This is a genomic window from Kitasatospora sp. Xyl93, assembly GCF_055383135.1.
Window position 1 is genome coordinate 2,206,495 of record NZ_AP029185.1, and the last position, 112,785, is coordinate 2,319,279.

General features: G+C 73.3%; 92 protein-coding genes, 1 pseudogene and 2 riboswitches (2 of these 95 cut by a window edge). Of the genes and pseudogenes, 46 read left to right on the forward strand and 47 right to left on the reverse strand.

Going from position 1 to position 112,785, the window contains the following annotated elements; translation table 11 throughout:
• Both ACZ5GH_RS09465 and ACZ5GH_RS09470 read right to left on the reverse strand, forming a co-directional pair.
• On the reverse strand, window positions 1-123 hold the 5' end (the start) of the coding sequence (locus tag ACZ5GH_RS09465; protein WP_387748868.1) for an ArsA family ATPase. Its footprint begins 1,050 nt before the window's first position; the window shows 123 of its 1,173 coding nt (coding positions 1-123); its start codon is at window positions 121-123; its stop codon lies off the left edge, out of view.
• 40 nt (window positions 124-163) lie between these two features.
• Window positions 164-598, reverse strand: coding sequence for an SRPBCC family protein (locus tag ACZ5GH_RS09470; RefSeq protein ID WP_387748866.1), 435 nt, complete (start codon window positions 596-598; stop codon window positions 164-166).
• Between the two features lie 539 nt (window positions 599-1,137).
• Here ACZ5GH_RS09470 and ACZ5GH_RS09475 point away from each other — a divergent pair.
• Window positions 1,138-2,931 carry an AMP-dependent synthetase/ligase gene (locus tag ACZ5GH_RS09475; protein WP_464333919.1) on the forward strand — a complete coding sequence of 598 codons (1,794 nt, stop codon included), beginning with the start codon at window positions 1,138-1,140 and terminating at the stop codon, window positions 2,929-2,931.
• 103 nt (window positions 2,932-3,034) lie between these two features.
• Here the strand turns inward: ACZ5GH_RS09475 and ACZ5GH_RS09480 are convergent, their stop codons facing one another.
• Window positions 3,035-4,171: a glycosyltransferase family 4 protein gene (locus tag ACZ5GH_RS09480; protein ID WP_464333920.1), complete on the reverse strand. Its 1,137-nt coding sequence runs from the start codon at window positions 4,169-4,171 to the stop codon at window positions 3,035-3,037.
• A 216-nt stretch (window positions 4,172-4,387) separates the two neighbouring features.
• On the opposite strand from ACZ5GH_RS09480, the gene ACZ5GH_RS09485 reads away from it, so the two are divergent.
• Complete coding sequence (locus ACZ5GH_RS09485; protein ID WP_464333921.1) at window positions 4,388-5,758, forward strand: glycosyltransferase 87 family protein; 1,371 nt, start codon at window positions 4,388-4,390, stop codon at window positions 5,756-5,758.
• Window positions 5,759-5,773: 15 nt separating this feature from the next.
• Here the strand turns inward: ACZ5GH_RS09485 and ACZ5GH_RS09490 are convergent, their stop codons facing one another.
• From ACZ5GH_RS09490 to ACZ5GH_RS09515, 6 genes are all read right to left on the reverse strand, one after another.
• Window positions 5,774-6,805, reverse strand: coding sequence for a hypothetical protein (locus tag ACZ5GH_RS09490; protein ID WP_387748858.1), 1,032 nt, complete (start codon window positions 6,803-6,805; stop codon window positions 5,774-5,776).
• A 179-nt stretch (window positions 6,806-6,984) separates the two neighbouring features.
• A complete protein-coding gene (locus tag ACZ5GH_RS09495; protein ID WP_387748856.1) occupies window positions 6,985-8,031 on the reverse strand; it encodes a C40 family peptidase in 1,047 nt (348 codons plus the stop codon).
• A 228-nt stretch (window positions 8,032-8,259) separates the two neighbouring features.
• Window positions 8,260-9,393: an NlpC/P60 family protein gene (locus ACZ5GH_RS09500; protein WP_387748854.1), complete on the reverse strand. Its 1,134-nt coding sequence runs from the start codon at window positions 9,391-9,393 to the stop codon at window positions 8,260-8,262.
• Between the two features lie 10 nt (window positions 9,394-9,403).
• A riboswitch (cyclic di-AMP (ydaO/yuaA leader) is annotated at window positions 9,404-9,553 on the reverse strand.
• A 337-nt stretch (window positions 9,554-9,890) separates the two neighbouring features.
• Entirely contained in the window at window positions 9,891-10,928 is a 1,038-nt protein-coding gene (locus ACZ5GH_RS09505) for a C40 family peptidase (RefSeq protein ID WP_387748852.1), read from the reverse strand.
• A gap of 211 nt (window positions 10,929-11,139) precedes the next feature.
• Window positions 11,140-12,492 (reverse strand): NYN domain-containing protein, encoded by a 1,353-nt coding sequence (locus ACZ5GH_RS09510; protein WP_387749289.1) that lies wholly within the window; start codon window positions 12,490-12,492, stop codon window positions 11,140-11,142.
• Between the two features lie 215 nt (window positions 12,493-12,707).
• A complete protein-coding gene (locus ACZ5GH_RS09515) occupies window positions 12,708-12,971 on the reverse strand; it encodes a hypothetical protein (protein ID WP_387748850.1) in 264 nt (87 codons plus the stop codon).
• A 200-nt stretch (window positions 12,972-13,171) separates the two neighbouring features.
• On the opposite strand from ACZ5GH_RS09515, the gene ACZ5GH_RS09520 reads away from it, so the two are divergent.
• Both ACZ5GH_RS09520 and ACZ5GH_RS09525 read left to right on the forward strand, forming a co-directional pair.
• Window positions 13,172-13,999 (forward strand): rhomboid family intramembrane serine protease, encoded by an 828-nt coding sequence (locus ACZ5GH_RS09520; protein WP_387748848.1) that lies wholly within the window; start codon window positions 13,172-13,174, stop codon window positions 13,997-13,999.
• Window positions 13,996-14,277 (forward strand): Lrp/AsnC family transcriptional regulator, encoded by a 282-nt coding sequence (locus ACZ5GH_RS09525; protein ID WP_049651832.1) that lies wholly within the window; start codon window positions 13,996-13,998, stop codon window positions 14,275-14,277. Before ACZ5GH_RS09520 ends, ACZ5GH_RS09525 begins: the two co-directional genes overlap by 4 nt.
• Before the next feature lie 3 nt (window positions 14,278-14,280).
• On the opposite strand, the gene ACZ5GH_RS09530 is transcribed toward ACZ5GH_RS09525, so the two are convergent.
• The 3 genes from ACZ5GH_RS09530 to ACZ5GH_RS09540 all read right to left on the reverse strand — a co-directional run bounded on the left by ACZ5GH_RS09530 (window position 14,281) and on the right by ACZ5GH_RS09540 (window position 17,544).
• Window positions 14,281-15,645 carry an aminotransferase class V-fold PLP-dependent enzyme gene (locus ACZ5GH_RS09530; RefSeq protein ID WP_464333922.1) on the reverse strand — a complete coding sequence of 455 codons (1,365 nt, stop codon included), beginning with the start codon at window positions 15,643-15,645 and terminating at the stop codon, window positions 14,281-14,283.
• A 51-nt stretch (window positions 15,646-15,696) separates the two neighbouring features.
• Window positions 15,697-15,815: riboswitch (SAM riboswitch) on the reverse strand.
• Window positions 15,816-15,924: 109 nt separating this feature from the next.
• Window positions 15,925-17,001: an anthranilate phosphoribosyltransferase gene (trpD, locus tag ACZ5GH_RS09535; protein ID WP_387748844.1), complete on the reverse strand. Its 1,077-nt coding sequence runs from the start codon at window positions 16,999-17,001 to the stop codon at window positions 15,925-15,927.
• Window positions 17,002-17,118: 117 nt separating this feature from the next.
• Window positions 17,119-17,544, reverse strand: a complete 426-nt coding sequence (locus ACZ5GH_RS09540; protein WP_387748842.1) for a response regulator — start codon at window positions 17,542-17,544, stop codon at window positions 17,119-17,121.
• 396 nt (window positions 17,545-17,940) lie between these two features.
• Here ACZ5GH_RS09540 and ctaE point away from each other — a divergent pair, with 396 nt between their 5' ends.
• The 5 genes from ctaE (at window position 17,941) to ACZ5GH_RS09565 (ending at window position 22,772) form a co-directional block, all read left to right on the forward strand.
• On the forward strand, window positions 17,941-18,561 hold the full coding sequence (gene ctaE / locus ACZ5GH_RS09545) for an aa3-type cytochrome oxidase subunit III (RefSeq protein ID WP_049651835.1): 621 nt from the start codon (window positions 17,941-17,943) through the stop codon (window positions 18,559-18,561).
• Between the two features lie 187 nt (window positions 18,562-18,748).
• Entirely contained in the window at window positions 18,749-19,558 is an 810-nt protein-coding gene (qcrC, locus tag ACZ5GH_RS09550; protein ID WP_387748840.1) for a cytochrome bc1 complex diheme cytochrome c subunit, read from the forward strand.
• Window positions 19,559-19,566: 8 nt separating this feature from the next.
• Entirely contained in the window at window positions 19,567-20,619 is a 1,053-nt protein-coding gene (gene qcrA / locus ACZ5GH_RS09555; protein WP_387748838.1) for a cytochrome bc1 complex Rieske iron-sulfur subunit, read from the forward strand.
• Window positions 20,616-22,280 carry a cytochrome bc1 complex cytochrome b subunit gene (qcrB, locus tag ACZ5GH_RS09560; protein ID WP_387748836.1) on the forward strand — a complete coding sequence of 555 codons (1,665 nt, stop codon included), beginning with the start codon at window positions 20,616-20,618 and terminating at the stop codon, window positions 22,278-22,280. The genes qcrA and qcrB overlap by 4 nt, the downstream gene beginning before the upstream one ends.
• Window positions 22,281-22,400: 120 nt before the next feature.
• Complete coding sequence (locus ACZ5GH_RS09565; RefSeq protein ID WP_387748834.1) at window positions 22,401-22,772, forward strand: GntR family transcriptional regulator; 372 nt, start codon at window positions 22,401-22,403, stop codon at window positions 22,770-22,772.
• 29 nt (window positions 22,773-22,801) lie between these two features.
• On the opposite strand, the gene ACZ5GH_RS09570 is transcribed toward ACZ5GH_RS09565, so the two are convergent.
• From ACZ5GH_RS09570 to ctaC, 4 genes are all read right to left on the reverse strand, one after another.
• Window positions 22,802-24,058 (reverse strand): L,D-transpeptidase, encoded by a 1,257-nt coding sequence (locus tag ACZ5GH_RS09570; protein WP_387748832.1) that lies wholly within the window; start codon window positions 24,056-24,058, stop codon window positions 22,802-22,804.
• Window positions 24,059-24,248: 190 nt separating this feature from the next.
• Window positions 24,249-24,665 carry a cytochrome c oxidase subunit 4 gene (locus ACZ5GH_RS09575; RefSeq protein WP_188297376.1) on the reverse strand — a complete coding sequence of 139 codons (417 nt, stop codon included), beginning with the start codon at window positions 24,663-24,665 and terminating at the stop codon, window positions 24,249-24,251.
• Window positions 24,665-26,440 (reverse strand): aa3-type cytochrome oxidase subunit I, encoded by a 1,776-nt coding sequence (gene ctaD, locus ACZ5GH_RS09580; protein WP_387748829.1) that lies wholly within the window; start codon window positions 26,438-26,440, stop codon window positions 24,665-24,667. The genes ACZ5GH_RS09575 and ctaD overlap by 1 nt, the downstream gene beginning before the upstream one ends.
• Window positions 26,437-27,291, reverse strand: coding sequence for an aa3-type cytochrome oxidase subunit II (ctaC, locus tag ACZ5GH_RS09585; RefSeq protein WP_387748827.1), 855 nt, complete (start codon window positions 27,289-27,291; stop codon window positions 26,437-26,439). Before ctaC ends, ctaD begins: the two co-directional genes overlap by 4 nt.
• A 369-nt stretch (window positions 27,292-27,660) precedes the next feature.
• On the opposite strand from ctaC, the gene ACZ5GH_RS09590 reads away from it, so the two are divergent.
• Window positions 27,661-29,337 (forward strand): aminotransferase class V-fold PLP-dependent enzyme, encoded by a 1,677-nt coding sequence (locus tag ACZ5GH_RS09590; protein ID WP_464333923.1) that lies wholly within the window; start codon window positions 27,661-27,663, stop codon window positions 29,335-29,337.
• Here ACZ5GH_RS09590 and ACZ5GH_RS09595 read toward each other — a convergent pair.
• Window positions 29,330-30,307 carry a carbohydrate kinase family protein gene (locus ACZ5GH_RS09595; RefSeq protein ID WP_387748824.1) on the reverse strand — a complete coding sequence of 326 codons (978 nt, stop codon included), beginning with the start codon at window positions 30,305-30,307 and terminating at the stop codon, window positions 29,330-29,332. The two genes, ACZ5GH_RS09590 and ACZ5GH_RS09595, sit on opposite strands and share 8 nt — an antisense overlap.
• Window positions 30,308-30,580: 273 nt before the next feature.
• On the opposite strand from ACZ5GH_RS09595, the gene ACZ5GH_RS09600 reads away from it, so the two are divergent.
• Window positions 30,581-30,790, forward strand: coding sequence for a hypothetical protein (locus ACZ5GH_RS09600; protein ID WP_464333924.1), 210 nt, complete (start codon window positions 30,581-30,583; stop codon window positions 30,788-30,790).
• Between the two features lie 169 nt (window positions 30,791-30,959).
• Entirely contained in the window at window positions 30,960-31,649 is a 690-nt protein-coding gene (locus ACZ5GH_RS09605; RefSeq protein WP_387748820.1) for a hypothetical protein, read from the forward strand.
• A gap of 67 nt (window positions 31,650-31,716) precedes the next feature.
• Here the strand turns inward: ACZ5GH_RS09605 and erpA are convergent, their stop codons facing one another.
• On the reverse strand, window positions 31,717-32,070 hold the full coding sequence (gene erpA / locus ACZ5GH_RS09610; RefSeq protein WP_049651846.1) for an iron-sulfur cluster insertion protein ErpA: 354 nt from the start codon (window positions 32,068-32,070) through the stop codon (window positions 31,717-31,719).
• 242 nt (window positions 32,071-32,312) lie between these two features.
• Here erpA and ACZ5GH_RS09615 point away from each other — a divergent pair, with 242 nt between their 5' ends.
• Window positions 32,313-33,176, forward strand: a complete 864-nt coding sequence (locus ACZ5GH_RS09615) for a GNAT family N-acetyltransferase (protein WP_387748818.1) — start codon at window positions 32,313-32,315, stop codon at window positions 33,174-33,176.
• 62 nt (window positions 33,177-33,238) lie between these two features.
• Here the strand turns inward: ACZ5GH_RS09615 and ACZ5GH_RS09620 are convergent, their stop codons facing one another.
• From ACZ5GH_RS09620 to ACZ5GH_RS09630, 3 genes are all read right to left on the reverse strand, one after another.
• Window positions 33,239-34,606 carry a pyridoxal phosphate-dependent decarboxylase family protein gene (locus tag ACZ5GH_RS09620; RefSeq protein ID WP_387748816.1) on the reverse strand — a complete coding sequence of 456 codons (1,368 nt, stop codon included), beginning with the start codon at window positions 34,604-34,606 and terminating at the stop codon, window positions 33,239-33,241.
• A gap of 186 nt (window positions 34,607-34,792) precedes the next feature.
• Complete coding sequence (locus tag ACZ5GH_RS09625) at window positions 34,793-35,257, reverse strand: Lrp/AsnC family transcriptional regulator (protein WP_049651848.1); 465 nt, start codon at window positions 35,255-35,257, stop codon at window positions 34,793-34,795.
• A 149-nt stretch (window positions 35,258-35,406) separates the two neighbouring features.
• Window positions 35,407-36,330 (reverse strand): NADP-dependent oxidoreductase, encoded by a 924-nt coding sequence (locus ACZ5GH_RS09630; protein ID WP_387748814.1) that lies wholly within the window; start codon window positions 36,328-36,330, stop codon window positions 35,407-35,409.
• 221 nt (window positions 36,331-36,551) lie between these two features.
• On the opposite strand from ACZ5GH_RS09630, the gene nadA reads away from it, so the two are divergent.
• On the forward strand, window positions 36,552-37,736 hold the full coding sequence (nadA, locus tag ACZ5GH_RS09635; RefSeq protein WP_387748812.1) for a quinolinate synthase NadA: 1,185 nt from the start codon (window positions 36,552-36,554) through the stop codon (window positions 37,734-37,736).
• A 267-nt stretch (window positions 37,737-38,003) separates the two neighbouring features.
• On the opposite strand, the gene pspAA is transcribed toward nadA, so the two are convergent.
• Window positions 38,004-38,297, reverse strand: a complete 294-nt coding sequence (gene pspAA, locus ACZ5GH_RS09640) for a PspA-associated protein PspAA (protein WP_387748810.1) — start codon at window positions 38,295-38,297, stop codon at window positions 38,004-38,006.
• Window positions 38,298-38,334: 37 nt separating this feature from the next.
• Window positions 38,335-39,141: a PspA/IM30 family protein gene (locus tag ACZ5GH_RS09645; protein ID WP_387748808.1), complete on the reverse strand. Its 807-nt coding sequence runs from the start codon at window positions 39,139-39,141 to the stop codon at window positions 38,335-38,337.
• Window positions 39,142-39,442: 301 nt separating this feature from the next.
• Between ACZ5GH_RS09645 and ACZ5GH_RS09650 the strand changes: the two genes are divergently transcribed.
• Together ACZ5GH_RS09650 and ACZ5GH_RS09655 are read left to right on the forward strand one after the other, a co-directional pair.
• Window positions 39,443-40,042, forward strand: coding sequence for a DUF3043 domain-containing protein (locus ACZ5GH_RS09650; RefSeq protein WP_387748806.1), 600 nt, complete (start codon window positions 39,443-39,445; stop codon window positions 40,040-40,042).
• Between the two features lie 179 nt (window positions 40,043-40,221).
• Window positions 40,222-40,962 (forward strand): class I SAM-dependent methyltransferase, encoded by a 741-nt coding sequence (locus ACZ5GH_RS09655; RefSeq protein WP_387749287.1) that lies wholly within the window; start codon window positions 40,222-40,224, stop codon window positions 40,960-40,962.
• Window positions 40,963-40,972: 10 nt separating this feature from the next.
• On the opposite strand, the gene ACZ5GH_RS09660 is transcribed toward ACZ5GH_RS09655, so the two are convergent.
• Window positions 40,973-41,173, reverse strand: a complete 201-nt coding sequence (locus tag ACZ5GH_RS09660) for a hypothetical protein (RefSeq protein WP_387748804.1) — start codon at window positions 41,171-41,173, stop codon at window positions 40,973-40,975.
• Between the two features lie 119 nt (window positions 41,174-41,292).
• Between ACZ5GH_RS09660 and cobU the strand changes: the two are divergent.
• From cobU to ACZ5GH_RS09695, 7 genes and pseudogenes are all read left to right on the forward strand, one after another.
• A pseudogene (cobU, locus tag ACZ5GH_RS09665) lies at window positions 41,293-41,853 on the forward strand (bifunctional adenosylcobinamide kinase/adenosylcobinamide-phosphate guanylyltransferase); the annotation flags it as partial.
• Window positions 41,854-41,881: 28 nt separating this feature from the next.
• Window positions 41,882-43,006 carry a nicotinate-nucleotide--dimethylbenzimidazole phosphoribosyltransferase gene (locus ACZ5GH_RS09670; RefSeq protein ID WP_464333925.1) on the forward strand — a complete coding sequence of 375 codons (1,125 nt, stop codon included), beginning with the start codon at window positions 41,882-41,884 and terminating at the stop codon, window positions 43,004-43,006.
• 72 nt (window positions 43,007-43,078) lie between these two features.
• Window positions 43,079-43,870 (forward strand): adenosylcobinamide-GDP ribazoletransferase, encoded by a 792-nt coding sequence (locus ACZ5GH_RS09675; protein WP_464333926.1) that lies wholly within the window; start codon window positions 43,079-43,081, stop codon window positions 43,868-43,870.
• A 257-nt stretch (window positions 43,871-44,127) separates the two neighbouring features.
• Window positions 44,128-45,630, forward strand: coding sequence for a leucyl aminopeptidase (locus tag ACZ5GH_RS09680; protein ID WP_464333927.1), 1,503 nt, complete (start codon window positions 44,128-44,130; stop codon window positions 45,628-45,630).
• Window positions 45,631-46,056: 426 nt separating this feature from the next.
• Window positions 46,057-47,463 carry a dihydrolipoyl dehydrogenase gene (gene lpdA, locus ACZ5GH_RS09685; protein WP_097238208.1) on the forward strand — a complete coding sequence of 469 codons (1,407 nt, stop codon included), beginning with the start codon at window positions 46,057-46,059 and terminating at the stop codon, window positions 47,461-47,463.
• Between the two features lie 81 nt (window positions 47,464-47,544).
• Window positions 47,545-49,308, forward strand: coding sequence for a 2-oxoglutarate dehydrogenase, E2 component, dihydrolipoamide succinyltransferase (gene sucB / locus ACZ5GH_RS09690; RefSeq protein WP_464333928.1), 1,764 nt, complete (start codon window positions 47,545-47,547; stop codon window positions 49,306-49,308).
• Window positions 49,309-49,469: 161 nt separating this feature from the next.
• Entirely contained in the window at window positions 49,470-49,985 is a 516-nt protein-coding gene (locus ACZ5GH_RS09695; protein ID WP_387748792.1) for a DUF4240 domain-containing protein, read from the forward strand.
• 73 nt (window positions 49,986-50,058) lie between these two features.
• Here the strand turns inward: ACZ5GH_RS09695 and ACZ5GH_RS09700 are convergent, their stop codons facing one another.
• Complete coding sequence (locus tag ACZ5GH_RS09700; protein ID WP_464333929.1) at window positions 50,059-51,159, reverse strand: DUF2510 domain-containing protein; 1,101 nt, start codon at window positions 51,157-51,159, stop codon at window positions 50,059-50,061.
• Window positions 51,160-51,350: 191 nt separating this feature from the next.
• Window positions 51,351-51,848 (reverse strand): GNAT family N-acetyltransferase, encoded by a 498-nt coding sequence (locus tag ACZ5GH_RS09705; protein WP_387748788.1) that lies wholly within the window; start codon window positions 51,846-51,848, stop codon window positions 51,351-51,353.
• An 84-nt stretch (window positions 51,849-51,932) separates the two neighbouring features.
• Between ACZ5GH_RS09705 and ACZ5GH_RS09710 the strand changes: the two genes are divergently transcribed.
• Window positions 51,933-52,838: a TIGR01777 family oxidoreductase gene (locus tag ACZ5GH_RS09710; RefSeq protein ID WP_464333930.1), complete on the forward strand. Its 906-nt coding sequence runs from the start codon at window positions 51,933-51,935 to the stop codon at window positions 52,836-52,838.
• A gap of 464 nt (window positions 52,839-53,302) precedes the next feature.
• Window positions 53,303-54,634, forward strand: a complete 1,332-nt coding sequence (locus ACZ5GH_RS09715) for an FAD-dependent oxidoreductase (protein ID WP_387748784.1) — start codon at window positions 53,303-53,305, stop codon at window positions 54,632-54,634.
• A 273-nt stretch (window positions 54,635-54,907) separates the two neighbouring features.
• On the opposite strand, the gene ACZ5GH_RS09720 is transcribed toward ACZ5GH_RS09715, so the two are convergent.
• Window positions 54,908-56,776: a regulator gene (locus ACZ5GH_RS09720; RefSeq protein WP_387748782.1), complete on the reverse strand. Its 1,869-nt coding sequence runs from the start codon at window positions 56,774-56,776 to the stop codon at window positions 54,908-54,910.
• 344 nt (window positions 56,777-57,120) lie between these two features.
• On the opposite strand from ACZ5GH_RS09720, the gene ACZ5GH_RS09725 reads away from it, so the two are divergent.
• The 7 genes from ACZ5GH_RS09725 (at window position 57,121) to ACZ5GH_RS09755 (ending at window position 64,721) form a co-directional block, all read left to right on the forward strand.
• On the forward strand, window positions 57,121-57,882 hold the full coding sequence (locus tag ACZ5GH_RS09725; RefSeq protein ID WP_387748780.1) for a 3-hydroxybutyrate dehydrogenase: 762 nt from the start codon (window positions 57,121-57,123) through the stop codon (window positions 57,880-57,882).
• Window positions 57,883-58,047: 165 nt separating this feature from the next.
• Window positions 58,048-59,439: an MFS transporter gene (locus ACZ5GH_RS09730; protein WP_464333931.1), complete on the forward strand. Its 1,392-nt coding sequence runs from the start codon at window positions 58,048-58,050 to the stop codon at window positions 59,437-59,439.
• Between the two features lie 67 nt (window positions 59,440-59,506).
• Entirely contained in the window at window positions 59,507-61,417 is a 1,911-nt protein-coding gene (locus tag ACZ5GH_RS09735; protein ID WP_464333932.1) for a helix-turn-helix domain-containing protein, read from the forward strand.
• 197 nt (window positions 61,418-61,614) lie between these two features.
• Entirely contained in the window at window positions 61,615-62,385 is a 771-nt protein-coding gene (gene lipB / locus ACZ5GH_RS09740) for a lipoyl(octanoyl) transferase LipB (RefSeq protein WP_464336811.1), read from the forward strand.
• 156 nt (window positions 62,386-62,541) lie between these two features.
• Window positions 62,542-63,495 carry a lipoyl synthase gene (gene lipA, locus ACZ5GH_RS09745; protein WP_387748774.1) on the forward strand — a complete coding sequence of 318 codons (954 nt, stop codon included), beginning with the start codon at window positions 62,542-62,544 and terminating at the stop codon, window positions 63,493-63,495.
• A gap of 175 nt (window positions 63,496-63,670) precedes the next feature.
• Window positions 63,671-63,904 (forward strand): hypothetical protein, encoded by a 234-nt coding sequence (locus ACZ5GH_RS09750; RefSeq protein ID WP_387748772.1) that lies wholly within the window; start codon window positions 63,671-63,673, stop codon window positions 63,902-63,904.
• Window positions 63,905-64,031: 127 nt separating this feature from the next.
• Window positions 64,032-64,721 carry a DUF4191 domain-containing protein gene (locus tag ACZ5GH_RS09755; RefSeq protein WP_387748770.1) on the forward strand — a complete coding sequence of 230 codons (690 nt, stop codon included), beginning with the start codon at window positions 64,032-64,034 and terminating at the stop codon, window positions 64,719-64,721.
• Window positions 64,722-64,844: 123 nt separating this feature from the next.
• On the opposite strand, the gene ACZ5GH_RS09760 is transcribed toward ACZ5GH_RS09755, so the two are convergent.
• Window positions 64,845-65,312: an RDD family protein gene (locus ACZ5GH_RS09760; protein WP_387748768.1), complete on the reverse strand. Its 468-nt coding sequence runs from the start codon at window positions 65,310-65,312 to the stop codon at window positions 64,845-64,847.
• Between the two features lie 274 nt (window positions 65,313-65,586).
• Here ACZ5GH_RS09760 and glnA point away from each other — a divergent pair, with 274 nt between their 5' ends.
• Window positions 65,587-66,999 carry a type I glutamate--ammonia ligase gene (gene glnA, locus ACZ5GH_RS09765; RefSeq protein ID WP_387748766.1) on the forward strand — a complete coding sequence of 471 codons (1,413 nt, stop codon included), beginning with the start codon at window positions 65,587-65,589 and terminating at the stop codon, window positions 66,997-66,999.
• A 114-nt stretch (window positions 67,000-67,113) separates the two neighbouring features.
• On the opposite strand, the gene ACZ5GH_RS09770 is transcribed toward glnA, so the two are convergent.
• From ACZ5GH_RS09770 to ACZ5GH_RS09780, 3 genes are read right to left on the reverse strand one after another with little or no spacing between them, the layout of a single operon-like run.
• On the reverse strand, window positions 67,114-67,824 hold the full coding sequence (locus ACZ5GH_RS09770) for a DUF1345 domain-containing protein (protein WP_464333933.1): 711 nt from the start codon (window positions 67,822-67,824) through the stop codon (window positions 67,114-67,116).
• On the reverse strand, window positions 67,821-68,468 hold the full coding sequence (locus tag ACZ5GH_RS09775; protein ID WP_464333934.1) for a phosphatase PAP2 family protein: 648 nt from the start codon (window positions 68,466-68,468) through the stop codon (window positions 67,821-67,823). Before ACZ5GH_RS09775 ends, ACZ5GH_RS09770 begins: the two co-directional genes overlap by 4 nt.
• Window positions 68,461-69,753, reverse strand: coding sequence for a diacylglycerol/lipid kinase family protein (locus ACZ5GH_RS09780; protein WP_464333935.1), 1,293 nt, complete (start codon window positions 69,751-69,753; stop codon window positions 68,461-68,463). The genes ACZ5GH_RS09775 and ACZ5GH_RS09780 overlap by 8 nt, the downstream gene beginning before the upstream one ends.
• A gap of 249 nt (window positions 69,754-70,002) precedes the next feature.
• Between ACZ5GH_RS09780 and ACZ5GH_RS09785 the strand changes: the two genes are divergently transcribed.
• Window positions 70,003-70,626: a 3'-5' exonuclease gene (locus ACZ5GH_RS09785; RefSeq protein WP_464333936.1), complete on the forward strand. Its 624-nt coding sequence runs from the start codon at window positions 70,003-70,005 to the stop codon at window positions 70,624-70,626.
• Between the two features lie 228 nt (window positions 70,627-70,854).
• On the opposite strand, the gene ACZ5GH_RS09790 is transcribed toward ACZ5GH_RS09785, so the two are convergent.
• Entirely contained in the window at window positions 70,855-72,072 is a 1,218-nt protein-coding gene (locus ACZ5GH_RS09790) for a cytochrome P450 (RefSeq protein WP_387748754.1), read from the reverse strand.
• Between the two features lie 227 nt (window positions 72,073-72,299).
• Between ACZ5GH_RS09790 and ACZ5GH_RS09795 the strand changes: the two genes are divergently transcribed.
• The 3 genes from ACZ5GH_RS09795 (at window position 72,300) to ACZ5GH_RS09805 (ending at window position 74,217) form a co-directional block, all read left to right on the forward strand.
• Complete coding sequence (locus tag ACZ5GH_RS09795; RefSeq protein WP_464333937.1) at window positions 72,300-72,656, forward strand: arsenate reductase family protein; 357 nt, start codon at window positions 72,300-72,302, stop codon at window positions 72,654-72,656.
• A gap of 234 nt (window positions 72,657-72,890) precedes the next feature.
• Entirely contained in the window at window positions 72,891-73,451 is a 561-nt protein-coding gene (locus ACZ5GH_RS09800) for a DUF1697 domain-containing protein (RefSeq protein ID WP_464333938.1), read from the forward strand.
• Window positions 73,452-73,653: 202 nt separating this feature from the next.
• On the forward strand, window positions 73,654-74,217 hold the full coding sequence (locus tag ACZ5GH_RS09805) for an FHA domain-containing protein (protein WP_387748748.1): 564 nt from the start codon (window positions 73,654-73,656) through the stop codon (window positions 74,215-74,217).
• A 39-nt stretch (window positions 74,218-74,256) separates the two neighbouring features.
• Here the strand turns inward: ACZ5GH_RS09805 and ACZ5GH_RS09810 are convergent, their stop codons facing one another.
• On the reverse strand, window positions 74,257-75,219 hold the full coding sequence (locus ACZ5GH_RS09810; RefSeq protein ID WP_464333939.1) for a DUF1152 domain-containing protein: 963 nt from the start codon (window positions 75,217-75,219) through the stop codon (window positions 74,257-74,259).
• A 70-nt stretch (window positions 75,220-75,289) separates the two neighbouring features.
• Here ACZ5GH_RS09810 and ACZ5GH_RS09815 point away from each other — a divergent pair, with 70 nt between their 5' ends.
• A complete protein-coding gene (locus tag ACZ5GH_RS09815; protein WP_464333940.1) occupies window positions 75,290-75,883 on the forward strand; it encodes a DUF6891 domain-containing protein in 594 nt (197 codons plus the stop codon).
• A gap of 110 nt (window positions 75,884-75,993) precedes the next feature.
• On the opposite strand, the gene ACZ5GH_RS09820 is transcribed toward ACZ5GH_RS09815, so the two are convergent.
• The 3 genes from ACZ5GH_RS09820 to ACZ5GH_RS09830 form a co-directional block, all read right to left on the reverse strand.
• Complete coding sequence (locus ACZ5GH_RS09820; RefSeq protein WP_387748742.1) at window positions 75,994-76,407, reverse strand: hypothetical protein; 414 nt, start codon at window positions 76,405-76,407, stop codon at window positions 75,994-75,996.
• Window positions 76,408-76,633: 226 nt separating this feature from the next.
• Window positions 76,634-77,482, reverse strand: coding sequence for a hemerythrin domain-containing protein (locus ACZ5GH_RS09825; RefSeq protein WP_387748740.1), 849 nt, complete (start codon window positions 77,480-77,482; stop codon window positions 76,634-76,636).
• Between the two features lie 325 nt (window positions 77,483-77,807).
• A complete protein-coding gene (locus ACZ5GH_RS09830; protein WP_387748738.1) occupies window positions 77,808-78,866 on the reverse strand; it encodes an alpha/beta hydrolase in 1,059 nt (352 codons plus the stop codon).
• 396 nt (window positions 78,867-79,262) lie between these two features.
• On the opposite strand from ACZ5GH_RS09830, the gene ACZ5GH_RS09835 reads away from it, so the two are divergent.
• Complete coding sequence (locus tag ACZ5GH_RS09835) at window positions 79,263-80,006, forward strand: SDR family oxidoreductase (RefSeq protein WP_387748736.1); 744 nt, start codon at window positions 79,263-79,265, stop codon at window positions 80,004-80,006.
• 157 nt (window positions 80,007-80,163) lie between these two features.
• Here ACZ5GH_RS09835 and ACZ5GH_RS09840 read toward each other — a convergent pair whose 3' ends face one another.
• From ACZ5GH_RS09840 to pulA, 3 genes are all read right to left on the reverse strand, one after another.
• A complete protein-coding gene (locus ACZ5GH_RS09840) occupies window positions 80,164-81,903 on the reverse strand; it encodes a carbohydrate-binding module family 20 domain-containing protein (RefSeq protein ID WP_464333941.1) in 1,740 nt (579 codons plus the stop codon).
• A 307-nt stretch (window positions 81,904-82,210) separates the two neighbouring features.
• The gene (locus ACZ5GH_RS09845; protein WP_387748732.1) at window positions 82,211-84,544 is read right to left on the reverse strand and encodes a M4 family metallopeptidase; all 2,334 of its coding nucleotides are present in this window, start codon (window positions 84,542-84,544) and stop codon (window positions 82,211-82,213) included.
• Window positions 84,545-85,111: 567 nt separating this feature from the next.
• Window positions 85,112-90,631: a pullulanase-type alpha-1,6-glucosidase gene (gene pulA, locus ACZ5GH_RS09850; protein WP_464333942.1), complete on the reverse strand. Its 5,520-nt coding sequence runs from the start codon at window positions 90,629-90,631 to the stop codon at window positions 85,112-85,114.
• Between the two features lie 318 nt (window positions 90,632-90,949).
• Here pulA and ACZ5GH_RS09855 point away from each other — a divergent pair, with 318 nt between their 5' ends.
• Window positions 90,950-91,918 carry a phosphatase PAP2 family protein gene (locus ACZ5GH_RS09855; RefSeq protein WP_387748728.1) on the forward strand — a complete coding sequence of 323 codons (969 nt, stop codon included), beginning with the start codon at window positions 90,950-90,952 and terminating at the stop codon, window positions 91,916-91,918.
• A 114-nt stretch (window positions 91,919-92,032) separates the two neighbouring features.
• On the opposite strand, the gene ACZ5GH_RS09860 is transcribed toward ACZ5GH_RS09855, so the two are convergent.
• Complete coding sequence (locus ACZ5GH_RS09860; protein ID WP_387748726.1) at window positions 92,033-95,062, reverse strand: bifunctional [glutamine synthetase] adenylyltransferase/[glutamine synthetase]-adenylyl-L-tyrosine phosphorylase; 3,030 nt, start codon at window positions 95,060-95,062, stop codon at window positions 92,033-92,035.
• Between the two features lie 252 nt (window positions 95,063-95,314).
• Here ACZ5GH_RS09860 and ACZ5GH_RS09865 point away from each other — a divergent pair, with 252 nt between their 5' ends.
• A complete protein-coding gene (locus ACZ5GH_RS09865; RefSeq protein WP_387748724.1) occupies window positions 95,315-96,103 on the forward strand; it encodes a class E sortase in 789 nt (262 codons plus the stop codon).
• A gap of 77 nt (window positions 96,104-96,180) precedes the next feature.
• Here the strand turns inward: ACZ5GH_RS09865 and ACZ5GH_RS09870 are convergent, their stop codons facing one another.
• Window positions 96,181-97,503: a hypothetical protein gene (locus tag ACZ5GH_RS09870; RefSeq protein ID WP_464333943.1), complete on the reverse strand. Its 1,323-nt coding sequence runs from the start codon at window positions 97,501-97,503 to the stop codon at window positions 96,181-96,183.
• Window positions 97,504-97,666: 163 nt separating this feature from the next.
• A complete protein-coding gene (locus ACZ5GH_RS09875) occupies window positions 97,667-99,028 on the reverse strand; it encodes a glutamine synthetase family protein (protein WP_387748720.1) in 1,362 nt (453 codons plus the stop codon).
• Window positions 99,029-99,245: 217 nt separating this feature from the next.
• Here ACZ5GH_RS09875 and ACZ5GH_RS09880 point away from each other — a divergent pair, with 217 nt between their 5' ends.
• The gene (locus ACZ5GH_RS09880) at window positions 99,246-101,000 is read left to right on the forward strand and encodes an NAD+ synthase (protein ID WP_464333944.1); all 1,755 of its coding nucleotides are present in this window, start codon (window positions 99,246-99,248) and stop codon (window positions 100,998-101,000) included.
• A gap of 59 nt (window positions 101,001-101,059) precedes the next feature.
• Here the strand turns inward: ACZ5GH_RS09880 and ACZ5GH_RS09885 are convergent, their stop codons facing one another.
• The 3 genes from ACZ5GH_RS09885 to ACZ5GH_RS09895 form a co-directional block, all read right to left on the reverse strand.
• Window positions 101,060-102,118 carry an endonuclease/exonuclease/phosphatase family protein gene (locus tag ACZ5GH_RS09885; RefSeq protein WP_464333945.1) on the reverse strand — a complete coding sequence of 353 codons (1,059 nt, stop codon included), beginning with the start codon at window positions 102,116-102,118 and terminating at the stop codon, window positions 101,060-101,062.
• Window positions 102,119-102,402: 284 nt separating this feature from the next.
• Entirely contained in the window at window positions 102,403-103,032 is a 630-nt protein-coding gene (locus ACZ5GH_RS09890) for a TetR/AcrR family transcriptional regulator (RefSeq protein ID WP_387748714.1), read from the reverse strand.
• Window positions 103,033-103,197: 165 nt separating this feature from the next.
• The gene (locus tag ACZ5GH_RS09895; protein WP_464333946.1) at window positions 103,198-104,805 is read right to left on the reverse strand and encodes an MFS transporter; all 1,608 of its coding nucleotides are present in this window, start codon (window positions 104,803-104,805) and stop codon (window positions 103,198-103,200) included.
• Window positions 104,806-105,107: 302 nt separating this feature from the next.
• Here ACZ5GH_RS09895 and panB point away from each other — a divergent pair, with 302 nt between their 5' ends.
• The 3 genes from panB (at window position 105,108) to ACZ5GH_RS09910 (ending at window position 108,006) form a co-directional block, all read left to right on the forward strand.
• Window positions 105,108-105,977 carry a 3-methyl-2-oxobutanoate hydroxymethyltransferase gene (gene panB / locus ACZ5GH_RS09900; RefSeq protein WP_464333947.1) on the forward strand — a complete coding sequence of 290 codons (870 nt, stop codon included), beginning with the start codon at window positions 105,108-105,110 and terminating at the stop codon, window positions 105,975-105,977.
• A 176-nt stretch (window positions 105,978-106,153) separates the two neighbouring features.
• A complete protein-coding gene (locus ACZ5GH_RS09905) occupies window positions 106,154-107,176 on the forward strand; it encodes an ATP-binding cassette domain-containing protein (RefSeq protein WP_464333948.1) in 1,023 nt (340 codons plus the stop codon).
• A complete protein-coding gene (locus tag ACZ5GH_RS09910) occupies window positions 107,173-108,006 on the forward strand; it encodes an ABC transporter permease (RefSeq protein ID WP_387748706.1) in 834 nt (277 codons plus the stop codon). Before ACZ5GH_RS09905 ends, ACZ5GH_RS09910 begins: the two co-directional genes overlap by 4 nt.
• A 186-nt stretch (window positions 108,007-108,192) precedes the next feature.
• Here the strand turns inward: ACZ5GH_RS09910 and ACZ5GH_RS09915 are convergent, their stop codons facing one another.
• The gene (locus ACZ5GH_RS09915) at window positions 108,193-111,594 is read right to left on the reverse strand and encodes an AfsR/SARP family transcriptional regulator (protein WP_387748704.1); all 3,402 of its coding nucleotides are present in this window, start codon (window positions 111,592-111,594) and stop codon (window positions 108,193-108,195) included.
• 198 nt (window positions 111,595-111,792) lie between these two features.
• Between ACZ5GH_RS09915 and ACZ5GH_RS09920 the strand changes: the two genes are divergently transcribed.
• Window positions 111,793-112,608 carry a site-2 protease family protein gene (locus tag ACZ5GH_RS09920; RefSeq protein ID WP_387748702.1) on the forward strand — a complete coding sequence of 272 codons (816 nt, stop codon included), beginning with the start codon at window positions 111,793-111,795 and terminating at the stop codon, window positions 112,606-112,608.
• A gap of 34 nt (window positions 112,609-112,642) precedes the next feature.
• Here ACZ5GH_RS09920 and ACZ5GH_RS09925 read toward each other — a convergent pair whose 3' ends face one another.
• Window positions 112,643-112,785 carry the 3' portion of a hypothetical protein gene (locus ACZ5GH_RS09925; RefSeq protein ID WP_387748700.1) on the reverse strand. It continues 43 nt past the right edge of the window, so the window shows 143 of its 186 coding nt (coding positions 44-186); the start codon falls outside the window, past its right edge; it ends in the stop codon at window positions 112,643-112,645.

Consider the following 112,785-nt stretch of genomic DNA (forward strand, 5'->3'; position numbering starts at 1 on the left):
CGGGTCGTCGGCGGCCAGCAGCCAGGTGCGGTGGCCGCGCCGGGCGGCGTGCAGGGCGGTGGCGGCGGCCACCGTGGGTGCGCCCGCGTCGCCGCTGACCAGGATGGTGCGTGTCGCCGTCATGCCGTCCGGCCCCCGTTCGGTCGTGTCGGTCTTCGACGCGTCAGCCTTCGACGCGCTTCTTCAGACCGGCCAGGGCGCGGTCGATGATGACCTTCTCGGCCTTGCGCTTGATCATGCCGAGCATCGGGATCTTGACGTCCACGGCGAGCTGGTAGGTCACCTCGGTGCGGCCGCCGGCCAGCGGGGCGAGGGTGTAGGAGCCGTCCAGCGAGCGGAGCATCTGGCTGCGGACGAGGGTCCAGGAGACCTCGCGGTCGCCGTCCCAGGTGTAGGCGAGGACGTGCTCGTCGCGGATCGCGCCGGCGTCGAGCAGCAGCCGGACCTCGGCGGCGCGGCCGTCCGCGCCGGTCTCCAGGACCTCGACCTCCTTGACCTCGCCGGTCCAGGCCGGGTAGGCGGCGAAGTCGGCGATCACGGCCATGACCGTGGCCGGGGTCGCGTCGATGGTGATGCTCGACCTGGTGTGCTCCGCCATGGAATGGCCCTCCGCCTCGTCCCTCTGCCTGCCGGTCCGGCCGGAGCGCGCTCGGCCCGGTCCGCCCGGAGCAGGCTATCGCGACGGCGATCGGCTCGGCGGCGCGGGCCGCGCCCGGCGGGCGGCCGCGGGCGGGCGAGCCACCGCCCCGAGCCGCGACCAGGCGAGCGGGCGATTCACCGCCCCGAGCCGAAGGGGCGCGCCGGTGCCGTAAGGGAGGAGCGAGGAACGAGCGAGGGAGCGCCGACCGTCGACACCGGGCCCGAGCGCCCCGGAGGCGAGCGGGCGAATAGCCGCCCCGAGCCGCGACCAGGCGAGCGGGCAGAGCCACCGCCCCGAGCGGGCGATTCACCGCCGGGGCATGTTACCGGCCGGTCGCACTCCGCTGCCGTAGGGTGCCATTCGAACGACCCGGTCACCGCCAGGTCGGACCCGGCCGGGTGTGACACTTCGAACACCGGAGCCGACCCCCCTGGTCGAAGCCGCCTACCGGGCAGTAACGTCCTGCCGTCCCGCAGCGTCGCGAACGAGGAGCAGTCTTGCTCGACTTCAGCCTTCCGGCCCTCTATCAGGTACCGAGCGGCGGCAACCTCGCCGACCCGGTGCACCGGAACGCCGAGGAGCACCCGGACGTCGCCGTGCTCAGCCGGAAGGTGGACGGCCAGTGGCAGGAGCTGACCTCGGTCCAGTTCCTGGCCGAGGTGCACGCCGCCGCCAAGGGCCTGATCGCCGCGGGCATCGAGCCGGGCGACCGGGTGGGCATCATGTCCCGCACCCGGTGCGAGTGGACGCTGCTGGACTTCGCGATCTGGACGGCCGGCGCGGTCACCGTCCCGGTGTACGAGACCTCCTCCGCCGAGCAGGTGGAGTGGATCCTCGGCGACTCGGGCGCGGTCGCCGTGATCACCGAGACCGACCAGCACGTCCGGGTGGTCGGCGAGGTCCGCGACCGCCTGCCGGAGCTGAAGCACACCTGGCAGATCGAGGGCGGGGCGCTCGCCGCGCTGGCCACGGCCGGCCAGGACGTCCCGGACGCCACGGTCCACGAGCGCCGCCGGATCGCCGGCCCGGACTCGGTCGCCACCATCGTCTACACCTCGGGCACCACCGGCCGCCCGAAGGGCTGTCAGCTGACGCACGGCAACTTCCTGGCCGAGTGCGGCAACGTCGTCGAGCGCCTGGCCCCGCTGTTCCGCACCGGCGAGAGCTCCGTCCTGCTCTTCCTGCCGCTGGCCCACGTGCTGGCCCGGATCGCCGAGATCGCCCCGGCGATGGCCCCGATCAAGCTCGGCCACGTCTCCGACATCCGGGACGTCACCGCCGAGCTGGCCGCCTTCAAGCCGACCCTGATCCTGGGCGTGCCCAGAGTGTTCGAGAAGGTCTACAACACCGCCCGCGCCAAGGCCCAGGCCGACGGCAAGGGCAAGATCTTCGACAAGGCCGCCGACACCGCGATCGCCTACAGCCGGGCGCTGGACGCCGGCGGCGCCGGCCTGGTCCTGCGGCTCAAGCACGCGGTCTTCGACAAGCTGGTCTACAGCAAGCTGCGCGCCGCCCTCGGCGGCCGGGCCACCCACGCCATCTCCGGCGGCGCCCCGCTCGGCGAGCGCCTGGGCCACTTCTACCGGGGCATCGGCTTCACCGTCCTGGAGGGCTACGGCCTGACGGAGACCTGTGCGGCCACCGCCTTCAACCCGTGGGACAACCCGAAGATCGGTACGGTCGGCCAGCCGGTGCCCGGCGCCTCCGTCCGGATCGCCGAGGACGGCGAGGTCTTCTTCAAGGGCCCGCACGTCTTCACCGGCTACTGGAACAACCCGCAGGCCACCGCCGACACCCTCAAGGACGGCTGGATCGCCACCGGCGACCTCGGCTCGCTGGACTCCGACGGCTACCTGACCATCACCGGCCGCAAGAAGGAGATCATCGTCACCGCCGGCGGCAAGAACGTCGCCCCGGCCGTGATCGAGGACCGGATCCGGGCCCACGCCCTGGTCGGCGAGGTCATGGTGGTCGGCGACCGCAAGCCGTTCATCGCCTGCCTGGTCACCGTCGACCCGGACTTCTTCCCGAAGTGGAAGGAGCTCAACGGCAAGCCCGCCGACGCCACCGTCGCCGAACTCGCCGCCGACCCGGACCTGCTGGCCGCCCTCCAGGCCGCGGTGGACGACGGCAACGCGGCCGTCTCGCACGCCGAGGCGGTCAAGAAGTTCCGGCTGCTGGACACCGAGTTCTCCGAGGAGAGCGGCCACCTGACGCCCTCGCTGAAGCTCAAGCGCAACGTCGTGCTGAAGGACTTCGCGGCCGACATCGAGGCGCTCTACACGAAGTAGCCGCCGCTGGCGCCGGACGGGCCCCGCCTCTCCAGGAAGGAGGCGGGGCCTCAGGGCCCGTTCCGCGGACCCTCGCCGGGTCCGGCGTGCGGGCCCGTCCGCGTCACCCGGCCAGCAGCGAGGTCAGCCGCCCGGCCAGCAGGTCCCAGCGCCAGGAGCGCTCCACCCAGCGCCGTCCGGCCTCGCCCATCCGCCGGCGCAGTTCCTCGTCCCGCAGCAGCCGGACGATCCGCTCGGCCGACGCCGTGGCCGAACCGCCGGGCACCACGTACCCGGTCTCGCCCTCCAGCACGGCGTCCGGCGCGCCGCCGGAGTCCCCCGCGACCACCGGCAGGCCGGTCGCCGAGGCCTCCAGGTAGACGATCCCCAGGCCCTCGACGTCCAGGCCCCCGCGCCGGGTGCGGCACGGCATCGCGAAGACGTCCCCGGCCCCGTAGTGGGCGGGCAGCTCCTCCCACGGCACCGAGCCGGTGAACCGCACCGAGTCCCGTACGCCCGTGGCGTCCGCGAGCTTCTCCAGGTCCGCCCGGTACGGGCCGCCGCCGACGATCAGCAGCACCGCGTCCGGCACGTCGGCGAGGATCTGCGGCATCGCCTCGATCAGGGTGTCCTGGCCCTTGCGCGGCACCAGCCGGGAGACGCAGACCACCACCGGCCGGTCCGCCAGCCCGAGTCGGCGGCGCACCTCGGCGCCCCCGGAGCCCGGGTGGAAGGTCGTCTCGTCCACGCCCGGCGGCAGCTGGACCATCCGGGCCGCGGCCTGCGGGCCGACCGCGGCGGCGATCCGGGAGCGGGTGTACTCGCCCAGGTAGGTAAGCACGTCCGTGCCCGCCCCGATCCGGCGCAGCAGCTGCCGGGAGACCGGCAGCTGGGCCCAGGCGGCCTCGTGCCCGTGGGTCATGCCGAGCAGCCGCCCGGCCCCGGCCCGGCGCAGCGCGGGCGCCATCAGCCCGAGCGGGGCGGCGGCGCCGAACCAGACCGAGTCGCACTTCTCCGCCCGCAGGATCTCGGCGGCCCGCCGGGTGACCCGGGGTGTGGGAACCATCACCTTCGTCCGGTCCCGGACCACCGGGAACGGCTGCTCGGCGTCGAAGCGCGCCACCTCGGCGCCGTCCCGCCAGGTGGAGGCGTACACCACCACGCTGCCTGCGGGCTGACGGACGGCCATGTTGTGCACGAAGGCCTGGATGCCACCGGGGCGGGGCGGGAAGTCATTGGTGACGATCAAGGTTCTGTGCATCAGGCCACGGCTCGCTCGGTCGGGGGGTGCGCGGTGTACCGCTGGGTGATCCGTACGATAGGTCAACACCATGACCCGCCGGGAACGGAAGCGCGTACGGCAACCGTTTGACCCCCGGGTCAGTCCTAGTACCTAGGCCGTCGTCCAGGACGCGGCCCGGGCGTCCGTCGGTACGACGCCTCCGGTGGGGACGTCCGAGACGAACGAGGGAGCGCAGTGGAATTGGCCCCGGCCACCGAGCCCGGTTCTTCGCGCGGCCGCCTCGGCCGCCCGCTCGGGGCGCTCGCCGCGCTCGGCGCCACCTGGCTGGCCACCCGCGCCCTGCTGGTGCTGCTGGCCACGGGCGTGCTGAAGGCGCCCGGCGGCGACGTCACGGCGGACGTCTGGATGATCTACCACGCCTGGTACGGCGTGCTCCAGACCGGCACCTTCCCGTTCGACGACGTGACCTGGCAGTACCCGCCGGGCGCCGCCCTGGTGATCCTGCTGCCGGGCCTGCTGCCCTGGTCGTACCTGGTCTCGTTCTGGGTGATCTGCGGGATCGCCGACGCCGCGGCGGCCGCGCTGCTGGTGCGCACCGGCCTGCGCCGGGGCCGGGCGCTGACCGGCGCCTGGATGTGGGTGGTGGGCGTCCCGCTGCTCGGCCCGATGATCTACAACCGCTTCGACGTCATCGTCACCGCGGTCGCCCTGGCCGGCCTGCTGGCGCTGATCCGCCGCCCGGCGGTCGGCGGGCTGCTGCTGGGCCTGGGCGGCATCGTCAAGATCTGGCCGCTGCTCGGCCTGATCGGCACCCCCTCCGGCCGCCGCACCCGCCGCTCCTGGACGCTGGCCGGGGCCACCGCCGTCTCGATCGGCTTCCTGCTGGCGGCCGGGATGAACGGCGCCTTCGACTTCCTGGCCTTCCAGAAGGACCGCGGCATCGAGGTCGAGTCGCTCGGCGCGCTGCCGTTGCACTTCGCCCGGCTCGCCGACGGCTGGGACGGCAGGGTCACCATGAACTACGGCTCCCCCGAGATGCTCGGGCCGTGGGTCAGCGTGATCAGCAAGGTGATGATGGCCGGCACCCTGCTGGGCTTCGCCTGGCTGCTGCTGTGGCGCTACACCTCCAAGCGGCGCAGCGCGGCCACCATGTACGACGCGGCGCTGTGCGCACTGCTGATCTTCGTGGTGACCAGCCGGGTGATCAGCCCGCAGTACCTGGTCTGGCTGGTCGGCGTCGCGGCGGTCTGCCTGACCGTGCGCAACAGCAGTCAGCGGCCGGTGGCGGTGCTGATCCTGCTCGCCTGCCCGCTGACCCTGGTCGAGTTCCCGACCATGTTCACCCAGGTCCTGGCCAGCGACCCGGTGGCGGTCGCCGTGCTGGCCGCCCGCAACCTGCTGCTGCTGGCCGCGGCCCTGCTCTCCTGCGTGCGGCTCTGGCGCTCCACCCGCGGCGAGGCGCCGCTGCCGCCGACCGTGGTGCTGGACCGCGAGCCCGCCGCGCTGCCGGCCGCCGGCTACCCGGTGCGCCCGGGGATCGCCTACGAGCAGGACCTGCTGGACGGCATCGACCGGCCGGGCGCGACGGCCCAGCAACGGCGCTGATCTGCCCTCGGCCGATCAGCCCTTGAGCGCCGCCACCCGCTCCAGCCAGAGCCGGGTGAACTCCTCCAGGCCGACGCCCAGCTCGCGGCGCATCAGCCGGTCGGTCCGGCGATCCCGGTCCTCGCCCTGCCCGTCGGCCGCGCCGACCGCCCGGTAGAAGGCGACCAGCCGCTGCGGCCCGTGGGTACGGCCGATCAGCTCGCAGGCCAGCCAGGACTGCTCGTAGGCCTGGGCGATACCGGCGGCCCCGGCGGCGAAGTCCCGGTCGGCGGGCAGCGCGCTGGGGAGCCGCCCGGCGGCGACGTCCCGGGCCAGCTCGGGGGCCGTCTGCCGCGCGCTGCGGCCGGAGTCGCGGTAGGCGGTCCAGTCGGCGACGCCCTCGGAGAGCCACAGCGGGGTCCACGCCCGGGTGTCGGCCCGGGTCGCGACGTGGGTGGCCTCGTGGGTGACCACCACCTGGCGGCCGAAGTCGCTGAGCCGCGCGTACGCCTCCGGGTTGACCAGCACCCGGTCCGCGGGGGTGTGCCAGGGCGCGCCGGGGGCGGCCACGGTGACCGCCGCCATGCCCGTCCAGCCGTCCGGGTCGCCCTCCAGCAGCCGGGCGAACTGCTCCGCGGTGGCGGGCCGCTCCAGCAGCAGCCGGCCCGGCCAGGCGCCGCCCCAGAGCTCGGTGACGGCGGGCACCGCCCGGTCCCCCGCCGCGACCAGCTCGGCCGGGTCCGGGCCGGCGGCCGGCCCGAGCACCAGGCAGTGCGCCCCCGCCGCGGACCGGACCGGCCCGAAGTCCCACGGCGCGGGCGGCCCGCCCGCGCCCTCCTCGCGCTCGACCCGCCAGCCGTCCCCGGCCCGGACCAGCTCGATCCGGCGCGGGTACACCACCGGGTACTCGTCGTACCCGGCGATCCGCACCGCCAGGTCGGCGGCGGCGGTCAGCCGCTCCGGCCCGCCGGAGGCGGCGAGCACCAGGTTGCGGTACCCCGCGTCGGCCACCGGCAGCCCGGCCCACGGCGGCGCCGAGCGGGCCCGCTCCGCCAGCGCGGCGGCCACCTCGGCGTGCCGGTCCGCCGGCCGGGCCGCGGGCGCCGCCGGGGCGGCCGGCGGCAGCGACAGCTGGGCCAGCCCGCCGGCCGCGAGCAGCAGCGCGCCACGCCGGGACAGCGCGCCACGGGGGCGGGAGCCGGGGCGGGGTATCTCCGTGGGGTCGGCGGGGCCGGTCGGCGGGGCGCTCAGAGCCGGACCACCCCGGAGACGGGCATGGCGGTGACGCTCTCGTAGCGGACCTTGGCGCCCGGGCGCGGGGCGTGCACGATCACGCCGCCGCCGGCGTACATGCCGACGTGGTGCATGTCCCGATAGAAGATCACCAGGTCTCCCGGTCGTGCTTCGGACAGGCTGATCCGCTGCCCGGCGTACGCCTGGGCCTGCGAGGTGCGCGGCAGGGTCACTCCGGCCTGCCGCCAGCTGTAGTACATCAGACCGGAGCAGTCGAACGCGTGCGGCCCGGTGGCCCCGTAGACGTACGGGGAGCCGATCATCCGCACCGCGGCGGCCAGCGCGGCGGCCCCGCGCTCGGAGGCGGGCGGGGCGGTGCCGAGGTCCAGCCGGTCGGTGCCCCGGGTGGCGCGCTGCTCGGCGTCCCGGGCGTCCTGGACCGTCAACCGGGCCCGCTCGGCGGCGTCCAGGCCGTTCAGCAGCTTCTGCGCCCTGGCCAGCCGCTGCTGGATCTGCAGCTTGCTGTCGGCGAGCGAGCGGCGTGTCCGGTCCAGCTCGGCGAGCTTGTCGGCCGCCTCGGAGCGGCGCTGGTCGAGCCGGCGCTGCCGGGTGACCAGCTCGTGCAGGGTCTCCTGCTGGCGTGCGGCGGCCTGGCCCTGGGTGCGGGCGCGGGCCAGGTAGTCCTCCGGGTCGGGCGAGAGCATCAGCTGGGCGGTCTGGGACATCCCGCCGCCGCGGTACTCGGCCCCGGCCACCGTCGCCAGGTCGCCGCGCAGTTCGTTGAGCTGGTCCTGGGCGACGGCGATCTCGCCCTGGACGGCCGTGGTCTCGCCCTGGAGCCGCCGCTGGGCCTCCTGCGCCGCGTTGAACCTCTCGGACGCCTGCTCGGCCTCGTCGTACAGCTGCTCCACCTGGGACTTGACGTCCTGACGGTCGGCCGGGTCCGGGCTGCCGGGGGCGGCCTGGGCGCGACCTCCGGCGGCGACGCCCAGCGCGGTGGCGGCGGCCGTGGTCAGCACCAGCGCCCGGGCGAGCAGTTGGGAACGGCGGTGCACGGACATGGCGGCGGGGGCTCCAATCCTGCGGCGCGGGCCCCCACCGCCGCACCGGGACGGGCGGCCGTCGAGCGGGAGTCCGGTGGCAGACGTTAGCGAGTCCGGGCAAGCGAGTCCAAACCCCTCCGAACCCGAATATTCGACCCCTAATCGGACATCAGATCGACGCGCCGGAAAAGCCGCAGGCCCGGCCTCCCCTGGGGGAAGCCGGGCCCGGAAGCGGCCGAGCGGGGATCAGACCCGCACGATGCCGGTCAGCGGCATGTTGGTGACCGCCTCGTAGCGCACGTTGGTACCCGTCCGGGGGGCGTGCAGCACCTGGCCGTTGCCGGCGTAGATGCCGACGTGGTGGGCGTCGCTGTAGAAGATCAGCAGGTCGCCGGGCTGGGCCTGGGAGAGGTCCGTACCGATCCGGGTGCCGGCCGAGGCCTGCGCCTGCGAGGTGCGCGGCAGCGACACGTCGGCCTGGTTGAACGCCCAGACCATCAGGCCGGAGCAGTCGAAGGAGCTCGGGCCGGTGGCACCCCAGACGTACGGGCTGCCGACCTTGGAGGCGGCGGCCGCGAGGGCCGCGGCACCGCGCGAGCTGCCCGGGGCCACCTTCACCGGAGCGGTGGTGGTCGGGGCGGTGCTCGTGGGGGCGGAGAGGTCGCCGCGGGTGTTGTCGCGCGAGGCGCGATCGGCCTGCGCCTGCGCCTGGGCGGCCGCGTCGGCCTTGGCCTTGGCGTCGGCGGCGGCCTTCTCCTCGGCCTGGCGCAGCGCCTGGCGCTCCTGCTCGGTCAGGGTGTTGAGCAGGTCCTGGGCGGCCTTCAGCTTGCCCTGGACCTCCACCTTGGCGGTCTTCAGCTGCTGGGTGGTCGACTCCAGCTCGGCGAGCTTGCCCTGGGCCTCGTTGCGGTCCTGGTCGAGCTTGCGCTGCTGCTCCTGGAGCTCCTTCAGCTGGCCCTTCTGGGTGGCACCGGCCTGGTTCAGCGCGTCGGCCTGGCTGAGGAAGCTGTCCGGGCTGGAGGAGAACATCAGCTGGACGGTCGGGGATATCCCCCCGTTGCGGTACTGCTCGCCGGCGATCTCGGCCAGGCCGCCCTGGAGCTCGGTGACCTGCGCCTGCTGACGGGCCACCTGGTCCTGCAGGCCGGAGACCTGCTTCTCCAGCTCCTGCTGCTTGGCCTGGGCGGCGTTGTAGTTCTCGGTCGCGACCTCGGCCTGCTCGTTGAGCTGGTCGACCTGCTCCTTGACCTGGTCCTTGGTCGGCTGCGGGTCGGCGTGGGCGCCGGACTGCGCGGAGAGGGCGACGGCTGCGGCGGCGACTCCGGTCAGGATGGAGACGCGGGCGCGGCCGGCGGGCTTGGGACGACGATGGGACGCCACGAAGGCGGGCTCCTTCTTCCTACGTCCGCCTACCGGGTGAGCTGACGGGTTCGGGCCGGAAGCATGCCCTACGACGCCTCACGGCCGTTCGGCCGACCTGGCGCCGATTCACCCCGGAGGAACGTGGTTCCCCGGCTCCGCTCCGCAGCGCCCCCAGTCACTGGGCTCCCCTGTCGGGCAGTCGCTTCGACCTGCCCCGCTGCCTCGCGAACTCGGCGGTAACCACCGCCGCCACCCTGGCTGGGCGATCGACAGTGCGGTGGTTCGGAGCATGACCCTAGTAACTGAACCGTGATCCGTTCAAATCCTTGTCAGAAAAAAGATGGAAGATTGCCCAAGTTCCCTTGTGAAAATGACCGATGGTGACCAATGGTGCACGCAAGGCTGATCGGTTCTCAGCAGGCGGCCGCAAAAGGCGGAAAAGCCGAACGCCACCCCCGCGGCGGAGGTGGCGCTCTTCACAGCTCCCGAACGAACGTCCCGGGCGTGTCGGACCGTCAGACCCGGCGGATGGTGTTGATCGGCATCGCGTCGGCCTTCATCACCTTCACCACGTCACCGGTGTGCGGCGCGTGGACCACCATGCCGTTCCCGATGTACATCCCGACGTGGTACATGCTCGGGCCGTAGATCACCAGGTCGCCCGGCTGGGCCTGGTCCAGCGACGGCACCCGGGTGCCGTAGTGCCCCTGCTCCTGCGAGGTGCGCGGCAGCGAGACGCCGGCCTGCCCGTACGCCCAGACCATCAGGCCGGAGCAGTCGAAGGTGGTCGATCCGGTGGCGCCCCACACGTACGGCGAGCCCTGCTTGCTCATCGCCTTGGCCACCGCCGCTCCCGCGTAGCCGCTGGCCGGCGGCAGGCTGCCGAGGTCCACCCGCGCGTTGCCGCGCGAGGCGCGGTCGTCCTGCGCCTGCTGGGCCCGCAGCGCGGCGCGGTCGGCGGCGCTCAGCGAGTTCAGCAGGTCCTGGGCGGCCTTCAGCTTGGTGTTGACGTCCGCCTTGGCCTGGTTGAGGTCCTTGGTGGTGCTGTCCAGCGAGGCGAGCACGGCGGCCGCCTCGGCCTTCTGCTGGTCCAGCCGGCGCTGCTGCTCCAGCAGTCCCTTGAGCGCCTCGGCCTGACTGGTGCTGGCCTGCTGGACGGTCGAGGCCTTCTCCAGGTAGCCGGACGGGTCGGAGGAGAGCATCAGCTGGACGGACGGGTCGATGCCGCCGGCGCGGTACTGCTCGCCCGCCACCTCGGCGAGGCCGCCCTGGAGCTGGGTCATCTGCTCCTGGCCGCGGGCCACCTGGTCCTGCAGCTGGTCGGCCTGCTTGCGCAGCTGGTCCGCCCGCTCCTTGGCGCCGTTGTACTTCTCCGCCGCCTGCTCCTGCTCCTCCTGGAGCTGGTCGATCTGCGCCTTGACGTCCGTCTTGTCCGGCTGCGGCGCGGCGTGCGCGGCCACCTGGGCGGAGAGCGCGACCGCGGTCGCAGCGGCAGCGGTGAGCACGGAGACCCGCGCGCGGCTCGGCTGCTTGGGACGGCGGTGGGAGGCCAAAGGGACCGGCTCCTTCTTCCTACGGGCTCACCTGATGGGATGAGATTCCGGAAAATAGGTTTGACGCCAGACCCTAGTGAAGATCTACCCGTTTTGCTACTCCCCCGATGGCGTGAACCCCGGTCCCCACGCTGACTTCACGGGACCCCCACAACGCTCCGGACGAGCCGCTGACCAGCCGTCATGCGGTCCGGCCCGCGTCCGGCGCAGGTCAGGGCCGGGCCAGCCGGTTCAGCAGCAGCACCGACGCCACCGGGCGCGCGCCCGCCTTCCGCACGCCCTCCGCGACCTCCCGGTCGGTGGACACCACCACCACCGGGCGGCCCTGCGGCTCGGCCCGGACCAGACGGCGGATCAGCTCGTCGGCCGTCTCCCCGGTCCGGCTGAACCGCACCCGGACCCCGCGCGGCGGCGCCATGATCACCGGGACGTCCAGGTCCTGCCCGTCGAACACGCAGGTGACCTCCGCCTGGGTGCGCTGGGCCAGCATCGCCAGCCCGCCCAGCAGCCGGATCCGCTGCTGCTCCAGCGGCAGCGCCGGATAGCCGGTCTTGGTCACGTTGTAGCCGTCCACCACCAGGTGCACCTGGGGGATCGCCAGCAACTGGTCCAGCAGCGCCGGATCGTCCTCGGCCAGCCCGCGCCGGGCCACGTCGTGCGGCGAGGCCGCCCCCGGCACCACGGCCTCCACCAGGTCCGCCGGGCGGATCTGGGAGACCGGCAGCGCCAGCTCCCGCTGGAGCCCCTGCGCGGACTGCAGCACGGTGTCCAGCAGCAGCCGCAGCCGCATGTCCTCGACGCTGCGCCCCTCGCGGGCCGACCGGCGGCCCTGCTCGGCCGCGTTCTCCAGCTCGGAGACCCGGTGCCGCAGCCGGCGCGCCTCGGTCTCGGCCGCCCCGCGCTCGGCCGCGGACTGCGCCCGCAGGGCCTCCAGCTCGCCGGCCACCCGACGGGTCTCGGCCTGCGCCCGGCGGGTGTCGCTCTCCAGCGACCGCACCCTCTTGCGCAGCGACTCGGCCTCCTTGCGGACGCCGTCGGACTCGGCCCGCTGCCGGTCCAGGTCCGCCCGCGCGGCGGCCCGCACCTCGGCCAGCTCGGCCTGCAGCTTCTCCACCAGCCGGGCCGCCTCCGCGGCCGCGTCCTCGGCACCGGCCCGCTCGGCCTCCTCGCCGGCCTCGGCCACCAGCCGGCTCCAGCCCGCCGAACGCACCAGGTAGGCTGCGGCCGCGACGTCCATCGGATCGGCGGCACTCGGGACGCTGCCCGACTCCAGCGCCTTCACCAGGTCCGGCTGCCCCAGGCGCAGCCGCTCCGCTATCCGCAACCGGAAGGCCGGCTCCGCCTCCAGCGCCGCCGCCAGCGCGGTGGCCGCGTACTTGGCCCGTCGCGCCGGGGTGAACTTGACGTACTGACGCAGGCTCTGCGGGAGTTCGGCCGCCGGCAGCCCGCCGAGCGCGTCCGAGGCGAGCCCGACCACGCGTCGGCGCACGCCCTCGGGCAGCGGCCGGTCGAGCCGCTCGACGGCGTGCTCCGCCGCGGGCCCGGAGGAGTCGTTCGCCGCCACGGCCGCCTCGGCCGGGGCCTCGGCCGCAGCGGGCGGAAGCCCCTGGGCTTCCCCGGGCTCCTTCGCTGCGTCCACCACGTCCTCGGCTCCGATCCTGGTCCAGCGGGGCACGGCCGCGGCCGCCCCCTGTCGTCACGCGCCGTGCGTCTTGTTCTGTATTGTCCCGTGCGGCGCGGACGGGTGCGCCGTGCACCCGCCCGCCGCGGCGACGGGGATCAGCCCTGCTCGGCGGGGGCCTGCGCCCCCTCGGCGCCCGGACGGGCCACCAGCTCGACCTGGTCCACCGCGTTGCACCAGCGGCAGCGCACCGACTCGACGGTCTCGCTCAGCACCTCGGTCTCCTCGACCTTGGACTCGCCGGCCAGGTCGAAGTGCAGGAACTCGGTCACCCGCGCGGTGCGGGTCACGTCGAAGCGGGTGAGGTTGCCGCACAGGGTGCAGCGCCAGCGCGTCTCGGCGGTCAGGGCGGGGACGGTCATCGGGGGTCCTCTCGGGTGGTCCCTGCGTGGGCTAGGCGCTCCCCCCGGAGCCCCGGCATCGGCGGCGGGAGGCGGGAATGCCCGCCCCAAGCCTATTGCCTGGGGCAACCATCGCGACCACCGGTCGCCCGAACACCGGGCTGGTCCACCTGCCGTAAACCGCCGTGTCACCCGCGCCGCCCGGAGGGATGCTTGGCCGCATGGCGCTCGCGGTCCCGGACCCCACCGCGGCCCGGGGCGGCCGCCCGGCGGCGACGGTCCCGGTGGTCAGCTACGCCCTGATCGCGCTCAACACCCTGGTCTTCCTGCTCGGCCCGGCCGCGGGCCTCAACCCGCTGTACGGCACCGGCCAGGCCCGGGTCTGCGCCGAGCAGCGGTACGAGCAGCGCTGGGGCGCGATCCCGGCCGAGGTGCTGGCCGGACGGCCGCTGACCGCCGGACAGCTGGCCGAGGCCCCCGACCCGGTGCCCGGCTGCCCGGCCGCGCCGACCCCGGGCAAGCACCCGGCCCTGTCAGTCCTCAGCGGGCTCTTCCTGCACGCCGGCTGGCTGCACCTGCTGGGGAACCTGCTCTTCCTCCAGGTCTTCGGCCCCACCGTCGAACGGCGGCTGGGCCGGGCCCGGTACGCCGTCTTCTACCTGGCCGCCGGCAGCCTGACCACGTACGGCTTCGCGCTCGCCGAGGCGCACTCGCCGAACTCCACCCGGGTGCTCATCGGGGCCTCCGGGGCGATCGCCGCCGCCCTCGGCGCCTACCTGCGCCTCCACCCCCGGGCCCGGGTGACCACCCTCGTCCCGCTGCTGCTCTTCCTGCCGTTGCGCTTCCCGGCCTGGCTGGTGCTCGGCCTCTGGTTCGCCCTGCAGTGGTGGTCGGTGCACTCGGCCGGGCCCGGGGTGGCGTACCTGGTCCACGTGATCGGCTTCTCCGCCGGGTTCCTCTACGCCTGCACCGTGGTCCGCCACCCCCCGCGACGACCCGGCGGACGCCCGATACGCTGGCGGCACCTCACAAAGGAGCCCGAACTGTGATCACCGCCATCGTCCTGATCAAGACCAGTGTCGACCGCATCCCGGAGATCGCCGAGTCCATCGCCGCCATCGACGGCGTGAGCGAGGTCTACTCGGTGACCGGGGGCTACAACCTGGTGGCGATGGTGCGGGTGCGCCGGCACGACGACCTGGCCGAGGTCATCCCGGGCCGGCTGAACAAGGTCCCGGGTGTCGCCCACACCGAGACCCAGATCGCCTTCCGCACCTACTCCCAGCACGACCTGGAGGCCGCCTTCGCCCTCGGCCTGGACGAGTAGCGCTCAGCCCTCGCGCTGAGTGTCCGCGACGCAGCGGCCGCCCTCGTTGCGGTAGTTCCAGGCCGCGCCGTCCGTGACCAGTTCCCGGACGGCGGTGAGGAAGCGGTCGACGTGCTCGTCCGGCGTCCCGGCGCCGAAGCTCACCCGGATCGCGTTCAGGCTGCGCTCGCCCGGCAGCGAGGGATCGGGCGCCCCGCACTCGGACGGGGCCACGTCCTCGTCCCCGAGCAGCGTGCGCACCAGCGGGTGGGCGCAGAACAGGCCGTCGCGCACCCCGATGCCGTACTCGGCGGACAGCGCGGCCGAGAAGTGCGAGCTGTTCCAGCCCCGGACGACGAAGGACAGCACGCCGACCCGCGCCGAGCCCTCCCCGAACAGGTTGAGCACCTTGACCTGCGGGATCGCGGCGAGGCCGGCGGTCAGGCGGGTGATCAGCTGCTGCTCGCGGGCCTCCAGCGCGTCGAAGCCGGCCTCGGTCAGCGCCCGGCAGGCCGAGGCGATCGCGTAGGCGCCGATGACGTTCGGCGAGCCGGCCTCGTGCCGCGCGGGCCCGGTGTGCCACTGCACGGCCACCGAGCCGTCGGCCTCCCGGGCCACCGTCCGGGTCGCCCCGCCGCCGGCCAGGTACGGCTCGGCCCCGTCCAGCCAGTCCGCCCGGCCGGCCAGCACCCCGGCGCCGAACGGCGCGTAGATCTTGTGGCCGGAGAAGGCGACCCAGTCGACGTCCAGCTCGCGCACCGAGACCCGGTGGTGCGGCGCCAGCTGGGCGGCGTCCAGCACCACCCGGGCGCCGTGCCGGTGCGCGGTCTCCGTCAGCTCGGCGACCGGCCACAGCTCGCCGGTGACGTTGGAGGCGCCGGTGACGCAGAGCAGCTTGGGGCCCTCGGGCGCCCCGGCGAGCGCGGCGTCCAGCGCGGCCACCGCCTCGGCCCGCGAGCGCGGCGCCCGCAGGTAGCTGACGTCCAGTCCGGCGTGCGCCCAGGGCAGCAGCGAGGCGTGGTGCTCGGTCTCGAAGGCGAACACCCGGGTGCCGGCCGGGACGGCGGCGGCCAGCAGGTTGAGCGAGTCGGTGGTGGCCCGGGTGAAGACCACCTGGTCGCCCTCGCGCAGGTCGAGGAACTCGCCGACAGTGCGGCGGCTCTGCTCGAACAGGTCGGTGGACAGCTGGGAGAGGTACCCGGCCCCGCGATGGACGCTGCCGTAGTACGGCGCGTAGGCGGCGACGTCGTCCCACACCCGCTGGAGCGCCGGCGAGCTGGCCGCGTAGTCGAGCGCCGCGTAGCCGACCTTCTCACCGCCGGCGAGCGGGACCTGGACGTCGGCGCCGAGGACCGGGAGCGGGGAGAGGACTTCGGTGACGAGGGACATGGGGATGCACTCCTTCGGGGGTAAGGGACCCCGGGAGTGCCAGTCGTCGGGTGTCCGCGCTTGTCGCACGGACGATCTGCCGTGGCGACCCGGTCCTCACCCAGGGCACCCCGCCACGGACGGAGGGTTGCCGGACAGCAAGCTGGGGCTTGGCGCTGTCACTCATGACCTGGCGAAGACTCTAGGCCGCGTCCAGCGGGCGGTCAAACGGGCATCCAGCATGCGGACAGCACCGGAGCCCGGGCCGGCGTACCCGGCCCGGGCTCCCCAACTGCCGTCTCAGATCCGGCTGGTGGCCTCCGACCAGCGCCGCAGCAGGTCCTGCGCGGCGCCCGAGTCGATCGCCTTCGCGGCCCGCTCCATGCCGGCCGCCAGCTGCTCGCCCAGCGGCGCGTCGCCGAGGTCCAGCGCGACCAGCGCGGCCGCCGTGTTCAGCAGGACGGCGTCCCGCACCGGCCCGTGCTCCCCCGCCAGCAGCCGCCGCGCGACCTCGGCGTTGTACGAGGCGTCCGCCCCGCGCAGCGCCTCGATGCCGACCAGCTCGATGCCGACGTCCCGCGGGTCGAAGGTGGTCTCGGTGACCACCCCGTCGCGCACCAGCCACACCTGCGAGGTGGTGGTGATGGTCAGCTCGTCCAGCCCGTCGTCGCCGCGGAAGACCAGCGCCGTCGCGCCCCGCCGGGCCAGCACCCCGGCGATCAGCCCGGCCAGCCGGGTGTCGAAGCAGCCGATGGCGTGCGCGGTGACCTTGGCCGGGTTGGTCAGCGGACCGAGGATGTTGAAGGCGGTCGGCACCCCGAGGTCGCGCCGGGCGGTGGCGGCGTGCCGCATCGAGGGGTGGAACTTCGCCGCGAAGCAGAAGGTGAGCCCGACCTCCTCGGCCACCTCGGCGACCCGCCGGGAGGAGAGGTCCAGCGCCACGCCGAGCTTCTCCAGCACGTCCGAGGAGCCGCTGGTCGAGGAGGCCGACCGGTTGCCGTGCTTGACCACCTTGGCGCCGGCGGCCGCCGCGACGATCGCCGACATGGTGGAGATGTTGACGGTCTTCGCCCGGTCCCCGCCGGTGCCGACGATGTCCACGGCCGGGCCGGGGATGTCCAGCGGCTCGGCGTGCTCGTACATCGCGTCGACCAGGCCGGCGATCTCCTCGACCGACTCGCCCTTGGCCCGCAGCGCGACCATGAACCCGGCCACCTGGACGGGGGACGCCTCGCCGCTCATGATCCGGTCCATCGCCCACGCGGTGGACGAGCGGTCGAGGTCCTCCCCCTGCAGCAGCGCCGACAGGATGTCCGGCCAGGTGCGGACCACCTGCGCGGGGTCGCTACCGCCGTTCGCAGGGTTCACGTTCACCATGGCTGACTCCAGCTGTTGTCGGTTCCCCGCTCCGGGGGGACGTCCGTACGGATGGAGCCAGCCTATCGAGCGAAGCGGTCGCTTCTAACCCCGTCTTTTCTAGTTGCCGGGCGGACTTCAGCGGACGGCCGGAGTCCGCTTCGCCACCCTCGCCCGCAGCAGGACGGCGGCCGCCTCGGCCAGCGCCACCGGGTCCACCGGGTGGGAGATGGCGGCGTCCGCCCGGCTCCAGGCGGCGAGCCAGGAGTCCTGCGGCCGGCCGATCAGCACCAGCACCGGCGGGCAGCCGTAGATCTCGTCCTTGAGCTGGCGCCCGAGGCCCAGCCCGCCGGCCGGGACGGCCTCGCCGTCCAGCACGCAGAGGTCCACTCCCCCCTTCTCCAGCGCCTTGAGCACCGCGGGGGTGGTCGCGCACTCCAGGTAGGACAGTTCCGGAAGATCCTCGGCGGGCCGGCGGCCGAGCGCCGTCAGCACCTGCTCACGGGTGTTGCGGTCGTCGCTGTAGACGAGGACGGTGAGCGTCTCATCGGTCGTGTACGCCATGGGCCCTGCTCCCTCAAGTGTGATCCGGACCACGTTCGCCTGATCCGGATGCTACTCCGGATCACCCGCCGCCGAGCCCCCCTCGCGCACGTTCCTCCCCGAACCGCCGCGCCCCGGGCTCACTCGCCCGGAGGACGGCCCGTCACCCGACCCCGCCCAGTCCACCCGTACGGCCGACCCGGCGCCCGCTCCCCTACCTCCTACGGCTACTCCGACCGGGCAACGACGCGCCGGGCAACGGGGTCGCGGGCCCCTCCGAGGAACCGTCAGAAAAGGGACACGCCGCTGCTCAGCCCCCGTCCGGACACCCCGTCGCCCCCCAAGCGGGCATACCGCACGCACCGGACACTCCGAGGGACACCCCCCGACGTGAAGACGGAATAAGGGACCGACATAATGTCCGTCGTGGCGACAGCAACAGCAGTAGAAACCGGGCACGCGCACGGATCGGTCAACCGGCCGAACATGGTCAGCGTCGGAACGATCGTCTGGCTCAGTTCCGAGTTGATGTTCTTCGCGGCCCTCTTCGCGATGTACTTCACGCTCCGCTCCGTCAAGGGGCCGGAGTTCTGGACCGAGAAGGCCCACGCCCTCAACGTGCCCTTCTCCTCGGTCAACACCACGATCCTGGTGCTCTCCTCGCTCACCTGCCAGCTCGGCGTGTTCGCTGCCGAGCGCGGTGACGTGAAGAAGCTCCGGGCGTGGTTCATCCTCACGTTCGCCATGGGCGCGGTCTTCATCGGCGGCCAGGTCTTCGAGTACACCGAGCTGGTCAAGAAGGACGGCCTCTCGCTGTCCTCCGACCCGTACGGCACGGTGTTCTACCTGACCACCGGCTTCCACGGGCTGCACGTGACGGGTGGTCTGATCGCCTTCCTGCTGGTCCTGGGACGGACGTACGCAGCCAAGCGCTTCACGCACGAGCAGGCCACCGCCGCGATCGTCGTGTCGTACTACTGGCACTTCGTCGACGTCGTGTGGATCGGCCTGTTCGCGACCATCTACCTGATCAAGTAACCAGCTGATCAGGTCGCTGGCCACCGGCTGCGGCCCCCGCCCTCACCGGCGACGGGCCGCTTCTGCCGGTGCCGACGCTCCCACCGACCGACCGCGCGCGCAGCCCTAGACAGGCAGCCTCGTGCCGGCCAGACCGGCCGCCGGGTGCACCCACCAGTCGACCAGATCCTGACACCGGGGTTATTCCGTGAAAAAGCTCTCCGCACGACGGCGCCACCCATTGGCGGCGCTGGTCGTCCTACTTCTCGCCCTGGCGGCAACCGGGGGGCTGTACGCCGCGTTCGCGCCCGCCGACAAGGCGCAGGCCGACGTCGCCGCGCAGTCGCTCGCGATCGATGAGGGCAAGAAGCTCTTCGCCGTGGGCTGCTCCTCCTGCCACGGCCTGAACGGCCAGGGCAGCAGTGACGGTCCGAGCCTGGTCGGCGTCGGCTCCGCCGCTGTCGACTTCCAGGTCGGCACCGGCCGCATGCCGGCCCAGCAGCCCGGCGCCCAGGTCCCGCGCAAGAAGAACATCTACACGCAGGCCGAGATCGACCAGCTCGCCGCCTACGTCGCCTCCCTCGGCCCCGGCCCGGTGACCCCGAAGGAGGAGCAGTTCACCTCGACCAACCCCGAGGACATCTCCAAGGGTGGCGAGCTGTTCCGCACCAACTGCGCCCAGTGCCACAACTTCGCCGGCCAGGGCGGTGCCCTGACCAAGGGCAAGTACGCCCCGTCGCTGGAGGGCGTGGACGCCAAGCACATCTACGAGGCCATGCAGACCGGCCCGCAGAACATGCCGTCGTTCCCGGACACCACCATGCCCGAGGAGCAGAAGAAGCAGATCGTGGCCTTCGTCCGCCACACCACCAACGATGAGCCCAACCCCGGCGGTCTCACCCTGGGCAGCCTCGGTCCGGTGACCGAGGGTCTGTTCGGCTGGATCTTCGGCCTCGGCACGCTCATCGCGGTCGCGATCTGGGTCGCCGCCCACACCACCAAGGCCAAGAAGTCATGAGCCACGACATGTCAGAAGAGAAGCTCCCGGAGCCGCACGGCTCCGCCGGCGAGGTGGCCGACCACGGCAGCCCGTTCGCCGACCCGGGCCTGCCGGCCCACGAGCCCCGGCGCACCGACATCGACGAGCGGGCCGCCCAGCGCGCCGAGCGCCAGGTCTCGCTGATGTTCGTGGTCTCGATGCTCGCCACCGTCGGCTTCATCGCCTCGTACGTGGCCATCGACCCGGACAAGATCGTCTACATCTTCCCGCTCGGTCACGTCAGCGCGCTGAACTTCGCGCTCGGCCTGACCCTGGGCGTCGCGCTGTTCATGATCGGCGCGGGCGCGGTCCACTGGGCCCGCACCCTGATGTCGGACGTCGAGATCCCGGCCGAGCGCCACCCGATCGAGGCCTCCGAGGAGGTCCGCGCCGACGTCATCGAGCAGTTCAAGACCGGTGCCGCCGAGTCCGGCTTCGGTCGCCGCAAGATGATCCGCAACACCCTGATCGGCTCCATGGCGCTGGTCCCGCTCTCCGGCGTGGTCCTGCTCCGTGACCTCGGCCCGCTGCCCGAGAAGAAGCTCAAGGAGACCGGCTGGAAGGAGGCGACCGAGGCCAAGCCGCTGCCGCTGGTCAACATGAACACCATGCAGCCGATGAAGCCCGAGGACATCGTCGTCGGCTCGCTCACCTTCGCCATGCCGGAGGGCCTGTCCACGCACGACGAGGACTTCCAGCAGCGGATCGCCAAGGACGCCCTGATGCTGGTCCGCATCGCGCCCGAGGACATCAAGGACGAGAAGTCCAAGGAGCTGGGCTTCGAGGGCATCCTCGCCTACTCCAAGATCTGCACCCACGTCGGCTGCCCGATCAGCCTGTACGAGCAGCAGACCCACCACGCGCTCTGCCCCTGCCACCAGTCGACCTTCGACCTGGCGGACGGCGCCCGCGTCATCTTCGGCCCGGCCGGCCACCCGCTGCCGCAGCTGAAGATCACCACTGACGAGAAGGGCAACCTGGTCGCCACCGGCGACTTCGCGGAGCCCGTCGGCCCGAGCTACTGGGAGCGTGCTCGATGAGTAGCGCGAGCAGCACCACGACCGGTGCCGCCAAGCCCTCCAGCACGCGCGCCAAGCCCGCCAACAAGTGGGAGGCCGCGGCTGACTGGACTGACGGCCGGCTGGGGATCTACTCCCTCGCCAAGGCCAACCTGCGGAAGATCTTCCCGGACCACTGGTCCTTCATGCTGGGCGAGATCTGCCTCTACACGTTCATCATCATCATCCTGACCGGTGTCTACCTGACACTGTTCTTCAAGCCCTCGATGGCCGAGGTCGTCTACGACGGCTCGTACGTGCCGCTCAAGGGCATCCCGATGTCGGAGGCCTACGCCTCCACGGTGGACATCAGCTTCGAGATCCGCGGCGGTCTGCTGATCCGCCAGATCCACCACTGGGCCGCCCTGGTCTTCGTGGCGGCGATGTTCGTGCACATGATGCGCGTCTTCTTCACCGGCGCGTTCCGCAAGCCGCGCGAGATCAACTGGGTCTTCGGCTTCCTGCTGCTGGTCCTCGGCATGTTCGACGGCTTCTTCGGCTACTCGCTGCCCGACGACCTGCTCTCCGGCACCGGCATCCGGTTCATGGAGGGCGCCGTCCTGGCGACGCCGCTGGTCGGCACGTACATCCAGATGTTCCTGTTCGGCGGCGAGTTCCCCGGCACCGAGATCGTGCCGCGGTTCTTCACCATCCACGTGCTGCTGATCCCCGGCATCATGCTCGGCCTGCTGGTCGCGCACCTGATCCTGGTCTTCTACCACAAGCACACCCAGTGGGCGGGCCCGGGCAAGACCGAGAAGAACGTCGTCGGCATGCCGCTGATGCCGGTCTACATGGCCAAGGCCGGTGGCTTCTTCTTCCTGGTCTTCGGCCTGATCGCGGTCGTCTCGGCGATCGCCACGATCAACCCGATCTGGGCGTACGGCCCGTACCGTCCGGACCAGGTCTCCACCGACGCCCAGCCCGACTGGTACATGGGCTTCTCCGAAGGCCTGATCCGCATCATGCCGGGCTGGGAGATCAGCGTCTGGGGCGGCCACACCCTCAACCTGGGCGTGATCGTCCCGCTGATGGTCGTCTTCCCGCTGGTGCTGGTCTCGATCGCCGCCTACCCCTTCATCGAGGGCTGGATCACCGGCGACAAGCGCGAGCACCACATCCTGGACCGTCCGCGCAACGCCCCGGTCCGCACCGCGCTGGGCGCCGCCTGGATCAGCCTCTACCTGATCCTGCTCGCGGCCGGCGGCAACGACCTGTTCGCCACCCACCTGCACCTGTCGATCAACTCGGTGACGTACTTCGTCCGCGTCGGCATGTTCGTCGTCCCGGTCCTCGTCTTCATCATCACCAAGCGCTGGTGCCTCGGCCTCCAGCGCCGTGACAAGGAGAAGGTGCTGCACGGCCGCGAGACGGGCGTCATCAAGCGCCTGCCGCACGGCGAGTTCGTCGAGGTGCACGCCCAGCTGCCGCAGCAGGACCTGTACAAGCTCACCGCGCACGAGCAGATCCAGCCGGTCGAGCTGCCGGCCCAGACGGACGAGAACGGCGTGGCCCGCAAGGCCGGCGTCCTCACCCGCACCCGGGCCAAGCTCTCCCGCGGCTTCTACGGCGAGGGCGGCCAGATCCCCAAGCCGACCGCCGAGGAGCACCACGAGATCACCAGCGGCCACGGCCACCACTGATCCCGTAGGCACCACCGCGTCACCCCGAGGGCCGCTGACCAGAGTTCTTCTGGTCGGCGGCCCTCGGCCTTTCCCGTACGTGCCAAGCCCCGCACCCGACCGCGCCACCAGGAGGCCACCGTGCAGCTCTCCGTCGACCCCGCCTCGGCCACTCCCCCGTACGAGCAGATCCGCGCCCAGATCGCCGAGCGGGCCCGCTCCGGCGAGCTTCCGACCGGGCTGCGGCTGCCCACCGTCCGGGCGCTGGCCGAGGACCTGGGGCTGGCCGCCGGCACCGTCGCCCGGGCCTACCGGGAGCTGGAGGCGGACGGCGTGGTGGAGACCCACGGCCGGCGCGGGACGCTGATCGCCGCCACCGGGGACGCCGCCCACCGGCTGGCCGCCGAGGCCGCCGCCGAGTACGCCGCCCGGGCGAGCCGCCTGGGCGTCTCCCGCGCGGACGCCCTGGCCGCCGTGGACACCGCGCTGCGGCTGGCCTACCCGCGGGACTGACGGGCCCTGGAGCGGCCCTCCGGGGGCCGTCAGAGCTCGGGACGGATCATCCCCGAGGCGGGGGCCTGGGAGGGCGGCGCGGTGGTGCTGACGGGCTGTCCGGAGGCGCTGTGCTTGACCCAGTCCGTCCAGTCGACGTTCCAGTCCCCGAAGCCGTTGCCGAAGGGCTCCATCACGGCACCACGGCTGTTCACCACCGTCACCAGGTCCCCCACCCGGGTGTGCTGGTAGAACCACTGGGCGTTCTCGGTGCTCATGCCGGTACAGCCGTGGCTGACGTTGTCGACGCCCTGCGAGCCGACCGACCAGGGCGCCGCGTGGACGTACTCGCCGCTCCAGGTCACCCGGGTGGCCCACAGCACGTCGAGGTCGTACGCCTCCGTGCTGCCCGCGGCTATCCCGATGGTCTCGCCGTTCATCCGGACCGCCCGCTCCTGGCCGAGCACCACCTTGACGCCGTTGCGGGTGTCGAAGCCGGGCTTGCCGGTGGTGACCGGGATGGTCCGCAGCACCTCGCCGTCGCGCTTCAGGGTGAGCTCGTGGGCGGCCGCGTCGATCACCGACTCCACCCGTTCGCCTATCCGCAGCTTCAGCGCGCTGCGGTCGCCGCCGTAGAGGCCGTCCGCTATCCGGCTGCCGGTGCCGTCGAAGGCCAGCGAAACGGTCGTGCCGGCCGGCCAGTAGTCCTGCGGGCGGAAGTGCAGGTTCTTGTCGTCCACCCAGTACCAGGCGCCGGTGACGGAGGGCTGGGAGCCGACGGTCAGAACGCGCTCGACCTCCTGGCGGGCCTGCGGCTCCTTCACCGCCTCGGAGAGCTGCACGGTGAGCGGCTGGCCCACCCCGTAGACGCCGCTGCCGGAGGAGTCCGGGCCCAGCTTGGCGGTGAGCAGGCGCTGGGCGGCGACGGTGCTGAAGCTCGCGGTGGTGTCACCGCGGCCGCCCTTGCCGTCGTCGGCGGAGATCCGCACCGTGTACGAGGTCGCGGCCTTCAGCCGGCCGGTGGTCTGCCAGCTGGACTGGTCCTCGGCGAGCTTCCCGGCGACCACCCGGCCGTCCGGGCCGACCACGGTGACGTCGGTGAGCCGGCTGCCCTGGACGGCGGTCACGGTGACCGGCTGCGAGGGGTCGGCCTTGCCGTCCGCCGAGAGGTGGACCAGCGGGGCCGCGTCGATCCGGTGCGGTCCGACGGGCTCGTCGTCCCCGGCCGTGCAGGCGGACAGCGGGGCCAGTACTGCGAGGGCCAGCGAGATGCCGCCGAGAGCTGCGATTCCACGCCTGTCGGCCATGACCGCCTCCGAGGGTTCGCACGATTGATCAGATCGTAGGAACGCCCCTTGCCGAAGCGACATCCGGGGGACTTCCGGTTCACCCGCCGGAGTGAAGCCGTCATCCCGGGGACGCAGCGGGAGGCCGGGCACGCAGCAGGGCCGGCCCTCCCGTGCGGGAGGACCGGCCCTGGTGCCGGAAGCGGGAACCCTACTGGTTCTGGTTCTCGCCCCGGTAGAACTCGAAGACCCATCCGAAGATGCCGATCAGGATGATCGGGGCGGCCCAGAACATCAGCCACCAGCCGAAGATCACGCCCAGGAAGGCGAGCGCGCCACCGAGCGCCAGCGAGAGCGGCTGCCAGCTGTGCGGGGCGAAGAAGCCCAGCTCGCCGGAGTCGTCCGCGACCTCGGCCTCGGGGTTGTCACCCGCGCCGCTGTCCACCCGGCGGGCGGTGAAGGCGAGGTAGTACCCGATGAACGCGCAGAGGCCGAAGGCCAGGAACAGCGCGGTGGTGCCGGCGGCCTCGATGCCGAGGTCCGAGTGGTTGGTCCACAGACCGTAGGTCAGGGCCATCGCCAGCACGAAGACCGACAGGCCCAGGAAGATCTTTCCCTGTTCCTTCATCAGGCGTCGCCCTCCTTCTTGCCCTTGCCCAGCTGCGGGGCGTCGTACTTCGCCGGGGTCACGCCGGCGAGGTGCTTGGCCGGCTCGCCGTGGTTCTCCAGGTAGTCCAGCGCGGCGATCTCCGGGTGGTGGAGGTCGAAGGCCGGGGATTCGGAGCGGATCCGCGGAAGGGTGAGGAAGTTGTGCCGCGGCGGCGGGCAGGAGGTCGCCCACTCCAGCGAGCGGCCGAAGCCCCACGGGTCGTCCACGGTGACCTTCTCGCCGTACTTGGCGGTCTTCCAGACGTTGTAGAGGAACGGCAGGATCGACAGGCCCAGCACGAAGGAGCCGATGGTCGAGACGGTGTTCAGGGTGGTGAAGCCGTCCGAGTTCAGGTAGTCGGCGTAGCGGCGGGGCATGCCCTCCGCGCCGAGCCAGTGCTGCACCAGGAAGGTGGTGTGGAAGCCGACGAACAGCGTCCAGAAGGTGATCTTGCCGAGGCGCTCGTCCAGCATCTTGCCGGTCATCTTCGGCCACCAGAAGTGGAAGCCGGCGAACATCGCGAAGACGACGGTGCCGAAGACCACGTAGTGGAAGTGCGCGACGACGAAGTACGAGTCCGAGACGTGGAAGTCGATCGGCGGGGAGGCCAGCAGGACACCGGTCAGACCGCCGAAGAGGAAGGTGACCAGGAAGCCGACCGTCCAGAGCATCGGGGTCTCGAAGCTCAGCGAGCCCTTCCACATGGTGCCGACCCAGTTGAAGAACTTCACACCGGTCGGGACCGCGATCAGGAAGGTCATGAAGGAGAAGAACGGCAGCAGTACCTGTCCGGTGACGTACATGTGGTGCGCCCACACCGTCACGGACAGACCGGCGATCGCGATGGTGGCCGCGATCAGGCCGGAGTAGCCGAACATCGGCTTGCGGCTGAAGACCGGGATGATCTCCGACACGATGCCGAAGAACGGCAGCGCGATGATGTACACCTCGGGGTGGCCGAAGAACCAGAACAGGTGCTGCCAGAGCATCGCCCCGCCGTTGGCCGGGTCGAAGACGTGGGCACCGAACTTGCGGTCCGCCTCCAGGGCGAACAGCGCGGCGGCGAGCACCGGGAAGGCCAGCAGGACCAGCACCGAGGTCAGCAGGACGTTCCAGACGAAGATCGACATCCGGAACATCGTCATGCCGGGCGCGCGCATGCAGATGATCGTGGTGATGAAGTTGACCGCACCGAGGATCGTGCCGAAGCCGGAGAAGGCCAGACCCATGATCCACATGTCGCCGCCGATGCCGGGCGAGTGCACCGCGTCGGACAGCGGGGAGTAGGCGAACCAGCCGAAGTTGGCGGCGCCGTTCGGGGTCAGGAAGCCCGCGACCGCGATGGTCGAACCGAAGAGGTACAGCCAGTACGCGAACATGTTCAGACGCGGGAACGCCACGTCCGGGGCGCCGATCTGGAGCGGCATGATCCAGTTCGCGAAGCCGGCGAAGAGCGGCGTCGCGAACATCAGCAGCATGATCGTGCCGTGCATCGTGAACGCCTGGTTGAACTGCTCGTTCGACAGGATCTGGGTCCCGGGACGAGCCAGCTCGGCGCGCATGACCAGGGCGAGGATGCCGCCGATCAGGAAGAAGGCGAACGACGTGGCCAGGTACAGCGTGCCGATCGTCTTGTGGTCCGTGGTGGTCAGCCACTTGATGATGGTCGAACCCGGCTTCCGGGTCCGCTGCGCCCCGACCGTGACGGCCTCGGCGCCCCCGCCGGCCGCGGCGGGCTCGTTGAGGATTGTCACTTCTCTTCACTTCCCATGCTGATCAGGCCGGAGGGCACCGCACCGTTCTGGCCCTTGGCGCGAAGATCGGCCAGGTGCTTGTCGTAGTCGGCGCGGTCGACGACCTTGACGTTGAACAGCATGCGCGAGTGGTCGACGCCGCAGAGCTCGGCGCACTTGCCCATGTACTCGCCCTTGACGGTCGGCGTGACCTCGAACTTGTTCACCACGCCCGGCACGACGTCCATCTTCATCATGAAGTTGACGGGCCAGAAGTCGTGGATGACGTCACGCGAGGTGAGGCGGAACTGAACCGTCTCGTTGACCGGCAGCCAGAGCGTCGGAGCGTCCTTGGGAGTACCGACCTCGTAGGCGGCGTCCTTGTTGGCCGGGTCGGGGGTCTCGGTGTTCTCGTAGTTGAACGCCCAGCTCCACTGGAAGCCGACCACGTTGACGTAGTGCTGCGGCTTCTCGGAGGTGGCGATCAGCTTCGACTCGTCGCGGGCGACGAAGTAGAAGAGCACCGAGACGATGATGATGGGGACCGCGGTGTAGAGCGCCTCGATGGGCACGTTGTACCGGGTCTGCGGGGGGATCTCCACACCGGTGCGCTTGCGGCGGTGGAAGACCACGCTCCAGATGATCAGACCCCACATCAGTACGCCGACCACCAGCGCCGCGATCCAGGACCCCTGCCACATCTGGAGGACCATCGGCCCTTCCTTGGTGACGGGGCTCGGGAGGCCAAGCCTGGGGAGGTCGTTGGCCGAGCAGCCGGTGGCGGTCGCGATGACGAGGCCCAGTGCCAGCGCCTGAGGCAGCTTCCGCCGCATCGTGCGCCGCGGCGAGCGGTCGGAGCCGTTGGGACTCACGTAGCGCCTTCCCGAAGTCTCGCCCGCCTTCGCGTCGCCCCGGGGAGGAGTGTGAGCCTCCCCGGCGACCCGTCCACGGGCACGGTTTGAATGCTTATGCGGGCCAAACCCTACTCCAGCCTTATGCGCTCCTGACGGGCAGCCCCCGGTAACGCGCCGCCCGCTAGCCCGATCAGGCCCGGTGGGGGCTGCGTCGCAGGTCATCGTAGGCATTCGAGGTCCGTACGCCCGATCGGGGGATGACCTCGGACGTCGCCCGTGACGGCCCGTCGGACGCGGACGAAGCGGACATTCGGGATGATCGACTGACGGTGGGTGAGCCGCGCGGACGGGCCGGACCACGGGCCGGGTGTGTCGTTAAATGTGACCGTGTACTTCGACGCGGCCTCGACGGCCCCTCTGCACCCCGTCGCGCGGCAGGCACTGACCGCCGCCCTGGACGAGGGCTGGGCCGATCCGGCCCGGCTCTACCGCTCCGGCCGACAGGCCCGGATGCTGCTGGACGCCGCCCGCGAGACGGTCGCCGCGGTGCTGGGCGCCCGGGCGGACGAGATCGCCTTCACCGCGAGCGGCACCCAGGCCGTCCAGCTCGGCCTGCTGGGCGCGCTGACCGGCAACCGGCGGCGCGGCGGCCACTTCGTGCACTCCGCCGTGGAGCACTCCAGCGTGCTGCACGTCGCCGAGCGCCACCAGGGCGCCGGGGGCGAGGTGTCGGTGGCGCCGGTGGACCGGGGCGGCCGGGTCGACCCGGCGGCGTTCGGCGCGCTGCTGCGCCCGGACACCGCGCTGGCCGCGGTGCAGAGCGCCAACCACGAGGTCGGGACGGTGCAGCCACTCGGCGAGGTCGCCGAGCTGTGCGCCGGGACCGGTGTCCCGCTGCTGGTCGACGCGGCGCAGAGCGCCGGCCGGACGGACGTCCCGGCGGGCTGGTCGCTGCTGACCGCCAGCGCCCACAAGTGGGGCGGGCCGCCGGGGGTCGGGGTACTGGCGGTGCGCAAGGGCGTCCGGTACGCCTCGCCGCTGCCGGCCGACGAGCGCGAGGGCGGCCGGGTGCCCGGCTACGTCAACGTGCCGGCGATCGTGGCCGCGGCCGCCTCGCTGCGCGCGGTACGGGCCGAGGCCGAGCAGGAGAACGCCCGGCTGCACGCGCTGGTGGAGCGGATCCGCACCCGGGTGCCGCGGCTGGTGCCCGAGGTCGAGGTGGTCGGCGACCCGGTGCGGCGGCTGCCGCACATCGTCACCTTCTCCTGCCTGTACGTGGACGGGGAGGTGCTGCTGACCGAGCTGGACCGGGCGGGCTTCGCGGTCTCCTCCGGCTCCTCCTGCACCTCGTCCACGCTGACGCCCAGCCATGTGCTGGCGGCGATGGGAGTGCTCACCGAGGGGAACGTCCGGGTCTCGCTGCCGTACGGGGCGGCCGAGGCCGACGTGGAGCGCTTCCTCGCGGTGCTGCCCGACCTGGTGGCCGGCGTCCGGGCACCGCTCGGGCTGGACCTGCCCGCGCCGGAGGCGGCGGAACCGGCCCGGTCCCACCCGCCCCGAGCCGAAGGGCGCGCCGGTGCCGAAAGCGAGGAGCGACAAGCGACCGACGAAGGAGCGAGTGCCGGAGCGAGGAGCGTCGGCACCGGGTCCGAGCGCCCGGAAGCGAGCGGGCGAGTCGCCCACCCGCCCCGAGCCGCAGGGCGCGCCGGTGCCGAAAGCGAGGAGCGACAAGCGACCGACGAAGGAGCGAGTGCCGGAGCGAGGAGCGTCGGCACCGGGTCCGAGCGCCCGGAGGCGAGCGGGCGAGTCGCAGCTAGCGGGCGAGTAACAGTGATCGACGCGCTGGGCAAGCGGTGCCCGCTGCCGGTGATCGAGCTGGCGAAGCGGATCGGCGAGGTGCCGCCGGGCGGCACGGTCGCCGTGCTGGCGGACGACGAGGCGGCCCGGCTGGACATCCCGGCCTGGTGCGAGATGCGCGGGCAGGAGTACGCGGGCGAGGCCCCGGCCGCCGAGTACGGCGGCGACCGGGGCTCGGCCTACCTCGTCGTCCGGCGGACTACTTGACCAGGTGCGCGCCGATCTCGGCGGCCGCCTCGGCTCCGTAGGCCGCCTCGAAGCGCTTCAGGAAGGCGGTCGGACGCAGCTCGTACTCCTGGGTGCCGACGGTCTCGATCACCAGGGTGGCGAGCATGCAGCCGAGCTGGGCGGAGCGCTCCAGGTCGAGGTCCCAGGACAGGCCGGCCAGGAAGCCGGCGCGGAAGGCGTCGCCGACGCCGGTCGGGTCGACCTTGGCCTCCTCCTTGGCGCAGCCGACCAGGATCGGCTCCTCGCCCTTGCGCTCGATCCGGACGCCCTTGCTGCCCAGGGTGGTGACCCGGGTGCCGACGCGGGTGAGCAGCTCCTCGGCGCCCCAGCCGGTCTTGCTCTCGATCAGCGCGGCCTCGTACTCGTTGGTGAAGAGGTACGCGGCGCCGTCGACGATCTCGCGGATGTCGTCGCCCTCCAGGCGGGCCAGCTGCTGGGAGGGGTCGGCGGCGAAGGCGTAGCCGCGGGTGCGGCACTCCTGGGTGTGGCGGACCATGCCCTGCGGGTCGTCGGCGCCGACCAGGACGAGGTCCAGGCCGCCGACGCGGTCGGCGATCGGCTTCAGCTCGATGTTGCGGGCCTCGGCCATGGCACCGGTGTAGAACGAGGCGATCTGGTTGTGGTCCTCGTCCGTGGTGCACATGAAGCGCGCGGTGTGCCGGGTCTCGGAGATGTGGACGGAGTCGCAGTCCACGTTGTTGCGCTCCAGCCAGCTGCGGTACTCGGCGAAGTCCGCGCCGGCGGCGCCGACCAGGACCGGGCGCAGCCCGAGCACACCCATGCCGAAGGCGATGTTCGGCGCGACGCCGCCGCGGCGGATGTCCAGGGTGTCGACCAGGAAGGACAGCGACACGGTGTGCAGCTGCTCGGCGACGAGCTGGTCGGCGAACCGGCCGGGGAACGTCATCAGGTGGTCGGTGGCGATCGAGCCGGCGACGGCGATACGCACGGAAGGTCTCCTCAGGATGGCGGCGGGGCCAACGGGCAGGCGGGGATGAACCCACCTACGGTACCCGGCGCCGGGGAGCGCCCAGGCAGGAGTGCCGCAAGTTGCCGCCCGCACGGCCATGGTGGCACCCCTTGCCCTCGAATGTGTACTACCTCCCGGTAGCACTGGTGGGCGGCCGGGCCCCTGCCTAGGGTCGGCCCTGGAGGGCCCGTCGCACGGGCCCGTCGTCGACCGTGGCAGCGTGGCCACGGCCCTGGATCGGAGCGATGCCCGATGATGACCGACCACTGCGCCGCCCTGCCCGCTCTGCGGAGCGAGGACGGCGAGACGCTCGACGCCCTGGTGGACTCCTCCCGGCGGCTGCGCCGGTTCTGGCCGCAGGTCGCGGCCGGCCCGGAGCCCGTCGCCCCCGCGCCGGCCGGGGTCCGGGTGCCCTCCGGCGCGCTGCGGGTGGTGGCCGGGATGCCCGAGTACGGCTTCTGAGCCCGCGCCGTACGGGCCGCGCCGTACCGGATCCGCCCGGTACGCAACCGGATCGGACCGGTACGGAACCGGATCGGACCGGTACGGAACCGGATCCGACCGGAGCACGTCACATCCGCGCGGAGCGGCCGAGGCGGCGGCACCGCTGAGTCCTCGGGAGGATGTGCAGATGGATCTGGAGACGATGCCCCGGCGCGGTCGGCGGGCGGTGGCCCTGGCGGGTCTGGCGCTGGCGGCGGTGGTGACGGTGGCCGGCTGCGACGGCGGCGGCAAGCCCGCCTCGGATTCGGCGGCGGGCGGTTCGGCCGCCGCGTCGGCCTCGGCGAGCACCTCCCCGCAGGCCCCGGCCGGCTCCGCGAGCCCGTCCTCGGCGGCGCCGACGGGGAGTTCCCCCGGCGCCGCGCAGCCGGCCCAGCCGCCGACCGGCTTCACGCCCACCCCGGCCTCGCCCGCGCCCGGGCAGCCGGCTCCCGCCACTCCCCCGGGCAACGGGATCGCGGTGGGCGAGCCGAACCCGAACGGTTCGGACGCGCCCGCCCGTCCGCCGGTCGCCTACCGGGTGGACGGCACCACCAAGCTGACCGTCTACTTCTTCGGCGGGGTCTGCACCCAGTACGCGCTGAAGGCGGACGAGTCCCAGCCGGGCCGGGTGGACGTGCTGGTCGTACCGGGGCCGCCCACCGTCCAGCCGGGGCAGGTGTGCAACGCGTTGGCCAAGCGGCAGTCGGTCTCGGCCGACCTGCGCTCGCCACTGGCCGGGCGGACGGTGGTCGACAAGTCCAGCGGCCAGGAGCTGCCGCTGGAGGGCGACCCGCACATGGGGCCGGACCCGGTCACCCCGGACGTCGCCGGGCGGTAGGCGCGCCGCGGGCGGACAACGGAAGGCGGCCCCGAGGATCACCCCGGGGCCGCCTTCCGCAGCGGGCTCAGCTGAACGAGTCGCCGCAGGCGCAGGAGCCGGTGGCGTTCGGGTTGTCGATGGTGAAGCCCTGCTTCTCGATGGTGTCGACGAAGTCGACGGTGGCGCCACCGAGGTACGGGGCGCTCATGCGGTCGGTGACGACCTTGACCCCGTCGAAGTCCTTGATCACGTCGCCGTCGAGCGAGCGCTCGTCGAAGAACAGCTGGTAACGCAGGCCGGAGCAGCCGCCGGGCTGGACGGCGACGCGCAGCGCGAGGTCCTCGCGGCCTTCCTGCTCCAGCAGGGCCTTGACCTTGGCCGCGGCGGCATCGGTAAGGAGGATGCCACTCTCGACGGTGGTCTCGTCCTGGACGGTCATCTGCTTTCTCCCGGTCTTGACGACGGTCTGCCGCCAGTGCCAACCAACGGCCGTCCGGTTTCATTTCCCGGGCGGCGATGGATTTCTGGGGCGTGTCGCGGCTGGTTATCCGTGGGCCGGGTGTGCCACCCGGCCCCTACCCTCCCCATGCTCGCACACCGCCGGAGGACGGGTCACCGCCCGAGCCGCCGATCCGGGCGAAGCGGCCCCGCGGCGGGCCGCCGGGCGCCAGGATGGTCCTCATGATCCTTCGCCCGGTCAGGGACACCGCCGCGGACGCGGAGGCCGTCCGGGAGCTCGCCGACGCGGCGTTCGCCGACGCCTCCGCCCCGGCCGGGGCCGCGCCGGAGCCGACGCCCCTGCGGCTGGCCCGGACCAGGCACCTGGCGCGCACCGACCCCGGGGGCTGCTGGCTGGCGGAGAGCGCCGGCGAGCCGGTCGGGGCGGTGCTGTCGATCCGCCGGGAGGGCCTGTGGGCGCCCTCGCTGTACGCCGTCCGGCCGTCCGCGCAGGGCAAGGGCGTCGGGCGGCTGCTGCTGGAGCGGGCGGCGGCGCACTCCCGGGGCTGCCTGCGCGGGATGGTCTGCGCCGCGGACTCCCCGGCCGCGGCCCGCCGCTACCGGCTGGCCGGGTTCACCCTGCACCCGGCGATGCGGCTGGCCGGACGGGTGGACCGGGACGGGCTGCTCGACCCCGGGGACATCCCGGTGCACCGCGGCAACGCGACCCACCTGCACCTGCTGGACTCGGTGGACCGGCGGCTGCGCGGGTCGGCGCACGGGCCGGACCACGAACTGATGCTGGGCCACTTCGAGGAGCTGCTGATCGCCGACGCGCTGGCCGGCAGCGGCTACTGCTACCGGGACGGCGGGGTGGTGCGGCTGCTCGCGGCCACCAGCAAGCGGATCGCCGCCCGACTGCTGCGCGAGGCGCTGGCCCGGGTGCCGGACGGGGTCGAGGCGCGGGTGGAGCACCTGACCGCGGAGCAGGAGTGGGCGCTGGACGTCGGGCTGGAGGTCGGGCTGACGGCCCGGGCCGGCGGCTTCGTCGGGGTGCGCGGGATGCGGCCGCCGACGCCCTACCTGCCGAGCGGGGCGTTCCTCTAGGCCCGCGGGAACGCGTACGGCCCCCGCCGGAGCGGGGGCCGTACGTCCGGAGCTCAGCGGGATCAGACCATGGTGTCCAGGATCTCCCGGACCATCTCCATGGTGGTGCCCGGGTGCAGGAAGGCGAAGCGGGCGACCGTCTCGCCGTCCCAGCCGGTGGGGGTGACGAAGCCGATCTGGTCCGCGAGCAGCTGCTGCGACCAGCGGTAGTAGTCGTCGTTGGTCCAGCCCGTGCGCTTGAAGCAGACCGCCGACAGCTGCGGGTCGAACAGCAGCTCCAGGTGCTCGGTCTCGCGGATCAGCTGGGCGGTCTCCCGGGCCAGGGTGAGGCCGGCCTCGATGGCGTCGGTGTAGGCCTGGACGCCGTGCACGGCCAGCGAGAACCAGAGCGGCAGGCCGCGGGCGCGCCGGGTCAGGTGGTAGGCGTAGTCGGTGGGGTTCCACTCGTCGCCCTCGGTGTGCAGGACGTCCAGGTAGGAGGCGTCCTGGGTGTGCACGGCGCGGGCGAGCTGCGGGTTGCGGTAGATCAGCGCGGCGCAGTCGAAGGGGGCGAACAGCCACTTGTGCGGGTCGACCACGAAGGAGTCGGCGTGCTCGATGCCCTCGTAGCGCTCGCGCACCGAGGGGGCGAACAGGCCCGCGCCGCCGTAGGCGCCGTCGACGTGGAACCAGAGGTCGCGCTCGCGGGCGACCTCGGCCAGGCCCTTGAGGTCGTCGACGATGCCCTCGTTGGTGGTGCCGGCGGTGCCGACGACGGCGATCACCGTCTCCGGGTTCGGGTCGGCGGCCAGCGCGGCGCGCAGCGCCTCGCCGGTGAACCGCCGGTCGACGGTCGGGACCTTGAAGGCCTCGACGCCGATGATGTTGAAGGTGTTCTTGACCGAGGAGTGCACCTGGTCGGCGACCGCGATCCGCAGCCGCGCCTCCGGCCCGACGCCGAGCCGACGGCGGGCGGTGTCGCGGGCGACCACGAGGGCGGAGAGGTTGCCCGCCGAGCCGCCGGAGACGAAGGTGCCGCCGGCCGACTGGGGCAGGCCCGCGCGGTCGGCGATCAGGCGCAGCACCTGGTTCTCGGCGGCGATCGCGCCGGCCGCCTCCAGCCAGGAGATGCCCTGCAGGGAGGCGCAGGAGACGACCATGTCGAACAGCAGCGCGGCCTTGGTCGGGGCGCACGGGATGAAGGACAGGTAGCGCGGGCTGTCGGCGGAGATGACCGCCCGGGACAGCTCGTGGTCGTACAGCTTGAGCACGTCGACCGGGTCGTTGCCGTCCTGGTTCAGCAGGCCGGCCAGCTGGGCGCGCAGGTGCTCGCCGTCACCGGGGTGGTCGAGCGGGACGGGGTCGTACTGCAGCCGCTCCCGCATGTAGTCGAAAACCAGGTCGACCAGGTCGTTGTCGGGCCGGTGCATGCGGTCGGGTGCTGCGGACACGGCTGTCCCTCTCGGCGTGGGGTGTCGGGGGGCGCCCGGTCGGCGGGACGCTTCACCGCGACGGCCGGACATGATCAGCGTAAGCAGCGCGGGTGCCTCACCGCGCGTCGGAACGCGGCTGGTCAGGCAGGTTTCGAGCGTCTTCGGGCCGGTCCGCGCAGGATTCCTGCGCACCCGTGCCGCCGGTCAGCCGATGAGCTGGGAGAGCACCACCGAGGAGCGGCTGCGCTGCACTCCGGGCTCGCGCCGGATGCGTTCGATGACGGCCTCCAGGTGGCGCATGTCGGCGGCCCGCAGGTGGACCAGGGCGTCCGGGTCGCCGGTGACCGTCCAGGCGGCGACCACCTCGGGGAACTGCCGCAGGCTGGCGAGGATCTCCTCGGGGGCGGTGCGCTCGCGGCAGTAGACCTCGACGAAGGCCTCGGTCTGCCAGCCCAGCACGGAGGGGTCGAGCACCACGGTGAAGCCCCGGACCACGCCGCGCGCCCGCAGCCGGTCGATGCGGCGGCGCACGGCGGTGGCGGAGAGGTTCACCTGCAGGCCGATCTCGGCGTACGAGGCGCGGCCGTCGCTGCCGAGCCGGGCGAGCAGGAGCCGGTCGGTCTCGTCCAGGTCGGCCCCGACCACCTCGTGCGCTCGGCTGCTGGTCATGGGTGCGGGGCTCCACGGGTCGTACGAGGGTCGGCGGGGCGCTCCGGCGGCGGCTGCTGATGCCGCTGCCGCCGCCGAAACGGTTCTTCACCATTCTGGCGGATGACCTGGCCGAGTTCACCGCCGGTGGACGACCGGGCGGGCGGCCGTCAGGGGACCAGCAGCACGATCTTCCCCCGGGTGCGGCCCTCCGCGCTGAGCGCCTGGGCGGAGGCGGCCTGGGCCAGCGGGAAGGTGGAGGCGACGGTGACGGTCAGCCGGCCGTCGTCGGCGAGCCGGGCCAGCTCGGCGAGGTCGCCGGCGTCCGGGCGGACCCAGACGTACCGGCCGCCGAGCGCCTTGACCCCGAAGTCCGTGGTCGAGGCGATCCGGGCCGGGTCCGCCACCAGGCCGACCGAGACCTGGACGGCCCCGTGGCCCACCAGGTCGAGCGCCGCGTCCACCCCGTCGGGGGCGAGCGCCCGGACCCGGTCGGCCAGGCCCTCGCCGTACACCACCGGCTCGGCGCCGAGGCCGCGCAGGAAGTCGTGGTTGCGCTCGGCCGCGGTGCCGATCACCCGGGCCCCGGCGGCCCGGGCCAGCTGCACCGCCAGGTGGCCGACCCCGCCCGCGGCGGCGTGCACCAGGACGGTCTCCCCCTCGGCCAGGCGCAGCGCCCGCAGGCCCTGCAGCGCGGTGAGCCCGGCCAGCGGCAGACCGCCGGCCTGCGCCCAGTCCAGCGCGGCCGGCTTGCGGGCCAGGGTGCGGACCGGGGCGGAGACCAGCTCGGCGTAGGTGCCGTGCTCGACGGCGTCCTTGCGGACGTAGCCGTACACCTCGTCGCCCGGGGCGAACTCGGTGATCCCGCCGCCGACCGCGCGGACCACGCCGGCCAGGTCCCAGCCCATGACCAGCGGGAAGTGCGCGTCGAGGAGGCCGTCCAGGGCGCCGTCCCGGATCTTCCAGTCCACCGGGTTCACCCCGGCCGCCCGCACCTCGACCAGGACGGAGTCGGGCCCGACCTTCGGGTCCGGCAGGTCGGTGTACTCGACCACCTCGGGGCCGCCGTAGCGGTTGATCGCGATTGCCTTCATGGGTCCAGCCATACCCGGGGGCCCGGACATATCGATTCGGCCACGCCCGTACTCCCCCGAACCGGGCATCCGGCCCCGCCAGGGGTCCGTTCTGTCGAGCGGTTCTCGTCACATCGACAGGATGGCCATCGTCACTCTGACGCTAACCGGTTATCATAGATAGCGTCAGTTAGACGAAAAGGCTTCACCGCTTGATCGGCCGCACAGAAGGGCACCCGCCCGTGACCACCACCATCACCGAGACCCACGGCGTCGACCCCACTCCGACGCCGCTCGCTCTGCTGCTGCTCGGCCGCGAGGCCGACCCGAACAGCGAGCGCGGGGTCGAATGCCCCGGTGACCTCCCCCCGGCCTCCGACCCGAACCTCGTGGAGCGCGCCCGCGCGGCCAAGGCCGCGCTCGGCGACCGCGTCTTCATCCTCGGCCACCACTACCAGCGCGACGAGGTGATCGAGTTCGCCGACGTCACCGGCGACTCCTTCAAGCTCGCCCGCGACGCGGCGGCCCGCCCCGAGGCCGAGTACATCGTCTTCTGCGGCGTGCACTTCATGGCCGAGTCCGCGGACATCCTCACCAGCGAGCGGCAGCAGGTCGTCCTCCCCGACCTCGCGGCCGGCTGCTCGATGGCCGACATGGCCACCGCCGAGCAGGTCGCCGAGTGCTGGGACGTCCTGACCGACGCCGGCATAGCCGACGTGACCGTCCCGGTCTCGTACATGAACTCCTCCGCCGACATCAAGGCCTTCACCGGCCGGCACGGCGGCCTCATCTGCACCTCCTCCAACGCCAAGCGCGCCCTGGAGTGGGCCTTCGAGCAGGGCCAGAAGGTGCTCTTCCTGCCCGACCAGCACCTCGGCCGCAACACCGCGGTGCGGGACATGGGCTTCTCGCTGGACGACTGCGTCGTCTACAACCCGCACCGGCCGAACGGCGGCCTGACCGCCGAGCAGCTGCGGGACGCGAAGATGATCCTCTGGCGCGGCCACTGCTCGGTGCACGGCCGGTTCAGCCTGGACTCGGTGAACGACGTCCGCGAGCGGATCCCCGGCGTGACCGTCCTGGTCCACCCCGAGTGCAAGCACGAGGTCGTCGCGGCCGCCGACATGGTGGGCTCGACCGAGTACATCATCAAGGCGCTGGACGCCGCCGAGCCCGGCTCCAAGTGGGCCATCGGCACCGAGCTGAACCTGGTCCGCCGCCTGGCCAAGGCGCACCCGGACAAGGAGATCGTCTTCCTGGACCGCGCGGTCTGCTTCTGCTCGACCATGAACCGGATCGACCTGCCGCACCTGGTCTGGGCGCTGGAGTCGCTGGTCGACGGCCGGGTGCCGAACGTGATCACCGTCGACCCGGAGACCGAGAAGTACGCCAAGGCGGCGCTGGACCGGATGCTGGCCCTGCCGTAGCCCCGCCCGAGCGCCCCGGAGGCGAGCGGGCGAGTCCCGCCCCGAGCGGCCTTGAGGCGAGCGGGCGAGTCCGCCGCCCCGAGCCGAAGGGGCGCGCCGGTGCCGAAAGGGAGGAGCGAGGAGGCCCCGAGGAACGAGGGGCATTGGAGCGACGACTGTCGGCACCGGGTCCGAGCGCCCCGGAGGCGAGCGGGCGAGTAGCAACGAAGGGCGGGCCCCCTCCGGTGGGAGGGGGCCCGCCCTTTCGTCTGGCAGCAGCCGCAGTCGCTACTCGGGGAAGCCCGGGATGACGCCCTCGCCGTCGGCCATCAACAGCTCGCGGACCTCGTCGATCGTCGCGTCCGAGCTCGGCAGGATCAGCTCCGACGGCTCCAGCGAGTCCAGCGGCACCGGAGCACCCGACCCCTTCACGGCCGCCAGCAGCTTGCCGTAGGCCAGCCGGAAGCGCTCCTCGTCGCCCGACTCCACCGCGGTGACGAGGTCGGCGTCGAGCGTGTTCAGCTCGCTCAGGTGGTCTTCGCCCACCTCGTACTGCCCCTCGCCCATGACCCTGATGATCATGCCGTGCGTCTCCCTGGTTCGTGGGGTCGAGCTCAGATCACTTGTTGTAGTTGATGCGCGGGGTGTCCTGCTGCGGCTGCGGCTGGACGTCCTGCGGCTTGCCCTGCTCGATCGCGGCGGGGCCGGCGGAGGAGGGGCCGGACAGCTCGGCCTTCATCCGGGCCAGCTCCAGCTCGACGTCGGAACCGCCGGCCACCCGCTCCAGCTCGGCCTCGATGTCGTCCTTGCGGCCGAGACCGCTGGCGTCGTCGAGCGCGCCGGAGGCGAGCAGCTCGTCGATGGCACCGGCCCGGGCCTGCATCTGGGCGGTCTTGTCCTCGGCACGCTGGATCGCCAGGCCGACGTCGCCCATCTCCTCCGAGATCCCGGAGAAGGACTCGGCGATGCGGGTCTGCGCCTGGGCGGCCGTGTACGTCGCCTTGATGGTCTCCTTCTTGGTGCGGAAGGCGTCCACCTTGGCCTGGAGCCGCTGGGAGGCGAGCGTGAGCTTCTCCTCCTCGGCCTGGAGCTGCTGGTACTGCGTCTCCAGGTCGGTGATCTGCGACTGCATGTTGGCCTTGCGGGTCAGCGCCTCGCGCGCGAGGTCCTCCCGGCCGAGCGACAGCGCCTTGCGGCCCTGGTCCTCGTACTTGGCCGACTGCTGCTGGAGCTGGGTCAGCTGGAGCTCGAGCCGCTTGCGCGAGGTCGCGACGTCCGCGACACCACGGCGTACCTTCTGCAGCAGTTCGAGCTGCTTCTGGTACGAGTAGTCGAGCGTTTCACGCGGATCCTCCGCCCGGTCCAAGGCCTTGTTCGCCTTGGAGCGGAAGATCAGCCCCATACGCTTCATGATTCCGTCGCTCATGGGCCTCGGGTGCCCCCTTCTCCGGCCTGCGGTCTCTATCTCGTTACCAGACACGACGAGTGTATGTGCAGCGAGCCCGTCGCCGCAGTGCACCTGCCTGCAACAAGACTGCTACAGCGACCAGTGGCGTTTCCTCCTCCCCCGGGTGGATCCGCCCCTCATACCCCCCATCGTCCATCCGAGTGATCCCCTACGGGAAGGCCCCGGGAAACCCGGCTCCGACGGCGACCCCGCGGTATCGATATGCGTTTGGGTCCGAGGGCACCCGTGGAAGCCGCGCCGCACCCCGTACGCTGGTGGTGTGTTCCGACGCCGTTCAGATGATGCCGCCGCCTCCGCCACCGTGCTGGAGAAGCAGGACGAGACGACCCAGGCCCGCGACCCGCAGGCCAAGAAGGGCCGCCCCACCCCCAAGCGCAGTGAGGCCGAGGCCAACCGGCGTACCCGGGTGACCGTGCCCAAGGACCGCAAGGAGGCCGCCCGCCAGGGGCGTGAGCGCATGCGCGTCGAGCGCGAGAAGCAGCGCCAGGCCCTGATGAACGGCGACGAGCGCCACCTGCCGGCCCGTGACAAGGGCCCGGTGCGCAAGTTCGCCCGCGACTACGTGGACTCCCGCTGGTCGCTCGCCGAGTTCTTCCTGCCGGCCGCCGTGGTCATCCTGGTGCTCAGCATCGTCAAGGTGCCGGCGCTCCAGTTGCTCTCCACCCTGCTGTTCCTGCTGTTCTTCGTGCTCGTGATCCTGGACTTCGTCCGCCTCGGCCTCGGTCTGCGCAAGCAGCTGGCCGAGCGCTTCGCCGGGCAGAACACCCGCGGCGCCGTCGCGTACGGCATCATGCGCACCCTCCAGATGCGCCGGCTGCGCCTGCCCAAGCCGCAGGTGCGGCGCGGGGAGAAGCCCTGACCGCCGAACCGGTCGACTCCGGCTGGGCCCCGCCTTCCTGGGAGGGGCCCGGCCTCTACGCACTTCCCGGACAGGGGGGTGCGCTCCCGGGGCAGGGCGCCGGCGGCCACGACCGGCTCGCCCAGGAGCGCCGGCTGCCCTCGCGCAGCGGGTCCTTCGCGGGCGGCACCGGCGCCTGGCTGGACCGGCACGGCGGGCTGCGCGACTTCGTCCGCCAGGAGCTCGTCGCCCGCCAGCTCGCCGAGCAGCTGGCCGGCCGCAGCGCGCAGCGCGTCCTCGACATCGGCTGCGGCCAGGGCACCCAGGCCCTGCGGCTGGCCCGGGCCGGCCACTACGTCACCGGGATCGACTCGGACCCGGTCGCGCTCGGCGTCGCCCAGGGGGCGCTCGCCGGGGAGCCGCCGGAGGTCCGCGGCCGGATGCAGCTGCTCAGCGGCGACGGCCACCAGTGCGGGCGCTGGTTCGGCCCGCGCAGCTTCGACGTGGTGCTCTGCCACGGCGTGCTGATGTACCTGCCCGACCCGGACCCGATGATCGCCTCGCTGGCCCGGCTGCTGGCGCCCGGCGGGCTGCTCTCGCTACTGGTCCGCAACCGGGACGCGCTGGCCCTGCGGCCGGCCGCCGCTGGGGACTGGCGGGCCGCCCTGCACGCCTTCGAGAGCGACCGGTACTACAACCGGCTCGGCCTGGCCGCGCGGGCCGACCGGATCGGCGACCTCACCGTCACCCTCTCCGAGGTGTCGGTGCCGCTGCGGCGCTGGTACGGCGTGCGGGTCTTCACCGACAACGCCCCGGACGACGCGGCGCCGCCGGTGGACGGGCGGCAGCTGGCCCAGCTCCTGGAAGCCGAGGACCGGGCCGGCCGCACCGACCCGTACCGGCAGGTCGCCGCGCTGCTGCACGTGATCGGGGCGAAGTAGCCGCCCGGGCTCAGCCCTCGTGCAGGCTCATGGCGTACACCTTGGCGCCGTCCTCCAGCAGGACCGCGGTGTCCACGCCCTCCTCGGCGAGCTGCTTCCAGGCCTCCCCGATCCAGGTCTCGGCGTCCCCCTGGCCGGCGAACTCCTCCTGGGCGCCGCCGGGCGTCACCACGCTGCCGTCCGCCTTCTCGTACCGCCACGTCCAGACCATGCCCGGCTCCTCCCACTGACGCTGCCTGTGTGCTGCGCACCATAGCCTGCCCGGCCCGATCTTCCGTATGCCTGTCGGGCAGGATGGGCGGCATGGCGACCCCACCCGAGCCCACCCGGCCCCCGCTGCCCCGCACGCTGCTGCTCGGCGGCGCCCGCTCCGGCAAGTCCACCCGCGCCGAGCAGCTGCTCGCCGAGCACCCGGACGTCCTCTACGTGGCCACCGGCGGCACCCGGGACGGCGACGCCGAGTGGGCCCGGCGGGTCGCGCTGCACCGGGAGCGCCGGCCGGCCGGCTGGCGCACCGCCGAGACCTGCGACCTGGAGGCCGTGCTGGCCGACGCCGCCGACCGGGCGCCGGTGCTGGTCGACTGCCTCGCCCTGTGGCTGACCGCCGTGATGGACGAGTGCGGTGCCTGGGACGACGAGGTCTGGGCGGACGGCGGCGAGACCGCCGTGCAGAACCGCTGCGACGCGCTGGCGCGGGCCTGGGCGGCCACCGGGCGGACCGCCGTCGCGGTGAGCAACGAGGTCGGCATGGGCGTCGTCCCGGCCACCGCCGCGGGCCGCCGGTTCCGCGACACCCTGGGCCGGCTCAACATGGCCGTGGCGGACGCCTCGGAGCGCGTCCTGCTCGTGGTGGCGGGGCAGGTGCTGACCGTCAAGCCAGCCTCTGGCTGAACACCTCCGGCGTGTAGCCTTCCGGACGATGGACACGACCGTGGATCTCGATACGTTCTCCTCGCTCGTCGAGCGCCCCGACGAGAGCGCCCGGCGGGCCGCCGAGGAGCGCTGGCAGGCGGCCGACCGGCCGCGCGGCGGGCTCGGCCGACTGGAGGAGCTGGGCAGCTGGCTGGCCTCCGTGCAGGGGCGCTCGCCGGTGCGGCCGGTCTCCGCTCCCAAGGTGCTGCTGTTCGCCGCCGACCACGGCGTGGCGGCGCTCGGCGTCTCCCGGATGCCCGCCGAGGGCGGCACCGCGGCCCGGGTGCGGGCCGTGCTCGACGGCAGTGCGCCGGTGTCCCGGCTGGCCGCGCGCTACGGCGCCCGGGTCCGGGTCGTGGACGTCGCGGTGGACGCCGACCCGGCCGACTTCCCGGACGAGGTGGTCGCCCACCGGGTCCGGCGCGGCTCCGGGCGGATCGACGTCGAGGACGCGCTCACCGCGCAGGAGACCGTCCGGGCGTTCCGGGCCGGCATGGCCGTCGCCGACGAGGAGGCCGACGCCGGCACCGACCTGGTGCTGCTCGGCGACCTCGGGGTCGGCGCCACCACAGTGGCCGGCGTACTGGTCGGAGCGCTCTGCGGGACCGACGCGGCGGCGGTGACCGGGCGCGGCTCCGGGATCGACGACCGGGTGTGGATGGTCAAGTGCGCCACCATCAGGGACTCGCTGCGGCGGGCCCGCCCGGTGCTCGGCGACCAGCTGGCGCTGCTCGGCGCCACCGGCGGGGCCGACTTCGCGGCGATCACCGGCTTCCTGCTCCAGGCGGCCGTCCGGCGGCTGCCGGTGGTGCTGGACGGCGTGGTCTCGGCGGCCTGCGCGCTGGTCGCGCAGCGGATCGCCTTCCGGGCGCCGGAGTGGTGGCGGGCCGGGCAGTCCAGCGGCGAGCCGGCCCAGGCGAAGGCGTACGACCGGCTGACCCTGACGCCGTTGCAGGACCAGGGCATCACCATGGGCGAGGGCCTCGGCGCGCTGCTGGCGCTGCCGCTGCTCCAGGCCGCCGGGGACGTGCTCGCGGACGAGGCGCCGAAGCCGTTCGTGCCGGTGGCGCCGAGCGCGCCGAAGGAGCAGCCGAAGCTGCCCTCGGCGGCGGACCTGCTGCGCAAGCTCTAGATCCCACGGCCGGCAGGACAACCCGAGAGCGCCCCTGACCGGGGGCGCTCTCGCTGTGAGAGGAACGCGTTCATGGCGAGCGGCGGCGACCGGGCCACCTGGGCCGACGGCCTGCGGTTCGGGTTCGGGACCCTGTCCGTGCTGCGGGTGCGGGTGGAGCGCTGGGACCGGGCGGCGGCGGCCCGGGCGATGGTGACGGCCCCGGTGGTCGGGCTCGTGCTGGGGGCCCTGGCGGCCGCCGCCGGCGCCCTGGTGGCCTGGCGGGCGGGCGGACCGCTCGGCGCGGTGGCCGCGGTGGCGGTGCTCGCCGGGCTGACCCGGGGGCTGCACCTGGACGGCCTGGCGGACGTCGCCGACGGGCTGGGCAGCGGGAAGCCGGCCGAGGACGCGCTGCGCGTCATGAAGCAGTCCGACATCGGTCCGTTCGGCGTGCTGACCCTGGTCCTGGTCCTGCTCGCCCAGGTGGCCGCGCTGGCCGGGCAGTTCGGTCACTCCCCGTTGCGCGGCGCCCTCGCGGTGCTCTCCTCGGCGACGGCCGCCCGGTGCGCGCTCGGCTGGGGCTGCCTGCGGTCGGTGCCGGCCGCCCGGCCGGGCGGGCTCGGGGCGGTGGTGGCGAGCACCGTGCCGCCCGCCGGGGCCGCCGCCGCGACGGCCGGCGCGGCGCTCGCCGTGGCCGCGGCCGGGCTATTCGACGGCTGGTCAGTTCTCCGTCTGCCGCTGGCCGTTGTGCTCGGCGTCGGCTGCGCCCGGCTGCTGCTCGGACGGTGCGTGCGCAGGTTCGGCGGGATCACCGGGGACGTGCTCGGCGCGATGGCCGAAACCGCCGCGACCGCCTCGCTGTTCGCCCTGGCGTTGCTCGGCTGACACCGGGCGGCGCGTGATCCCAGCATGCGGACTACCATGCGTGGAGCACCGCAGCCCTGCACCGTGGCAGGTCCTGCCCGCCCGGCGCGTACCGAGGAGCCGGGGCCTCTGGTGTGCGCGGCCGCTCGCGGCGGACGCGCGCGCCAGGGGCCCCGGACCCGGGGGCCCGCCGGCGCGCAGCCTGCGACGGCGGGCTGCGCCGGTTCGGCAGCCTCGCCGTGGCCGGCCGTCTACCGCGAAAGAACAGGACGCATTACGTGACTGCATTGTCTGTGAGCACCTCCTCCGCCGCCTCGCTGCGTGCGGACGCCCTGGTGGTCGGTGTCGCGAAGGGCCCGAAGGGCATCGTGCTGGCCCCCGGCGCCGAGGCCGTCAACGAGGCGTTCGAGGGCAAGCTGGCCGAGGTCCTCGGCACCCTGGGCGCGAGCGGCGCCGAGGGCGAGGCCGTCAAGGTCCCCTCCCCCGCCGGGCTGAAGGCCGCGCTCGTGCTCGCGGTCGGCCTGGGCGAGGCCGCCGAGGACGGCTACGAGCTGGAGGCGCTGCGCCGCGCCGCCGGTGTCGCCGCCCGCACCCTGGCCGGTACCAAGAAGGCCGCGCTGGCCCTGCCCGCCGAGTCGGCGGAGGCCATCGAGGCGGTCGCGCTGGGCGGCCTGCTCGGCTCGTACGCCTTCGGCGCGTACAAGGCCGACGGCAACGGCAAGGAGCCGGTCGGCGAGCTGGTCCTGCTGACCGCCCGCAAGGGCAACAAGGACGCCAAGGCCGCCGTGGAGCGCGCCGCCGCGATCGGCGAGGAGATGAACCGGGCCCGCGACCTGGTCAACACCGCGCCCAACGACCTGAACCCGAAGAGCTTCGCCGCGATCGCCCAGGCGGCCGGCAAGGAGCACGGCCTCAAGGTCGAGGTGCTGGACGAGAAGGCGCTGACCAAGGGCGGCTTCGGCGGCCTGCTGGGCGTCGGCGGCGGCTCGGCCAACCCGCCCCGCCTGGTGAAGGTGGCCTACACCCACCCGAAGGCCAAGGCCACGCTGGCCTTCGTCGGCAAGGGCATCACCTACGACTCGGGCGGCATCTCGCTGAAGCCGGCCGGCCACAACGAGACCATGAAGTGCGACATGGCCGGCGCCGCCGCCGTGTTCGCCGCCGTGGTGGCCGCCAAGCGCCTGGGCCTGGCCGTCAACGTCACCGCCTGGCTGGCGCTGGCCGAGAACATGCCGTCCGGCTCCGCCACCCGTCCGGGCGACGTGCTGAAGATGTACGGCGGCAAGACCGTCGAGGTCCTGAACACGGACGCCGAGGGCCGCCTGGTGCTGGCCGACGCGATCGTGCGGGCCGGCGAGGAGAACCCGGACGTCATCGTCGACGTGGCCACCCTGACCGGCGCCATGGTGCTGGCCCTGGGCAACCGCACCTTCGGCGTGATGGCCAACGACGACGAGCTGCGCGACGAGCTGCACGCGCTGGCCGGCGAGGCGGGCGAGCAGTCCTGGCCGATGCCGCTGCCGGCCGACCTGCGCAAGGGCTTCACCGAGTCGACCATCGCCGACCTGGCCAACATGGGCGAGCGGATGGGCGGCGGCCTGGTGGCCGGCCTGTTCCTGAAGGAGTTCGTGGCCGAGGGCACCGACTGGGCGCACCTGGACATCGCCGGTCCGGCGTTCCACGAGGGCGCGCCGTTCGGCTACACCCCGAAGGGCGGCACCGCGAGCGCGGTGCGCACCCTGGTCCGCTTCGCCGAGCAGAAGGCGAACGCCAAGGCCTGATCCAGGCATCCCCCGAGCAGGGCGTCGGCCGGTCCGGACGCCCTGCTCGGGGACCCGCTGCGACGGGGCCCGGCGCGTGTGCGCCGGGCCCCGTCGGCGTTCCCGGCCGGGTTACCTGCGAGTAGGCCCGGGCGTCGCGGCGCACTCCTGTTCGCTGCGGGCGAAACTTTGTTCCGCAGTACGGAAGAAGCCGCGGCGGGTAGCGCGGAAGCCGCCCGTCCGGCGGCTGTCAACACTGCTCTGAGCTGCGATGATGCCCTTCCGTCGGGGGCATTCCCGCCCTGGTGACCACTTCCTGGGACACCCCTGGGGCGGACCCGGACATCAGCCACCGTGAACAAGTGCGAAGATGTATTTCCGGCACGACTGGGCGCCCCACAAAGGCTTCCGACCCACCGGACCGCGACCGGCCCGGCGACCCACCCCATGCATGGAGGACGTGACGTGGCGAACGACGCCAGCACCGTTTTCGACGTAGTCATTCTCGGAGGCGGAAGCGGCGGTTACGCCGCGGCGCTCCGCGCCGCTCAGCTGGGCCTGAGCGTCGCCCTGGTCGAGAAGGGTGAGCTGGGCGGCACCTGCCTGCACCGCGGCTGCATCCCGACCAAGGCACTGCTGCACGCCGCGGAGATCGCGGACGAGACGAAGGAGGCCGCCGAGTTCGGCGTCCTGGCCACCTTCCAGGGCATCGACATCAACGGCGTCCACAAGTACAAGGACGACGTCATCGCCGGCCTGTACAAGGGCCTCCAGGGCCTGGTGGCGTCCCGCAAGGTGACCTTCATCCAGGGCGAGGGCAAGCTCTCCTCGCAGACCTCGGTCGACGTGAACGGCCAGCGCATCGAAGGCCGCCACATCGTGCTGGCCACCGGTTCCGTGCCGCGCTCGATCCCGGGCCTGGAGATCGACGGCAACCGCGTGATCTCCTCGGACCACGCCCTCAAGCTCGACCGCATCCCGAAGTCGGCCGTAATCCTCGGCGGCGGCGTGATCGGCGTCGAGTTCGCCTCGGTCTGGAAGTCCTTCGGCGTCGAGGTCACCATCGTCGAGGCGCTGCCGCACCTCGTCCCGCTGGAGGACGAGAACTCCTCCAAGCTGCTGGAGCGCGCGTTCCGCAAGCGCGGCATCAAGTTCGAGCTGAAGGCCCGCTTCTCGGGCGTCGAGTACACCGAGACCGGTGTCCGCGTCTCCACCGAGAACGGCAAGCAGATCGACGCCGACCTGCTGCTCGTCGCCATCGGCCGCGGCCCGGTCTCGGCCGGCCTCGGCTACGAGGAGAACGGCGTCGCGATGGACCGCGGCTACGTCCTGGTCGACGAGTACATGCGCACCAACGTGCCCACCATCTCCGCCGTCGGCGACCTCGCCCCGACCCTGCAGCTGGCCCACGTCGGCTTCGCCGAGGGCATCCTGGTCGCCGAGCGCCTGGCCGGCCTCAAGCCGGTGCCGATCGACTACGACGGCGTCCCGCGCGTGACGTACTCCAACCCCGAGGTGGCCTCCGTCGGCATCTCCGAGGCCAAGGCCGTCGAGCTGTACGGCAAGGAGAAGGTCGTCACCCTGAAGTACAACCTGGCCGGCAACGGCAAGAGCAAGATCCTGAAGACCGCCGGCGAGATCAAGCTCGTCCAGGTCAAGGACGGCGCCGTGGTCGGCGTCCACATGGTCGGCGCCCGCATGGGCGAGCAGGTCGGCGAAGCCCAGCTGATCTACAACTGGGAGGCCCTGCCGGCCGAGGTCGCGCAGCTCATCCACGCGCACCCGACCCAGTCCGAGGCCCTGGGCGAGGCGCACCTGGCGCTGGCCGGCAAGCCGCTGCACGCGCACGACTGATTTCGCCCCACCCCCCTTTCCCGGTACTTCCCGTACGCAAGTACTTCCCGTACGCAAGACTTGATAGGAGTCGCTGAAACCATGGCGGTCTCAGTAACACTGCCCGCGCTGGGCGAGAGCGTTTCCGAGGGCACCGTCACCCGCTGGCTGAAGGCCGAGGGTGAGCGTGTCGAGGTCGACGAGCCGCTGCTGGAGGTGTCGACCGACAAGGTCGACACCGAGATCCCGGCCCCGGCTTCCGGCATCCTCTCCTCGATCAAGGTCGGCGAGGACGAGACCGTCGAGGTCGGCGCCGAGCTGGCGGTCATCGACGACGGCTCGGGCGCTCCGGCCCCCGCCGCGGCCCCCGCCGCCGAGGCCGCGCCCGCCGCCGCCCCGGCTCCGGCCGCCCCGGTCGCCGAGGCCCCGGCTGCCGCCCCGGCCCCCGCTGCCGCTCCGGCCGCCCCGGCTGCTCCGGCCGGCGACGCCACCCCGGTGCTGCTGCCCGCGCTGGGCGAGAGCGTTTCCGAGGGCACCGTCACCCGCTGGCTGAAGGCCGAGGGCGACACCGTCGAGGTCGACGAGCCGCTGCTCGAGGTCTCCACCGACAAGGTCGACACCGAGATCCCGTCGCCGGTCGCCGGCACCCTGGTGAAGATCCTGGTCGGCGAGGACGAGACCGCCGAGGTCGGCGCCCAGCTCGCGCTGATCGGCGCCGCCGGTGCCGTCGCCGCCGCCCCGGCCCCGGCTGCCGCTCCGGCCCCGGCCGCTGCCCCGGCCGCTCCGGCTCCGGCGCCCGCTGCCCCGGCCGCCCCGGCTCCGGCTCCGGCCGCTCCGGTTGCCGCCGCTCCGGCTCCGGCCGCTGCCCCGGCCGCCCCGGCTCCGGCTGCCGCTCCGGCTCCGGTCGCCCCGGCCGCTCCGGCCGCTCCGGTGGCCGACAACGGTGACGCCTACGTCACCCCGCTGGTGCGCAAGCTCGCCGCCGAGCACGGCGTCGAGCTGTCCTCCGTCGCCGGCACCGGCGTCGGCGGCCGCATCCGCAAGCAGGACGTCATCGCCGCCGCGGAGGCCGCCAAGGCCGCTCCGGCCCCGGCCGCCGCTGCCGCCCCGGCCGCCGCGCCGAAGGCCGCCGCCGCGCCGTCCGCCCTGCGCGGCCAGACGGTCAAGATGACCCGCATGCGCAAGGTCATCGGCGACAACATGCTGAAGGCCCTGCACGAGCAGGCCCAGCTGACCAGCGTGGTCGAGGTGGACGTCACCAAGATCATGTCGCTGCGCGCCAAGGCCAAGGAGGGCTTCCAGGCCCGCGAGGGCGTCAAGCTCTCCCCGATGCCGTTCTTCGTCAAGGCCGCCGCCCAGGCGCTGAAGGTCCACGCGGTCGTCAACGCGCGGATCAACGAGGCCGAGGGCACGGTCACCTACTTCGACACCGAGAACATCGGCATCGCGGTGGACTCCGAGAAGGGTCTGATGACCCCGGTCATCAAGGGTGCGGGCGACCTCAACATCGCCGGCATCTCGAAGAAGACCGCCGAGCTGGCCACCAAGGTCCGCGACAGCAAGATCACCCCGGACGAGCTGTCCGGCGCCACCTTCACCATCAGCAACACCGGCTCGCGCGGTGCGCTGTTCGACACCGTGATCGTGCCGCCGAACCAGGTCGCCATCCTGGGCATCGGCGCCACCGTCAAGCGCCCGGTGGTCATCGAGGCCGACGGCGGCACCGCCATCGGCATCCGCGACATGGTCTACCTGTCGCTCTCCTACGACCACCGCCTGGTGGACGGCGCCGACGCCGCCCGCTACCTGGTCTCGGTCAAGGAGATCCTGGAGGCCGGCGAGTTCGAGGTCGAGCTCGGCCTCTGACCTCACCAGGTCCCCGCGGAACCCCGCGTACGGAACCCCGCGTCGTCCCCGGACGGCGCGGGGTTCCGCCGTTCCCGGCCCCTGACCGCGCCGAGTCGCGGACGGCGCGCGCCGAGTCGTGGCATGCGCTGACGCGGCCGAACGGGGATGCTGGAGCGGTGATGGACGAGACGGACTTCTGGCAGATCATCGACGAGACCCGGGACGCCGCCGACGGCGACCCCGACGAGCAGGCTGACGTACTGGTGGAACGACTCCTCCAGCTGACCCCGGACGACGTGATCGACTTCGCCCGGCTGTTCCAGGCGCGGTTCCACCGCGCCTACCGGCACGACCTGTGGGGCGCGGCCTACCTGCTGCTCGACGGCGCCTCCGACGACACCTTCGACTACTTCCGGTTCTGGCTGATCGGCCAGGGCCGGGAGGTCTTCGAGGGCGGGCTGGCCGAGCCGGACGACCTGGCGGACCTGCTGCCCGAGTTCGACGAGGAGGAGGACGGCGAGGCCGAGGACCTCGGCTACGCCGCCGACGAGGCGTACGAGCAGCTGACCGGGCTGCCGCTGCCCGAGGTGGGCGGGCGGCCGCCGGAGCGGCCGTCCGGGGCGGCGCTGGACTTCGACGACCCGGACGTCATGGCCAAGCGCTTCCCCAAGCTCTGGGAGCGGTACGGGGATTAGGTGTTCCGGCCCGGCCGGGTTCGGCCGCGCCCCGGCCCCGTTCCGGCCGCGGTTCGGCCGCGCCCCGGTCGCGTCAGGTGCTGCTGCCGGAGGAGCTGTCCTGCTTGATGCCCTTGAGGATCTGGTCCAGCACGGAGAACTCCGGCGCGGCCGGGCTGTCGTCCACGCCGCCCTCCATGACGACGTAGCCGCCGCCCTTGGCCGGGAGGGCGACCAGCAGGACGTAGCCCTGGGTGCCGTCGGTGGTGCGGATGTGCCAGCGGGTGGCGTAGCCGAGCACGCCGGCCACGCTGACGTACCCGGAACCGGCGTCGGTGTGCGAGTTGACGCCGGAGAAGATCTGCCCGGTGTAGACCGGCATCTGGGCGTCGGCCGCCGCCTTGGGCGTACTGCCCTGGATGGTGTCCTTCTCGACCGAGAACTGGCCGCGGATGCAGGTGCTGCCGTCCGGGCAGGTGTAGCGGCCGGTGCCGAGGTAGACCGACGAGTGCGGCGGGTTGCCGGACACCTCCCAGCCGTCGAAGACCGGCACGGTGATCCCGTGCTGCGCGTCGGGGACGGTGCTCTTGACCACCGGCAGGGGCTTGGGTGCCGTGGGGCTGCTGGTGGGCGCGGTCGGGCTGGGGCGCGGTGTGGGGCTCGCGCTCCCGGTCACGGTGACCGTGGGGTTCGGGGTCGGGTCCGCCTTCGGGTCGCCGCCGCCACCGCTGAACACGACCCCGGCGATGGTCCCGCCCACCGCCAGCACGGCGACCGCGATGCCGATGATCAGGCCGGTCTTCGGCTTGGCCGCCGGGGCCGGCGGCGGGTACCCCGGGCCCGGGTAGCCGTAGCCCGGGCCCTGGGGCGGGTAACCGCCCTGGGCCTGGCCCTGGTAGGCGTCCTGGCCGGGGTAGCCGTCCTGACCGGGGTAGCCGTAGGCGGGTGCCGGGGAGCCGTTCTGGCCCGGGTAGCCGTAGGCCGGGGCCGCCGAGGAGCCGGGGTAGCCGTAGCCGGGCCGCTGGTCGGACGACGTCCAGGTCTGGGTGGGGGCGTCGGCGAGCCCGCCCGCGACGCCGCCCTGGAGCGGCCGGACCTCGCTGGTCCAGGCGCTGCCGTCCCACCAGCGCTCGTGACCGGGGGTGCCGTCCGCACCCGGGACCGGGTACCACCCGGGAGGCGTCGAGTTGCTCACGGGCGTACGGTACCCGGCGCGGTGGCGGTCCAGACAGGGCGGGACCGTCACGACTCTGCACCGTCCGCCGGGTGGCGAACCACCTCGTCCGGCGGGCCGGTCCGAGCGGTCGGCGGGTGGGCCCGGGGGCGCCCGCCTGGAGCCGCCTGTGACCGCCTGGGCCTGCGGCGCCCGGGGGCGCCCGCGTGGGTTCAGCCGGTCAGGCGGCGGGCCATCCAGACGTCGTCCACGTACCGGCCGTCGATCAGGAACTCCTCGGCCAACGAGCCCTCGACGACGAAGCCGCAGCTCTCGTAGAGCCGACGGGCCGGGGCGTTCCAGCCGAGCACCCGCAGGCTCATCTTGCGGGCCCCCTCGGCCCGGGCCGCCTCGCAGGCCGCCTCGACCAGCCGGCGGCCGATGCCCCGGCCGCGGACGGTGCCGTCGACGGCCAGGCCCTGGATCTGCCGTACGTGCCGGTTGCTCGCCAACGGGGTGGCCGGGACCTGACGGACGTAGCCGACGATCCGGCCGTCCAGCACGGCCAGCTGGAACTGCTCGGGGACGTGCCGCTCGTCGAACAGCGGGGCCTGGACGTCCGGTTGCGGGGAGACGTCGGAGAGGATGGACCAGGCCGCGTGGTTGAGGACGGCGAGTTCGCGCTCGTCCTCGCTCCGCGCCGTACGGATGATCAGATCGTCGTCAGGCATGCGCGTCATGCTAACGGGGGCGTCCGGATGTGACGGGCGGTCGGGATCGCCGTGGGAGCGGGCGGGAGCTGCGAGGATGGCCGCATGCGCATCGCTGTCACGGGTTCCACGGGATTGATCGGTTCGGCGCTCGTCCGCTCCCTGCTGGCGGACGGCCATGAGGTGGTCCGGCTGGTCCGCCACCGCTCGAAGACCGGCCCCCGGCCGGACGGCAGCACCGGGATCGGCTGGAACCCGCTGCTCGGCGAGGTCGAGCGGGACGGGCTGGCCGGGGTCCAGGCGGTGGTGCACCTGGCCGGCGCCGGGGTCGGCGACCGCCGCTGGACGGACTCCTACAAGCGGGAGATCCGGGAGAGCCGGGTGTACGGCACCGAGACGCTGGCCGTCGCCCTGGCCGGGCTCAAGGAGCCGCCGCAGGTCTTCGTGAGCGCCTCCGCGGTCGGCTGGTACGGGCAGACCGGTGACCGGGTGATCGACGAGGACTCCCCCGCGGGCGACGACTTCCTGGCCGAGGTCTGCCGGGAGTGGGAGGACGCCGCCCGGCCGGCCGAGCGGGCCGGGATCCGGGTCGTCCACCCCCGCACCGGGATGGTGCTCTCCGCGGCCGGCGGTGCGGGCGGGCGGCTGTTCCCGCTGTTCAAGCTGGGCCTCGGCGGGCGGCTCGGCAGCGGGCGGCAGTACTGGAGCTTCATCTCGCTGCACGACGAGGTGGCCGCGCTGCGGTTCCTGATCGACCACGACGACCTCTCCGGCGCCTTCAACCTCACCGCGCCCGACCCGGCGACCAACGCCGAGCTGACCTCCGCGCTCGGACGGGCGCTGGGGCGGCCGACGCCGTTCCCGGTGCCGGAGGCGGTGCTCAAGCTGGTGCTGGGCGAGCTGGCGGTCGAGGTGGTCGGCAGCCACCGGGTGGTGCCGCGGCGGCTGCTGGACGCGGGCTTCCGCTTCACCCACCCGGACGTGTACTCGGCGGTGCTCGCGGCGATGTGACGGAAGGGCCTGCGCGCGGGGCGGGGGCACGTGGTGCCGGGCCCGCTGCGATGGCGGTGCGGGGCCGGTGGGCGTGCGGGTTGCTACGCACGCCGGGCGGCCGGAGGTGCGCGCGGGTCCTGCGGAGCCGTGCGTACTCCGACTACGGCATCCGCCCTGGCCAGGGGCATATGCCGGGCGGGGGCCGAGGGGGCCCGAGGAGGGGGCGCATGGGAGCACATGGCGGGCGCGTCGCACGCCCCCGGTGACCGTACGCGCCCATCGACCCCCGAACCCGGCCGCACGGCGCACTGTCCGTGACCGCGCCCCCGCCCGGTGCCGCACAACCCTCCCCGCCCCTCGGATCCGGCCCGATGCGCTTGTCTGATGCTCACACTGACTGGGCATCACCCTCGTCGGACCGTGTCCCGGCACCCCGCTGCCTGCGTCGGCCGGAGCCCCGGGACCAGGGAGGGAGCACGCCAGTGCCCACGTACGACTTCACCCGCCGCGCCCGTCGGCCGTCCGACCCGGACGTCGTCGTGGTCGGCGCCGGACTCGCGGGCCTGGCCGCCGCCCGCGCGCTCACCGGCCACGGCCTCGCCGTTCAGGTCCTGGAGGCCACCGACCGGATCGGCGGCCGGATGGCCACCCGCGAGCAGGACGGATTCCGGCTCGACGACGGCAGCCACCTGCTGAACACCGCCTTCCCCGAGCTGCACCGCACGCTCGACCTCGACCGCCTCGACCTGCGCCCGCTCGCGCCCGGCGTGCTGGTGCACAGCGCCGGCCGCCGCTACCGCGCCGGGGACCCCCAGCTCACCGTCGCCCGGCAGGCCGCCGCCCGGGCCCCGCTCGGCAGTCCGCTGGACAAGGCCCGGCTGGGCGGCTGGCTCGGCCGCCTGGCCACCACGCCGGTCAGCCGGCTCCAGGCCCGGCCGGAGACCACCGCGGCCCGCGCGCTGGCCGGCCACGGCCTCTCCCAGCGCACCGTGGACGGCTTCCTGCGCCCGCTGCTCGGCGCGCTGCTCGCCGACCCGGCCCTCGGCACCAGCAGCCGGGTCGCCGACCTGGTGCTGCGCTCCTACGCGCGCGGGCGGCTCTGTCTGCCCGCCGACGGGGCCGCGGCGGTGCCGGCCCAACTCGCCGCCGCGCTGCCCGTCGGCACCGTCCGCACCCGGGTGCGGGTCACCTCGATCGCCGCCGACGGCGTGGAGACCCTCGCACACGGGCGGATCGGCGCCCAGGCCGTCATCGTCGCCACCGACGCCCGCTCCGCCGCCGAACTGCTGCCCGGGCTACGGCTGCCGGACTTCCACCCCGTCACGACCTTCTTCCACGCGGCCGACGCCGCCCCGCTGGGCGAGGCCGTGCTGCTGCTCGACGGCGACCGGCCGAACGGGCACCCGCCGCTGGTCTCGCACTCGCTGGTGCTCAGCGAGCTGCACCCGTCCTACGCCCCGGCCGGCCAGGCGCTGATCGCCAGCACCGTGCTCGGGCGGCGCGCCTTCGACCTGGGCGGCCCGGCCGGGCTGGAACCGGCCGTGCGGGCCCGGCTGGCCGAGCTGTACGGCGGCTCGACCGCGGGCTGGCAGTTCCTCGGCGTGCGGCACGTCCCGGACGCGCTGCCCGCGATGCCGCCGCCGCACAACCCCCGCCGCCCGGTGCGGCTGCTGGCCGGGCTGTACGTCGCCGGGGACCACCGGGACACCAGCACCGTGCAGGGCGCGCTGGTGTCCGGTCGGCGGGCGGCCCAGGCGGTGCTGGGCGACCTCGGCGTCCCGGCCGACGCCCGGGAGGCGGAGGCGGCGGCCTGACGGGCGGGAGGCAGAGGCCCGTCGGCCGACGGCCGGCTGCCGCGCGCCGCGAGGCTCCCGGTCGCGTCGGCGGTCCGCCGGGGTGACGGATCGACGGCGCGCCAGGACACCGGACCGGTCGGCCTGACGGCCCCGACCGCGCATCCGGTGGTGTCGACCATGCGGCCGGCCGGGCGGCGGCCCGCCGGAACGGGCGGGCGCCGCGCGGCCGGCCCCGTGCACCCCGCCGGTCGGGTCGCCGCCGCCCGTCGGCCGGGCCGCCACGCCCGCCGGTCAGATCACCCCCGCCTGGCGGGCCGTCTCCTCGAAGGCTCGGGCCACCGGGCTGCCGCGGTAGGGCGTGAGCCGGCGGTGGAAGTCCCGGACGTACTCCAGCGAGCGGGCCGAGCGCATCTCCCCCGCCGCCCGCAGCGCGTCGGTGGCCATGGTGCAGGCCTCGTCGAGGTCCCCCATGCCGAGCCGTGCGGTGGCCAGCACCAGACGGCAGAAGATGCGGCTGCGGGCGTAGGCGGGCGAGCGCAGCCGCAGCGACTTCTCGGCGTGCTGCGCGGCCGTCCGCCACTGCTGGAGGTCGCGGTAGCAGTGGGCGAACTCGTCGGAGAGCTGGGCCTCGTCGAAGTACCGCGCCCAGGAGGGCAGTTCGTCACCCGTCCGGGCCGCCGCCAGGGAGCGCTCGGCGCGCACCAGGGCGGTGGTGCAGGACCGGACGTCGCCCAGCAGGCCGTGCCCGCGCGCCTCGGCGGCGTGCATCAGCGACTGGACGACCGGCGGCACCGCGGTGCCCACGCCCTGCTGGGCGACCCGGGCGAGCTGGACCGCCTCCCGGCCGTGGCCCAGGTGGACGGCCTGCTGGCTCATCGTCACCAGCACGTAGCCGCCGAGCGCGCGGTCCCCGGCGGCCTGGGACAGGCGCAGCGCCTGGACGAAGTAGCGCTGGGCGAGGCCGTGCGCGGCGATGTCGAAGGACGTCCAGCCGGCCAGCCTGGTGAGGTCGGCGACCGCGCCGAACAGGGCCCGGCCGATCTGCTCGCCGTAGCGGCCGCGCAGCATCGGCTCGGCCTCGCTCTCCAGGTAGCGGACCAGCGCCTGGCGGGCGTGGCCGCCGCCGTAGGCGTGGTCGAGCGCGCGGAAGAGGTCGCCGACGGCGCGGATGGCGGCGATGTCGCCCCGCCCGACCCGCAGGGCGGGGCGGGACTCGCGGGCCGGGTCGGTGTACGGCGGCTCCACGGCGACCGGCGGCCGGCGGCTCTGGACCGGCACCCGGCCGATGGTGGGGGCGGTGCCGGTGGTCCCGGCGGTGCTGCGGGCGGTGGGGGCACCGGGAGCTCCGGGGGCCGGGCCGCGCGCCGGGCTCCCGGGGGACGCACCGGGCGCGCCCGGCGCCGGGGCACCGGTGATGGCCGCGGAGGTGGCGCTGCCGGCCGGCGGGCCGGTGGCGGCGTCCGGCCGGGCCAGGGTCGAGCCGTCCCGGGCGACCCGCTCGTCGGTGCGCCCGATCAGCCAGTCCCGGCTGGGGACGACCAGGCCGGCCGGGGTGAAGGCGATCCGGCGCAGCTCGGACTGCGGGCCGTTGTCCTTGCGCCACATGCTCGCCACGATGTCCACCGCCTCCTGCGGCGTCTCGGCGAACTCCAGGCCGGCGTAGACCGGGGCGCAGGCGTCCAGGCCGAGGTCCTGGGCGGTGAGGCGGCGGCCGAGCCGGCGGGTGAAGACCTCGGCGATCAGCGCCGGGGTGGCGCCGCGCGGCTGCTGGCCGCGCAGCCAGCGGGTGACCGAGGTCTTGTCGTAGCGCAGGTCGAGGCCGTGCTCCAGGCCGAGCTGGTCGACCCGGCGGGCGAGGCCCGCGTGCGAGAAGCCGGCCTCCTCGATCAGCGCCGCGAGCTGGCCGTTCTGCGGGGCCGGGCCGGCGTGGCCGGGGCCGCGGGCCGGGGCGGGCGCGGGCGCGGCGGGGCCCTCGTGCCGGTCGGGTGTGGCCTGCACCGGCAGCCGAAGGTCGTCGGCGTCCGGGGCGTCGGCGGGCAGCGTTTCGGCGGTCAGGGCGTCGGGGGCGTCCGGAAGGGTCCGGCCGACCGGACCTCGGTGCTGGCCGAGCGGGTCGAGCGGTCCGTACGCCGGGCTGTCGGTTGCAGGCCGTTGGGGCATGTCTGTCAACACCTCTCGGACGTCGCACCGGGCCTCACCAGCACTTCGGCGGCCTGGGGCGGCGCCCCCTGTCGGGAATCGGCGTGAATGTAGCGAGCATTCGGGCGCTATGGGTGGATCTGACCGAGCAATCCACCGAACGGGTGAAGCAACCGCGCCCATTGTGGGGAAGCGACGTCACCTTGGGTTTGCTCGTCCGGGGCCGAACCGTCGGCGGTTCCGAGGGTCGATCCGCCGTTCGGACCCCGTACCGGCGTCATGGCGGACAACACCACAGCTCACAGGAATGCTGTGGCGGTCCGCCACATGGGAGCGGGGCCGCCGGATTCCTACCGTTCTCGGCCATGGACACCTCTACTGCCCGCCCGCTCGCCGGCCGCACGGCCATGGTCACCGGGGCCGCCTCGGGCATCGGCCGGGCCTGCGCCGAGGCCTTCGCCGGGGCCGGCGCCCGGGTCTACGTCGTCGACCTCGCGGCCGGCCCGGCCGAGGAGCTCGCCGAGCGGATCGGCGGGCGCGCGATCGTCGCCGACCTCGCCGATCCCGGGGCCGTGGACGCCCTCCCGGACGACGCCGACATCGTCGTCAACAACGCCGGCCTCCAGCACGTCGCGCCCGTGCACGAGTTCCCGCCCGACCGCTTCGCGCTGATCCAGCGCGTCATGGTCGAGGCCCCGTTCCGCATCCTGCGCCGCACCCTGCCGCACATGTACGAGCAGGAGTGGGGCCGGGTCGTCAACGTCTCCTCCGTCCACGGCCTGCGCGCCAGCGCCTTCAAGTCCGCGTACGTCACGGCCAAGCACGGGCTGGAGGGCCTGAGCAAGACCGTCGCCCTGGAGGGCGCGCCGTACGGCGTCACCAGCAACTGCGTCAACCCGGGCTACGTCCGGACTCCCCTGGTGGAGAAGCAGATCGCCGCCCAGGCGCTCGCCCACGGCATCCCCGAGGACGAGGTGGTCGAGCGGATCATGCTCGACCGCACCGCCGTGAAGCGCCTCATCGAACCCGACGAGGTCGCCCAGCTCGCCCTCTGGCTCTGCTCTCCCGCCGCCTCCTACATCACCGGCGCCAGCCTCCCCCTCGACGGCGGCTGGACGGCCCACTGAGCGGGCAGCGCTCCGCTCTCCGACAGCCCCGCTCGACAGCCCCGCTCATAGGGTGGGCAGGCACATTCGACCCCGGGACTGTGTGGTCCACCCACATAGTCCCGGGGTCGGGCGCTTCCTACCTTGTGGCGACATCGTCTCCCCCTGGTTCTGGAAGTGGTGGCCATGAACGCCCCTGCACGAGGTACGGAAGCCGGCAGCTCACTCCCGAGAGTGGTGGCTGCCAGCCTGATCGGCACGACGATCGAGTGGTACGACTACTTCCTGTACGGAACAGCGGCGGCGCTGGTGTTCGGGAGGCTGTTCTTCCCGCACAGCGATCCGCTGACCGGGACGCTGCTGTCCTTCCTGACCTACGCCATCGGGTTCGCGGCGCGGCCGCTCGGGGCGCTGGTCTTCGGTCACTTCGGGGACCGGGTCGGCCGGAAGAAGCTGCTGGTGGTGAGCCTGCTGCTGATGGGCGGGTCGACCACCGCGATCGGGCTGCTGCCGACGTACGACTCGATCGGCGTCGCGGCGCCGGTGCTGCTGACGGTGCTGCGACTGGTGCAGGGCTTCGCGCTCGGCGGCGAGTGGGGCGGCGCCGTGCTGCTCGTGTCGGAGCACGGGGACCAGCGGCGGCGCGGGTTCTGGGCGTCCTGGCCGCAGGGCGGGGCGCCGGCCGGGAACCTGCTGGCGGCCGGGGTGCTCTCACTGATGACGGCGGTGCAGTCGGACGCGGAGTTCCTGGCGTGGGGCTGGCGGGTGCCGTTCCTGCTGTCGGCCCTGCTGGTCGTGGTCGGGATGTGGATCCGGCTCGCGGTGGACGAGTCGCCGCTGTTCAAGCAGGCGCTGGCGGCGCAGCAGGAGCGGAAGCGGGAGCGGACGACGGCCGAACGGCTGCCGCTGGTGGAGGTGCTGCGGAACCACTGGCGGGAGGTGCTGGTGGCGATGGGCGCGCGGATGGCGGAGAACATCTCCTACTACGTGATGACGACCTTCGTGCTCACCTACGCCGTCACCCACGCCCACTTCTCCAAGCAGACCGCGCTGAACGCCGTCCTGATCGCCTCCGCGATCCAGTTCGCGCTGATCCCGCTGTTCGGCGCGCTCTCCGACCGGGTCGGGCGCAGGCCGGTGTACCTGGTGGGCGCGGTCGGCGTGGGCGCCTGGGCCTTCGTCTTCTTCGGCCTGGTCGACCTGGGGTCCTTCGGCTCGCTGGTCACCGCGGTGACGGTCGGCCTGGTCTTCCACAGCGCCATGTACGCACCCCAGGCCGCCTTCTTCTCCGAGCTGTTCGCGACCCGGATGCGGTACTCGGGCGCCTCGATCGGGGCCCAGTTCTCCTCGGTGGCGGCCGGCGCCCCGGCGCCGCTGATCGCCACCGCGCTGCTCAAGGACTACGGCAGCGCCACCCCCATCTCGGTGTACGTCGCGATCGCCGCGGTGATCACCGTGGTGGCGGTGCTCTGCGGCCGGGAGACCAGGGGCCAGGACCTCGCCGAGGTCGACGGCGGAAGCGACCGGGACGGCCAGGAGCCGGACGCGGCCGCGGCCGGAAAGCCCGCCGTCGCCTGAGGACCGAGCCGATACGATCGCGCTTTCTCGGAACCGACGGAACCGACGCCGATTGGCAGCACGCACCATGAACCACCCTCACGAAAGCGCCGCACCCGCGCTGCGGCGGCTGCTCGACCTGCTCGCCTCCGGCGCCGCCACCGAGGACTTCGCCGACGTGCTGGCCGACGCCCGCCGCCGCGGGGCGCCGGCCGCCGTCCTCGCCGAGATCGACGACGCCACCTGGCAGGCCCTGCGGGTCCACCGGACACTACGTCAACACCGGCGTCGGGAAGCCGAGTTGACTGCCCTGTTCGACACCGCCGGCGACCTCGCCGCCTCCCGGGACCTGGACACCGTGCTCCAGGCGATCGTCCGCCGGGCCCGGATGCTGCTCGGCACCGACACCGCGTACCTGACCCTGCCGGACGAGGCCGCCGGCGACACCTACATGCGGGTCACCGACGGCTCGGTCTCCGTCCTGTTCCAGACCCTGCGGCTCAGCCTCGGCGACGGCCTGGGCGGCCTGGTCGCGCAGACCGCCCGCCCGTACGCCACCCCCGACTACCGCAACGACGCGCGCTTCCACCACACCGGCACCATCGACGCGGGCGTGCTGGACGAGGGCCTGGTGGCGATCATCGGGGTGCCGCTGCTGCTCGGCGGGCAGGTCATCGGCGTCCTGTTCGCCGCCGACCGCACGCCGCGCGCCTTCTCCCCCGACGAGGTCGCGCTGCTCTGCTCGCTGGCCGCGCACGCCGCGATCGCCCTGGACACCGCCAAGTCGCTGGCCGACACCCGGGCCGCGCTCGCCGAGCTGAACGCCGCCAACGAGCTGGTCCGGGCCCACTCCGCCGCCGTCCAGCGGGCCGAGCAGGCGCACGACCGGCTCACCGACCTGGTGCTGCGCGGCGCCGAGGTGCCGGACGTCGCGGCCGCCGTCGCCACCCTGCTGGGCGGGGAGATAGCGGTCCTGGACGCCGAGGGCGAGCCGCTGGCCGGCCGCGCCGTGCCCGCCGCCGAACTCGCCGAGGCGGTCGCCGCCTCCCGCGCCGAGGGGAGGTCCGTACGGCACGGCGAGCAGTGGGTGTGCGCGGTGCTGGCCGGGCACGACGCGCTCGGCACCATGGTGCTGCGCGGCCGGCCCGGCCTCGACGACGCCGACCGGCGGCTGTTCGAGCGGGCCAGCGTGGTCACCGCGCTGCTCCTGCTGCTGCGCCGCTCGGTCGCCGAGACCGAGAACCGGGTCCGCGGCGAGCTGCTCACCGACCTGCTGACCGCCCCCGAGCGCGACCCGGCCGGGCTCACCGCGCGCGGCCGCCGGCTCGGCGTCGACCTCGCCCGGCCGCACCTGGTGCTGGTCGCGGAGCCCGCCGACGGGCAGGGCGACGACCGGGCGCGGCTGGCGGGCGCGGCCCGGCGCTACCTGTTCGGCTCCCGGGGCGTCAGCGCCGAGCACGCCGAGACGGTGGTGCTGCTGGCGCCCGTCGAGGCCGGCGGCACCGACGACGCCGAGGAGACCGCCCGGCAGGCCGCCGAGCGGCTGGCCCGGCTGGCCGGGTTCCCGGTCACCGTCGGCGCGGGCCGCCCGGCCGCCGGGCCGTCCGCGCTGGCCGCCGCCTACGGCGAGGGCCTGCGCTGCGTCCGGGCGCTGCGGGTGCTCGGCCGCGCCGGGGAGGGCGCCTCCGCCCGCGCGCTCGGCTTCCTCGGCGTGCTGCTCGGCGACGGCCACGACGTGGACGGCTTCGTCGGCGCGACGCTCGGCCCGCTGCTGGCGTACGACGCCCGGCGCGGCACCGAGCTGGTCCGCACCCTGCGCGCGTACTTCGACTGCGGCGGCAGCCTGACCAGGGCCAAGGACGAGCTGCACGTCCACGTGAACACCGTGGTCCAGCGACTGGACCGGGTCGAGGCGCTGCTCGGGCGGGACTGGAACCAGCCGGAGCGGTCGCTGGAGCTCCAGCTCGCGCTGCGGCTGCAGTTGCTCGCGGGGGGCTGAGCGCGAGCGGGGGGAGGTCGGCGGGGAGCTCAGCGGGGACGGGGTCGGGCCGCGCCGGGCGGTTGCCGGGCCGGGGTGAAGGCGAGCGGGCGGGACGGCTGGAAGGTCCGACCCGGCCGGGGCGTACAGTGGCGAGGTTGGTCTCGAACGCCTGGCAAGGAGCGGCAGCGGTGAGCGAGAACGTGCGTTTCGTCCACATGGGCATAGGTGAGCGGACGGTGCCCTACCAGGAGGCCTGGGAGGAGCAGCAGCGGCTGCACGCGCTGCGGGTCGCGGACGAGATCCCCGACACCGTCCTGCTCCTGGAGCACCAGTCGGTGTACACCATGGGCAAGCGCACCAACCCCGCCGACCTCCCGCTGGACGGCACCCCGGTGGTGGAGGTCAACCGGGGCGGGGAGATCACCTGGCACGGCCCCGGCCAGCTGGTCGGCTACCCGATCGTCAAGCTGCCCGACCCGATCGACGTCATCGCCTACGTCCGCCGGCTGGAGGAGGCGCTGATCCGCACCGCCGGCGAGTTCGGCATCGGGTCGACCCGGGTCGAGGGCCGCAGCGGGGTCTGGGTGCTGGGCGACTCCATCCCGGACGCCGTGGTGGACCCGGCGCAGGTGGTGGACATCGGCAGGCTGACCCTGCGGATGGGCCTGCCGCTGGGCATCGACCCGCGGCTGGCCGGCCCCGAGTACGCCCCCTCCAACGCCGGGCAGCGCGGCGACGACCGCAAGCTCGCCGCGATCGGCGTGCGGGTCGCCCGCGGGGTGACCATGCACGGCTTCTCGCTCAACTGCGACCCGGACATGACCTGGTTCGACAAGATCGTGCCGTGCGGCATCCGGGACGCTGGCGTCGCCTCGCTCACCGGCGAGCTGAAGCGCGGACTGTCCGTCGCCGAGGCGGCCCCGGTGGTCGAACGCCACCTGGCGGACGTCCTCGCCGAGCTGCCGGAGCCGGCGCCCAGCCGCTGAACCCGCCCCCGTTGGCCGCCGGAAGACGCGGCGGCCGCTGGGAATCTACCGACCGGTAGCCGTGTTGCCCTGCGATTGCAGGGCGGCAGGCCCGGCGAAGGCCGTACAACCACAGGCGTACCCTGGGGGTACCCCGTCTAGTTCTAGGAGTCGCACGTGTCCGCTGTCGCGCCCGACGGCAGGAAGCTGCTCCGCCTGGAGGTCCGCAACAGCGAGACCCCCATCGAGCGGAAGCCCGAGTGGATCAAGACCCGCGCGAAGATGGGCCCGGAGTACAACGCCCTCCAGTCGCTGGTGAAGAAGGAGGGGCTGCACACGGTCTGCCAGGAGGCCGGCTGCCCCAACATCTTCGAGTGCTGGGAGGACCGCGAGGCGACCTTCCTCATCGGCGGTGACCAGTGCACCCGCCGCTGCGACTTCTGCCAGATCGACACCGGCAAGCCCGCCGAGTTCGACCGCGACGAGCCGCGCCGGGTCGCCGAGTCCATCGTCACCATGGACCTCAACTACGCCACCATCACCGGCGTCGCCCGCGACGACCTGGCGGACGGCGGCGCCTGGCTGTACGCCGAGACCGTGCGCCAGGTGCACGCGATGACGGCCGACCGCGAGGCCGGGCGCACCGGCGTCGAGCTGCTCATCCCCGACTTCAACGCGGTGCCCGAGCAGCTGGCCGAGGTCTTCTCGTCCCGCCCCGAGGTGCTCGCGCACAACGTCGAGACGGTGCCGCGGATCTTCAAGCGGATCCGCCCGGCGTTCCGCTACGAGCGCTCGCTGGACGTCATCACCCAGGCCCGCGCGGCCGGGCTGGTGACCAAGTCCAACCTGATCCTGGGCATGGGCGAGACCCGCGAGGAGGTCAGCCAGGCGCTGGCCGACCTGGTCGGCGCCGGCTGCGAGCTGATCACCATCACCCAGTACCTGCGCCCCTCGCTGCGCCACCACCCGGTGGAGCGCTGGGTGAAGCCGCAGGAGTTCGTCGAGCTGCAGCAGGAGGCCGAGGAGCTGGGCTTCGCGGGCGTCATGTCGGGCCCGCTGGTGCGGTCCTCGTACCGGGCCGGCCGACTGTACCGGCAGGCGCTGGAGCGGCGCGAGCAGGCCGCGGTCTGACGGCCGCCTGACGGTCCCCGACCGTTTCGAGCCATGGGAAGGGCGGAGCTCCGGCTCCGCCCTTCCGGTTTCACCACACTTTGACTGGCTGGTCACGGGCTGGTAACACGGGGTGGGGACTCTGGACGCCTGGTGAGCGTTCGATTCTTCTCAGCCACGGGAGGAGCTGTTCGGCATGCGGATGGAGACGCGGATGCAGATGCGGATCCGGTCGGTGGGGGTGGCGCTGCGGTTCGCCGAGAGCGTCCTGCTCGCGCCCGGCCAGCGGCACGCGCGGAGCAACGCGTGGGCGGCGGTGTGCGAGAACCGCCGGTACGCGGCGGACCGCCGGCACGACGACGACGCGGTGGCGGCGGGGACGGCGGGCACGGCCGTGGACGCGGCGGGGGCGCGGCCCGTACGGCGGTGACGCTTCGGCGCCGTCGAGGCCCCCGGCGTCGCTCTGCGCGACGGCGCGCGGGCGGACGGGTCACGGTTGGGGCGAACGGGTACCCGGGCTTGGATATCCCGTACCCGTGCCACGTACCATGAGCGTTATGGCGAGGGAAACATCCGAGAACCCCGGACGGCTGAAGCAGATCCGTCTGGCGTACACCATGACCAAGAAGGTCGACACCAAGATCGGCCTGATCATCGCCGGCGTCGGCCTGCTGACCTTCGGCGTGTTCCTCGCCATCGGCTTCGCGATCGAGCATCCCGTCTACCTGGGCATCCTGGGCTTCATCGTGGCCGTACTGGCCATGGCGATCGTCTTCGGGCGCCGGGCCGAGCGCGCCGCGTTCGGGCAGATGGAGGGGCAGCCGGGCGCCGTCGCGGCGGTGCTGAACAACATCCGGCGCGGCTGGAGCTCCAACTCCACCCCGGTCGCGGTCACCCGCAACCAGGACGCGGTCTACCGCGCCGTGGGCCGGGCCGGCATCGCGCTGATCGGTGAGGGCAACCCCAACCGGGTCCGCCAGCTGCTGGCGTCCGAGAAGAAGAAGATGGCCCGTGTGGTCGGCGACGTGCCGGTGCACGACATCGTGGTGGGCACCGGCGAGGGCGAGGTCCCGCTGAAGAAGCTCCAGATCCACCTGATGCGCCTGCCCCGCGCCATCACCGCCGCCCAGGTCACCGAGACCAACGACCGCCTGCGCGCGCTGGGCGACCTGCTCTCCAAGGCGCCGATCCCCAAGGGCCCGATGCCGAAGGGCGCCCGGATGCCCAAGGGCGGCCAGGCCCGCTGACCCTCCCCCGCCCCTGACGACACGAGAACGGCCCCGCCGCGGAAGCTCCGCGGCGGGGCCGTTTCGACGTTCGTACCGGCGTCCGTACGGCCTTCGTACCGCCTTTGCACCGGGGGCCCGGTGTCAGATCCGGACCTCGACGGTGCCGACCGCCTTGTCGTGCAGGCCGCGGGTGTCGCGGTCCCAGACCAGCGGCGGGATCACCAGGCAGAGCAGCAGGGTGCGCAGCAGGACCTGCGGGATGGTCGCGCGGCCGCCGTCCAGCCGGACCACCCGCAGGCCGAACAACCGCTTGCCGACCGTCGTGCCGGTGGTGGCCAGCAGCAGGGACGCGACCAGGAAGTACAGCGGACTGGTCCACAGGTTGGCCTCGGCCTGGTCGCCGTGGGCGATCAGCCCGTACGCGACCAGGGCGACCAGCCAGCCGTCCACGAACAGGGCGCCGATCCGGCGGCCGGGGCCGGCGACCGAGCCGGGGCCCTCCTTGGGCAGCCCGAGGCGCTCGCCGCGGTAGCCGAAGTCGGCGCCCATCTTCTCGGCGGCCGCCCGCGGGCCGTCGATCCACGATCCCAACGCTTCTCTGGTGTCCACGAATCCACACTAACCGGGCTGACGGCGTGCGCCGCCACCGGCTCCCCTCCGGCCCGGCCATCACCCCCGACCGGGTGAATCGCCGTTCCGGAGCTTTCCAAGTGGTCCAGACCACTTGGGGCAGGGCGCCCAGCTGGGCGGGGCGATTTGTCCCGTACCGTACGTCTTTGCCGCCCGCCCGGCGGTCGTGGTTAACATCTAGGAAACGAGCGGGTCACCGACTGGAAACGACCCATTCCTATGGTGAGCCACATTCGCACGCCGAGGAGGATGGATGTTCAACAACGCCGCCGAAGTGAAGCAGTACATCCAGGACAACGACGTGAAGTTCGTCGACGTCCGTTTCTGCGACCTGCCGGGCGTCCTGCAGCACTTCTCCGTACCTGCGGCGACCTTCGACCCGTCCGAGATCCTGATGTTCGACGGCTCGTCGATCCGCGGCTTCCAGGCCATCCACGAGTCCGACATGGCCCTGGTGCCGGACCTCGCCACGGCCCGCCTCGACCCCTTCCGGGCCGAGAAGCACCTCAACATCAACTTCTTCATCCAGGACCCGGTCACCGGCGAGGCGTACAGCCGCGACCCGCGCAACGTCGCCAGGAAGGCCGAGGCCTACCTCGCCTCCTCCGGCATCGCCGACACCGCGTACTTCGGGCCCGAGGCCGAGTTCTACGTCTTCGACTCGGTCCGCTTCGAAACCAGCGCCAACGCGTCCTTCTACCACATCGACTCGGAGGCCGGCGCCTGGAACAGCGGCGCCGCCGAGGGCGACGTGCGCGGCTACAAGGTCAAGTACAAGGGCGGGTACTTCCCCGTCCCGCCGGTCGACCACTTCGCCGACCTGCGCGCCGAGATGTCGCTGGAGCTCGCCAAGGCCGGACTGGAGGTCGAGCGCCAGCACCACGAGGTCGGCACCGCCGGCCAGGCCGAGATCAACTACAGGTTCAACACCCTGCTGCACGCCGCCGACGACCTGATGCTGTTCAAGTACATCATCAAGAACGTCGCCTGGCGGAACGGCAAGACCGCCACCTTCATGCCGAAGCCGATCTTCGGCGACAACGGCTCGGGCATGCACGTCCACCAGTCGCTGTGGACCGAGGGCACCCCGCTCTTCTACGACGAGCAGGGCTACGCCGGGCTCTCCGACACCGCCCGCTACTACATCGGCGGCCTGCTGCGGCACGCCCCCTCGCTGCTGGCGTTCACCAACCCCTCGGTGAACTCCTACCACCGCCTGGTGCCGGGCTTCGAGGCGCCGGTCAACCTGGTCTACTCGCAGCGCAACCGCTCCGCCGCGATCCGCATCCCGATCACCGGCTCCAACGCCAAGGCCAAGCGCATCGAGTTCCGCGCCCCGGACCCGGCCTCCAACCCCTACCTGGCCTTCGCCGCCATGCTGATGGCCGGCCTCGACGGCATCCGCAACAAGATCGAGCCGCTGGAGCCGGTCGACAAGGACCTCTACGAGCTGGCCCCCGAGGAGCACGCCAACGTCCCCCAGGTCCCGTCCTCCCTCCCCGCCGTCCTCGACGCCCTGGAGGCCGACCACGAGTACCTCCTCGCGGGCAACGTCTTCACCCCGGACCTGATCGAGACCTGGATCGACTACAAGCGCACCAACGAGATCGCCCCGATCGCCCTCCGCCCCCACCCGCACGAGTTCGAGCTCTACTACGACCTCTAGAGGTCCCGGGCCCGCGCGAACGGCGCCGGGCGGGTGGTCCGATCTTCGTCGGGCCGGCCGCGCGGCGCCGTTCGGCTGCCGGGGGTCAGTGGTGGTCGGGGGTGTGCGGGGGGGTCAGAGACTGTTCAGGGCGGAGACCAGGCTCGCCACGGTGACGGTGTTGAAGACGAAGGCGATGAGCGAGTTGGCCGCCACCGTGCGGCGCATCTCCCGGGAGAGCACGTTGACGTCGGTGGTGCCGAAGGTGGTCATCAGGGAGAGGGCGAAGTAGAGGTAGTCGAGCCAGGTCGGGCGGCCGCCGCCGGGGAACTCCAGGCCCTGCTCGTCCTCCACCAGGTTGTCGGCCTGGAAGGCGACGGCGAAGGAGACCGCCACGCAGGCCCAGGCGAGCACGACCAGGACGAGGGCCACCAGTGCGCGGGGCACCGGGGAGAGTTCGGAGCCCAGGTAGCCGGGGCGCCAGACCATCGCCACCAGCAGGGCGGCGGCCGCGATGGGGATCGAGACGCCCGGCCCGGGCGCCGAGCCGAGGACGTAGCGCTGGAGCATCGTGCCGCGCTCCGTGCGCCGGGCCCAGCCGCGCACCCGCTCGCCGGACGCGGTGGTGAAGACCACCGAGGTGATCGCGAAGTACGGGAGGAGGTAGGCGAGCAGCACCAGGACGCCCACGTCCGCGCCCGAGATCTGCCACCAGCCGTCGTCCAGGGCGATCAGCACCACCGCCGTGCCCGCCGCGACCAGGACGCCCGCGGAGGAGCGGCGGCGTTCCGAGAGCCACCGGTCGGGTTCCCTGTCCGCGGCCGGGCCGGTGTGCGGCCCGCTCATTCCGGGAGGCGCGGCGGCACGGTCCGGACGACGGCCAGGGACGCCACCGCGGCCGTGAAGCCGAGCAGCGCGCCGGCCGCGACGTCGCCCGGGTAGTGCACGCCGGTGTGGACCCGGGAGTAGCCGACCGCGGCCGCCAGCGCGCCGAGCGGCACCGCCGTCGGCGGCAGCAGCACGCCGACCGCGGTGGCGAAGGCCGTCGCCGAGGCCGTGTGCCCGGACGGGAAGGAGGCCGACTCCGGCATCGGCACCTGCCGGTCGACGGCCACCCGGGCCTGCTCGCGGTCGGGCCGGCGGCGGCGGACCAGCCGCTTGCCGAGCAGGTTCGCCGTCACCGAGGCCAGCGCCACCGCGCCGACCCCGGCCACCGCCGCCTGCCGGGGGCGGCCGGGCCACGGGGCGAGGAGCGCGGCGACCGTGAGCGAGATCTTCGAGCGGTCGGCGGCCCGGGAGAGCCGGCGCAGCGCGGTGTCCAGGGTCGGGGTGGGCGTGGCGGCGACGGCCGCGTAGACGGCCCCGTCGATCGCCCGCAGGTCGCTGAGCACGGCCTCGGTGGGCGGGTCGGCGGCTGTACCGGCGGGCGCGTCGGCGGGCGGCGGGACGGGACGGGACGACGGAGCGGTGTCGTGGTTCGGGTCAGTCACGGGTCGGCCCCTCGGCGGTCGGGTCGGAGCCGCGGTCGGTGCGGCCGAAGGCGATGGCGGTCAGCCGGCGCCAGGTCACGGGCGGTACGGGGGCGGGGACGCCCGGGCGGTCGCGCGGCACCAGGACCCGCAGGGCCTGCGGGCGCAGCGTGCACACCACCGGGACGGACATCCGCAGCGCCTCGCCGTCGACCGCCACCGGGATCTCGTCCGCGTCCGCGGTCACCTCCACCTGCCGGGCGGTCAGCACCGTCAGCCCGGTGGACTGGGCTCCGCGCAAGGCCAGGTCGGCGGCCTGCGCCGCGCCCTCCACCCGGATGCCCAGCACGCCGAGCCGGCCGGCGTCGAGCCGGGGGCGGCGGCCGTCGACGCCGAGGTCGTCGGCCGAGCCGTAGGGGTTGTTGCTGACCAGCACCGCCTGCTGGGCGGGCAGCGCGGTGGCGTCGGCCCGGGCGTCGACCCGCCGGACGCCCTCGCCGACCAGCAGGTCCGGCAGCAGGTCCAGGGCCGTACCGGCCTTGTCGTCGCGGTATTCGGGGCGCTGCACGAGGTCGGCGTACACCCCGAAGGAGACGGTGTTCACGAAGGGCCGGCCCGCGACCGTGCCGAGGTCGACCCGCAGTTCCTCGCCGTCGGTCAGCGCGTCCAGGCAGCGGGCGGGGTCGGCGCGGTCGAGGCCGAGGTCCATGGCGAAGTGGTTGCGGGTGCCGGCCGAGACCACCAGGAACGGCAGGTCGTGCTCGGCGGCGACGGCCGCGACCAGCGCCTGGGTGCCGTCGCCGCCCGCCACGCCGAGCAGGTCCGCGCCCTCGGCCACGGCCGTCCGGGCCAGCGCGGCGACGTCGGCGGGCGCGTCGGGGTCGAGCACGACGACCCGGGCGCCGAGTGCCTCCGCCCGCTCGACCAGCCCGAAGCGGCCGACCTTCCCGCCGCCGGACTTCGGGTTCATGATCAGCACCGGCCGCTGCCGCCGCGGCGCGGCGCTCGCCCGCATCGGCTGCTCGGGGCGGGCCCGGCGCAGCGCCGCGCGGGCGAAGGCCAGAGCGGCGGCCCAGACCAGGACGAGGACCAGGGCGGTCAGCCACAGCGTGCGGTGGGCGAAGAACACCAGCACCGCGACCGGCGCCGCGACCGCGACGAGCAGACCGAACGCCCGGACCGCGCCCCGGTAGGCCAGGAACCACCAGACGCCGACGGCCCAGACGACCAGTCCGAGCAGCCCCGCCCCGACCACCAGCAGTCCGCCCTCCCCCAGCGCGAACAGCAGCACCCCCACGGCTCCCACCGCCGCCGCCAGGGCGCATCTCGCGAGCAGCGGCGCGCCGGTTCCGGTGCCGGTGTCCGTCCTCCGTGTCCCGTCGATCTCGTCCTCCCGTGCCGCGCCCTCGGGGCCCGGTCGGGCCGGTCGGGCCCGGTCGTTGCCAGCAGCCTGCGCAGTCCCGTGTCCGGAAGCATCCTCACCGGCCCGTTCGGGTGACCGGAGGCGTCGGGCTGCGGCGGGAAATGCGCTTGCCGGGCCGGGTTGGATGGGGGCATGGGACGCAAGGAGAGGGTCACACCGACCGTGTACGTGTCGGTGGACGTGGAGGCGGACGGACCGATCCCGGGGCCGTACTCGATGCTGAGCTTCGGGGCCGTGGTGGCCGGCTGGCACGACGGCGAGGGCCTCCGGCGGCCGAGGACGGGCGCGGCGGCGTTCTACCGGGAGCTGCGGCCGATCAGCCCGGAGTACGACCCGCAGGCACTGGCCGTGTCGGGGCTGGACCGGGCGGCGCTGGAGGCGGAGGGGGCCGACCCCGGGGCGGCGATGCGGGCCTTCGGCCACTGGGTGGAGGGGGTGCGGAACGGGCCGGACGGGCGCCGGTACCGGCCGGTGATGGTGGGCTACCCGGCCGTGTACGACTGGCAGTTCCTCTACTGGTACCTGGTGCGGTTCACCGGTTCCAGCCCCTTCGGGCACTCCGGCTGCCTGGACCTCAAGACGCTGTACGCGGCGCGGGCCGGGGTGCCGTTCGCCGGGATCGGGAAGCGCTCGATGCCGCCTGAGCTGCTACCGGACCTGCCGCACACCCACCACGCGCTGGACGACGCCCGGGAGCAGGCGGAGCTGTTCGCGAACCTCTGGGAGTGGGCCGGGCCTACGGGACGTCCGGAGTGAGGGCGAGGACGGCGAGGGCGTCGGCGAGCAGGCCCCCACGCCACGCTCTCCCCGAGCGGCTCAGCCGCTGACTGCTCAGCGGCGCACGGCTCAGCCACGGACTGCTCAGCCGCGCGCGGCCCAGCCATGGAGTGCTCAGCCGCGCGCGGCCGGAGGTCCCGGTTCCCGGGGCCGGGGGAACCGGCCCCCACTCGCTGCCGCCCCCGGGAACCGCTGGTCACGGAGACGTCAGCGGACGGTCACCGGCAGGGTCTCGTAGCCGCGCAGCACCAGCCGGTCGCGCCGGGTCGGCACGCCGCCGGGGGCGAGCCGGGGGAAGCGGTCGAGCAGGGCGGGCACCGCGACCTCGGCCTCCAGCCGGGCCAGCTGGGAGCCCAGGCAGAAGTGGGTGCCGCCGCCGAAGCTGAGCGGCTGGCTGTCGGTGCGGGTCGGGTCGAAGACGTCGGGGCGCTCGTACCGGGCCGGATCGTGGTTGGCCGCGCCGATCAGCAGGGTCACCTCGCTGCCGGGCGGGACCGGCAGGCCCTCGACGGTCAGGCCGTCCTCCAGCGCGACCCGCCCGGTGGCCTGGACCGGGGAGTCGAAGCGCAGCACCTCGTCGGTGAACCCGGCCGGGCTGATCGCCCCGCTGCGCAGCCCGGCGGCCGCCTCGGGGTGGCGGAACAGCAGGGCCAGGCCGTTGCCGAGCAGGTTGGTGGTGGTCTCGAAGCCGGCCACCAGCAGCAGCACCAGGTTGGCCAGCAGCTCCTGGGCGGAGAGCCGCTCGTCGTCCGCGGCGGCGATCCGGGCCAGGTCGGTGACCAGGTCGTCCTGCGGCCGCGCCAGGCGCTCGGCGGCCAGTTCGGTGAAGTACCGGGCCAGCTCGTCGGCGGCCCGGTCGGCGGCGGCCAGCTCGTCCAGGTCCTGGACGATCTCCAGCGCGACGGTCAGGTCGGAGGCGAGGTCGCGGAAGCGGTAGCGGTCCTGCTCGGGGACGCCGAGCAGCTCGCAGATCACCCCGACCGGCAGCCGGAAGGCGAAGGCGTCCATGAAGTCCACCGGAGAACCGTCGGCGCCCTGTTCGGCCATCCCGTCCAGCAGCCGGTCGACCGCCGCCTCCACGGCCGGGCGCAGCGCGGCGACCCGGCGGGCGGTGAACACCGAGGCGATCAGCGAGCGGACCCGGGGCTGGTCGGGCGCGTTGCGCTGGAGGATCGAGCGGCCGAACAGGGCGAGCGACGCGTGCACGGCGTACTCGGGGGCCAGGCCGGACATCATCTCGGCGGTCGCGACGCCGAAGGCGGGGGTGCGCAGCACCTTGTTGACCGCCGCGTAGCCGCTCACCACGAACATGCCGTCCCCGGCCGGGGCCACCGGGCCCAGCTCGTGGGCCCTGGCGTACAGCGGGTACGGATCGGTCCTGACCTCCGTGGTCATCAGCTGTTCGATGATCGCCGCGCCGTCCATGCGGTGCTCCCCTCCCGAGATCGCACTTCCTGTGTGGTCAACCGCCGGTGGGCTCGGCGGAGTTCCCGTACGGACCGGATCGCGGGCGGGGCGGGCGCGGGCGGGGCGGGCAGGACCGCGGGGCCAGCCGCGGGCGGGGTGCCGGGCAGGGGCGGAAGCCGCGGGCGGGCCGAATCGCACGCGGCGGGTCCCGGGGCGGGTACGGGCGGCTCGATAGGGTGGCCGGCATGGAGATCTGGATCAACCCGCGGTGCGGCAAGTGCCGGACCGCCCTCGGCGGGCTGGACGCGGCCGGGGTCGAGTACACCGTCCGGCGCTACCTGGAGCAGCCGCCGACCGCGGCCGAGTTGGCGCAGGTGCTGGAGCGCCTGGGCCTGGAGCCGTGGGACATCACCCGCACCGACGAGCAGACGGCCAAGGACCTCGGAATGAAGGACTGGCCCCGGGAGGAGGGTGACCGGGAGCGCTGGATCGCGGCGATGGCCGAGCACCCGATCCTGATCCAGCGCCCGATCATCACCGCGGACGACGGGCACGCCGTCGTGGCCCGCACTCCCGAGGCCCTCAAGTCCGTGCTGCCGTAGAACCGTTGTGGCCGACCGGGCCGGTCGGTGGAGCCGGATCGCCTCCACCGACCGGACCGGGTGCCGGTTGTGGACGAGCAGGTGGCCGCCCTCCGGCGCGGTGTGCACCACCTGGTCGGGCTCCGGCCGGAACGCGTGGAACGGGGTGGGCGGCGGCTCGGGCAGGTCGCGCACCCTGACCGCGCCGTACAAGGACGCCGGGTCGTTGTCGGTGGCCGGTGCCACACTGGCGGGGTGACCACCACGACCACGTACATCGCCTTCCTGCGGGCCATCAACGTCGGCGGCCGGACGGTGCGGATGGAGCGGCTGCGGGCGCTCTTCGCCGAACTCGGGCTCGGGAACGTGCGCTCCTACATCCAGAGCGGCAACGTCTTCTTCACCACCGACGAATCCACCAGCGAACCGGACCGCGCGGCACTGACCCGGCGGATCGAGGAGCACCTGGAGCAGGCCCTCGGGTACCCGGTGCCGGTGCTGCTGCGGACGGTGGACGAGGTGGCCGAGTTGCTCGCCGCCGAGCCGTTCCGCGGTGTCGAGGTGACGCCGGACGTCCGGCTGGTCGTCGCGTTCCTCTCCGAACCGCTGCCCGCCGAACTCGCCCTCCCCTACCGCTCGCCGAAGGGCGACGTCGAGGTGCTCGGTGCCGGTCCGGGGGCCGCGTACGTGGTGATCCACCTCCAGGACGGCAAGTGGGTCACCAAGGACATGTTCGGCAAGGCCTACCGGGGAGCGGTCACCTCCCGGTTCCTGCACACCACCGAGAAGATCCTGGCCGCCGCCCGCAAGGCCTGACGGCCCGTACGGCGGTCGGCAACCGGCCGTACGGCGGTCGGGAACGAGCCGTACGGCGGTCGCGAACAAGCCGTTCGGCGCCCCCGGAACGGGCGGAACCGACCGGCCGCAAAGGGCGTCTGGACTGCCGTGACGTACGAACCCCGCGCCCGCGCACGGCGCGATCTGGACAGCCGAAGTCGGCCGCGCCGACAATTTGGCCATGACGCCTCCTGACCTCCCCACCGGCGCGGCCGGGCCGGCCGGCGCCGTCCGGCCCTCCGACGCCGAACGGGACCAGGCGCTCGGGATGCTGCGGGACGGCGCGGGCAGCGGACGGCTCTCGCACGACACCTTCCTCGGCCGGGTGGACGTCGTCCTGCACGCCACCAGCCGCGGCGAGTTGGACGAGGCGGTGGCCGGGCTGCCGACCGGCGGACCGGTCGAGCGCCTCGTGCTGCGCACGGTCGGGCGGGCGTCCGCCTTCGGCACCCGGCTGGGCCGGGCCTGGCGCACCGAGCGGCTGCCCGGGCTGAGCCTGCCGCAGGCCGGGGCCGGGCAGTTGACGATCGGGCGGATCCCCGGTTCGGGACTGCGGCTGCACGACGCCTCGGTGTCCCGGCACCACGCCGAACTGCGGCACGAGCAGGGCGGCTGGGTGCTGTACGACCTCGGCTCGACCAACGGCACCCATGTGAACGGGCGCCGGATCGCCGGCGGCGTCCGGGTCCGGGCCGGCGACCAGGTGCGGTTCGGGAACCTGGAGTTCCGGCTCGCCGCGTTCTGACCGGCCGGCCCTCCCGGCGCCCGGTGCGCCCGTGCCGGGTCAGTGCGGGAACTGCCGGGGCGGGCGCTGGCGGGGCAGCCCGTCCTGGAACTCCGCGATGGCGGTGGCGATCTGGCGGGTCACCACGGTGCGTTCCAGCCGGTCCAGGTACAGGTTCTCGGCGGCCAGCGCCTCGACCGTGACGCCGAAGTAGAGCGTCATCAGCGGATTGACGAACAGCGCCCCGCCCTTGGTCCGCTCGGTGAAGCGGACGTCGCCGAACTCGCCGCGCAGCGCCGCCGCCACCGAGCCGTTGACGATGCTGGGGTGCTCCGGGAACGCCGCCCGGGCGTGCTCGACGGCGTCCAGGTAGAGCACGCCCTCCCGGCTGTCCCGCGGCAGGGAGAAGGCACCGAGGTAGCCGCCGGCCCGGTCGATCTCGGCGAGGTTCTCCAGCACCAGCGAGTGGTTGACGCCGTGGTGGGCGTCGACGCCGAAGCCGAGGCAGGCGACGAGCCGCTCGGGCACCTCGGACAGCCCGGCCACCGCGGCCAGGCTCGCCATGTCCTCCTCCGGGGTGCCGAGCCCGGCCTCGTCGCCGCGCATCAGGATGTCGGTGCCGCCGTCCACCAGCAGGATCGCGTCCACGCCCAGCCGGCGGACCAGTGCGCGGTAGGCCTCGCGCAGCGGCCCCACGCCCACTGTCGGGAAGGCCCACACGGTGTCGGGCATCCGGTGCAGGTTCAGCCAGCGGGCCAGGGTGCGCTCCGGGAAGTAGCCCTCGGGGGCGGCGGTGTCCGGCCCGATCCGGGCCACGTCGGGCTCCTCCCAGACCTCCCTCGGCAGGCCGTAGAGGTGGCTGAAGGAGAGGTTGGCCAGGTGCACCTCCTTGCCCGCGGCCCGCAGGGCGAGGGCGATCGGCAGCCCGGCGTACACGTCGAAGCCACCGCCGGCCCCGGCGACCAGGATGCGCTCGGCGGCCAGCAGCCGAGTGATCAGGGGTGGTTGCAGCAGAGAAGTCACCGGCGGACGGTAGCAGGACGGCGGCGCCGCGGGCCCGCGGATTGTCAGTGGCGGGTGCGACGATGCGGGCATGACCGAGGAGACGCTTCCCATCCCCGACGTGCTGCGCGAAGCCCAGGAGCGGGCCGGCGAGTTGATCCGGTGCGGCTTCCAGGAGCCGGACGAGATAGCCGAGTCCCTGGTCGAGGCCTTCGACGACCGGGGGCTGACACAGGAGGAGGCGGAGCGGATCGTCGCTCCGCTGTGGGCCCGGCGGCTGGCCGAGCAGACGGCCTGGCCGGAGACCACCGACGTGGACCGACTGGCGGACGCCTTCGACGCACTGGAGGACGAGGGCATCGTCGCGGCGATGGACTTCACCTGCTGCGCGGGCTGCGGCTACGCGGAGATCGGGGAGGAGGCCGGGGAGGACTCGGTCGGCTTCGTCTTCTTCCACCAGCAGGACACCGAGGCGGCGGCCGCCGGACGGGGGCTGATGCTGCGCTACGGCGGGTTCCGCGGCGAGGAGGAGACGGCCGAGGTCTCGGAGTGCCGGACGGTGGAGGTCGGGCGGTCGGTGGTCGCCGCGCTGGAGGCGGTCGGGCTCCCCGCGGAGTGGGACGGCTCGCCGAACACGACGATCCGGGTCGCCCCGCTGGAGTGGCTCAACCGCCTGCCGGAGTAGGCGCCGGAGAACGTCGGTACGGGCGCCGGGGAGGGTCGTCGCGGGCGCCGGGGAGCGTCGGCGCTGTCGGTAAGGGCGCCGGGGAGCGCGTCGTCACGCCCGGCGGCGGGTCAGTCCCGCTCGACGTGCACCTCGGCGTAGTGGTCGCCCTTGTTCGTCTTGCGCAGGGTGACCCGGGCGCTGCCGACGGTGGTCTCGGAGTCCTTGGTGGCGGTCTTCCGGTCGTCGCCGATGGTCACCTCGGCCGAGTCGTCGGTGATGCGGCCGACGGTCATCGACATCGGGTCGTCACCGCCGAAGACCTTGACGGTCTTGGTGCCGTCGGCCTTGTCGGTCTTGATGCCGACGGTGCACTTGTGGTCGTCCAGGCAGAGCGCCACGCCGCCCTCGCAGGCGGTCAGCCCGGCGCCGAGCACCAGGACGGCGCCGGCGGCGAGGAGCGCGGGCCCGCGCCGGAAGCGGGTCCGGGGACGGGTACGGGGACGGGTGGGGTGGGGGTCCGGGGTGCTGCGCGCTGTGGTCATGCCGTCGACGGTAGGGCGGCGGGCGCGGCCCGCCATCGACCGTCGGCGGGACGCCTCCCCTGGTACGGCCCGGAGCGGCCGAGGCGTCCGCACCCCGAGAGCGGTGGGTCGAATCCCCTAGGGGATACAGGGAGTTGACGGTCAGTCTGATGACCGGCGGCTTCCGGCATATGCCGGAGGCCCATGCCACGCGCGTAGATCAACGGCCCGCGAAAACACCCCGGGGTCAGTCGGCGATGCTCCCCGGGCCATCGAAGCCGAGGCCGGTGCCGTCGGCCGGCCCCCCGGCCGGACCGTCCGCGACGCCGTCCGCGGCGCCGTCCGCCGGGCCCCACAGCGGCGAGGTGCAGCGCTGGTAGGTCGCGTGCCAGTGCGGCCAGTTGCGGGCCACGTCGTCGTCGCACTCGGCCAGCAGCCGCTCGACCAGCGCGGGCTGCACGCCCTCCAGCAGCCAGACCAGCGCGTCCGCCATCCCCGGGCCGTCGGCCAGCCGCAGCAGGTCCAGCAGCTCGCCGAGCCCGCCGAGCCGGGAGCCCTCGGGGACCACCCGCTCCATCCGGGGCAGCAGCTGCCGCTCCTCGATCCGCAGGTGGGTCTCCAGCCGGGCCGCCAGATCCTCCATCGCGTAGGCGACCGGCCAGGCGCTCCCGGTGTCCCGGCTGGCGATCCGCACCAGCGTGGTGACCCGGGTGAAGGAGTGGTCCAGGTTGTGGTGGTCGTCCTCCAGCCAGTTGAGCAGCAGCCGCAGCTCGGGCGCGAAGCGGCGCACGATCGGCCAGAGCCGGGTGTCCTGCTGCTCGTGGTGGCAGGTGAGCATCGCGGTCATGAAGTTCCAGTGCCTCAGCAGCGCCTCGCCCTTGTCGTCCTCGCCGGGCTGGAGCAGCCGCAGCGCGTTGGGCAGCCGGGCGAGGTCCCGGCGCAGCGCGGCGTGCACCAGGCGCAGCCCGGCGAACCGGAGGGTGACCGGCTCGTCGTCCGCGGCCCGTCCGTACGCGTCCGCGCCCAGCGGGGCGGGTCCGGGCCGGCCCTGCGCGGGCACGGTGGGGACGGGCTGGGGCACCAGGTGGATCGGCATGGGACTCTCTTCACGGCTTGGGGCACGGGTGGCGGCGGCCGGTCGATGACCGCCCCAGCCAAGGTGCTCGCAGTCGATCAGAAGCGAATCAATGTCCGATTGACGCGCAGGTCACGGGCCTGCGGACGGGCTGCGGGACCCTACGGCGACCTGCGGCGGACCCGGCAGCCGGAGAGCCCGCCGGACAGCAGGACCGCAGGACCGCAGGACAGTCAGCACAGCAGGGCCGCCGGCACCGGGAGCGCGAACGCGTCCCGGCACCGGCGGCCCGGATGAGAGCGGATGAAAGCGGTGAGAGCGGATGAGAGCGGTGCGGCGCAGGGCCTCAGTCGGCCGCCGGCCCCGCCAGGTGGGCGGTGAGCCACACCAGGGTGTCCGGGATCATCTTCTTGAAGTCCGAGGTCAGGTGCTTGCCGCCGGGCTGCTCGTGGTACTCCAGGCTCAGCGGCGGCACCGCCTTGGCCACCCAGCTCTTGACCACCCTGGTCTCGTACGGGTTGGCGCCGCCCGCGGTCACCAGCATGCTCACGTCGGCCTTGCCCTGGGCGACCAGCACGTCCGGGTTGTTGGCCGCGCGCTCGGCGTCGTGGCCCTTCCACAGCCCCGAGTCCGGGATGAAGTAGCCGTCGATCGGCACCGCGGCCTTGTAGACCTGCGGGTACTGGAGGGCGAGCTTGGCGCTGCAGAAGCCGCCGGTGGAGGCGCCCATCACGCCCCAGCCGTCGCGGCCCTTCACGGTGCGGAAGTTGGCGCGGACGAAGTCCGGGAGGTCCTCGGCCATCCAGGTGCCCATTTTGGGCTGGCCCGGGATGTCGGAGCAGTCCAGCGCGTTCTTCTCGTCGCTGTTGAAGTTCTGCACCGGCATGATCATGATGAACGGGTGGGACTTGCCCTCCTTGACCAGCCGCTCGTTCTCCTCCTGGATCGGCAGCTGGTTGTCGGTCCAGGTGTTGTAGCCGTTGCTCTGGCCGCCCGCGAACAGGGTGAGCACCGGGAAGCCGGTCTTGGCGAACTTGGGGTCGTTGTACTCGGGCGGCAGCCATACCCAGACCTGGCCGGTGACGCCGGACTTCGCGCCGGTCACCTTGGTCATGAAGATCGGGCCGGCGCCGGTGTCCCGGACCTTGTTGAGGGCTGCGGCGGGCCCGGTGGGCATCAGCACCTTGCCGGCGGCGGCCGGGGTCGCGCTGCCGGTCGCGGCCGGGCCGGTGCCGGTGGCGCTCGGGCTGCCCGCCGAGCTGCTGCCGCCGGCCGGGGTGGCGTTCGCCGTGGCGCTGTCCCCCTTCCCACCGCCGGAACTCCCGCAGGCCGCGAGCGAGGCGGCCAGGGCGAGCACGGCGGCGCCGGACAGGACGGCGCGGGAACGGGACGACTGCCTAAGCACGGTGAGGACTCTCCGACCGATGTCGCGCCCGGTCCGTCTGACCGGGCGGCGGCCCCCCGGTGGGGCCGGACAGGCCCGGGGGCACGGCACTGGTGCGTCCCCCGAGTGATGGTGGCGTCGCCCCTCGCGGGGGTGCGCCTTCCTGCGATCTTATGACGTAGGCCAGGGTGGCCCGGTTGCGCGGTGGCCACCGGAAATCCAATGTTTGTCCGCAGTCGGGTCAAGGCCCTCACCGCTTCCCCCGGACGGCGGGGGCCGGACGGCGGGGGTGGCCGCCGAACCCCCGTCGAACCGCCTGGATCGCGGAGGATCCGACCGGTGACGGCGGCCCGCCGATCCGGAACGATCTGCAGGGCGGGCCCGGGGCCGCCGGGACCGGTCATCGAGGAGGCTGCCATGGACCAGCGCATCGCCGTCGTCACCGGAGCCGGGAGCGGCATCGGCCGCGCCGTGGCGGTCGAACTGGCCGCGGCCGGCTGGCGGACGGTGCTGGCCGGGCGCCGGCCCGGGCCGCTGCGCGAGACCGCCGGGCTCTGCGCCGTCCCGGCCGACGTGCTGCCGACCGACGTCACCGACCCGGACGCGGTGGACGCGCTGTTCGCCGCGGCCGCCGGGCGCCACGGCCGGGTGGACCTGCTGTTCAACAACGCCGGCGCCTTCGGCCCGGCCGTCCCGGTGGAGGAGCTGGCGGTCGAGGACTGGCGGGCCGTGGTCGACCTCAACCTGACCGGCGCCTTCCTCTGCGCCCGGGCCGCGTTCCGGCAGATGAGGGCGCAGGACCCGCAGGGCGGCCGGATCATCAACAACGGCTCGATCTCCGCGCACGCCCCGCGCCCGCACTCGATCGCCTACACCGCGACCAAGCACGCCGTCACCGGGCTGACCAAGTCGCTGTCGCTGGACGGCCGCCCGTACCGGATCGCCTGCGGGCAGATCGACATCGGCAACGCGGCGACCGACATGACGGCGGCGATGGGCGCGGGCGTGCGGCAGGCGGACGGCCGGATCGCGCCCGAGCCGACCATGGACGTGGCCGACGTGGCGCGCACCGTGCGGCACATGGCCGGGCTGCCGCTGGAGGCCAACGTCCAGTTCGCCACCGTGATGGCGACGGCCATGCCGTACGTCGGGCGGGGATGACGGACCGGCCGCCACCCGTACGGCGCGGCGGCGGCGCCGCCCCTCCCCCGGCCCCCGGAACCGGTTCCCGGGAGCAGCCCCCCGGAACCAGCCCCCTACCGGGGGATCCCCGCCGGACCAGGCCGACGGGGACCCGCTACGGACCGGGGCCCGCGGCTCACGGCCGCCAGGTGTCGTTCAGCGTGACCGTCCCGCCCGAGGGCACCGTCGCCGTCCGGTTGGCGCCGGACTCCCAGGTCACCGCACCGCCGGCGTCCTTGCGGACGTACTTGTACTGGAAGGACGTACCGGCCGGCAGCGACAGTGACAGCGACCAGACCGGGTAGCCGGCCGAGGAGAGCGGCAGCGCCTTCGCCGCGTCCCAGCCGCCGAGCGCCGCCGCGTCGCCGACCACGTAGAGGTTCTGCCCGTACGAGGTGGTCGCGTTGACGTTGAACGAGGCGCCGGAGGCGCTCGCGCCGGGCTGGACGTACAGCGCGACCGCGTCGCCCGCGCCGACCGTCGCGGTGAACTGCCCGTTGGCGCCCACCTGGTAGGTCGGGCCGGTGCAGCCGCCGCCCGGCTGCGGGTCGCCGTGCTGGACGTCGCAGTAGGTGCCGGCCGGCAGCCCGGTCTGGAAGGTCCGGGTGATCGCGCCGCCCTCGTGGTTGATCGCGACGTAGCCCTTGTTGCCGCGGCCGAAGGCGATCGCGTTGTTGCCGTTGGACCACCAGTCCGTCACCCCGGTGCCCGCCACCGCGTTGCGGAAGCCGACCATGTTGGCGACCTGCCGCCAGGCGTGGGTGCAGTTCCAGCCGTCCTGGTAGCAGGCGTTGACGGTGCCGCCGTTCGGCGGGCCGTCGTCCTTGTTGGTGAAGGAGTAGCCGGAGTAGACGTTGGGGGCGCCGTACGGCGAGGCCAGCAGGAAGACGTTGGCCAGCGTGTAGGTGTTGCCGTAGGTGTAGTTGAGGGTGGAGCCGTTGCGCTCGGTGTCCCAGTTGTCGACGAAGCCGCGCGCCTGGCCGCTCGGCAGGTAGCCCCAGGAGGCGCCCCAGCCGTTGAGGTTGGCGAGCTTGTCGGTGGTGAACATCCGCTTGAGGTCGGTGCCGACCCGGAACTCGTCCACGTCACCGGTGCCGGTGTACTCGGTGGGCTGGATCGGCTCGCCGGCGCCGTAGATGACCTCCTGGACCCAGTAGGCACCGGGGTTGGCCGTCTTGGCCTTGATCGCGGCGAGGTCGGCGGCGGCGATGTGCTTGGCGGCGTCGATCCGGAAGCCGTCGACGCCGAGCGAGGCGAGGTCGTCCAGGTAGTGCGCGATGGTGGTCTGGACGTACGCGCTGCCGGTGTTCAGGTCGGCGAGGTCCACCAGTTCGCAGTTCTGGACGTCGGCGCGGTCCTGGTAGTTGCCGATCGCCCGGCGGCAGCCGTGGAAGTCCTGGTCCTGGTACGTGCCGGGGTAGTTGTACTTGGTGTAGGCGGTGCCGCCGGTGCCGGTGCCGGAGCCCGCCGACATGTGGTTGACCACCGCGTCGGCGATCACCTTGACGCCGGCCGCGTGGCAGGCGGTGACCATGTTCTTGAACGACGTGCGGTCGCCGAGCCGCCCGGCGATCCGGTAGCCGACCGGCTGGTAGGAGGTCCACCACTGCGGACCCTGGATGTGTTCCTGCGGCGGGGAGACCTCCACGAAGCCGTAGCCCTTGGGGCCGAGGGTGGAGGTGCAGGCCTGGGCGACGGAGTCGAAGCGCCACTCGAAGAGGGTGGCGGTGACGTCCTTGCCGTTGTTCGCGGGCGGGGCGGCCTGGGCGGCGGGGGCGCCGAGGGAGGTGCCGAGCGAGAGCGCGAGCGCCGCCGAGGCGGCGAGCGCGCCGGCCGCGCGGGCGGGCCGGCGGCGGGTGGGGGCGGTGGTGACCACGTCGTCTCCTGGGGGTGGCTGGGGTGGGGGCAGCCGGAGGGTGAACCTGCAGGAAGTTTCTGTAACTTGCCGGAAACTTGCAGCGCTGAACCTAGAGGCGCTCACGGAGGGCGTCAAGACCTCGGGTCGGATCCCAGCGGACGGGCTCCCGTTCGGGTCCCCGGAGACGGGCTCCCGTTCGGGTCCCCGGAGACGAGCCTCCGTTCGGGTTCCCGGAGGCGGGACGGCACGACAAGGGCCCGGCGGCCGTAGCCACCGGGCCCCTCACCTGTCCTGGTTCACCGGCCCCTCAGGAGCCGGACCGGGCTCAGCCGGTCTGGACGGCGGTGTCGTCGATCACGAAGCTGGTCTGGAGCGAGGCGTCCTCGGTCCCGGCGAACTTCACGGTGACCGTCTGGCCCGCGTAGGCCGACAGGTCGAAGGTGCGCTGCTGGTAGCCGGCCGCGGCGTCCGCGTTGGAGTAGGTCTTCAGCGCGGTGCCGTTCACCGTCACGGTCAGCTTGTCGTACGCGGTGCTGCCCGACTCGGCGGTGTCGATGTGCAGCCAGAAGCTCAGCGTCGCCTTGCAGCCCGCCGGGATGCTCACGGTCTGCGACAGCGAGTCCGAGTGGGTGGAGCCGTAGCCGTTCAGCCACGCCTTCCAGGAACCGCCGTGGGCAGCCTGCGAGGAGCTGTTGTCCACCACGCCGCTCGACGCCGTCCACGGGGTCGCCGTGCCCGACTCGAAGCCCGCGTTGCCCAGCAGCTGGGCCGGCGTGCAGCCGCCGCCACCGGTGGAGACGGTCCAGGTGAAGCTGGTGGTGCCGGTCTTGCCGGCCGAGTCCTTCGCCGTGACGGTCACGTTGTAGGTGCCCGCGGTGGAGGCGGTGCCGGTGATCACGCCGGTGGAGGAGTTGATCGACAGGCCGGTGGGCAGGCCGGTGGCCGAGTAGGTCAGCGGGGCGGTGCCACCGGTGGCCTTGATCGCCAGGTTGACCGCGCCGCCGACGGCGGTGGACTGGTTGCCCGGGTTGGTGACGGTGACGCCGCCCGGGTTGGGCGCCGTGCCGACGTTGACGCCCGCCCAGGCGGTGCTGACCGCGGTCAGCTCGGCGCTGCCGGCCCCGTACAGGTCGGTGGCCGCCTTCTCCGTCGCGGTGCGCGCCGCGGCGTAGTTGGTGTTGGAGGTCATGTAGGTGGTCAGCGCGCGGTACCAGACGGCCGCCGCCTTGTCCCGGCCGATGCCGGTGACCGCGATGTTGCCCTGGGTCGGCGAGTCGTAGCTGACGCCGTTGATCACCTTCGCGCCGCTGCCCTCGGACAGCAGGTAGAAGAAGTGGTTGGCGACACCGGACGAGTAGTGGACGTCCTTGTTGCCGACGCCCGAGAACCAGTAGTCGGCCGAGGCGCCGTCCTTGGACGGCTTGTCCATGTAGCGCAGCGGGGTGCCGTTCCCGTTGATGTCGATCAACTCACCGATCAGGTAGTCGGGGTTGTCGCTCGGGATGTTGGCGGAGAACTCGACCATGGTGCCGAAGATGTCCGAGGTGGCCTCGTTGAGGCCGCCGGACTCGCCCGAGTAGGTCAGGTTCGCGGTGGCCGAGGTGACGCCGTGGCTCATCTCGTGGCCGGCGACGTCCAGCTCGGTCAGCGGCGCCGTGTTGTTGGAGCCGTCGCCGTAGGTCATGCAGAAGCAGGAGTCGTCCCAGAACGCGTTCACGTAGTTGTTGCCGTAGTGGACGCGGCTGTAGGCGCCGACACCGTCGTTGCGGATGCCGTTGCGGCCGAAGGTGTTCTTGTAGTAGTCCCAGGTGGACGCCACGCCGAAGTGCGCGTCGACCGCGGCGGACTCGCCGTTGTTGACGGTGCCGTCGCCCCAGGTGTCGGTGGACTTGCTGTACAGCGTGCCGGTGCCCGAGGTCCCGTGGTTCAGGTTGGTGGTGTAGCCGTTGCCGCGGGCGGCGTCCTTCATCTGGTACGACGACCCGGACTGGGTGGTGCCGATGGTGACGCTGCCGACGAAGACGCCCTTGCCGGAGCCGGTCTCGATGCCGTCCCACTGCTGGATGACCTGGCCGCTGGTGGCGTCGGTGACGACGTGCATCTTGCTCGGGGTGCCGTCGGACTTGGTGGAGGCGACGACGGTCTCCCAGGCGAGCCGGGGGCTGTTGTCGGCGGCCCAGACCACCAGGCGCGGCGCGGTCTCGACCGCGGTGCCCTGCTCGGCGGCGAGCGCGGCGCTCTGCGCGGCCGGCGCGGCCAGCTTCGGCGTGGTGCTGACACCGCTCAGCGAGGCGGTGCTGGCCCGGTCAACGCTCTTGGTCGCACCGGTGGGCGCCTGGTGCACCACCAGGTCCCCGCCCAGGACGGGCAGCCCGTTGAGGGTGCGCTCGTACCGCAGGTGGCGGGTGCCGTCCGCGTCCTGGATGACGTCCTTGGTGACCAGCTTCTCCTCGCCGCTCAGCCCCAGGCTCTGGGCGAGGGAGGCGCTCTGCTGGGTCGCGGCGGAGATCAGCTGGGCGCGGTTCGCCTGCTGGGCCGCGACGGCGGCCGGCGCGTCCGGCGTGGCCGCCTGGGCGATCACCGGTATGCCGGTGACCAGCAGCGCGGTGGAGGCGGCCATGACAACCGCCGCCTTCCGGGCGTGAGCGTAACGGGACATGCGGACTCCTTTTCCGACCGGCGCTGGGTCGCGCACGGTGGAGAGAACCTGGGCCGCGGTTGCGGCGCAGTGGGGGCCCCCGCCGGGTGCGACGGGAGTGCGGATGCGGTGCTCACAACTCGTTGCAGGGTCGGGACGCGCTGCACCAGAACTGGAACAGCTGCACCGGGGGGTGGGGCCCCCTCGTCTACAGCCGGGGGAATCGTGGCAGCAAACGAGCCGTTAATGACAGATGCATGCCACGGATTGGCCGATTCGATACCGAAACCGTATGCAGGACGGTCCGTCAGTTGTGTTACCCCGTGACGAACTCGTGAACACGGTTTTCATGCCCCCGGTAAAGTTCGATCACTACCGGCGGTCGGTGACCAGCGCTCAGGGCCCCGCCGGGCACCGCCGGGTGGCCCACAGCGCCCGTTGGACCCGGCACGTCACAGTTCCGGCCGTGCCACCGATGCTTTCCGGCCATTGTGTGTCCGGAACGGAACCGGGCCGCCCAGGACCACGACCGGGCCCCGCACCACCTGAACAGTGGTACGGGGCCCGGAACTTGTGGGGGTGTACGAATCAGTGCTGGACGAACACCGCCACGGTGCGGCCCGGCACGGTGAAGGTGCCGGTCGCGGCGTCGAAGCCGGCCTCCCGCACCACCCGGTCCGCCCCGCCCGCCTGGACGGGGTGCAGCGCCTGGCCGGTGCCCCGCAGGGCCGGTACGGTCTGCGCCTGCGCCGTGGGCGTGGCGTTGAAGACCACCGTGATGCCCTTCTCCGCCCCCGGCAGCCCGGTGCCGTCCAGATGCAGGGTGATCACCCCGGGCGTCTCACCGGCGGTGCCGGAGAGCGGGTAGGAGAGCCGCTGCTGGACGGCGGCCAGGGTGGGCAGCGAGAACAGCGGCGAGGACTGCTTGATCCGCAGGAACTCCCGGTACTGCGCCGAGGTCGCCCGGATGTCGGCCGCCCCCACCCTCAGCCCCGGGTCGGCCAGCAGGGACCGGGCGGCCGCCCACTGCCCCTGGTTGTCCTTCGCCGTCGGCAGGCCGCGGCCCCAGCCGTTGCCGTCCGCCGGGTCCCAGTGGATCGCGTTGAACCAGTCCCCGGAGTCGTAGGAGTTGGAGTCGAGCGACTTGGAGCGCAGCAGGTCGCTGCCGGCCTGGGCGAAGCCCGCGCCCTGGGTGAGCGTGGTCAGCGAGAGCCCGAGCGCCTGCATCCGGGCCCGGTCGGCGGGCGCGGTGCCGGCCGGCAGCTTGTACGCGAGCGCGTCGAAGAGGTCGGTGTTGTCGTGGGCGTCCACGTACTCCACCGCCTCGCCCGGCTTGGCCGCGTACCCGGTCGGGGCGCCGTTGTAGTCGACCTGGGCGCCGGTGACGGGCTTTCCGGAGCTGTCGGTGAAGGAGTAGCCGGCCAGGTTGCCGGTCAGTCCGACCTTCAGCTGGTCCATCTGGTGCAGCAGCCGGGCCTTCTGCTCCTCCGGGGTGCCGTTCGCGGCCGAGCCGTTCGGGTCGCTGTACAGGCCCGAGGCGAAGCCCTGCTGCGGGGCGGAGTCCAGCATGAAGTTGCCGCCGCGGGCGGCGTCCCGGATCCGGTCGTCGAAGGTGGCGATGCCGGTGCCGGCCATGTGGGCCTGGGTGGCCTGCTCGAACCGGGCGTCGTTCGCGACGACGCCGAAGTTCCAGCCCTCTCCGTACAGGAGGACGTTCCTGCCGTCCACGCCGTCCGAGTCCGGCGTCATCCGGTGCAGCGCGGACTGCACGTCCAGCATGGTGGACTTCGGGTCCAGGCCCATCAGGTCGAAGCGGAAGCCGTCGACCTTGTACTCGCGGGCCCACAGCGTCACCGAGTCGACCACCAGCCGGTTCATCATGGCGTGCTCGGGCGCCGTGTCGGCGCAGCAGCTGTCCGTCGTCACCCTGCCGTCGGCGTCCAGCCGCTGGTAGTAGCCGGGAACCACCTTGTCCAGCACCGAGTGCTCGGCCTGGCCGCCGGCGGCGGTGTGGTTGTAGACCACGTCGAGCACCACCCGCAGCCCGGCCGCGTGCATCGCCTGCACCATCTGCCGGAACTGCACCGTACGGGCCGTCCCGTTCGGGTCGGTGGCGTAGGAGCCCTCCGGCACGTTGTAGTGCAGCGGGTCGTAGCCCCAGTTGTACGCGTCGTCGGCGGCCACGGCCGCCACGCACTCCTGCTGCTTCGGGCCGTCCTGCGGCAGGGACTTGAGGTCGCAGGCCGGCAGCTTCCGGTCCGCCGGGTTCTCCCGGACGGTGGCGATGTCGAAGGTCGGCAGCAGGTGCACCGTGGTCACCCCGGCCTCGGCGAGCTCCCGGAGGTGCCGCATCCCGGCCGAACCGGACTCGGTGAACGCCAGGTAGGTGCCGCGCTCGGCGGCCGGGACGGTGGGGTCCTCGACCGAGAAGTCCCGGACGTGCAGCTCCTGGATCTGCTGCCGCGCGGGCGGGACGGCCTGCGGGCGGGCGTGGTCGTCCCAGCCCTTCGGCTTGAGCTCCCTGGCGTCGAGGTCGGCGACCAGGCTCCGCTTCGAGTCGGTGGACAGCGCCACCGCGTACGGGTCGGTGACGGTGTTGACCACGACCTGCCGCACCGAGGGAGCCCAGACCTTCACCTGGTACAGGTAGTACTTGCCGTCCAACTCGCCCCTGTCGCGGACGACTTCCCACACCCCGGTCTCGTCGTCCAGCTTCAGCGGCAGCGTCCTCGGGGTGCCCCCGGTGGCGCTGTCGAAGACCTGGACGGAGACCTCCTGCGCGGTCGGCGCCCAGAGCGACAGCGCCACCTTGCCGTTGTAGTAGGCCGGTCCGAAGTCCACCTTGCCGGTCCGCCCGGCGTACAGGTCGTCCAGCACGCCCGGGATCTGCACCCCGGTGGCGGCCAGCACGGCGCCGCTGGGCAGGTGTTCGGTGAACAGCAGCTGGGCGCGCAGCGCGGCCGGGACGCGGGCGGCGTCCCGGGGGTCGACGGTGAAGGCCCGGTAGCCCGCCAGGTGCGGATAGGCGGCCTTCTGCGCGTCGGTCAGCCCGCCCTTGACGGGGCTGAGCCGCAGCCAGCGGCCGGGCTTGGTCAGCGCGCCCTTGTCCGCCGTGATGCCGCCCGCCGGGTCGTAGACCAGCTGGGCGCTGGTGCCGCCGGCCAGGGCCTCGTCGCCCGCGCCGTAGTTCGCCGGGACGACGACGGTACTCGCGTCGATCCACTGGGCCTTGGCGCCGGTGAGGTCGATCTGCGAGGAGGCGGCCGGGTTCTGCGGCAGCAGGTAGCCCTCGCGGCCGCCGAGGATCCAGACCTCCTTGCCGTTGACGGCGAAGTCCAGCGACTGGTCGCCGGGCAGGTCCTTGTCGCCGCCCTTGTGCAGGATGTAGCTGAGGCTGGTCGCCCCGGGGGCCAGCGGCACCTCGAAGACGGCGCCGAAGGCGTCGCGGCGCGCGGGTGTCAGCGGCTTGCCCCAGTCGGTCGGGGCGGCGGCGCCCGTCCAGTCGTGCAGGCCCCAGCCGTCGTAGTCGCCGTCGGCCCGGTTGTAGTGGATGACGGCGGTGTTCGCGGGCTGGCTGTTCGGCGGCCCGGGGTCGGCGGTGCGCACGGCCGGGTCGCCCTGCTTGAGCCACACCTCGCCGGTGCCGGCGACATCGAGGTGCCGGTCGGCGTCGACGTCCTTGACGCCGTCCTTCTCCACGACGAACCCGACGTCCGAGGCGCCCGGCTTCAGCCGCACGTACGCGAAGGCGCCGTACGCGTCCCGCCCGGTGAAGGCGTGCCCGGCCGGCCACTGGGTGGCCTCGCCGTCGGCGAGGTCGCCCCAGGCGTAGAGGTTCCAGCCGTCGTAGTCGCCGTCCGGACGGTTGTAGTGGACGACGGCGTACGGGCGGGAGCCGGCGGTGGGCGCCGGCCGGGGCGCGGGGGCGCCGGTGGTGAAGCTCGCCGTGGCGGAGCGCAGGTGGCCGCTGGAGTCCTGCACGACGGCCTTGTAGCGGACGACCGTGCCGGGGGCGACGCCGCCGAGGTCCTGGGTCACCGCGTACTTCCCGGTGTCGGCCGTGCCCAGCGTCCGCCAGGGCCCGTCGCCGACCTGGGCGGCGAAGCTCACCCGGTCGAAGCCGCCGCCGTCGACGCGGGCGCCGAGCGTCACCAGCCCGGCCGAACCGTCCGCGGGCGGCTGCACCGAGATCCCCGGCGCGGCGCCGACGGCCGCCAGCCGGGCACCCGCTTTGAACACCACGGAGGAGAGCGCCGGCACGGTGACGGTCACCTTCCGGTCGGCGCCGCTGGTGATCCGGTCCCCGGCCGCCGGGTGGATCCGGTCGAAGCCCATCCCCGCGGAGAAGGTGTCCAGGGTGACGGTCTTCGCCTCGGCGGCGTTGTTGACCGCCACCAGGTACTCGACCTGCTGCCCGGCGTCGATGCGGGAGAAGGCGTACACGCCCGCGCCGTCGGCGGCGTACCTCTCGATCTGGGCGCCGTCGGCCAGCGCCGGGTTGGTCCGGCGCAGCTCGGCCAGCCCGGCGACGCTCCGGTAGAGCTCGCCGTCCTGCCCGTACCGGTCGGCCGGGCCGGCGGGGGCGCCGAGCACCCGGTCGGCGTTGTACGAGGCCGTCCTGGAGGCGAACAGGTCCTGCCGGGCGTCCTTGTCGCCGCCCGCGCCGGTGAAGCCCTGCTCGTCGCCGTAGTAGACGACGGGCTGGCCGCGGGTGAGGAACTGCAGCTCGCTGCCGAGCCGGTCCTTCCGCAGCAGGGTCGCGTCGTCGGCGCCCGGGTTGTCGGCGAGCAGGAAGGAGCCGAAGCGGCCCATGTCGTGGTTGCCGAGGAAGGTCGGCAGCTCGTACGCGTCGGTGTCGGCGCTGGTGTAGCGGTAGTCCTGGGCGTAGACGTCGGCGAGGCTGCGCGCCGAGCCGCCCTGGGAGACGTAGGAGCGGGCCGCGCTCTGGAACGGGAAGTCCAGGGTGGCCTGGAGCCTGCCCTTGGTGACGTACGGCGAGGTGACCGCCGGGTCCCCGGAGTGGACCTCGCCGAACATGAAGAACTTCCGGTTGCCCTGCTTGGCGGCGAAGTCCTTGAGTGCGGGCGCCCACTGCTGCCAGAACGCCATGTTGACGTGCTTGACGGTGTCGATCCGGAAGCCGTCCACGCCGGCGTCCTTGACCCACTGCTGGTAGACCTTCTCGAAGCCCTTCACCACCTTGGGGTTCTGGGTGTCGAGGTCGTCCAGGCCGCTGAAGTCGCCCTCGGTGGCGGACTCGCCGACGAAGGTCGAGTCGCCCCGGTTGTGGTAGATCGCCGGGTCGTTGAGCCAGGACGGGGTCTTGGCCGCGGCGTCGGACGGGGTGCGGAAGACCGGGGTGTAGGGGAAGGAGTCCTTGGTGGTCCGCGGCCAGGGGGCGCCCGCGTCGGCGACGGCGGTCTCGTCCACCGGGTTCCCGTCCGCGTCGAGCGTCGGGTAGGCGCCGGCGGACCGGTAGCCGTACTGCTTCTCGGCGTAGTCGACGACGTCGGCGGTGTGGTTGGTGATGACGTCGAAGAAGACCTTGATGCCGCGGGCGTGTGCCTTGGCTATCAGCTCCTTGAGCTGCTCGTTGGTGCCGAAGTGCGGGTCGACCTGGGTGAAGTCGGTGATCCAGTAGCCGTGGTAGCCGGCCGAGGCGTCGGCCCCGCTGCCCTGCACCGGCTTGTTCCTGAAGATCGGGGCCATCCAGATCGCGGTGGTGCCCATGTTCTGGATGTAGTCGAGCCGCTGGATCAGCCCGGCGAGGTCGCCGCCGTGGTAGAAGCCCTTGTCGGCGGGGTCGAAGCCGTTCTCCAGCCGCCCGCCGGTGATGCCGCCGGTGTCGTTGGCGGCGTCGCCGTTGGCGAAGCGGTCGGGCAGGACGAAGTAGAACTGCTCGCGGGTGAGGTCGTGCCGCCCGGCGGTGGCCGCCAGCGCGGCGTCCGAGGGCGGGGCCGGCGGGGCGGCGGCGAGGGCCGCGGGGGCGCCGCCGAGGGTGGCGGCGGTCAGCGCGGCGGCCAGCAGGACGGCCGTGCGGCCTGGTGGTCTGCGGCGGCCAGCACGTCGCGCGGTGCTCCGGCGGGGGCGGAGCGGGGCATCGGCCACTGAGGGCTCCCTTAGGGGAAGGGGCGATCGAGTTCCCAGGAAGCTAGCGGCCTGCAATATGTTTCAGCAAGATGCAGAAACGGTTTCGTGGACGGAAGTTCCAGCTGGGGCGAGCGTCTCCGACCACCCCGATTACGCCCCTGGCGCGGCGGGCGTGACAATGGGACGTATGTCCGTCCCACCGGTATGCACCCAACCCCCGAACACCCCCTACCCCGGTGGGAGCCGGCCCCTAGCCCTCAAGGGGGACAGCCGGTGAAGAATCCACTTCCGGAGGATGAGCGGACGGCTACGAGCGGTCTGGCAGACTTGCCGTCCATGGGGGAACCGACCGAGATCCAGCGAGGCGACGCCGGGCGCGCCGACGCGGCCAGTGGTGGCGGTTCCGACGCAGCGAAGGCCGTCCCCGGCCGCCTGCCCGAGGGAACCGCCCGTGCCGCCCAGTCCCGTACCGCCGCCCTGCGCAGCCGCGTCAGCGCCCAGCGCCGGTCCCCGGCCAGGCCGCGGATCTGGTTCGAACTGGCCCTGATCGGGATCAGCTACTGGATCTACTCGATCGTGCGCAACGCGGTCCCCGAACAGGAAGCGATAGCCCAGAAGCACGCGGGCTGGATCTGGGACCTGGAGCACCACCTCGGCATCGCCGTCGAGCGCTCGGTCAACCACGCCGTGGACGGCGTCGGGTGGCTCATCACCGGGATGAACTACTACTACGCGACGCTGCACTTCGTGATCACCATCGGCGTGCTGGTCTGGCTCTACCGCTGGCACCCCGGGCGCTACGTCGCGGCCCGCACGGTGCTGTTCGTGACCACCGGGATCGCCCTGGTCGGCTTCTACTTCTTCCCGCTGGCCCCGCCTCGGCTGATGACGGACGGCGGCTTCATCGACACCGTGAAGACCCACGGCACCTGGGGCTCGATGGCCTCCGGCCCCGCCGCGCACGTCTCCAACCAGTACGCGGCGATGCCCTCGATGCACATCGGCTGGTCGACGTGGTGCGGCCTGGCGATCTTCTTCCTGGCCCGCCGGACGTGGGTCCGGGCGCTCGGCCTGCTGTACCCGGCCGCCACCCTGGTGGTCATCGTCTCCACCGCCAACCACTTCTGGATGGACGCCGTCGGCGGCCTGCTCTGCCTGGCGGTGGGCTTCCTCGCCGCCCGCTGGCTGTACCACGAGTGGGTCTACCGGCTGCCCAAGGTCCCCGCCCGGGAGACGGTGGCCGAGCAGCCGATCACCGTCCCGGAGCAGTGGAGCGAGCCCGCGGTCAGCAGCGCGCGCCGCTAGGGTCTGTCTTCAAACTCGCGTCTGCGGGCGAACGACGGGAGTTTGAAGACAGACCCTAGGTCCTCGACACCGGAGGGGCCCCGTGCGGGGCCCCTTTCGGCTGTCCGGGGCGGCTCAGTCCGAGCCGTAGAACAGCCGGTCCACCACCGCCCGGGCCCGCCGGGTGGTCCGCCGGTAGTCGTCCAGCAGCTCGCCGCTGTGCCCCGAGCCGTACCCGAGGTAGCGGGCCACCCCGGCCAGCTCCCGGGCCTCCCCCGGGAAGCTGTCCCCGGGCCGCCCCCGCACGAGCATCACCGCCGCCCGCACCCGGGAGGCCAGCACCCAGGCCGCGTCCAGCACCTCGGCGTCCTCCGGCCCGACCAGCCCGCCCGCCACGGCGGCGGCCAGCGCCGCCCTGGTCCGGGTGGTGCGCAGGGCCGGCAGCTCGTGCCCGTGCTGGAGCTGGAGCAGCTGCACCGTCCACTCGACGTCCGCCAGCCCGCCCCGGCCGATCTTGGTGTGGGTGGTCGGGTCGGCCCCGCGCGGCAGCCGTTCGGCCTCGATCCGCGCCTTGATCCGGCGGATCTCCACCAGGTCCCGCTCCGGCACCCCGCCGCCCGGGTAGCGCAGCGGGTCGATCAGCCGCCGGAACCGCAGGCCCAGCTCCTCGTCCCCGGCCACCGGCTCGGCCCGCAGCAGCGCCTGGCTCTCCCAGGCGTGCGACCAGCGCCGGTAGTACGCCGCGTACGAGGCGAGGCTGCGCACCAGCGGGCCGCTGCGGCCCTCCGGCCGCAGGTCGGCGTCGACCAGCAGCGGCGGCTCGGTGGACGGCGCGCCCAGCCGGGTGCGCAGCTCGTGGCAGACCGCCTGGGCGGCCCGGGCGGCCTCCTCCTCCAGCGAGCCGAGCAGCGGCTCGTGGACGAAGAGCACGTCCGCGTCCGAGCCGTAGCCCAGTTCGCGGCCGCCGAAGCGGCCCATCGCGATCACCGAGATCCGGGTCGGCAGGTCCCCGTGCTCGGCCTCCCAGCCGGCGATACAGGCGCGCAGCGCACCGCCCAGGGTGGCGGCGTTAAGCGCGGTGAGCGCCTCCCCCGCGGCGTCCAGGGCCTCCCCGGGATCCTCCCCGAGCCGGCCGAGCACGTCTGCGGCGGCGGTGCGGAACAGCTCCCGGCGGCGCACCGAGCGGGCGGCGGCCACGGCCGCGTGGGTCGACCCGGCCCGGCCGACGGCGGCCAGGATCTCCCCCTCCAGGGCGGCCCGGCCGCGCGGCTCCAGCCCGTGCGGGTCGCCCAGCATGGCCACCGCCTCGGGGGCGCGCAGCAGCAGGTCGGGGGCAAGCCGGCCGGCCGACAGCACCCGGGCCAGCTGCTCGGCGGCGGCGCTCTCGTCCCGCAGCAGCCGCAGGTACCAGGGGGTGCGGCCGAGCGCGTCGGAAACCTGGCGGAAGTTGAGCAGCCCGGCGTCCGGGTCTGCGGACTCGGCGAACCAGCCGAGCAGCACCGGCAGCAGGGTGCGCTGGATCGCGGCCTTGCGGCTCACCCCGGAGGCCAGCGCGCTGATGTGCCGCAGGGCGGCGGCCGGGTCCGCGTAGCCCAGTGCCTCCAGCCGGGCCCGGGCCGCGTCCGGGGTCAAGCCGGTGGCGCCCGGCGGGAGTTCGGCGACGGCGTCGAGCAGCGGCCGGTAGAACAGCTTCTCGTGCAGCCGCCGGACCTCCATCGCGTGCCGCTTCCACTCGCGGTGCAGCGCGGCCACCGGGTCGGCCCGGGTGTCGTCGTTGATCAGCGCCGTCAGCGAGCGGGCCAGCCGGCGCAGGTCCTCGGCTCCGGTGGGCATCAGGTGGGTGCGGCGCAGCCGGTACAGCTGGATGCGGTGCTCCAGCGAGCGCAGGAAGCGGTACGCGGCGTCCAGCGAGGCGGCGTCCGCCCGGCCCACGTACCCGCCCCGGGAGAGCGCGGCCAGCGCCTCCAGGGTGTTGCCGCTGCGCAGCGCCGGGTCGGTGCGGCCGTGCACCAGCTGCAGCAGCTGGACGGAGAACTCGACGTCGCGCAGCCCGCCCGGGCCGAGCTTGAGCTGGCGGTCCAGCTCGGTGGCCGGGATGGAGTCGACCACCCGGCGGCGCATCTGCTGCACGTCGGTGACGAAGTTCTCCCGGGCGGCGGCCTGCCAGACCATCGGGGCGAGCGCCTCCACGTACGCGGCGCCGAGCTCCGCGTCCCCGGCGACCGGGCGGGCCTTGAGCAGCGCCTGGAACTCCCAGGTCTTGGCCCAGCGCTGGTAGTAGGCGAGGTGGCTGGCCAGGGTGCGCACCAGCGGGCCGTTGCGGCCCTCGGGGCGCAGGTTGGCGTCCACCGGCCAGATGGTGCCCTCGCCGGTGGTGTCCGCGCACAGCCGGGTGAGGGCGGCGGCCAGCCGGATGGCGGCCTTGACGGCCTCGTGCTCGTCCACGCCCTCGCGCGGCTCGGCGACGAAGACCACGTCCACGTCCGAGACGTAGTTGAGTTCGCGGCCGCCGCACTTGCCCATGCCGATCACCGCGAGCCGGCAGGCCGCGGCGGCCTCCGGGTCCTGCTCGGCGGCGAGGTCCAGGGCGGTCTGGAGGGTGGCGCCGGCCAGGTCGGCGAGTTCGGCGGCGGTCTGCGCGAGGTCGGTGGTGCCGGTGAGGTCGCGGGCGGCGATGGCGAGCAGGCAGCGGCGGTAGGCGACCCGCAGCGCGTTCGCCGGGCCGAGCGCCTCGTCCCGGACGCCCTCGGCGAGGGCGCGGCGGAAGTCCTCCGGGCCGGGGTGCATGTCGCGCAGTTCGAAGGTGACCAGCACGTGCCAGTCGTGCGGGTGCCGGGCCAGGTGGTCGGCGAGCGCGGTGGAGACGCCGAGCACGCCGAGCAGCCGGTCGCGCAGCGGCTTGGAGGTGGTGAGGGTGTCGCGCAGGGTGTGCCGGTCGGCCTCGTCGGCGGCCTCCAGCAGCCGGGCCAGGCCGAGCAGCGCGAGGTCGGGGTCGGCGGTGGCGCCCAGCGCGTCCAGCAGCAGGGGGTCGTCGGCCAGACCCTCCAGCCCGGGGCCCTCCAACAGCCGCACCGCCCGCGCCGGGTCGGTGAACCCGCGCCGGACCAGCCGGTTCTCCGGCCGGCTGACCCGGCTCCCGGCCCGCTGCTCCTCCACCGCCGCCATCGGCCCCTCCATCCGTCCGCCCAAGGGCCCGTCCGCCCCAGCAGGTTACGCGCCCGCACGGGCCGCCGCCGGGCACGACCACCGAGTGGACGCGACCGGCGCCCCCTGCCGTCGCGCTCGGACCGGGACGGATCGGCTCCGGACACGGCGTGGCGTGTCGGCTTGCCCGTCGGCTCGGGGGCGCGGTGGAGTACGCATGGCCGGCCGGGACGCCCCGCGGCTCTCCCGCACTCCCGTCCGAAGGGACGACCCATGGCGACCGAGCACCCGGCCGAGCGGCGAACACCGCGCCGGCGCCCCCACCGGCTCGCGATCGGCGTGCTCGGCGACCTGCTGTTCACCGTCGGCGTGCTGCTCGCCCTGCTGGTCGTCCACTCGCTGTGGTGGACGAACCTCACGGCCGACCGGCACGCGGACGCCTCCGCCGAGCGGCTGCGCCAGTCCTGGTCGGCTCCGGCCCGGACGGCCCCGGCGGCCCCACCGGCCGACGCCCCCGCGCCGACGCCCGCCGCACCGCCAGCCGCCGCACCGACCGACGCGCCGCCCCTGTTCGGCCCGGGCGACGCCGTCGGATTCCTCCACGTCCCGGCCCTGGGCACCGGCTACCAGGTGCTGATCGAGGTCGGTGCCGACGCGGACACCCTCGCGAAGGGGGTCGCCGGGGCCTACACCGCGCCGTACCGCGCGGCCATGCCCTGGGAGGCCCAGGGCAACTTCGCCCTGGCCGCCCACCGCGACGGGCACGGCGCGAAGTTCCACGACCTGGACCGGCTGAAGCCGGGCGACCCACTGGTCGTGGAGACCCGGGACCGCTGGTACGTCTACCGCGTCGACGCCACGCTGCCCGAGACGTCCAAGGAGGACATCGGCGTCATCGCCCCGGTGCCCGTCGGCTCCCCGTACGGCGGGCCGGGCCGCTACATCACCCTGACGACCTGCACGCCGGTCTACACCTCGCTGTACCGGATGGCCGTCTGGGGCAGCCTGGTCCGGGAGGAGCCGATGGACCCGGGCCGCACGCCGCCCGCCGAGCTGCGCTGAGCCCGTCCGACGATCACACGACTGACGGGCGGTGCGCCGTGCGCACCGCCCGTCGGTCACCGAGTGCTCCGGCCCGGTCAGGAGGAGCGACGGCGGCGGCCGATCCGCATGGCCGCCGCGCCCGCCGCGACGAACGCCGCCGAGAGGCCGAGCAGGACCGGCGAGGTCTCGCTCCCCGTCTCGGCCAGCTCGCCGTGGTGCCAGCCGTTCCCGTCCGCGTGGCTGCCCTGGTGGCCTTCGTGGCCCTGGTGGCCCTCGTGACCCCCGTGACCCTGCTGGCCCTGCTGACCCCCGTGACCCTGGTGGCCCTGGTGGGTCGGCCGGTGGACCGTTCCCGCGCCGTACTTGGCGTTGTTCACGTTGGAGTTGTTGTTCGAGTTGTTGCTGGAGTTGTTGCTGGACTGCGAGGCCGACTGGCTGTTGTTCGCCGTGTTCTGCGCGGAGTTGCTCGCCGAGTTGGTCGCGGAGTTGGCCGCGGAGTTGTTGGCGTTGCTGCTGGCGGTGTTGTTCGCGCTGTTGTCGAGGCTGTTGTTGATGGTGTTCTGCACGACGACCGTCACGTTGACGTTCTGGTCCTGGCTCTGCTGACCGTTCTGGGACTGGGACTGGTTCTGGGCCTCGGACTGGCTCTGAGTCTGGGACTGGCTCTGCGGGGCACCGCCCCCGCCGTTGCCCCCGTTCCCACCGTTCCCGCCGTTGCCCCCGTTGCCCCCGTTCCCACCGTTCCCGCCGTTGCCCCCGTTCCCGCCGTTACCGCCATTGCCTCCGTTCCCGCCGTTGCCGCCGTTCCCGCCATTGCCGCCGTTGCCCCCGTGCCCGCCGTGGTCCCCGTGGTCCCCATGCCCGCCGTGGTCCCCGTGGTCGCCAGGGGGGCAGGGGCAGGCGTGGTGGTGCTGGTGGTGGTGGCAGTGCTTGGCGGTGAAGCCCGACAGTTCGTTCAGCTCGCTCAGTTCGTCGGCGAACCCGAGCATCGGCGACTGGCCGCCGCCCCGCCCGCGCTCGGCGTCCTCCTCGCTCGGCTGGCCCTCCTCGTCCTGCTCGGTTCCTTCCTCTGCCTGCCCGGTGCCTTCGTCGGCCGGCCGGACCGCCTCGGCAGCGGCCGGCGCCTGACCGCCGGGCGCCGCCGCGGCCGTGTCGCCGTCCGAACGGTTGACCTGACGGCCCGCCGACTTGGCCGGGGCGGCGTCGTGGTTGCCGAAGGTCCAGGCGTGGGTGGTGTTGCCGTTGCCCTCCGCGGCCTGACGGAGGAGTCCGTCGACCCACTCACCCTGGGCCGCCGCCGATGCGGCGCCCGCGCGGTGGTCGACGGAGGACGAGGCGTAGGCCGCGGAGCCGGCACCCCACACAAGGGCGGCCGAGGTCAGTCCGGACAGGGCCAGGGTGGTGATTCGAGTACGCATGACACTCCAGGATGATCCGCAAAACGGATCTTCTGAATACGCCTCTCGCTCACCCCTCCACGGCTCGCACCGCTGCAGAGTAACCCCGTTGGCCCAACGGATTAACGTGCGTGGACGCACACCGCCCGCACGCCCCGGACGACCCGAGCCGATTGACTGATCATCAGAGCACCTGGAGGTTCTTCCGCAGCTCGAACGGCGTCACCTCGGAGCGGTACTCCTCCCACTCGTGCTTCTTGTTGCGGAGGAAGAAGTCGAAGACGTGCTCGCCGAGGGTCTCGGCGACGAGTTCGCTGCGCTGCATCAGGTCGATGGCCTCGCCGAGGTTCTGCGGCATCGGCTGGATGCCGAGGGCGCGGCGCTCGGAGTCGGACAGCGCCCACACGTCGTCGTCGGCGCCGGGCGGGAGCTCGTAGCCCTCCTCGATGCCCTTGAGGCCGGCCGCGAGGGTGACGGCGTAGGCGAGGTAGGGGTTGCAGCCGGTGTCGAGGGAGCGGACCTCGATCCGGGTGGAGCCCTGCTTGCCCGGCTTGTACATCGGCACCCGGATCAGCGCCGAGCGGTTGTTGTGGCCCCAGCAGATGTACGACGGTGCCTCGCCGCCGGCCCCGGCGGTGCGCTGGGAGCCGCCCCAGATCCTCTTGTACGAGTTCACCCACTGGTTGGTGACGGCGGCGGTCTCGGCGGCGTGCCGCAGCAGGCCGGCGATGAAGGAGCGGCCGACCTTGGACAGCTGGTACTCGGCGCCGGACTCGTGGAAGGCGTTGCGGTCGCCCTCGAACAGCGAGACGTGGGTGTGCATGCCGCTGCCGGGGTGCTCGGAGAAAGGCTTGGGCATGAAGCTCGCGTGCACGCCCTGCTCCAGCGCGACCTCCTTCATGACCAGCCGGAAGGTCATGATGTTGTCGGCGGTGGAGAGCGCGTCGGCGTAGCGCAGGTCGATCTCCTGCTGGCCGGGGGCGCCCTCGTGGTGCGAGAACTCGACCGAGATGCCCATCGACTCCAGCATGGTGATCGCCTGGCGGCGGAAGTCGTGGCCCACCCCGCGCGGGGTGTGGTCGAAGTAGCCGGACTGGTCGGCGGGGATCGGCGGGGTGCCGTCGCCGGGCAGGTTCTTCAGCAGGAAGAACTCGATCTCCGGGTGGGTGTAGAAGGTGAAGCCCAGATCGGAGGCCTTCTCCAGGGTGCGCTTGAGCACGAACCGGGGGTCGGCGAAGGACGGCGAGCCGTCCGGCATCAGGATGTCGCAGAACATCCGGGCGGTGCCCGGGGTCTCCGAGCGCCACGGCAGGATCTGGAAGGTGGTCGGGTCCGGCTTGGCGATCATGTCGGACTCGTACACCCGAGCGAATCCCTCGATCGCCGAGCCGTCGAAGCCGATGCCCTCCTCGAAGGCCTGCTCCAGTTCGGCTGGTGCCACCGCGACCGACTTGAGGAACCCGAGCACGTCGGTGAACCACAGCCGGACGAACCTGATGTCACGCTCTTCGAGCGTCCGAAGCACGAACTGCTGCTGCTTGCCCATGGGGACAGTCTCACCTCTGCTCTTTACGCTCGTGTTACGCCCCCCTCGGCCCCCGGAAAGACCTCGTGAAGCGGTTGCCCCCATCATGGCCGATCCCGGCCCGCCCCGGCAGCGCCGACCCCTGTCGTCGTCCCCGCCACAGGCCCCCGCCCGCCCCCGGCCGCCCTCGGCCGACCCTGCCCAGGACATTGCGTCAGTTAGACGATAAACTCGGGGCATGCCCAATCTCCGTCTCGCCCTGAGCCAGATCGACCCCTGGGTCGGTGACCTCGCCCGCAACAGCGATGAGGTGGTGCGCTGGACCAAGCAGGCCGTGGAGGCCGGCGCGCAGCTGGTCGCCTTCCCCGAGATGGTTCTCACCGGGTACCCGGTGGAGGACCTCGCCCTGCGCCGCTCCTTCGTGGAGGCCTCCCGCGGCGCGCTGGTCGAACTGGCCGGCCGGCTGGCGGCCGACGGGCTGGGTGAGGTCCCGGTGGTGGTCGGCTACCTGGGGCGCTCCGAGCACGCCTCGCCGCGCTTCAACCGCCCGGCCGGCTCCCCGCAGAACTGCGCGGCCGTGCTGCACCGGGGCCGGGTGGTCACCCGCTTCGCCAAGCACCACCTGCCCAACTACGGCGTGTTCGACGAGTTCCGCTGGTTCGTCCCGGGCGACCAGCTGACGGTGCTGCGGGTGCACGGGGTGGACGTCGCGCTGGCCATCTGCGAGGACATCTGGCAGGACGGCGGCCGGGTCACCGCCGCCCGCGAGGCCGGCGCCGGGCTGCTGCTGGTGGTCAACGGCTCCCCGTACGAGCGGAACAAGGACGACCAGCGGCTGGAGCTGGTGCGGCGCCGGGCCGCCGAGGCGGGCTGCACCCTGGCCTACGTCAACATGGTCGGCGGCCAGGACGAGCTGGTCTTCGACGGGGACTCGATCGTGGTCGGCGCGGACGGCGAAGTCCTGGCCCGCTCGCCGCAGTTCGAGGAGCACCTGCTGGTGCTGGACCTCGACCTGCCGGCCGCGTCGGGCGACGACACCGACGGCCTGCTGCTGACCGACGGGCTGCACCTGGTCCGCACCGAGCTGGGCGGCGAACCGCAGGCCGCGCCCGCCGGGCGGCTCACCGCCGAGGTGGCGCCGCGGCTGTCGGACGAGGCCGAGATCTGGGCCGCGCTGGTCTCCGGCACCCGGGCGTACGTAGCCAAGAACGGCTTCCGGTCCGTGCTGATCGGCCTCTCCGGCGGCATCGACTCCGCGCTGGTGGCCGCGATCGCGGTGGACGCGGTCGGCCCGGAGAACGTGCACTGCGTCTCGATGCCCAGCCGTTACTCCTCCCAGCACTCCCGGGACGACGCGGCCGAACTGGCCCGCCGCACCGGGGTGAACTTCCGGACCGTCTCCATCGCCCCGATGTTCGACGCCTACCTGGCGGCCACCGAACTCACCGGCCTGGCCGAGGAGAACCTCCAGTCCCGGCTGCGCGGCACCCTGCTGATGGCGATCTCCAACCAGGAGGGGCACATCGTGCTCGCGCCCGGCAACAAGAGCGAGCTGGCGGTCGGCTACTCGACCCTGTACGGCGACTCGGTGGGTGCCTACGGGCCCATCAAGGACGTCTACAAGTCGCTGGTCTTCCGGCTGGCCCACTGGCGCAACGAGGAGGCCGGGCGGCGCGGCGAGGTGCCGCCGATCCCGGAGAACACCATCACCAAGCCGCCGTCCGCCGAGCTGCGGCCGGACCAGGTGGACACCGACTCGCTGCCCGACTACGACCTGCTGGACACCGTGCTGGCCCGCTACATCGAGGACGACGAGGGCCGGGACGCGATCGTGGCGGCCGGCTTCGACCCGGCCGTGGTGGACCGGGTGGTCCGGCTGGTCGACACCGCCGAGTACAAGCGGCGCCAGTACCCGCCGGGCCCGAAGGTCTCGGCGAAGAACTTCGGCCGGGACCGCCGCCTGCCGATCACCAACCGCTGGCGGCGCGGTTAGGCCTGTGCGCGGTTCACCCTGGCGGCGGGTGGGGCGCCCCACCCGCCGCCGCGGCGCGGCTAGCGGGGCTGGTACCGGTAGGTGGCGGCCACCGGGAGGTGGTCGCTGCCGTCCCGGGGCAAGGTGCGGGAGTCGACCGGGTCCAGCCCGCCCTTGCTCATGATCTGGTCGATCCGGGCCATCGGGAAGGCGGCCGGCCAGCTGAAGCCGAAGCCGTCCCCGGCGGCGCCCTGGGCCGAGCGCATCTGCGAGGTGACCGGGGCCAGACTGCGGTCGTTCATGGTGCCGTTGAGGTCGCCGAGCAGCAGGACCTTCTTCAGTGGCTCGGTCTGGATCGCGTCGCCGAGCGCCTGGGCGCTGAGGTCGCGCTGGTTGACGGTGAAGCCGCCCTCGGCCTTCAGCCGCACCGAGGGCAGGTGCGCCACGTACACCGCGAGCGGCCCCTGCGGGGTGGTGACCTCGGCCCGGAACGCCCTGGTCCAGCCCATCCTCAGGTTCACCGGGGCGACGTCGTCGAGCGGGTACTTCGACCAGAGCCCGACCGTGCCCTGCACGATGTGGTGCGGGTAGGCGTCCGCGAGCCCGGTCTCGTACGCGCGCAGCTGCCGGCCGGCCAGCTCCTGCAGGGCGACGATCTGGGCGCCGGAGTCCACCAGGGTGCGGATGGTGCCCGGCACGTCGGTGTTGGCCGCGGCGACGTTGTGGCTGACCACCGTCCAGTCGCCCTTGCCGCCGCTCTTGTCGGACAGCAGGCCGCCGAACAGGTTGACCCAGAGCACGAGGGGCAGCAGCAGCGCGATCAGCGCGGTGGCGGAGCGGCGCAGCAGCGCGGGCACCAGCAGCACCGGGACGGCCAGGCCCAGCCAGGGCAGGAAGGTCTCCAGCAGGCTGCCGAGGTTGCCGGCGCTGTTGGTCACCTCGGCGTGGAAGGCCAGCAGCGCCGCCGTGAGCACGGCCGGCACGGCGGTCACCAGGCCGCGCCGCCAGGTGTTGCTGCCGCGGGCGTCCCGGCCCCAGTGGCGCAGGCCGAGGAAGTCGCCGCGACGCGCCGCGGGGGCCGGGCCGTCGGCGCCGCCCCCGGGGGCCGCGATCCGCTCGGTCCTGTCCGCCTGCGCCATGAAGTGGCTCCCGTCGCTCGTGCCGTCGCCGCTCCGGGGGCCGTCCCGTCGAAGGTGCGGGTACCCACCGGACCGGTGCCGGTGTGGTCGGATCCCGGCTCAGCCTATGCCGGGACAGACGCCGGTCCCGGCTGGACGGGTTCCGGCGCGGCCCGGTTTGGTGAGCGAGGCCACGTCAGGGGGCACGTCCGAGCCCGTGGACCGGGTCGCGCCCCAGGCCGCGTACGGAGCGCGTACTGGGCGCGTCGAGCGCGGTCGAGCGCGCTCGGACGGCGTCAGCGCGGTCAGCGCGGCCCGAGGCCTTCGAGCACCGAGTCGACCAGCTTGCGGGCCAGGTCCGGGTCCTCCAGGTCGGAGTCGTCCCACAGGATGCTGCGGTAGAGGATCGGCCCCATCAGCAGGTCGTTGAGCAGGTCCAGGTCGAGGTCGTCGCGGATCACGCCCTCGGCGACGGCCTGGCGGATCAGCCGGAGCCCGACCTCCCGGCGCGGCTTGATCACCCGGTCCCGGTAGGCGGAGTACAACTCGGGCAGGGTCTGCATCTGGCCGAGGGCGGCCTTGAGCACCCAGCGGGTGCGCTTGGCCAGGCCGCGCCGGCGGATGTGGTCGACCAGCGCGATCAGGTCGGCCCGGGCGCCGGCGCCGGTGGGCTCCGGCAGCGGCTCCTCCAGCCGGCTGACCACGTCGACCAGCAGGGCCTCCTTGTTGGACCAGCGCCGGTAGATGGTGGCCTTGCCGACCCCGCCGGCCGCGGCGATGCCCTCGATGGTGAGCTCGGACAGCGCGGTGCCGCCGGCCATCAGCTCCTCGACGGCCGTGAAGATGGCCTGTTCGGCGGCCTCGCTGCGGGGCCGGCCACGGCGCACCTCCGCGCAGGACTGCCCGGTGTCGGCGGTCGGCGTGTCCGTCTTCATCCCCGCTGTCTCTCCCTCGCTGTCCCCCGGCCGCGCTGGCGCCGTGGTGTGTCCCTCGGTGGGTCCGACGGCAGCGGCGCTGCCCTGGACCGAGGCCCTGTCACCCGGGGCGTACCCGGGTGACAGGGCCATTGTCACTCAGTCGCGGAGCGGCCCGGCCGCTGGTCAGGCGTCCGCGGCCGCGGCCTCCCGCTCCCGGCCGGCCGGCTCCGGGACCGGACCGGCCGGGCCCGCGGGGGCGGCCGACCGGCGCGGCAGCAGCAGCCAGGCGACGACGGCGCCGATCACCGAGACGCCCGCCGAGAGCGAGGCCACCACGTGCATGGCGTGGATGAAGGAGTCGTTCGCCGGGGTGATCAGCGCCTGGCCGCCGGGGATCCGGTCGGCGATGGCGAGGGTGGCCTCCAGCGACTCGCCGGCCTTGTCGCGCAGCCCCTCCGGCAGGCGGGTCAGGGTGTCGGCCATCCCGTCGCGGTAGACGGTGGACAGCACCGCGCCGAGCACGGCGACCCCGAGCGAGCCGCCGACCTGGCGGAAGGTGTTGTTGACGGCCGAGCCGGCGCCGGCCTTCTCCCGGGGCAGCGAGGCCATGATCGCGACGGTGACCGGCGGCATGACGTGCGCCATGCCGGCGCCCATCACCAGGCCGAGCAGGACCAGCACCCAGATCGGGGTGGTGGCGGTCAGCACGACGTAGCCGAGGAAGCCGACCGCGACCAGCAGCATGCCGCCGGTGGCGGTGACGGCGACGCCGAGCCGGTCGACCACCAGCCGGGCCCGCGGGGCGAACACCAGCTGGGCGGCGGCCAGCGGCAGCATCAGCACGCCGGCCTGGAGGGCGCTGTAGCCGCGCACGCTCTGGATGTAGAAGACGCCGAAGAACGAGACGCCCATCAGCGCGAAGAAGACCACGCCGACGACCACCACGGAGGCGCTGAACACCTTGTTGCGGAACCAGGTCACGTCCAGCGCGGGGAACGCGGTGCGGCGCTCGAACCAGACGAAGGCGACCAGCGCGACCACGCCGACCAGCGTCGGCGCCCAGGCCTCGACCGCGGTGAAGTCGGCCAGCTCGCCGCCCTTGATGATGCCGTAGATCAGCGCGACCAGGCCGACGATCGACAGCAGCACGCCGACCGGGTCCATCCGGCCCGGATCGGGGTCCTTGGACTCGGGGACCAGGACGACCATCGCGATCACCGCGACGACCACGATCGGGACGTTGACCAGGAAGACCGAGCCCCACCAGAAGTGCTCGATCAGCAGGCCGCCGGTGATCGGGCCGATGGCGATGGCCAGGCCGACCGCGCCGGCCCAGATCCCGATCGCCTTGGGCTGCTCGGAGCGCTCGAAGACGTTCATGATGATCGCCAGCGTGGCGGGCATCGCGAGCGCGCCGCCGACGCCCATCAGGGCGCGGTAGCCGATGAGTTCACCGGGCGAGGCGGCCAGCGCGGACAGCAGCGAGGCGATGCCGAAGACCACCATGCCGGCCAGCAGCGCGCGCTTGCGGCCGAACCGGTCGCCGAGCAGGCCGGAGGTGAACAGCAGCCCGGCGAAGACCAGGGTGTAGGAGTTGATCGACCATTCCAGGTCGCTCTGGGTGGCCCCGAGACCGACCGGCGCGGGGGTCGCGATGGTCTTCATCGCGACGTTGAGGATCGAGTTGTCGAGCACGACGACGAGCAGGGCGAGCAGCAGGGTGCCGAGGATCGCCCAGCGCCGGCGGTGGATGGCTTCCGGCACCCGAGGTGGCGCGGCTGCGGTGGTCATTGGTCTTCCCGTCCGTGTTGGTGTGGCACTGGCGGGCAATTCCGAGCCGCATGCGTCTCGTAACCCCCCGGACCCAGAGTAGCCGGAAATTCGATACGAGACGAACCCGTTTCGCAAAGAACCGGCAAATTCGAGGCCGGTCGTCCACCCCGGCGCCCACCCGCCCGCGCACCCGGTGTGGCGTGGATCGCACCGGGACGAACGCACCCCTCTTTGCGCGGGCGCCGGGGCGTGCAAGCATGGAGGGGATCCGGGGACGCCGTACGGCGCCACGAGACGACAACCCTTCAGGAGTCCGTTCGATGAACGCTTCTACGCCTCCGCCTGCCCAGAACCAGGCGTCGACCGCCACCCTCTACGGTGGGGTCACCAACCGCCGCGTCACCGTCCGCGACCTCGCCGCGGCCAAGCAGCGCGGCGAGCGGTGGTCGATGCTCACCGCCTACGACGCCCTCACCGCGGGCGTGTTCGACGAGGCCGGCATCCCGGTGCTGCTGGTCGGCGACTCGGCGGGCAACTGCCACCTCGGCTACGAGACCACCGTCCCGGTGACCATGGATCAGATGGTGATGCTCTCCGCCGCCGTCGTCCGCGGCACCAAGCGGGCCATGATCGTCGCCGACCTGCCGTTCGGCTCCTACCAGGAGTCCCCCGCCCAGGCCATGCACAACGCGGCCCGGCTGATGAAGGAGGCCGGGGTCGGCGCGGTCAAGCTGGAGGGCGGGGAGCGCAGCGCCCGCTCGATCGAGCTGCTGGTCGAGGCCGGCGTCCCGGTGATGGCCCACATCGGCCTCACCCCGCAGTCCGTCCACGCCCTCGGCGGCTACCCGGTCCAGGGCCGCGGCGACGAGGCGGCGCACCAGCTGCTGCGCGACGCCAAGGCCGTCCAGCAGGCGGGCGCCTTCTCGGTGGTCCTGGAGGCCGTCCCGGCCGAGCTGGCCGCCCAGGTCACCGAGCAGTTGGCGATCCCGACCGTCGGCATCGGCGGCGGGCCGGACACCGACGCCCAGGTCCTGGTCTGGACCGACATGGCCGGCATGACCGCCGGCCGGGTGCCCAAGTTCGTCAAGCAGTACGCCGACCTGCGGACCGTCCTCGGCGACGCCGCCCGCGCGTACGCCGAGGACGTGCGCACCGGCGCCTTCCCCGCCGCGGAGCACAGCTTCCACTGACGCTCCCCCGTACGGCCCCGCTCCGGACCGGAGCGGGGCCTTCGGCATGCCCGGGGCCCGCCTCGGGCATGCCCGGTCCCCGTCCGGGCGGCCGGTGACAGCGGCCTGACAGCGGGCTGGCAGCGCACCGCCCGGGCCGACAGGGAGGTGACAGCCGGGGCGGACAGCCTGGGGGCATGACACGAATCGCGACAGCCCCGAACGACCGGGGAACCACCTCCGGGAACGCCGTGGAGGTGCACGGCATCGTCAAGCACTACGGGACCACCAAGGCCCTCGACGGGGTCGACCTCACCGTGCGGGAGGGCACCGTCCTCGGGGTGCTCGGCCCCAACGGCGCTGGCAAGACCACCCTGGTGCGCATCCTCTCCACGCTGATCAAGCCGGACGCCGGCACCGCGTACGTCGGCGGCTACGACGTGCTGCGCCAGCCCAAGCAGCTGCGCCGCACGATCGGCCTGACCGGCCAGTACGCCTCGGTGGACGAACTCCTCTCCGGGTACGAGAACCTCTACCTCATCGGCCGGCTGCTCGACCTCCCCCGCCGGGAGGCCAGGGCCCGGGCCGTCGAGCTGCTGGAGCGCTTCTCGCTCACCGAGGCCGCCAAGCGGCCCGCCAAGACCTACTCCGGCGGCATGCGCCGCCGCCTCGACCTGGCCGCCAGCATGATCGGCCGCCCCCGGGTGCTCTACCTGGACGAGCCCACCACCGGTCTGGACCCGCGCACCCGCAACGAGGTCTGGGACGAGGTGCAGCGGATGGTCGCCGAGGGCACCACCGTGCTGCTGACCACCCAGTACATGGAGGAGGCGGAGCAGCTCGCGAACGAGCTGACCGTCATCGACCGCGGCAAGGTGATCGCCAACGGCCTGGTGTCCGAGCTCAAGGCCAAGGTCGGCGGCCAGACCCTCCAGATCCGCCCGACCCACCCGGCCGAGCTGCCCGAGATGGCCCGCTGCCTGCGCGAGAGCGGCATCACCAGCGCCACCGTCTCCACCGACACCGGCCTGCTCGCGGTGCCGATCACCGGCGAGGAGCAGCTGACCGCGGTGATCGGGGTGCTCGGCACCCGCGGCTTCGCGATCGCCGGCATCGACACCAAGGTGCCCAGCCTGGACGAGGTCTTCCTCGCCATCACCGGCAAGCCCGCGGCCGCCGCGGCGCCCGCCCCCAGCCTCGCCAAGGAGCCCGTCGCATGACCACCGCCACGCTCGCCCCCTCCCGCGGCCGGGACACCCGGCCGCCGGCGGAGGACTCCCGGATCGGCCTGGCCGGCACCCTGCGCCACGTCGGCGCGCTGACCCGGCGCAACCTGATGCGGATCAAGGCCGACCCGGAGTCGATGTTCGACGCCGTGCTGATGCCGATCATCTTCACCGTGCTGTTCGTCTACGTCTTCGGCGGCGCCATGGCCGGCGACCAGGACACCTACAAGCAGTACCTGATCCCCGGTCTGCTCGGGCAGACCGGCCTCACCCTCGCGATGGCCGTCGGCACCGGCCTCAACAGCGACTTCCAGACCGGCGTGATGGACCGCTTCCGCACCCTGCCGATCGGCCGGGCCTCGGTGCTGCTGTCCAAGATCGTCGCCGAGACCCTCCGCGGGCTGCTCTCCTTCGCGATCCTGATCGGCTTCGCGATGTGCATCGGCTTCGAGGTGAAGACCGGTCCGCTGGAGGTGCTGGCCACGATCGGCCTGGGCCTGGTGTTCGGCATGTCGATCGTCTGGATCTCGATGCTGCTGGGCATGGCCCTGCGCAGCGCCCAGGCCGTCCAGGGCGTGGCCATGCTGGTCCTGATGCCGATGCAGTTCGGCAGCTCGATCTTCGCCCGGACCGACACCATGCCGGGCTGGCTGCAGTCCTTCACCAAGGTCAACCCGCTCTCGGCACTGGCCGACGCCTCCCGCGCCCTGCTCAACGGCCAGGGCCCGGTGGCCCACCCGGTGATGATCGTGCTGATCTGGTCGGCCGCCGTCACCGCGGTGTTCGCCCCGCTGGCGGTCGCCCGCTTCCGCAAGCGGACCTGATCCGCGCGACCACCGCCGGCCCCGGTCGGGGGGGAGGGTCGGCGGAACGGGGCGGCCGGCGCCCGGGACAGGCGCCGGCCGTCGTACGGGCCCGTGCGGCCGGTGACCAGGGGACGGGCACCGGCCGCACTGGCCCTCCCCCCGGCCCACCCGTCCGGGCCCGTACCGGGCCGGGGCGTCCGGGCCTCAGCCGATCAGCCGCTCCAGCAGTTCGTGGGTCTGCTCCTGGGTCATCCCGACCCCGCCCGACCGGGCCTCCTCGAACCCGGCGTCGCCCAGCAGCCGGCGCAGGACGGCCTCCGTGCGCTCGCGCTCGACCCGCTCCAGGTAGCCGCCCTTGGGGCCGTTCAGTCCGCCGTGCGCGCCGCACAGCACGGCCGCCACCCGGGCCCGCTCCAGGTCCCCGTCGCGCTCGGCGAAGGCGCACAGCACCGCCGTGACCGCGGGCACCACCATGACGGTCATGTGCTCGGCGAAGCCGCTCGCGGCCGCCATCGCCCGCAGCTGCCGCCGGCCCTCGCGCAGCATCGCGAAGCCCGTGTCCGGGTCTCCGGCCCTGCCGATGATCCAGCCCCGGGAGCTCAGCAGCAGCCCGGACACCAGGCTCGGCGCGAAGCCGCCCACCCGGACCAGGTCCAGCGCGTCCAGCTCGGCCAGCGCCCGGTCGTACTCGCCGCGCTGGGTGTGGATGCCGCTGAGCGTCAGGTGGCCGAACATCAGCGCCCCGGTGGTGGACTGGTTGACGCCCGGGCTCTCGATGCAGGCCAAGGCCTGCCGGATCACCCGCTCGCCGCCGTCCATGTCCTGCTCCAGCAGGGCGGTGCCCAGGTGCACCCGCAGCATCGGCACCTCCTGCGGCGCCCCCAGCTCCTCGGCCAGTTCGATCGCCCGCCGGTACGCCTCCACGGCGGCCGCGGACTCGCCCCGGTTGGACAGCGACTCGCCGTGGGCGGCCAGCGCCTGGGAGATCCCCCAGAGGTCGCCCGCCCGCTGGTACAGCTCCAGCGAGCGCTCGCCGTCCTGGATGCTCTGCTCGGTTCCGCTCGGCCAGTCGTTCATCATCCTGGCCCGGACCTGCAGGATGAACGCCAGGTCGCTCAGCTCGCCGTACTGCTCGCAGCCGCGCACGGCGTCGTCCAGCAGGTCCTTCATCATCTCCAGGCGGCCGGCCAGGAAGGCCCCGAACACCCGCATCAGCGCCGGGAAGCGGTAGGACTGCGGCAGGTCCGGGGTGTAGGCGTCCAGCATCCGCTGGGCGACGTCGACCGCCTCCGGGTCGCCGAGGACGTCCAGGTTGCCCTCGAACAGCCCGATCAGCCGGTACATCGCGAGCAGCCGGCGGGCCTCCTCGACCACCTCCGCGGGCAGTGGCAGCTCGTACGAGAGCACGCCGCGCTCCAGCGGCACCGGCGGCGGGGCGTCCGGGCCGAACGGGTCCGGGCCGAGCGCGACGACCGCGTTGTACCAGGTGCGCGCCTCCATGCTGTAGCCGCGCAGCGACCAGTACCAGCTCATGCCGAGGGCGATGAGCAGCGCCTGCTCCTCGTCCCGCAGGTCGATCGCCCGGCGCAGCGCCGTCCGGATGTTGTCCTGCTCGCGCTCCAGCACGGCCAGCCAGTGCAGCTGGCGGGGGCCGTGGATCTGCCCGTCGGCGACGGTGAGCATGGTGCGGAAGTGCGCCACGTGGCGGGCCTCGGTGGCGGCGCGCTCGGCGGCCGACTCGGCGAGGCGCTCGGTCGCGTACTCGTGGATGGTCTCCAGCATCCGGTAGCGCGGCAGGCTGGCCCCGTCCAGGTCGGCCACCAGCAGCGACTTGTCGACCAGCGACAGCAGCAGGTCGGCGACCTCCCCGGAGGGCACCTCGACGCCGTCGCCGCAGACCGCCTCGGCGTCCTCCAGCTGCCAGCCGCCCGCGAACACCGAGAGCCGGCGCAGCACCGCCCGCTCCCGCTTGCCCAGCAGGTCCCAGCTCCAGTCGACCACCGCGCGCAGGGTCTGCTGGCGCGGCAGCAGGGTGCGGCTGCCCGCGGTGAGCAGCGCGAACCGGCCGTCCAGCCGGTCGGCTATCTGGCGCGCGGTCATCACCCGCAGCCGGGCGGCGGCCAGTTCGATGGCCAGCGGCAGACCGTCCAGCCGGCGGCAGATCTCGGCGCAGGCCTCCGGGTCGCTCCCCGGGTCGAAGCCGGGACGGGCGGCGGCCGCGCGCTCGGTGAACAGCCGCAGCGCGACCGGGTCGGGCAGCGGCTCGACCGGCAGCACCGTCTCGCCGGGCACGCCCAGCGGTTCGCGGCTGGTGGCGAGCACGGTCAGCCCGGGGCACTCGGCGAGCAGGACGTCGGCGAGGTCGGCGGCGGCCTGGACCAGGTGCTCGCAGTTGTCCAGGACGAGCAGCATCCGGCGGTGGCCGCAGTGCTCGACCAGCCGGCGCACCGGGTCCTCGGCGCGCTTCTCGATCACCTCGGCGACCATGCTGGTGCTGTGCAGCACGATCTCGCGCAGGCCGAGCGCCGAGACCACGGCGGCGGGCACCGCGTCCGGGCTCTCCAGCGGGGCGAGTTCGGCCACCCAGACGCCGTCCGGCCAGGCCCCGGCGGCCTGTTCGGCGCGGCCGGCCTCGGTCGAGAGGCTGGTCTTGCCGGAGCCGCCGGGTCCGGTCAGGGTCACCAGCCGACGGTCCGTCAGCATGCCGCGCAATGCGGCCAGATCGTCCTCGCGACCGACGAAGCTGGTCAGCCGGCCGCGCAGATTGCCGACGGGGCGCGGGAGTCGGGGCGCCGGGGCCGGGGGCGGAGCGGGCGCCTGGGTGGGCGGCGGAGCGGGCGCCGGGGTGGCGGCGGGGGCCCGCACCGGCTCCGGCGCGGGCGTCTCCCGGACGGTCGGGGCGAGCAACTCGGCGTGCAGGGCGCGGAGTCCGCGGCCCGGGTCGACCCCGAGCTCCTCGGCCAGCGCGCGCCTGGTCCGCTCGTAGTGGCGCAGCGCCTCGGCCGTCCGCCCGCCCTCGTGCAGCGCCCGGATCATCAGCAGCTGCAACGACTCGTCCAGCGGCTGCCGTTCGCACAGCTCGGCCAGCTCGGCGACCAGCTCCGCGGCCCGGCCGAGGCCGAGGTCCGCGGTGATCCGGTGGCGGCGGGCCTCCTCGCGCTGGGCCTCCAGCCGGACGGCCGGGCCGGTGCGGTCCGGCAGGTCGGCCAGCGCCGGGCCGCGCCACAGCGCCAGGGCGGCCCGCAGCCGCTCGGCGGCGAGCGCGTCGTCCCCGGCGTCCAGGGCGCGGCGGCCCTCGCCGGTCAGCCGCTGGAAGTCCGCGAGGTCGGTGGCCGGGCCGGTCAGCCAGTACCCGGCCGGGCCGGAGCCGACCTCGTCCCGGCCGATGGTGCGGCGCAGCCGGCCGACCAGCGTCTGCAGCGCGGCGGAGGAGTCCTGCGGCGGCTCGGCCTCCCACACCTCGTCCACCAGCAGGTCGGCCGGGACCGGCCGGCCCTGCCGCAGGGCCAGGGCCGCGAGCAGGGCCCGCAGCCGGGCGCCGCCGATCGGTACCGGGGTGCCGTCGTCGTGGTGGGCCGTCGTCGTCCCGAGAATGCCGTAGTACACCGGACCATTCTGGTCGATCCGCGCGGCCGGGGCCGCACAATTGTGCTGGGCCCGCCCCGGCCGGGGCACGTAGGGTGGAACGCCACCGCGCGCCCGGACGTTCACCCGGAGCGGCTTGTCCGGTCACCGGCCCGCCCGGCATGATCGACCCCGGCCGGTATCCGCCCCACTTCCCCTGCCCACGGGAGCACCCACACCATGACCTTCGCCGCCACGCCGCGCTCCCGCAGCGAGGACCGCCGGATCAGCCCGGTGTTCTGGGTGCTCCTCGCCGTCCTCGGCACCTCCGGCTGGGCGGTGTTCCAGGGCTACGGCAACGCCTCGTTCGGGGTGTTCCTGTTCGTGGTCGCGGGCTGGATGGTCTCGCTCTGCCTGCACGAGTACGCCCACGCGCGCACCGCGCTGCACGGCGGCGACATCACCGTCGGCGCCAAGGGCTACCTCACGCTCAACCCGCTGAAGTACACCAACGTGCTGCTCAGCTTCGTGCTGCCGATCGTCTTCGTGATCCTCGGCGGCATCGGCCTGCCCGGCGGCTCGGTCTGGATCGAGCGGCACCGGATCAAGGGCCGGCTCAAGCACAGCCTGATCTCGGCGGCCGGCCCGCTGGTCAACCTGCTCTTCGCGGCGGTGCTGCTGATCCCGATCGGCGCCGGCTGGCTGGACGATCCGACGGTGCACGCGTACTGGAACGGCTACGAGCTGATCATCTCGCCGTTCTCCGGCGCGCTGGGCTTCCTCGGCTTCCTCCAGCTGAGCGCGGCGGTGCTGAACCTGCTGCCGGTGCCCGGGCTGGACGGCTACGGGATCGTCGAGCCCTGGCTGTCGTACAGGACCCGGCGCGCGGTCGAGCCGTTCGCCCCGTACGGGATGCTCGCGGTGTTCGCGCTGCTGTGGCAGCCCCAGGTGAACGACTTCTTCTTCGGGATCGTCCACGGCCTGATGAACCTGTTCGGCGTGGACCAGGACTACGCGACGCTCGGCCGGTACCTGTTCAGCTTCTGGAAGAACTGACCGTCGGTCCGGGGCTCCGGCCGGGGCCGGGGCGTCAGCCCTGCTCGGCGGCGGCCGCGGCGATCCTGGCGCGGCGGCGGTCCATCCACAGCACGTTGCTGGCCACGCCGGCCAGCGGCAGCCAGATCAGCCCCACCCAGAAGCCCTGGACCAGCGAGACCACGAGGGCCACGAGCG

Excerpts from the sequence above, each read along its gene's own strand:
- ACZ5GH_RS09470 (WP_387748866.1), bottom strand. The coding sequence starts at position 598 with ATGGCGGAGCACACCAGGTCGAGCATCACCATCGACGCGACCCCGGCC.
- ACZ5GH_RS09480 (WP_464333920.1), bottom strand. The coding sequence starts at position 4,171 with ATGCACAGAACCTTGATCGTCACCAATGACTTCCCGCCCCGCCCCGGT.
- ACZ5GH_RS09495 (WP_387748856.1), bottom strand. The coding sequence starts at position 8,031 with ATGTCCGTGCACCGCCGTTCCCAACTGCTCGCCCGGGCGCTGGTGCTG.
- ACZ5GH_RS09515 (WP_387748850.1), bottom strand. The coding sequence starts at position 12,971 with ATGACCGTCCCCGCCCTGACCGCCGAGACGCGCTGGCGCTGCACCCTG.
- ACZ5GH_RS09520 (WP_387748848.1), top strand. The coding sequence starts at position 13,172 with ATGGCGCTCGCGGTCCCGGACCCCACCGCGGCCCGGGGCGGCCGCCCG.
- ACZ5GH_RS09530 (WP_464333922.1), bottom strand. The coding sequence starts at position 15,645 with ATGTCCCTCGTCACCGAAGTCCTCTCCCCGCTCCCGGTCCTCGGCGCC.
- trpD (WP_387748844.1), bottom strand. The coding sequence starts at position 17,001 with ATGGTGAACGTGAACCCTGCGAACGGCGGTAGCGACCCCGCGCAGGTG.
- ACZ5GH_RS09540 (WP_387748842.1), bottom strand. The coding sequence starts at position 17,544 with ATGGCGTACACGACCGATGAGACGCTCACCGTCCTCGTCTACAGCGAC.
- ctaE (WP_049651835.1), top strand. The coding sequence starts at position 17,941 with ATGTCCGTCGTGGCGACAGCAACAGCAGTAGAAACCGGGCACGCGCAC.
- qcrA (WP_387748838.1), top strand. The coding sequence starts at position 19,567 with ATGTCAGAAGAGAAGCTCCCGGAGCCGCACGGCTCCGCCGGCGAGGTG.
- qcrB (WP_387748836.1), top strand. The coding sequence starts at position 20,616 with ATGAGTAGCGCGAGCAGCACCACGACCGGTGCCGCCAAGCCCTCCAGC.
- ACZ5GH_RS09570 (WP_387748832.1), bottom strand. The coding sequence starts at position 24,058 with ATGGCCGACAGGCGTGGAATCGCAGCTCTCGGCGGCATCTCGCTGGCC.
- ACZ5GH_RS09575 (WP_188297376.1), bottom strand. The coding sequence starts at position 24,665 with ATGAAGGAACAGGGAAAGATCTTCCTGGGCCTGTCGGTCTTCGTGCTG.
- ACZ5GH_RS09600 (WP_464333924.1), top strand. The coding sequence starts at position 30,581 with ATGATGACCGACCACTGCGCCGCCCTGCCCGCTCTGCGGAGCGAGGAC.
- ACZ5GH_RS09605 (WP_387748820.1), top strand. The coding sequence starts at position 30,960 with ATGGATCTGGAGACGATGCCCCGGCGCGGTCGGCGGGCGGTGGCCCTG.
- erpA (WP_049651846.1), bottom strand. The coding sequence starts at position 32,070 with ATGACCGTCCAGGACGAGACCACCGTCGAGAGTGGCATCCTCCTTACC.
- ACZ5GH_RS09615 (WP_387748818.1), top strand. The coding sequence starts at position 32,313 with ATGATCCTTCGCCCGGTCAGGGACACCGCCGCGGACGCGGAGGCCGTC.
- ACZ5GH_RS09625 (WP_049651848.1), bottom strand. The coding sequence starts at position 35,257 with ATGACCAGCAGCCGAGCGCACGAGGTGGTCGGGGCCGACCTGGACGAG.
- ACZ5GH_RS09630 (WP_387748814.1), bottom strand. The coding sequence starts at position 36,330 with ATGAAGGCAATCGCGATCAACCGCTACGGCGGCCCCGAGGTGGTCGAG.
- pspAA (WP_387748810.1), bottom strand. The coding sequence starts at position 38,297 with ATGATCATCAGGGTCATGGGCGAGGGGCAGTACGAGGTGGGCGAAGAC.
- ACZ5GH_RS09645 (WP_387748808.1), bottom strand. The coding sequence starts at position 39,141 with ATGAGCGACGGAATCATGAAGCGTATGGGGCTGATCTTCCGCTCCAAG.
- ACZ5GH_RS09660 (WP_387748804.1), bottom strand. The coding sequence starts at position 41,173 with ATGGTCTGGACGTGGCGGTACGAGAAGGCGGACGGCAGCGTGGTGACG.
- ACZ5GH_RS09670 (WP_464333925.1), top strand. The coding sequence starts at position 41,882 with ATGGACACGACCGTGGATCTCGATACGTTCTCCTCGCTCGTCGAGCGC.
- ACZ5GH_RS09675 (WP_464333926.1), top strand. The coding sequence starts at position 43,079 with ATGGCGAGCGGCGGCGACCGGGCCACCTGGGCCGACGGCCTGCGGTTC.
- lpdA (WP_097238208.1), top strand. The coding sequence starts at position 46,057 with ATGCATGGAGGACGTGACGTGGCGAACGACGCCAGCACCGTTTTCGAC.
- sucB (WP_464333928.1), top strand. The coding sequence starts at position 47,545 with ATGGCGGTCTCAGTAACACTGCCCGCGCTGGGCGAGAGCGTTTCCGAG.
- ACZ5GH_RS09695 (WP_387748792.1), top strand. The coding sequence starts at position 49,470 with ATGGACGAGACGGACTTCTGGCAGATCATCGACGAGACCCGGGACGCC.
- ACZ5GH_RS09705 (WP_387748788.1), bottom strand. The coding sequence starts at position 51,848 with ATGCCTGACGACGATCTGATCATCCGTACGGCGCGGAGCGAGGACGAG.
- ACZ5GH_RS09710 (WP_464333930.1), top strand. The coding sequence starts at position 51,933 with ATGCGCATCGCTGTCACGGGTTCCACGGGATTGATCGGTTCGGCGCTC.
- ACZ5GH_RS09720 (WP_387748782.1), bottom strand. The coding sequence starts at position 56,776 with ATGCCCCAACGGCCTGCAACCGACAGCCCGGCGTACGGACCGCTCGAC.
- ACZ5GH_RS09725 (WP_387748780.1), top strand. The coding sequence starts at position 57,121 with ATGGACACCTCTACTGCCCGCCCGCTCGCCGGCCGCACGGCCATGGTC.
- ACZ5GH_RS09730 (WP_464333931.1), top strand. The coding sequence starts at position 58,048 with ATGAACGCCCCTGCACGAGGTACGGAAGCCGGCAGCTCACTCCCGAGA.
- ACZ5GH_RS09735 (WP_464333932.1), top strand. The coding sequence starts at position 59,507 with ATGAACCACCCTCACGAAAGCGCCGCACCCGCGCTGCGGCGGCTGCTC.
- lipB (WP_464336811.1), top strand. The coding sequence starts at position 61,615 with ATGGGCATAGGTGAGCGGACGGTGCCCTACCAGGAGGCCTGGGAGGAG.
- ACZ5GH_RS09750 (WP_387748772.1), top strand. The coding sequence starts at position 63,671 with ATGCGGATGGAGACGCGGATGCAGATGCGGATCCGGTCGGTGGGGGTG.
- ACZ5GH_RS09755 (WP_387748770.1), top strand. The coding sequence starts at position 64,032 with ATGGCGAGGGAAACATCCGAGAACCCCGGACGGCTGAAGCAGATCCGT.
- glnA (WP_387748766.1), top strand. The coding sequence starts at position 65,587 with ATGTTCAACAACGCCGCCGAAGTGAAGCAGTACATCCAGGACAACGAC.
- ACZ5GH_RS09770 (WP_464333933.1), bottom strand. The coding sequence starts at position 67,824 with ATGAGCGGGCCGCACACCGGCCCGGCCGCGGACAGGGAACCCGACCGG.
- ACZ5GH_RS09785 (WP_464333936.1), top strand. The coding sequence starts at position 70,003 with ATGGGACGCAAGGAGAGGGTCACACCGACCGTGTACGTGTCGGTGGAC.
- ACZ5GH_RS09790 (WP_387748754.1), bottom strand. The coding sequence starts at position 72,072 with ATGGACGGCGCGGCGATCATCGAACAGCTGATGACCACGGAGGTCAGG.
- ACZ5GH_RS09795 (WP_464333937.1), top strand. The coding sequence starts at position 72,300 with ATGGAGATCTGGATCAACCCGCGGTGCGGCAAGTGCCGGACCGCCCTC.
- ACZ5GH_RS09805 (WP_387748748.1), top strand. The coding sequence starts at position 73,654 with ATGACGCCTCCTGACCTCCCCACCGGCGCGGCCGGGCCGGCCGGCGCC.
- ACZ5GH_RS09815 (WP_464333940.1), top strand. The coding sequence starts at position 75,290 with ATGACCGAGGAGACGCTTCCCATCCCCGACGTGCTGCGCGAAGCCCAG.
- ACZ5GH_RS09820 (WP_387748742.1), bottom strand. The coding sequence starts at position 76,407 with ATGACCACAGCGCGCAGCACCCCGGACCCCCACCCCACCCGTCCCCGT.
- ACZ5GH_RS09825 (WP_387748740.1), bottom strand. The coding sequence starts at position 77,482 with ATGCCGATCCACCTGGTGCCCCAGCCCGTCCCCACCGTGCCCGCGCAG.
- ACZ5GH_RS09835 (WP_387748736.1), top strand. The coding sequence starts at position 79,263 with ATGGACCAGCGCATCGCCGTCGTCACCGGAGCCGGGAGCGGCATCGGC.
- ACZ5GH_RS09845 (WP_387748732.1), bottom strand. The coding sequence starts at position 84,544 with ATGTCCCGTTACGCTCACGCCCGGAAGGCGGCGGTTGTCATGGCCGCC.
- ACZ5GH_RS09855 (WP_387748728.1), top strand. The coding sequence starts at position 90,950 with ATGGGGGAACCGACCGAGATCCAGCGAGGCGACGCCGGGCGCGCCGAC.
- ACZ5GH_RS09860 (WP_387748726.1), bottom strand. The coding sequence starts at position 95,062 with ATGGCGGCGGTGGAGGAGCAGCGGGCCGGGAGCCGGGTCAGCCGGCCG.
- ACZ5GH_RS09865 (WP_387748724.1), top strand. The coding sequence starts at position 95,315 with ATGGCGACCGAGCACCCGGCCGAGCGGCGAACACCGCGCCGGCGCCCC.
- ACZ5GH_RS09870 (WP_464333943.1), bottom strand. The coding sequence starts at position 97,503 with ATGCGTACTCGAATCACCACCCTGGCCCTGTCCGGACTGACCTCGGCC.
- ACZ5GH_RS09875 (WP_387748720.1), bottom strand. The coding sequence starts at position 99,028 with ATGGGCAAGCAGCAGCAGTTCGTGCTTCGGACGCTCGAAGAGCGTGAC.
- ACZ5GH_RS09880 (WP_464333944.1), top strand. The coding sequence starts at position 99,246 with ATGCCCAATCTCCGTCTCGCCCTGAGCCAGATCGACCCCTGGGTCGGT.
- ACZ5GH_RS09885 (WP_464333945.1), bottom strand. The coding sequence starts at position 102,118 with ATGGCGCAGGCGGACAGGACCGAGCGGATCGCGGCCCCCGGGGGCGGC.
- ACZ5GH_RS09890 (WP_387748714.1), bottom strand. The coding sequence starts at position 103,032 with ATGAAGACGGACACGCCGACCGCCGACACCGGGCAGTCCTGCGCGGAG.
- ACZ5GH_RS09895 (WP_464333946.1), bottom strand. The coding sequence starts at position 104,805 with ATGACCACCGCAGCCGCGCCACCTCGGGTGCCGGAAGCCATCCACCGC.
- panB (WP_464333947.1), top strand. The coding sequence starts at position 105,108 with ATGAACGCTTCTACGCCTCCGCCTGCCCAGAACCAGGCGTCGACCGCC.
- ACZ5GH_RS09905 (WP_464333948.1), top strand. The coding sequence starts at position 106,154 with ATGACACGAATCGCGACAGCCCCGAACGACCGGGGAACCACCTCCGGG.
- ACZ5GH_RS09910 (WP_387748706.1), top strand. The coding sequence starts at position 107,173 with ATGACCACCGCCACGCTCGCCCCCTCCCGCGGCCGGGACACCCGGCCG.
- ACZ5GH_RS09920 (WP_387748702.1), top strand. The coding sequence starts at position 111,793 with ATGACCTTCGCCGCCACGCCGCGCTCCCGCAGCGAGGACCGCCGGATC.